The organism is Rhizobium sp. BK619 (genome assembly GCF_014195245.1).
In the GTDB taxonomy this organism is placed as follows: domain Bacteria; phylum Pseudomonadota; class Alphaproteobacteria; order Rhizobiales; family Rhizobiaceae; genus Rhizobium; species Rhizobium acidisoli.
On record NZ_JACIBH010000006.1, the window covers coordinates 57672 to 173014 of the forward strand.

The 115343-nt window shown below is 61.4% G+C and carries 106 protein-coding genes and 1 pseudogene (2 of these 107 cut by a window edge); 37 read left to right on the forward strand and 70 right to left on the reverse strand.

What is annotated here, in order from left to right:
* On the reverse strand, positions 1-5 hold the 5' end (the start) of the coding sequence (locus FHX14_RS12620; RefSeq protein ID WP_184377302.1) for a type II toxin-antitoxin system Phd/YefM family antitoxin. It extends 256 nt beyond the left edge of the window; only the first 5 of its 261 coding nucleotides appear in the window; its start codon is at positions 3-5; its stop codon lies off the left edge, out of view.
* A gap of 154 nt (positions 6-159) precedes the next feature.
* Between FHX14_RS12620 and FHX14_RS12625 the strand changes: the two genes are divergently transcribed.
* From FHX14_RS12625 to FHX14_RS12645, 5 genes are read left to right on the forward strand one after another with little or no spacing between them, the layout of a single operon-like run.
* The gene (locus FHX14_RS12625; protein ID WP_184377303.1) at positions 160-1305 is read left to right on the forward strand and encodes an isovaleryl-CoA dehydrogenase; all 1146 of its coding nucleotides are present in this window, start codon (positions 160-162) and stop codon (positions 1303-1305) included.
* The gene (locus FHX14_RS12630; RefSeq protein WP_184377304.1) at positions 1302-2912 is read left to right on the forward strand and encodes a carboxyl transferase domain-containing protein; all 1611 of its coding nucleotides are present in this window, start codon (positions 1302-1304) and stop codon (positions 2910-2912) included. Before FHX14_RS12625 ends, FHX14_RS12630 begins: the two co-directional genes overlap by 4 nt.
* 7 nt (positions 2913-2919) lie before the next feature.
* Positions 2920-4785, forward strand: coding sequence for an acetyl/propionyl/methylcrotonyl-CoA carboxylase subunit alpha (locus FHX14_RS12635; RefSeq protein ID WP_184377305.1), 1866 nt, complete (start codon positions 2920-2922; stop codon positions 4783-4785).
* On the forward strand, positions 4785-5237 hold the full coding sequence (locus tag FHX14_RS12640) for a MaoC family dehydratase (RefSeq protein ID WP_184377306.1): 453 nt from the start codon (positions 4785-4787) through the stop codon (positions 5235-5237). The genes FHX14_RS12635 and FHX14_RS12640 overlap by 1 nt, the downstream gene beginning before the upstream one ends.
* On the forward strand, positions 5234-6070 hold the full coding sequence (locus tag FHX14_RS12645; RefSeq protein WP_184377307.1) for a CoA ester lyase: 837 nt from the start codon (positions 5234-5236) through the stop codon (positions 6068-6070). The genes FHX14_RS12640 and FHX14_RS12645 overlap by 4 nt, the downstream gene beginning before the upstream one ends.
* A gap of 10 nt (positions 6071-6080) precedes the next feature.
* Here the strand turns inward: FHX14_RS12645 and FHX14_RS12650 are convergent, their stop codons facing one another.
* The 3 genes from FHX14_RS12650 to FHX14_RS12660 all read right to left on the reverse strand — a co-directional run bounded on the left by FHX14_RS12650 (position 6081) and on the right by FHX14_RS12660 (position 9623).
* Entirely contained in the window at positions 6081-7532 is a 1452-nt protein-coding gene (locus tag FHX14_RS12650) for an efflux transporter outer membrane subunit (RefSeq protein ID WP_184377308.1), read from the reverse strand.
* Positions 7533-7647: 115 nt separating this feature from the next.
* A complete protein-coding gene (locus FHX14_RS12655) occupies positions 7648-8934 on the reverse strand; it encodes an ATP-binding protein (protein ID WP_184377309.1) in 1287 nt (428 codons plus the stop codon).
* Between the two features lie 2 nt (positions 8935-8936).
* Complete coding sequence (locus FHX14_RS12660) at positions 8937-9623, reverse strand: response regulator (RefSeq protein ID WP_184377310.1); 687 nt, start codon at positions 9621-9623, stop codon at positions 8937-8939.
* 344 nt (positions 9624-9967) lie between these two features.
* Between FHX14_RS12660 and FHX14_RS12665 the strand changes: the two genes are divergently transcribed.
* Genes FHX14_RS12665 through FHX14_RS12675 form a run of 3 tightly spaced genes read left to right on the forward strand, consistent with a single transcriptional unit; the run spans position 9968 to position 14785 of the window.
* A complete protein-coding gene (locus FHX14_RS12665; RefSeq protein ID WP_184377311.1) occupies positions 9968-11041 on the forward strand; it encodes an efflux RND transporter periplasmic adaptor subunit in 1074 nt (357 codons plus the stop codon).
* Positions 11041-14193, forward strand: coding sequence for an efflux RND transporter permease subunit (locus FHX14_RS12670; protein WP_184377312.1), 3153 nt, complete (start codon positions 11041-11043; stop codon positions 14191-14193). Before FHX14_RS12665 ends, FHX14_RS12670 begins: the two co-directional genes overlap by 1 nt.
* Positions 14194-14206: 13 nt before the next feature.
* Complete coding sequence (locus tag FHX14_RS12675) at positions 14207-14785, forward strand: hypothetical protein (RefSeq protein WP_184377313.1); 579 nt, start codon at positions 14207-14209, stop codon at positions 14783-14785.
* Between the two features lie 12 nt (positions 14786-14797).
* On the opposite strand, the gene FHX14_RS12680 is transcribed toward FHX14_RS12675, so the two are convergent.
* From FHX14_RS12680 to FHX14_RS12725, 10 genes are all read right to left on the reverse strand, one after another.
* Positions 14798-16213 (reverse strand): mandelate racemase, encoded by a 1416-nt coding sequence (locus tag FHX14_RS12680; RefSeq protein ID WP_184377314.1) that lies wholly within the window; start codon positions 16211-16213, stop codon positions 14798-14800.
* 1 nt (position 16214) lies between these two features.
* On the reverse strand, positions 16215-17231 hold the full coding sequence (locus FHX14_RS12685; RefSeq protein WP_184377315.1) for a hydroxyacid dehydrogenase: 1017 nt from the start codon (positions 17229-17231) through the stop codon (positions 16215-16217).
* A 4-nt stretch (positions 17232-17235) separates the two neighbouring features.
* Positions 17236-18054, reverse strand: a complete 819-nt coding sequence (locus FHX14_RS12690) for a TIM barrel protein (protein WP_184377316.1) — start codon at positions 18052-18054, stop codon at positions 17236-17238.
* Between the two features lie 11 nt (positions 18055-18065).
* Positions 18066-19937: a glycosyl hydrolase gene (locus tag FHX14_RS12695; protein ID WP_184377317.1), complete on the reverse strand. Its 1872-nt coding sequence runs from the start codon at positions 19935-19937 to the stop codon at positions 18066-18068.
* Positions 19938-19982: 45 nt separating this feature from the next.
* The gene (locus tag FHX14_RS12700) at positions 19983-20816 is read right to left on the reverse strand and encodes a 5-deoxy-glucuronate isomerase (RefSeq protein ID WP_184377318.1); all 834 of its coding nucleotides are present in this window, start codon (positions 20814-20816) and stop codon (positions 19983-19985) included.
* Positions 20816-21874 (reverse strand): oligopeptide/dipeptide ABC transporter ATP-binding protein, encoded by a 1059-nt coding sequence (locus FHX14_RS12705; RefSeq protein ID WP_184377580.1) that lies wholly within the window; start codon positions 21872-21874, stop codon positions 20816-20818. Before FHX14_RS12705 ends, FHX14_RS12700 begins: the two co-directional genes overlap by 1 nt.
* Positions 21874-22920, reverse strand: coding sequence for an ABC transporter ATP-binding protein (locus FHX14_RS12710; protein ID WP_246713386.1), 1047 nt, complete (start codon positions 22918-22920; stop codon positions 21874-21876). The genes FHX14_RS12705 and FHX14_RS12710 overlap by 1 nt, the downstream gene beginning before the upstream one ends.
* Positions 22910-24043 carry an ABC transporter permease gene (locus FHX14_RS12715; protein WP_184377320.1) on the reverse strand — a complete coding sequence of 378 codons (1134 nt, stop codon included), beginning with the start codon at positions 24041-24043 and terminating at the stop codon, positions 22910-22912. The genes FHX14_RS12710 and FHX14_RS12715 overlap by 11 nt, the downstream gene beginning before the upstream one ends.
* Before the next feature lie 12 nt (positions 24044-24055).
* Complete coding sequence (locus tag FHX14_RS12720; RefSeq protein WP_184377321.1) at positions 24056-25042, reverse strand: ABC transporter permease; 987 nt, start codon at positions 25040-25042, stop codon at positions 24056-24058.
* 101 nt (positions 25043-25143) lie between these two features.
* On the reverse strand, positions 25144-27069 hold the full coding sequence (locus FHX14_RS12725; protein WP_184377322.1) for an ABC transporter substrate-binding protein: 1926 nt from the start codon (positions 27067-27069) through the stop codon (positions 25144-25146).
* 188 nt (positions 27070-27257) lie between these two features.
* Here FHX14_RS12725 and FHX14_RS12730 point away from each other — a divergent pair, with 188 nt between their 5' ends.
* Complete coding sequence (locus FHX14_RS12730; protein ID WP_184377323.1) at positions 27258-28265, forward strand: LacI family DNA-binding transcriptional regulator; 1008 nt, start codon at positions 27258-27260, stop codon at positions 28263-28265.
* Positions 28265-29623 carry an alpha-L-fucosidase gene (locus FHX14_RS12735; RefSeq protein ID WP_348649246.1) on the forward strand — a complete coding sequence of 453 codons (1359 nt, stop codon included), beginning with the start codon at positions 28265-28267 and terminating at the stop codon, positions 29621-29623. The genes FHX14_RS12730 and FHX14_RS12735 overlap by 1 nt, the downstream gene beginning before the upstream one ends.
* A 174-nt stretch (positions 29624-29797) precedes the next feature.
* Here the strand turns inward: FHX14_RS12735 and FHX14_RS12740 are convergent, their stop codons facing one another.
* On the reverse strand, positions 29798-30691 hold the full coding sequence (locus tag FHX14_RS12740) for a class I SAM-dependent methyltransferase (protein ID WP_184377325.1): 894 nt from the start codon (positions 30689-30691) through the stop codon (positions 29798-29800).
* Between the two features lie 293 nt (positions 30692-30984).
* The gene (locus tag FHX14_RS12745; protein WP_184377326.1) at positions 30985-32043 is read right to left on the reverse strand and encodes a LacI family DNA-binding transcriptional regulator; all 1059 of its coding nucleotides are present in this window, start codon (positions 32041-32043) and stop codon (positions 30985-30987) included.
* A gap of 144 nt (positions 32044-32187) precedes the next feature.
* Here FHX14_RS12745 and FHX14_RS12750 point away from each other — a divergent pair, with 144 nt between their 5' ends.
* The 5 genes from FHX14_RS12750 (at position 32188) to ugpC (ending at position 38639) form a co-directional block, all read left to right on the forward strand.
* Positions 32188-34512, forward strand: a complete 2325-nt coding sequence (locus FHX14_RS12750; RefSeq protein ID WP_184377327.1) for an alpha-L-rhamnosidase — start codon at positions 32188-32190, stop codon at positions 34510-34512.
* A gap of 37 nt (positions 34513-34549) precedes the next feature.
* Entirely contained in the window at positions 34550-35833 is a 1284-nt protein-coding gene (locus FHX14_RS12755; RefSeq protein ID WP_184377328.1) for an extracellular solute-binding protein, read from the forward strand.
* Between the two features lie 122 nt (positions 35834-35955).
* On the forward strand, positions 35956-36834 hold the full coding sequence (locus FHX14_RS12760; RefSeq protein WP_184377329.1) for a sugar ABC transporter permease: 879 nt from the start codon (positions 35956-35958) through the stop codon (positions 36832-36834).
* Positions 36831-37658 (forward strand): carbohydrate ABC transporter permease, encoded by an 828-nt coding sequence (locus tag FHX14_RS12765; protein ID WP_184377330.1) that lies wholly within the window; start codon positions 36831-36833, stop codon positions 37656-37658. Before FHX14_RS12760 ends, FHX14_RS12765 begins: the two co-directional genes overlap by 4 nt.
* A gap of 3 nt (positions 37659-37661) precedes the next feature.
* Positions 37662-38639: a sn-glycerol-3-phosphate ABC transporter ATP-binding protein UgpC gene (ugpC, locus tag FHX14_RS12770; RefSeq protein ID WP_184377331.1), complete on the forward strand. Its 978-nt coding sequence runs from the start codon at positions 37662-37664 to the stop codon at positions 38637-38639.
* Positions 38640-38671: 32 nt separating this feature from the next.
* On the opposite strand, the gene FHX14_RS12775 is transcribed toward ugpC, so the two are convergent.
* The 5 genes from FHX14_RS12775 to FHX14_RS12795 form a co-directional block, all read right to left on the reverse strand.
* Positions 38672-39820 (reverse strand): UDP-galactopyranose mutase, encoded by a 1149-nt coding sequence (locus tag FHX14_RS12775; RefSeq protein WP_184377332.1) that lies wholly within the window; start codon positions 39818-39820, stop codon positions 38672-38674.
* A gap of 6 nt (positions 39821-39826) precedes the next feature.
* Positions 39827-41902: a glycosyl transferase gene (locus tag FHX14_RS12780; RefSeq protein WP_184377581.1), complete on the reverse strand. Its 2076-nt coding sequence runs from the start codon at positions 41900-41902 to the stop codon at positions 39827-39829.
* 178 nt (positions 41903-42080) lie between these two features.
* Positions 42081-50069: a hypothetical protein gene (locus FHX14_RS12785; RefSeq protein ID WP_246713387.1), complete on the reverse strand. Its 7989-nt coding sequence runs from the start codon at positions 50067-50069 to the stop codon at positions 42081-42083.
* A 163-nt stretch (positions 50070-50232) separates the two neighbouring features.
* Complete coding sequence (locus FHX14_RS12790; protein ID WP_184377333.1) at positions 50233-51525, reverse strand: FAD-binding oxidoreductase; 1293 nt, start codon at positions 51523-51525, stop codon at positions 50233-50235.
* A 1-nt stretch (position 51526) separates the two neighbouring features.
* Complete coding sequence (locus FHX14_RS12795; RefSeq protein WP_246713388.1) at positions 51527-52819, reverse strand: PLP-dependent aminotransferase family protein; 1293 nt, start codon at positions 52817-52819, stop codon at positions 51527-51529.
* 106 nt (positions 52820-52925) lie between these two features.
* Between FHX14_RS12795 and FHX14_RS33030 the strand changes: the two genes are divergently transcribed.
* Positions 52926-53315 (forward strand): hypothetical protein, encoded by a 390-nt coding sequence (locus tag FHX14_RS33030; protein ID WP_246713389.1) that lies wholly within the window; start codon positions 52926-52928, stop codon positions 53313-53315.
* A 170-nt stretch (positions 53316-53485) separates the two neighbouring features.
* Here the strand turns inward: FHX14_RS33030 and FHX14_RS12805 are convergent, their stop codons facing one another.
* From FHX14_RS12805 to FHX14_RS12860, 12 genes are all read right to left on the reverse strand, one after another.
* Positions 53486-54286, reverse strand: coding sequence for a PhnD/SsuA/transferrin family substrate-binding protein (locus tag FHX14_RS12805; RefSeq protein ID WP_184377335.1), 801 nt, complete (start codon positions 54284-54286; stop codon positions 53486-53488).
* Between the two features lie 41 nt (positions 54287-54327).
* Entirely contained in the window at positions 54328-55782 is a 1455-nt protein-coding gene (locus FHX14_RS12810) for an NAD-dependent succinate-semialdehyde dehydrogenase (protein ID WP_184377336.1), read from the reverse strand.
* A 10-nt stretch (positions 55783-55792) separates the two neighbouring features.
* Positions 55793-56869 carry an ABC transporter ATP-binding protein gene (locus FHX14_RS12815; RefSeq protein ID WP_184377337.1) on the reverse strand — a complete coding sequence of 359 codons (1077 nt, stop codon included), beginning with the start codon at positions 56867-56869 and terminating at the stop codon, positions 55793-55795.
* The gene (locus tag FHX14_RS12820; RefSeq protein WP_003591609.1) at positions 56866-57666 is read right to left on the reverse strand and encodes an ABC transporter permease; all 801 of its coding nucleotides are present in this window, start codon (positions 57664-57666) and stop codon (positions 56866-56868) included. Before FHX14_RS12820 ends, FHX14_RS12815 begins: the two co-directional genes overlap by 4 nt.
* Before the next feature lies 1 nt (position 57667).
* Positions 57668-58540, reverse strand: coding sequence for an ABC transporter permease (locus FHX14_RS12825; protein ID WP_012556339.1), 873 nt, complete (start codon positions 58538-58540; stop codon positions 57668-57670).
* 112 nt (positions 58541-58652) lie between these two features.
* A complete protein-coding gene (locus tag FHX14_RS12830) occupies positions 58653-59663 on the reverse strand; it encodes an ABC transporter substrate-binding protein (RefSeq protein ID WP_184377338.1) in 1011 nt (336 codons plus the stop codon).
* 49 nt (positions 59664-59712) lie between these two features.
* Positions 59713-60036, reverse strand: coding sequence for an NIPSNAP family protein (locus FHX14_RS12835; RefSeq protein WP_184377339.1), 324 nt, complete (start codon positions 60034-60036; stop codon positions 59713-59715).
* Between the two features lie 5 nt (positions 60037-60041).
* A complete protein-coding gene (locus FHX14_RS12840; protein ID WP_184377340.1) occupies positions 60042-61505 on the reverse strand; it encodes an aldehyde dehydrogenase in 1464 nt (487 codons plus the stop codon).
* A gap of 4 nt (positions 61506-61509) precedes the next feature.
* Positions 61510-62550, reverse strand: coding sequence for an LLM class flavin-dependent oxidoreductase (locus tag FHX14_RS12845; protein WP_184377341.1), 1041 nt, complete (start codon positions 62548-62550; stop codon positions 61510-61512).
* Positions 62547-63482, reverse strand: coding sequence for a flavin reductase family protein (locus FHX14_RS12850; RefSeq protein ID WP_184377342.1), 936 nt, complete (start codon positions 63480-63482; stop codon positions 62547-62549). Before FHX14_RS12850 ends, FHX14_RS12845 begins: the two co-directional genes overlap by 4 nt.
* Positions 63479-64324: an alpha/beta fold hydrolase gene (locus tag FHX14_RS12855; protein ID WP_184377343.1), complete on the reverse strand. Its 846-nt coding sequence runs from the start codon at positions 64322-64324 to the stop codon at positions 63479-63481. Before FHX14_RS12855 ends, FHX14_RS12850 begins: the two co-directional genes overlap by 4 nt.
* 12 nt (positions 64325-64336) lie before the next feature.
* On the reverse strand, positions 64337-64939 hold the full coding sequence (locus FHX14_RS12860) for an amino acid synthesis family protein (protein WP_184377344.1): 603 nt from the start codon (positions 64937-64939) through the stop codon (positions 64337-64339).
* A gap of 406 nt (positions 64940-65345) precedes the next feature.
* Between FHX14_RS12860 and FHX14_RS12865 the strand changes: the two genes are divergently transcribed.
* The 3 genes from FHX14_RS12865 (at position 65346) to FHX14_RS12875 (ending at position 67242) form a co-directional block, all read left to right on the forward strand.
* Positions 65346-65543, forward strand: a complete 198-nt coding sequence (locus FHX14_RS12865; protein WP_184377345.1) for a hypothetical protein — start codon at positions 65346-65348, stop codon at positions 65541-65543.
* A gap of 129 nt (positions 65544-65672) precedes the next feature.
* A complete protein-coding gene (locus FHX14_RS12870) occupies positions 65673-66479 on the forward strand; it encodes an AraC family transcriptional regulator (RefSeq protein ID WP_348649243.1) in 807 nt (268 codons plus the stop codon).
* A 124-nt stretch (positions 66480-66603) separates the two neighbouring features.
* A complete protein-coding gene (locus FHX14_RS12875) occupies positions 66604-67242 on the forward strand; it encodes a LysE family translocator (RefSeq protein WP_184377347.1) in 639 nt (212 codons plus the stop codon).
* Between the two features lie 255 nt (positions 67243-67497).
* Here the strand turns inward: FHX14_RS12875 and FHX14_RS12880 are convergent, their stop codons facing one another.
* Entirely contained in the window at positions 67498-68193 is a 696-nt protein-coding gene (locus tag FHX14_RS12880; protein ID WP_184377348.1) for a GntR family transcriptional regulator, read from the reverse strand.
* A 146-nt stretch (positions 68194-68339) separates the two neighbouring features.
* Positions 68340-69710 carry an FAD/NAD(P)-binding protein gene (locus FHX14_RS12885; RefSeq protein WP_184377349.1) on the reverse strand — a complete coding sequence of 457 codons (1371 nt, stop codon included), beginning with the start codon at positions 69708-69710 and terminating at the stop codon, positions 68340-68342.
* A 225-nt stretch (positions 69711-69935) separates the two neighbouring features.
* Between FHX14_RS12885 and tauA the strand changes: the two genes are divergently transcribed.
* From tauA to FHX14_RS12900, 3 genes are read left to right on the forward strand one after another with little or no spacing between them, the layout of a single operon-like run.
* The gene (gene tauA / locus FHX14_RS12890) at positions 69936-70949 is read left to right on the forward strand and encodes a taurine ABC transporter substrate-binding protein (protein ID WP_184377350.1); all 1014 of its coding nucleotides are present in this window, start codon (positions 69936-69938) and stop codon (positions 70947-70949) included.
* Between the two features lie 55 nt (positions 70950-71004).
* Entirely contained in the window at positions 71005-71793 is a 789-nt protein-coding gene (locus FHX14_RS12895) for an ABC transporter ATP-binding protein (RefSeq protein ID WP_184377351.1), read from the forward strand.
* The gene (locus FHX14_RS12900) at positions 71790-72644 is read left to right on the forward strand and encodes an ABC transporter permease subunit (RefSeq protein WP_184377352.1); all 855 of its coding nucleotides are present in this window, start codon (positions 71790-71792) and stop codon (positions 72642-72644) included. Before FHX14_RS12895 ends, FHX14_RS12900 begins: the two co-directional genes overlap by 4 nt.
* A gap of 13 nt (positions 72645-72657) precedes the next feature.
* On the opposite strand, the gene FHX14_RS12905 is transcribed toward FHX14_RS12900, so the two are convergent.
* The 16 genes and pseudogenes from FHX14_RS12905 to FHX14_RS12980 all read right to left on the reverse strand — a co-directional run bounded on the left by FHX14_RS12905 (position 72658) and on the right by FHX14_RS12980 (position 85384).
* Complete coding sequence (locus tag FHX14_RS12905; RefSeq protein WP_184377353.1) at positions 72658-73428, reverse strand: gamma-glutamylcyclotransferase; 771 nt, start codon at positions 73426-73428, stop codon at positions 72658-72660.
* A 2-nt stretch (positions 73429-73430) separates the two neighbouring features.
* Entirely contained in the window at positions 73431-73739 is a 309-nt protein-coding gene (locus FHX14_RS12910; RefSeq protein WP_184377354.1) for a hypothetical protein, read from the reverse strand.
* Between the two features lie 11 nt (positions 73740-73750).
* On the reverse strand, positions 73751-74332 hold the full coding sequence (locus FHX14_RS12915; protein ID WP_184377355.1) for an alpha/beta fold hydrolase: 582 nt from the start codon (positions 74330-74332) through the stop codon (positions 73751-73753).
* Positions 74329-74481, reverse strand: a complete 153-nt coding sequence (locus FHX14_RS12920) for a hypothetical protein (RefSeq protein WP_184377356.1) — start codon at positions 74479-74481, stop codon at positions 74329-74331. The genes FHX14_RS12915 and FHX14_RS12920 overlap by 4 nt, the downstream gene beginning before the upstream one ends.
* A 13-nt stretch (positions 74482-74494) precedes the next feature.
* Positions 74495-74662: a hypothetical protein gene (locus FHX14_RS12925; protein ID WP_184377357.1), complete on the reverse strand. Its 168-nt coding sequence runs from the start codon at positions 74660-74662 to the stop codon at positions 74495-74497.
* 35 nt (positions 74663-74697) lie between these two features.
* Positions 74698-74871 (reverse strand): hypothetical protein, encoded by a 174-nt coding sequence (locus FHX14_RS12930; protein WP_184377358.1) that lies wholly within the window; start codon positions 74869-74871, stop codon positions 74698-74700.
* 33 nt (positions 74872-74904) lie between these two features.
* On the reverse strand, positions 74905-75465 hold the full coding sequence (msuE, locus tag FHX14_RS12935) for an FMN reductase (RefSeq protein WP_184377359.1): 561 nt from the start codon (positions 75463-75465) through the stop codon (positions 74905-74907).
* 112 nt (positions 75466-75577) lie between these two features.
* Entirely contained in the window at positions 75578-76174 is a 597-nt protein-coding gene (locus tag FHX14_RS12940; RefSeq protein ID WP_184377360.1) for a DsbA family protein, read from the reverse strand.
* 55 nt (positions 76175-76229) lie between these two features.
* A complete protein-coding gene (locus tag FHX14_RS12945; RefSeq protein ID WP_184377361.1) occupies positions 76230-77264 on the reverse strand; it encodes an LLM class flavin-dependent oxidoreductase in 1035 nt (344 codons plus the stop codon).
* Between the two features lie 30 nt (positions 77265-77294).
* Positions 77295-78230: an ABC transporter substrate-binding protein gene (locus FHX14_RS12950; protein ID WP_184377362.1), complete on the reverse strand. Its 936-nt coding sequence runs from the start codon at positions 78228-78230 to the stop codon at positions 77295-77297.
* 167 nt (positions 78231-78397) lie between these two features.
* Positions 78398-79341 (reverse strand): annotated as a pseudogene (locus FHX14_RS12955) (ABC transporter substrate-binding protein).
* 92 nt (positions 79342-79433) lie between these two features.
* Entirely contained in the window at positions 79434-81212 is a 1779-nt protein-coding gene (locus FHX14_RS33375; RefSeq protein WP_184377363.1) for an amino acid ABC transporter permease/ATP-binding protein, read from the reverse strand.
* 37 nt (positions 81213-81249) lie between these two features.
* The gene (locus tag FHX14_RS12965) at positions 81250-81801 is read right to left on the reverse strand and encodes a GNAT family N-acetyltransferase (protein WP_012556313.1); all 552 of its coding nucleotides are present in this window, start codon (positions 81799-81801) and stop codon (positions 81250-81252) included.
* Positions 81802-81809: 8 nt separating this feature from the next.
* Positions 81810-83000 (reverse strand): M20 aminoacylase family protein, encoded by a 1191-nt coding sequence (locus FHX14_RS12970; RefSeq protein WP_184377364.1) that lies wholly within the window; start codon positions 82998-83000, stop codon positions 81810-81812.
* An 18-nt stretch (positions 83001-83018) separates the two neighbouring features.
* Positions 83019-84368: an LLM class flavin-dependent oxidoreductase gene (locus FHX14_RS12975; RefSeq protein ID WP_184377365.1), complete on the reverse strand. Its 1350-nt coding sequence runs from the start codon at positions 84366-84368 to the stop codon at positions 83019-83021.
* A 23-nt stretch (positions 84369-84391) separates the two neighbouring features.
* A complete protein-coding gene (locus FHX14_RS12980; protein WP_184377366.1) occupies positions 84392-85384 on the reverse strand; it encodes an LLM class flavin-dependent oxidoreductase in 993 nt (330 codons plus the stop codon).
* A gap of 219 nt (positions 85385-85603) precedes the next feature.
* Here FHX14_RS12980 and FHX14_RS12985 point away from each other — a divergent pair, with 219 nt between their 5' ends.
* A complete protein-coding gene (locus FHX14_RS12985; RefSeq protein ID WP_184377367.1) occupies positions 85604-85885 on the forward strand; it encodes a type II toxin-antitoxin system Phd/YefM family antitoxin in 282 nt (93 codons plus the stop codon).
* Positions 85885-86208, forward strand: coding sequence for a type II toxin-antitoxin system RelE/ParE family toxin (locus FHX14_RS12990; RefSeq protein WP_003591559.1), 324 nt, complete (start codon positions 85885-85887; stop codon positions 86206-86208). The genes FHX14_RS12985 and FHX14_RS12990 overlap by 1 nt, the downstream gene beginning before the upstream one ends.
* Before the next feature lie 43 nt (positions 86209-86251).
* Here the strand turns inward: FHX14_RS12990 and repC are convergent, their stop codons facing one another.
* From repC to FHX14_RS13015, 5 genes are all read right to left on the reverse strand, one after another.
* Positions 86252-87556 (reverse strand): plasmid replication protein RepC, encoded by a 1305-nt coding sequence (repC, locus tag FHX14_RS12995; protein ID WP_184377368.1) that lies wholly within the window; start codon positions 87554-87556, stop codon positions 86252-86254.
* 174 nt (positions 87557-87730) lie between these two features.
* Complete coding sequence (gene repB, locus FHX14_RS13000) at positions 87731-88735, reverse strand: plasmid partitioning protein RepB (RefSeq protein ID WP_184377369.1); 1005 nt, start codon at positions 88733-88735, stop codon at positions 87731-87733.
* Positions 88732-89949, reverse strand: a complete 1218-nt coding sequence (gene repA, locus FHX14_RS13005; RefSeq protein WP_184377370.1) for a plasmid partitioning protein RepA — start codon at positions 89947-89949, stop codon at positions 88732-88734. Before repA ends, repB begins: the two co-directional genes overlap by 4 nt.
* 229 nt (positions 89950-90178) lie before the next feature.
* Complete coding sequence (locus tag FHX14_RS13010) at positions 90179-90409, reverse strand: hypothetical protein (protein ID WP_184377371.1); 231 nt, start codon at positions 90407-90409, stop codon at positions 90179-90181.
* Between the two features lie 523 nt (positions 90410-90932).
* Positions 90933-92018, reverse strand: coding sequence for an ROK family protein (locus FHX14_RS13015; RefSeq protein ID WP_184377372.1), 1086 nt, complete (start codon positions 92016-92018; stop codon positions 90933-90935).
* Between the two features lie 123 nt (positions 92019-92141).
* Here FHX14_RS13015 and otsB point away from each other — a divergent pair, with 123 nt between their 5' ends.
* The 7 genes from otsB to FHX14_RS13050 all read left to right on the forward strand — a co-directional run bounded on the left by otsB (position 92142) and on the right by FHX14_RS13050 (position 99038).
* A complete protein-coding gene (gene otsB / locus FHX14_RS13020) occupies positions 92142-92921 on the forward strand; it encodes a trehalose-phosphatase (RefSeq protein WP_184377373.1) in 780 nt (259 codons plus the stop codon).
* 203 nt (positions 92922-93124) lie between these two features.
* The gene (locus FHX14_RS13025) at positions 93125-94009 is read left to right on the forward strand and encodes an AraC family transcriptional regulator (RefSeq protein WP_184377374.1); all 885 of its coding nucleotides are present in this window, start codon (positions 93125-93127) and stop codon (positions 94007-94009) included.
* A gap of 248 nt (positions 94010-94257) precedes the next feature.
* Positions 94258-95331, forward strand: coding sequence for a sugar ABC transporter substrate-binding protein (locus FHX14_RS13030; protein ID WP_174293609.1), 1074 nt, complete (start codon positions 94258-94260; stop codon positions 95329-95331).
* A gap of 69 nt (positions 95332-95400) precedes the next feature.
* Complete coding sequence (locus FHX14_RS13035) at positions 95401-96222, forward strand: ATP-binding cassette domain-containing protein (protein WP_184377375.1); 822 nt, start codon at positions 95401-95403, stop codon at positions 96220-96222.
* Positions 96219-97478, forward strand: coding sequence for a sugar ABC transporter permease (locus FHX14_RS13040; protein WP_184377376.1), 1260 nt, complete (start codon positions 96219-96221; stop codon positions 97476-97478). The genes FHX14_RS13035 and FHX14_RS13040 overlap by 4 nt, the downstream gene beginning before the upstream one ends.
* A gap of 26 nt (positions 97479-97504) precedes the next feature.
* Positions 97505-98233 carry an SDR family oxidoreductase gene (locus FHX14_RS13045; RefSeq protein ID WP_184377377.1) on the forward strand — a complete coding sequence of 243 codons (729 nt, stop codon included), beginning with the start codon at positions 97505-97507 and terminating at the stop codon, positions 98231-98233.
* A gap of 40 nt (positions 98234-98273) precedes the next feature.
* Positions 98274-99038, forward strand: a complete 765-nt coding sequence (locus tag FHX14_RS13050) for an SDR family NAD(P)-dependent oxidoreductase (RefSeq protein ID WP_184377378.1) — start codon at positions 98274-98276, stop codon at positions 99036-99038.
* A gap of 42 nt (positions 99039-99080) precedes the next feature.
* On the opposite strand, the gene FHX14_RS13055 is transcribed toward FHX14_RS13050, so the two are convergent.
* Both FHX14_RS13055 and FHX14_RS13060 read right to left on the reverse strand, forming a co-directional pair.
* On the reverse strand, positions 99081-99476 hold the full coding sequence (locus tag FHX14_RS13055) for a VOC family protein (RefSeq protein WP_054183668.1): 396 nt from the start codon (positions 99474-99476) through the stop codon (positions 99081-99083).
* Positions 99477-99553: 77 nt separating this feature from the next.
* On the reverse strand, positions 99554-99982 hold the full coding sequence (locus tag FHX14_RS13060; RefSeq protein ID WP_184377379.1) for a Tautomerase enzyme: 429 nt from the start codon (positions 99980-99982) through the stop codon (positions 99554-99556).
* 119 nt (positions 99983-100101) lie between these two features.
* On the opposite strand from FHX14_RS13060, the gene FHX14_RS13065 reads away from it, so the two are divergent.
* Positions 100102-100701 carry a TetR/AcrR family transcriptional regulator gene (locus tag FHX14_RS13065; RefSeq protein ID WP_184377380.1) on the forward strand — a complete coding sequence of 200 codons (600 nt, stop codon included), beginning with the start codon at positions 100102-100104 and terminating at the stop codon, positions 100699-100701.
* A 76-nt stretch (positions 100702-100777) separates the two neighbouring features.
* Here the strand turns inward: FHX14_RS13065 and FHX14_RS13070 are convergent, their stop codons facing one another.
* From FHX14_RS13070 to FHX14_RS13090, 5 genes are all read right to left on the reverse strand, one after another.
* Positions 100778-101785, reverse strand: a complete 1008-nt coding sequence (locus FHX14_RS13070) for a HAMP domain-containing sensor histidine kinase (protein ID WP_184377381.1) — start codon at positions 101783-101785, stop codon at positions 100778-100780.
* Entirely contained in the window at positions 101785-102489 is a 705-nt protein-coding gene (locus FHX14_RS13075) for a response regulator (RefSeq protein ID WP_184377382.1), read from the reverse strand. The genes FHX14_RS13070 and FHX14_RS13075 overlap by 1 nt, the downstream gene beginning before the upstream one ends.
* Positions 102489-104033, reverse strand: coding sequence for a DUF4173 domain-containing protein (locus FHX14_RS13080; protein WP_184377383.1), 1545 nt, complete (start codon positions 104031-104033; stop codon positions 102489-102491). The genes FHX14_RS13075 and FHX14_RS13080 overlap by 1 nt, the downstream gene beginning before the upstream one ends.
* A 446-nt stretch (positions 104034-104479) precedes the next feature.
* The gene (locus tag FHX14_RS13085; RefSeq protein WP_003572146.1) at positions 104480-104668 is read right to left on the reverse strand and encodes a hypothetical protein; all 189 of its coding nucleotides are present in this window, start codon (positions 104666-104668) and stop codon (positions 104480-104482) included.
* Positions 104669-104817: 149 nt separating this feature from the next.
* A complete protein-coding gene (locus tag FHX14_RS13090; protein WP_184377384.1) occupies positions 104818-105525 on the reverse strand; it encodes an Ig-like domain-containing protein in 708 nt (235 codons plus the stop codon).
* 447 nt (positions 105526-105972) lie between these two features.
* Between FHX14_RS13090 and FHX14_RS13095 the strand changes: the two genes are divergently transcribed.
* The 4 genes from FHX14_RS13095 to FHX14_RS13110 all read left to right on the forward strand — a co-directional run bounded on the left by FHX14_RS13095 (position 105973) and on the right by FHX14_RS13110 (position 107319).
* The gene (locus FHX14_RS13095) at positions 105973-106125 is read left to right on the forward strand and encodes a hypothetical protein (RefSeq protein WP_184377385.1); all 153 of its coding nucleotides are present in this window, start codon (positions 105973-105975) and stop codon (positions 106123-106125) included.
* A 41-nt stretch (positions 106126-106166) separates the two neighbouring features.
* Entirely contained in the window at positions 106167-106400 is a 234-nt protein-coding gene (gene rpsU, locus FHX14_RS13100; RefSeq protein WP_054183660.1) for a 30S ribosomal protein S21, read from the forward strand.
* Positions 106401-106553: 153 nt separating this feature from the next.
* Complete coding sequence (locus FHX14_RS13105; protein WP_097626113.1) at positions 106554-106748, forward strand: hypothetical protein; 195 nt, start codon at positions 106554-106556, stop codon at positions 106746-106748.
* A 91-nt stretch (positions 106749-106839) separates the two neighbouring features.
* Complete coding sequence (locus FHX14_RS13110; RefSeq protein WP_184377386.1) at positions 106840-107319, forward strand: pyridoxamine 5'-phosphate oxidase family protein; 480 nt, start codon at positions 106840-106842, stop codon at positions 107317-107319.
* A gap of 15 nt (positions 107320-107334) precedes the next feature.
* Here the strand turns inward: FHX14_RS13110 and FHX14_RS13115 are convergent, their stop codons facing one another.
* Positions 107335-108246 (reverse strand): LysR family transcriptional regulator, encoded by a 912-nt coding sequence (locus tag FHX14_RS13115; RefSeq protein ID WP_184377387.1) that lies wholly within the window; start codon positions 108244-108246, stop codon positions 107335-107337.
* Between the two features lie 96 nt (positions 108247-108342).
* Here FHX14_RS13115 and FHX14_RS13120 point away from each other — a divergent pair, with 96 nt between their 5' ends.
* A complete protein-coding gene (locus FHX14_RS13120; RefSeq protein WP_184377388.1) occupies positions 108343-109218 on the forward strand; it encodes an aldo/keto reductase family oxidoreductase in 876 nt (291 codons plus the stop codon).
* Positions 109219-109331: 113 nt separating this feature from the next.
* Here FHX14_RS13120 and ppk2 read toward each other — a convergent pair whose 3' ends face one another.
* The 6 genes from ppk2 to FHX14_RS13150 all read right to left on the reverse strand — a co-directional run.
* The gene (gene ppk2, locus FHX14_RS13125; RefSeq protein ID WP_097626116.1) at positions 109332-110246 is read right to left on the reverse strand and encodes a polyphosphate kinase 2; all 915 of its coding nucleotides are present in this window, start codon (positions 110244-110246) and stop codon (positions 109332-109334) included.
* 110 nt (positions 110247-110356) lie between these two features.
* Positions 110357-111208 (reverse strand): helix-turn-helix transcriptional regulator, encoded by an 852-nt coding sequence (locus tag FHX14_RS13130; RefSeq protein ID WP_184377583.1) that lies wholly within the window; start codon positions 111206-111208, stop codon positions 110357-110359.
* A 115-nt stretch (positions 111209-111323) separates the two neighbouring features.
* Positions 111324-111713: a nuclear transport factor 2 family protein gene (locus tag FHX14_RS13135; protein WP_184377389.1), complete on the reverse strand. Its 390-nt coding sequence runs from the start codon at positions 111711-111713 to the stop codon at positions 111324-111326.
* Positions 111714-111872: 159 nt separating this feature from the next.
* Positions 111873-113525, reverse strand: coding sequence for a GMC family oxidoreductase (locus FHX14_RS13140; protein WP_184377390.1), 1653 nt, complete (start codon positions 113523-113525; stop codon positions 111873-111875).
* Between the two features lie 84 nt (positions 113526-113609).
* The gene (locus FHX14_RS13145) at positions 113610-114692 is read right to left on the reverse strand and encodes an ATP-binding cassette domain-containing protein (RefSeq protein WP_184377391.1); all 1083 of its coding nucleotides are present in this window, start codon (positions 114690-114692) and stop codon (positions 113610-113612) included.
* 7 nt (positions 114693-114699) lie between these two features.
* On the reverse strand, positions 114700-115343 hold the 3' portion of the coding sequence (locus tag FHX14_RS13150) for a carbohydrate ABC transporter permease (RefSeq protein WP_116409573.1). The gene runs 241 nt beyond the window's last position; 644 of the gene's 885 nt are visible here — the last part of the coding sequence; its start codon lies beyond the right edge, outside the window — the gene reads right to left on this strand; the stop codon is at positions 114700-114702.

Sequence of the window (115343 nt, forward strand, 5' to 3'; positions counted from 1 at the left end):
CGCATGATAAACCTCCGGCTTTAATTCCATATATTCCATATTTCCCATATTTTCAAGAAAACAGCACAGCTTCGATGGGAAGGCTCTCACCCGCATCCAAATCAGAGACACTTTGAACCTTCCGCAACCCGCGCTACATATTCCAACGGGAGGAGTGCCATGTTTGATTTTTCGCTCGGCGACACCGCGGACGCGATCCGTGAAACGACGGCGCGGTTTGCGGCCGATCATATAGCTCCGCTGGCTGCGGAGATCGACGAAAGCAACACATTTCCGCGCCAGCTCTGGCCTGAAATGGGCGCGCTCGGCCTGCATGGAATCACCGTCGAGGAGGAATTTGGTGGTGCCGGTCTCGGTTACCTCGAACACGTTGTCGCCATGGAGGAAGTCTCCCGCGCCTCGGCCTCAGTGGGCCTGAGTTACGGCGCCCATTCCAATCTCTGCGTCAACCAGATCCGCCGCTGGGCCTCGCCGGAACAGAAACACCGCCATCTGCCGAAGCTGATCTCAGGCGAACATGTCGGCTCGCTTGCGATGTCGGAGGCCGGCGCCGGTTCCGATGTCGTCTCGATGCGCCTACGGGCCGAGAAAAAGGGCGACCGCTATATCCTGAACGGCACCAAATTCTGGATCACCAATGCGCCGCATGCCGACGTGCTCGTCGTCTATGCCAAAACCGATCCGGCGGCTGGTCCGAAAGGCATTTCCGCCTTCATCATCGAAAAAGGCCTGCCTGGCTTCAGCGTCTCGAAAAAGCTCTCCAAGCTCGGCATGCGCGGCAGCGATACGGCCGAACTGGTGTTTGAGGATTGCGAGGTGCCGGCCGAGGCGCTGATGGGCCGAGAGGGGGAAGGCGTGAAGATCCTGATGTCGGGCCTCGATTACGAACGCGCCGTACTTGCCGGCGGCCCGCTCGGTATCATGCAGGCCTGCCTCGATGTCGTGCTGCCCTATGTGCGCGATCGCAAGCAGTTCGGAAAACCGATCGGCGATTTCCAGCTGATGCAGGCCAAGATCGCCGACATGTATGTCGCGCTGAATTCGGCCCGCGCCTACGTCTATTCCGTCGCCCGCGCCTGCGACGCCGGCCGGGCGACACGCACCGATGCGGCCGCCGCGATCCTCTTTGCCAGCGAGAATGCCGTCAAGGTTTCGCTGGAGGCGATCCAAGCGCTCGGCGGCGCCGGCTATACCACGGAATGGCCGGTCGAGCGCTTCCTGCGCGATGCCAAGCTCTACGACATCGGCGCCGGCACTAACGAGATCCGCCGCTACCTGATCGGCCGGGAGCTCATAACGCCATGACGGTGATTTCGACTGCGATCGACCGCGACAGCGACAGCTTCAAGGCCAATGCCGTCAAAAACAGAATCCTGATCGACGAGCTCCACGCCCGTTCGGCGAAAGCGCGGGAGGGTGGATCGCAATCGGCACGCGAGCGCCACACAAGCAAGGGCAAACTCCTGCCGCGCGACCGCATCCAGCTGCTCCTCGATGCCGGCAGCCCCTTCCTGGAGATCGGCACGCTGGCCGCCAACGGCATGTATGGCGACGAGGCGCCGGGCGCCGGCATCATCGCCGGCATTGGCCGCGTTTGCGGCCGCGAGGTGATGATCGTCGCCAATGACGCGACGGTGAAGGGCGGCGCCTATTACCCGCTGACGGTGAAGAAACATCTGCGGGCGCAGGAGATCGCCCTGCAGAACCGGCTGCCCTGCCTCTATCTGGTCGATAGCGGCGGCGCCAATCTTCCGCATCAGGCCGAGGTCTTTCCCGACCGCGACCATTTCGGTGCAATCTTCTACAACCAGGCGCAAATGTCGGCCGAGGGAATCCCACAGATCGCCTGCGTGATGGGAAGCTGCACCGCCGGCGGCGCCTATGTACCGGCCATGTCCGACGAAACGGTCATCGTGCGCAATCAGGGCACGATCTTCCTCGCCGGCCCGCCGCTGGTCAAAGCCGCCACAGGCGAAATCATCTCGGCCGAAGAGCTCGGCGGCGCCGAAACCCATGGCCGCCGCTCCGGCGTCGTCGATCATGTCGCCGAGAACGACGAACATGCGCTGCTCCTGGTGCGCGATATCGCAGCCAGCCTCAACAGCGTCAAATCCGTCGATATCGACGTCCAGCCGCCGCGCCCGCCGAAACTCGATCCCGGGGATCTCATCGGCCTCGTTCCGGATGATGTGCGCTCGCCCTATGACGTGCGCGAGGTGATCGGCCGGATCGTCGACGGCTCGGAACTGCATGAGTTCAAGCCGCTCTACGGCACGACGCTCGTCTGCGGCTTTGCCCGCATATGGGGCATGCCGGTCGCCGTGATCGCCAATAACGGCGTGCTTTTTTCCGAGAGCGCGCTGAAGGGGGCGCATTTCATCGAGCTTGCCTGCCAGCGCCGCGTGCCGCTGCTCTTTCTGCAGAATATCTCCGGCTTCATGGTCGGCGGCCGCTATGAGGCCGGCGGCATCGCCAAGGATGGGGCAAAGCTGGTGACGGCGGTTGCAACCGCGACCGTCCCGAAAGTCACCGTCATTATCGGCGGCAGCTTCGGCGCCGGCAATTACGGCATGTGCGGCCGCGCCTATCGCCCGCGTTTCCTCTTCACCTGGCCGAACAGCCGCATCAGCGTCATGGGCGGTGAACAGGCAGCCTCCGTGCTTGCCACCATCCGCCGCGACGCGATGGAGGCGCGCGGCGAGGACTGGCCGGCCGACGAGGAAGAGGCCTTCAAGGCGCCGATCCGGGCCGGCTACGAGGCCGAGGGCAATCCCTATTATGCGACGGCCCGGCTTTGGGACGACGGCATCATCGACCCGCGCCAGACACGCGATGTGCTGGGCCTTGCCTTTTCCGCCTGCCTGAATGCGCCGATCCCGAAAGGGCCGCGCTTCGGCCTGTTCAGGATGTGAGGCGGCGATGATGGACAGTCTTCTCATTGCCAACCGAGGCGAAATCGCCCGCCGCATCATCCGCACGGCAAAGATGCTCGGCATCCGCACGATCGCCGTCTATTCCAAGGCCGACGCCGGCCTGCCCTTCGTCAGAGAAGCGGACGAGGCGATCGCCATCGGCCCGCCGCCGGCCCGCGAAAGCTATCTCTCTGAGGCAAGAATCCTGGAGGCCGCCCGAAAAACCGGCGCTGCCGCCATCCATCCCGGTTACGGTTTCCTGTCGGAAAATGCCGAATTCGCCGAAGCGGTTGAGAAAGCCGGCATCATCTGGGTCGGCGCGCCCCCGGCGGCGATCCGCGCCATGGGGCTCAAGGACGCCGCCAAGGAATTGATGCAGGCGGCCGGCGTGCCCGTCACCCCCGGCTATCTCGGCCCGGACCAGAGCGATGCAAGGCTGGCAGCCGAAGCCGATGCCATCGGTTATCCCGTGCTCATCAAGGCGGTCGCCGGCGGCGGCGGCAAGGGTATGCGCCGCGTCGAACGCGCGCAGGATTTCGCCGAACTCCTCGCCTCCTGCCGCCGCGAGGCAGCGGCCTCCTTCGGCGACGACCGCGTTTTGATCGAACGTTATATCGCCAATCCGCGTCATATCGAGGTTCAGGTCTTCGCCGACAAATCAGGCAATTGCGTTCATCTCTTCGAACGCGATTGTTCGCTGCAGCGCCGGCATCAGAAGGTCATAGAGGAGGCGCCTGCCCCCGGCCTCGATGCCGCCACCCGGGCAGCGATCTGCGATGCCGCGGTAAAGGCCGCAAAAGCAGTCAACTACGTCGGCGCCGGCACCATCGAATTCATCGCCGACGACTCTTCCGGCCTGCATGCCGACCGCATCTGGTTCATGGAAATGAACACGCGGCTGCAGGTGGAACATCCCGTTACCGAGTCGATAACAGGCGAGGATCTGGTGCTCTGGCAGTTGAAGGTCGCCAGCGGCGAGCCCCTGCCGAAAAGCCAGGGCGAGATCGCCGTCAACGGCTGGGCCTTCGAAGCCCGGCTCTATGCCGAAAATCCCGCCGCCGGCTACCTGCCCTCGACCGGCCGGCTCGAACATCTCAAACTCCCGACGTCTGTCCGCGTCGATAGCGGCATCGATGCGGGCGATGAGATCACCGCCTTTTACGATCCGATGATTGCCAAGATCATCGCACACGGGCCGAACCGCGAGGCAGCGCTGTCGAAGCTCGCAGCCGCTTGCGCCGGCATCGAGGTCTGGCCGGTCAGATCGAATGCCGGCCTTCTCGCCCGCATCGCCACCGACCCGGATTTTCGCGCCGCGCGGATCGATACCGGCTTCCTCGACCGCCACGGCGAAAGCCTTGTGGCGAGCGAGCCGGATGAAACCGTCATCGACAGAGCAGCCACGGCACTTTCGAAGAGCATGGATGGCGATCCCTGGTCCGCACTTTCCGGCTTCCGCATCGCTGGGCCAGGCGACAGCCGCGTGCGCGTGCGCATCGACGGTCATCTCTATTGGGGGCGGACGCGCCCCAACCTCGAAGCAAAGACGATCGAGATGGACGAGGCGACGGTGCTTTTCGATGCCGGCAATGCCTGGTCGATCGGTCTGCCGAAGGCGAGCGAAATCGAGGCAAATCACGGTGTGGGCGACGGCGCCATCCTTTCGCCCATGCCAGGCCTCGTCATCTCGGTGGATGTCGCCGAAGGCGACCCGGTCGCCAAAGGGGATCGCCTGCTGACGGTCGAAGCCATGAAGATGGAACATTCGCTGCGGGCGCCCTTCGACGGCATCGTCGGGAAATTGCAGGTTTCCCCGGGTGTCCGCGTCTCGGAAAATCAGCTGGTCGCCAGCGTCATGAAGGGAGAGGAGTGATGGCCGGCCGCTATTTCGACGAATGGACGGTCGGCGACCGCATCGCTCACGAAATCCGCCGCACGGTCACCGAGACCGACAATCTGCTGTTTTCGACGCTCTCCCACAATCCGCAGCCGCTGCATCTCGATGCCGAATATGCGGCCGGCACCGAATTCGGCCGGATCGTCGTCAACGGCACCTTCACCTTTGCGCTCACCGTCGGCCTTTCGGTCGGCGACACCACGCTCGGCACGCTCGTCGCCAATCTCGGCTACGACAAGATGACGATGCCGAAACCGGTCTTCATCGGCGATACGCTCAGGGTGGAAACCGAGGTGACGGAGCTGCGCCGTTCGAACTCCCGCCCCGACGCCGGCATCGTTACCTTCCGGCACGTCACCCTCAACCAGCGCGATGAGATCGTCTGTCAGTGCCTGCGCACCGCGATGCTGAAGGTGAAAATGTCATGAAGCTGCGCTCGCTGCTCTTTGCGCCCGGCGACCGGCCGGACCGTTTCGAAAAAGCGCTCGCCTCGGGCGCCGATGCCGTCATTCTCGATCTGGAAGATTCGGTTTCACCTGCGAATAAGCCGAGGGCACGCGACAGCGTCCATGAATTCGCCCTGCGCCATTCCGGCGAGACCGCTCTTTTTATCCGCATCAATCCCCTCGCCTCGCCTGAATTCGAAGACGATCTTGCCGCCCTGACCGGTCTTCTTCCTTTCGCACTCATGCTGCCGAAGGCCGAGGGCGCCGCTTCCGTGCTGAAGCTCGCAAGCTTCCTCACATCGGCAATCCCCATCCTGCCGATCGCAACGGAAACGCCGTCCGCCATCTTCGAGATCGGCAGCTACCGGGAGGTTTCGGCCAATCTCTGCGGCCTGACCTGGGGTGCCGAGGATCTGCCGGCCGCGATGGGGGCCACGACCGCGCGGAGAACCGACGGCCGGTATACGCCGCCTTACGAGCTTGCCCGCTCGCTCACGCTATTTGCAGCGCAAGCCGCCGCGGTTCCGGCGATCGAAACCGTCTATCCCGATTTCCGCGATCACACCGGTCTGAGGGCCTATGCCGGCCGCGGCCGGCGAGACGGCTTTTCCGGCATGATGGCCATCCATCCGAGCCAGATCGAGACGATCAACCACGCCTTCACGCCCGATGCGTCCGAAATCGCCTGGGCAGAGAAAGTCGCCGCCGCCTTTGCCGCCAGGCCGGACGCCGGCGTCATCCAGCTTGACGGGCGCATGCTTGACCTGCCGCATCTCAAGCTCGCGCTCCGCCTTTTGAAGAGCGCCGGACAATAGCCTCCGCCGATCAGCCCGACTTTGCGGTCGGCTTGGAGGCGACCTGCTGCGGCTCGAGGTAACCGGCGCCGATGGCGACGTAGAGGTCGACATAGTCCTTGGCGACCTGCTGGACCGTGGCGGCAAGGCTTGCCTCGGCATCGGAGACCGAACGCTGCGCCTCCAGGACATCGAGCAGCGACGAAGCGCCGTCCTTGTAGCTCGCGGTAGAAAGCGCCAGCGATTCCTGCGACGTCTGCACCTGCCGGCGCAGTGGCTCCAGCGTCTGCGTGTCGCGGCGCACCGCCGTCAGCGCGTTTTCGACCTCTTCGACGCCGTTCAGCACCGCCGCCTTCCAGGCGAGATACTGGGTTTTCGCGTCGGATTTCTCGATATCGACATTGGCGCGCAACGTGCCACCGTCGAAGATCGGCAGGTTGAGCGACGGTCCGAAGGACCAACTGGTCAGACTTGCGCCTTTGGCGCCCGATGATTTGACCCAGCTCGGCGAGATCGAGCCGGAGAGCGAGATCGACGGGTAGAGCTGGGCCTCGGCTGCGCCGATATCGGCAACGGCGGCCGCCAGGTCGCGTTCGGCCTTGCGAATATCCGGACGATTGCGGATCAGATCGGCCGGAATGCCGGCGCGCATGTCGCCGCGGAAGACCGGTTGACCGGCACTCTTTTGAAGCTCCCCCATCAGCGAAGATGCCGGCATTCCGAGCAGCGTGGCAATGTGATGGGCCGATTCCGTGAAGCTCTTTTCCAGCCCGGGAATATCCGCCTTCGTCGACTGCACCAGGCCTTCGGCCTGAACGACATCGAGGCGGGAGGCCGCACCGGCTTTCAATTGCAGCAGCGTCAATTCGTAAGTCTGCTGGCGGGATTTCACACTCGCCTGCGAAAGGGCGATGCGCTCCTGGTAATAGCGGGCATCGATATAGCTTTCGACGAGATCTTTCAGAAAAGTGAGCTTGGCATTGTCGGCCGTCGCATAGGCGGCCCCCAACGAGGCAATTGCGCTCTCCCTGGAGCGACGATACTGGCCGAAGAAATCGAGCAGCCAGGAGAGGCTGGCCTCCCCGCCCGTCGTGTTCGTGGTGCCGACCGTCGTGCGCAGCCGGCCCTTCTCGCCGGATAATGTGTGCGATGCATCGACAGTCAGGCTCGGCAAGCCGCCGGCGCCGGCAACCGTGACATTGGCTGAAGCCGCGTTGATGCTTTCGAGCGCCTGCAGCACGTCGAGGTTCTCGCTGAGGCCATGCGCCACCAGGCCGTCGAGCCGCTTGTCGCGATAGGCCGTCCACCATTCAGCCGTCACGACATTGCCGTTGCTCTTATTGCTCCCCTCTTCAAATTTGGCCGGAAGCGGCATTTGCGGGGGTACATGATCCGGGCCGCTGACGCAGCCTGTCAGCAGAAGCGTCAGTGCGGATGCGGCGTAGCGGAGGGATGATGGTCTTGTGCGAAGCGACGTACTCACGGGCGAGCCTTCTGAACCGGGATCGTGGGTTCAGGCTTAGCGGGACCAGCGTTAATGGCGGTTAAGAAACTGTAAAGTTAGGTAAAATCCGGCACCGCCCGTCGAGGGGTCCAAATCAGCCTTCGCCGGCCGCACCGTAGGGCATCGGCCGCCTCGGAAGCTCCAGCGTGATCGCCAGGCCGCCGGCCTCCGGCAGCGAGGCATGCACGCGCCCGCCATGACGTTCGATCGCCTGCCGGGTGATGGCAAGACCCAGGCCGTATCCGCCTCTCGGCACGGCGTCTTTGCCGCGCGAAAACGGCTGGAAGATGCGTTCGAGTTCGTCCCGGCCGACACCTGGCCCCTGATCCCCAACGCGGATCGTAAGGCGATCGGACCCTACCTCGCAGGACACTGATATGCGCGAATGCTCGTCCGTATACTTGACGGCGTTGCGGACGACGTTTTCGAGCGCCCTGTAGATCAGTTCACCTTCGACCTCGGCCCGGAAGATGCCGTCGACACTCGTCGTGATCGTCACCTCGCGGGCCTGGGCTTCGAATGCGGCATCGCCGAGGATTTCGTTCAGCAGCTCGATGACGTCGAGGGTCTGCGTCTTCAGCGGCCGGCCGGATCCCGCCGTCAGCCTGGCGAGGGTCAGAACCTCGCCCACCAGCGTATCGAGCCGTTCGACTTCCCGGTCCATGCGGTCGAGCATGGCGCCGAGTTTGGCCGGGCTTTGCCTCAGAACGCCGACCGCGGCCTGCAGGCGGGACAAAGGCGAACGCAGTTCGTGGGAGACGTCGTGGAACAGCCTCTGCTGCGCATCCTGGAGTTCCTGAAGCCGGGCGGCGCTCGCATCGAAATCATAGGCAAGCGCCGTCACCTCATCCTTTCGGCCAGCCATTTTGTCGCCAATGCGAAAATCGAAGCGGCCATGGGCAAGCGCGCTCAAGCCGTCGCGCAGATGCACGACGGGGCGAATGAGATATCGCGCCAATGCGCCGGCCGCGATCGTGCTGGCGATCAGGATGGTGAACCACGGCATGAACGGGCCAAGATTGTCGAAGATGGAGCTGGCCGGGGCCGACACGGAAAGCCGGTAGCAGACGCCATCCTTCAGCACGGATCGGGTGGTCACCGTGTTCTTCGCAGCGCAGGCATCGGCTTCCGCCGGTTTCGAAAGGTTGAGGCCGAGCGGCTGCGTCTTCTCGCTCGTGGAGACGAAACGGGCAGCGGCGTCTTCGCCGTCCTGAACCAGAATATTTGCGGTCAGGTTCAGCACCAGCGCCCGCCGCTCCTGTTCGAGCTCGCCTGCGAAGGGAACCGCCTGAAGCAATTTGACGATCAGGATGATGACAGCGAGGCTTGCCGCCAGCGTCAGCCAGATGATCCTGAAGAATTTCCAGAAAAGCCGGGGCATGGTCAGTCCACGAGAAGTTGATAGCCCTGCCCGCGGACGGACTGGATCCAGGATTGTCCGTCCTCCCGCAGCCCGAGCTTCTGGCGAACGCTGCTGATATGGACGTCGATACGCCGGTCGAACGGCGTGAGCGGTTTGCCGAAGGCCCGCTTCGAAATATCCTGCTTCGACACCAGTTGGCCGGCGCTGCGGGCGAGAACCTCGAGCAGGCTGAATTCGGTGCCGGTCAGCTCCAAGGTCTCGCCGCGCCATTCAGCACTTCTGCTGCCGGAGTGGATCACCAGCTGCCCTGCCCTGATCGTGTCGGTCGATGCGCCGGCTGCCGGCTGCCCCGCGCGGCGCAGGATGGCGCGTAGCCTCGCCGCCAATTCACCCGGCGAACATGGCTTCGGCACATAATCGTCGGCACCGAGATTGAGACCCGATATCCTGTCCACGTCATCGCCTCTTGCAGTCAGCATCAGAACGGGGACCTGGCTCAGTTTCCGGATCCTCTGCAAAACTTCGATCCCGTTCATCCGGGGCATCATGATGTCGAGCACGATGATATCGACCGTATTGCCGGCGGCAGCGGCAATGGCAGCGCGACCGTCGGTATCGGTTACGACGTCATACCCTTCTTCGATCAGATATTCCTGCAGAAGCGTCGTCAGCTCGGCATCGTCGTCGATGAGGAGAACCTTGTTCATTCACTTCGTCCGTCATTAGAACGGGATGATTTCAGGCCGGGTCGGCCTAAAATCTGAATCCTGTTCTACATAAGAGTTAGAGCATGATGTCATGAGAAAACCGCTCACACTTTTCGGCATCATGCTCGAATCCCGGCAGCCATACAGCAGATGCACGCTCGCGCGGCCAAGTTTTACCCAACTTAACACTAACTTGACCGCACTTAACGTTCGCCCCGTTACTTATCCTGCCATGACATCGACGCGAGCCGGGATTGGATTGCCGTGCATGAGCCGCAATCCGTCATCGAGTTGATCGCGGATCGGGAAAAGGCAGCGATGCCTTTGACCACAAGGAGTGATCGTTGAGAAAACCATTCAGGCTAGGCGCCGCCGCTCTCGTTGCGGCCGCGCTTTTCTTCCCCCTGCGCAATGCCGCGGCCGAACAGGCGGCAGCACCCGCTCTTACCGTCTCCCTGACAACACCGGCGCAGCGGGACTGGCCGGAGACCGTTCCGGCAAGCGGCTGGCTGAAGCCTTGGCAGGAAGCGATCATCGCCTCCGAAACCGGCGGCCTGCGGATAACCGATGTCCTGGTCGACATCGGCTCCGTGGTCACGAAGGGACAGACGCTCGTCCAGCTTTCGAAGGAGAGCGTGCTCGCCGATCTGCGCAAGCAGGAGGCGGCGGTCGAGAACGCCAAGGCAAGTCTGTCGAAGGCCAAGGCCAATGCCGACCGGGCGCGGCAGCTGCAACCTTCCGGCGCGCTTTCCGACGAGAAGATCGTCGAATATCTGGCCGATGAGCAGACGGCAACGGCAAGTCTTGCATCCGAAGAAGCCGCGCTCGACAGCGAAAAGATCAAGCTTGCGCAGACGACGATCACGGCCGTCGACGACGGCGTGATCACGTCGCGTTCCGCCAATCTCGGCGCCGTCGTCTCCGCCGGCACCGAGCTGTTTCGCATGGTTCGCCAGCAGCGTGTCGAATGGCAGGCCGAAGTGTCGGCACGTTACCTCCCGCGCATTTCCGAAGGCTTGAGCGTCAGGATCAACGGACCGGACGGCCAGGTCATCGACGGCAAGGTGAGACTTGTCGGGCCTTCGGTCAGCACCGATAACAGCCGGGCAATCGTCTATGTGGCGCTTCCCACCGGCGTCCGGCCGCGCACCGGTCTCTATGTCACCGGCAATATCGAATTGCAGACCTCCCCGGCGCTGACCGTTCCCGAGACGGCGATCGTGTTCCGGGACGGCATCAGTTACCTCTTCACTTCAGGTGAGGATCAGAGGGTCAAAAAGGTCAGGGTGGAAACCGGCCGCCGCAACAATGGCGAGGTGGAAATCGTCTCCGGGATCGATCGCTCGGCGAAAGTGGTGAACTCGGGCGGCGCGTTCCTGTCCGACAACGACCTCGTGAAGATTGCGGAGACAAACTGATGAACTTCTCAGCCTGGTCGATCCGAAACCCCGTACCGGCGATATTGCTGTTTGTGATGCTGACAGCCGGCGGGCTCTTGGCCTTCAAGCAGCTGCCGATCCAGAATTTCCCTGACATGGATCTTCCCACGATCAATGTCACCGCGACGCTCGACGGCGCAGCGCCGACGCAGCTCGAAACCGAGGTGGCCCGCACCATCGAGGACAGTCTTGCCGCGCTCAGCTATCTCGATCACATCACCACGACGATCACGGACGGCACTGTTTCAGTCAAGGTGTCCTTCAAGCTCGAAAAAGACAGCGAAACGGCCCTGAACGAAGTCCGCAATGCCGTCGACAGCGTCAAGGGCGACCTGCCGGCGCAGATGGAATCACCAAGCGTCACCAAGGTCACCGTACAGAGTTCCGCACTGGTCACCTATGCCGTCCGCTCGACCGCTCTCAACGAGACCGAGCTTTCCTGGTTTGTCGACAATGATCTGACCAAGGCGCTGCTTTCGGTGTCCGGTGTCGGGCAAGTCAACCGCATCGGCGGGATCGACCGTGAGGTTCATGTGGATCTCGATCCCGCGACGATGGCGTCGCTCGGGGTCACCGCGGCCACCGTGTCGTCGCAGTTGAAGGCAGTGCAGACGGATACGTCGGGCGGCCTTGGCGAAATCGGCGGCACCCGCCAGACCTTGCGCACGCTCGGCGCCCTGCCATCGGTCGAGGCGCTGAAGGGGCTCAAGATCCCCCTGGCAAACGGCCAGCAGGTTCGCCTCGATGACGTCGCATCCATCACCGACAGCTTCGCCGAGCGCTCATCGATGGCCTATCTCGACGGCAAGTCGGTGATCGCGGTCGAGATCAAGCGCTCGAACGGATTTTCCGACAGCGGTGTTGCCGCCGATGTGGACAAGGCGATCAGGGAGTTCGCCGCCAAGCATTCCAACGTTGAGATCGACGAGGCTTACAGCACGATCGGCCCGATCATCGGCAACTATGATGGTTCGATGCACATGCTCTACGAAGGCGCGATCCTGGCGATCATCGTCGTCTGGCTTTTCCTCCGGGACTGGCGGGCGACGATCCTGTCGGCCGTGGCGCTGCCCCTGTCGGTCATACCGACCTTCCTTGTCATGTATCTCGCCGACTTCAGCCTGAATATCGTCACGCTGCTTGCGCTGTCGCTCGTGGTCGGCATTCTCGTCGACGACGCCATCGTCGAGATCGAGAACATCGCCCGCCACCTGCAGATGGGCAAGCGGCCGATCGATGCCGCTCTCGAAGCGGCCAACGAGATCGGACTTGCCGTCATCGCAACCACCTTCACGCTGGTTTCGGTGTTCCTGCCGACCGCGTTCATGAGCGGCATACCGGGCCTTATATTCCGCCAGTTCGGCATCACCGCTGCCGTCGCCGTGCTTGCCTCGCTGGTCGTCGCGCGTCTGCTGACGCCGATGATGGCCGCCTATTTCATGAAGGCCCATCCGACCGAGGAAAAGGACGGCCGGATCATGCGTGCCTATATATCAATCGTGAAGGCCGCCATGCACCGCAGGAAGACGACCGTGGCCGTCACCGCCGTCGTCGTCGCACTCTCGCTTTCGACCATTCCCCTGTTGAAATCGGGCTTCCTGCCCGCGTCCGACGACGCGCGGACCCAGATCACGCTAACCATGCAGCCGGGCGCTACCATCGAGCAGACCGACGCCACCAGCAGGAAGGCCGCAGATATCATCGGCAAGCTTCCCGACGTGACCCATGTCTTTTCCGCCGTCGGTTCGGTGTCCTCGGGCGGCGGTCCCGACGCCGGCACCACGAGCGATGTCGGATCGGCGACGATCGTCGCTGTGCTGCCGCCCATCGACGAGCGCAATCGCAAGCAATCGGAAATCGAAAACGACATCCGGCAGGCGCTTTCCGTCCTCCCCGGCGTGCGTGTAGAGGTCGGTGGCGGCGGGAATGGCACGAAGCTCGAGATCACGCTGGCTGGCGACGATGCAAATGTCCTCGACAGCGCCAGTACGGCGCTCGAGGAGCAGCTCCGCTCACTGCAGGGCATCGGAGCTGTGACATCGACTGCAGCGAGGCAAGCGCCTGAGATCCAGATCACGCCCGACTTTGCGCGCAGCGCCGCACTCGGGGTCACGTCGAGCGCCATCGCCGAGGCCGTGCGCGTGGCGACCAACGGGGAATATTCCGCCGACCTGCCGAAGCTCAACCTGCCTCAGCGGCAGATTCCGATCGTCGTCCGCTTCTCGCCCGAGGCGCGCACCAATCTGGACGACATCAAGAACATGCGGGTGGCGGGAACCAACGGTAACGTCGATCTCGGATCGATCGCCGATGTGAGGATCGGGGGCAGCCCGTCGGAGATCGACCGGATCGACCGGATGCGCAATGTCACCCTTTCCGTCGAGCTCAACGGCCGCATCCTCGGCGACGTCAACCGAGAAGCGCAGGCGCTGCCGGCGCTCCAGCATCTGCCCTCGGGCGTCACCCTGGTCAACCAGGGCGAACTTCAGCGCAGTTCGGAGCTGTTCCAGAGTTTCGGGCTGGCGATGGCGATCGGCGTCTTCTGCATCTATGCGGTCATGGTGCTGCTCTTCCACGATTTCCTGCAGCCGCTGACGCTTCTGATGGCGCTGCCGCTCTCGCTCGGCGGCGCGTTGGTGCCGCTGGTGGTGACCGGAACGAGCTTCTCCATGCCTGTTGTCATCGGCCTGCTCATGCTGATGGGCGTGGTGACGAAGAACTCCATCCTGCTCATCGAATATGCGATCATGTCGCGTCAGCGTGGCATGTCGAGATTCGACGCCTTGGTGGATGCCTGTCACAAGCGCGCACGGCCGATCGTCATGACCACCATCGCCATGGCCTCGGGCATGCTGCCGGCCGCGCTCAGCCTGATGGGCGGCGATTCCAGCTTCCGCCAGCCGATGGCAATCGTCGTGATCGGCGGCGTGGTGATGTCGACGCTGCTCAGCCTCATCGTCATTCCGGTTATCTTCACCTTCGTCGACGATCTCGAACAGATCCTTAAACGGGCCCTGCGTCGGATCGGACTGGCCGAGGACCTCGCCGGGGATAAACCGCATGCGTCCAACGATCACGCGGCGATCGCCTTCCAACCGGAGATTTCGAAACGGGGACAAGCTCAGAGATGATGCCCCACAGGTGATGGGGCAGACGCTGCCCCACCGCGCAATGGCCGGTGACGGCACCCTCTTCGGTCGCGTTCCCCTCCCCCGGAACAAGACCGCGGGACGTGTTCCCCCGCAGGCGGCCACAAGCCGCCTGCGCGTCCTGCATCTTCTGGAAACGCTAGTCCAAGCACTCATCCTGATTGCAGTTGCGCCGTGCCTATCAGCTGCCGGCAGAGCAGATCTCGCGCGCGTCGCCACAAGAACCTTTACCAAACTTTACACTTCCTTAACTGCGCTTGACATCCGCACAGTTATTATGGCGCGACCTCAGCTCAATCTGGAGTGTCGTGTGTCCAAGGCACATCGAAATATTCTGCTTGGCCGCTTCGCGGAGGGGAAAGTCATACTCGCCGCGATTTCGCGGCGGGCGCGACCGTTTCACTCGATATTTTACGACTATAAGATTGCGAAAGTTCTTCGACTTGCCCTGCAAGATAATTACGTCTTGCTCTCTCATTTTCTGAGTGAAGCGATTGAATCAGGCCGTGCGCAGAGCCTCCGAAAAGAGAGTGATGCTCTGTCGGAAGACATTTCAATTGGTGGAACGGGGTGATTGATCGCGCGCTCACGACAACGGCTCCATTGCTTCGAAATCGGGCAAGGCGCCGCTGGCATATCCGATCGCCCCGAGCGAACCGATGGCAATCCGGCCGTCGCGGATCGACAGCAGTGGTCCTTCGGCACCCCGCTCGTAAATATCCGGGTGGGCAGCAGCAAAACGCGCCATCTCCGCCTGCGGCGCACCCTGCATGCCGGCCACATAATGATGACCGTTGCGCTCGACATGGGAGAGGCCGAGCAGCGAAACCAGCGCCAGATCCTGCTGCACGGCAAGTCCGGCCTGGCAGGTCAGGTCTTCGCCGGAGAGGAACAGGTTCGGCACCCCTGTCGTTCTGATGCGGATCGCCTTGAGGAGCGAGCGATAGACGCCCTTGCAGGTCTTCGAGGAGACGCCGGTATAGCCGAGCTCACGGGCGTGGGCGAAGGCCGCGTCGCCATCGTCGCTCTCATCGATCAGGAAGGGCAACTCCGCCGCCAGAGCCCTAAGTGGCGTCTGCATGGTGATCGCGCGCGAGAACGGCTGTTCGATAAAGGCAATGGCCGCCCGCAGCCGCGCCAGCCGCGGCATCGCCGCCATGCGCGCCAGCAGGTCGGCAAGCGGTTCGGCAGCGGCGAACTGCTCATTGCCGTCGACCGTCACCCGGTAATCGGGCAGATGGTCCAGCACCGCGGCAATTCGCGCCAGCCGGTCGAGATCGGCATCGACCTCGCCGGAAAGTTTGATCTTGAACCAGTGATTGCCATAACGCGCAATCACCGCCTCGAGGCTTTGCGGCAGGCCGTCATCAACGGGATGAACGATATCCCTCTCGGTAATCGGGTCGAGCAGCCCGATCGTATGCCGGGCCGAGATCGAACCGGCGGGGCGAAGCCCGGCAAGCGTTGCGGAAGCGGCATCCGCGCCGATATCGCCGGGCAGCATTGAGCCGCCGATGCCGACCAAGTTGCCACGCACCGCATCGAAGAAGGAAATGCCGGCAAGACGGCAATAGGCATCGAGTGCTGCGCGGGCGATAAGCGAAGGTCCGAAACCGGCCGCCAATGGATTTCCGGGCAGGCGCCGCACGGTTTCCATCTCGTTCACCCGGGCGGCGGCAAACAATGTCGTCGGCGCGGACGCTTCGAGCGAGGCAGCCGCCGCAACACGGATCGAGCCGCGCAATTGATCGACATTCTGCGCCGGCGTGAAGGCCGGGTTTTTGTCGAACCATTTCGGCACCATCATTTCGGCGGCAGCGCCGACGGCCGTCTTTCCCTTCTCATCCTCGACACGCACCCTGAGAAAGGCCTGCGGTGCCTTTTCGAGGGTTGCCGCGCCGAAGCGGAACGGCAGGCGCAGGCGGGTATCGCGCTCGAAGGTGTCGATCTCGACAATTCTGATGCGCGGCGCCGTTAGGGAAGCTCCGATGTTTCTGTCCATTTTACGCCATCCGGTCGAGCATGGCGCGCGACACTTCGTGATGGAGCGGCTCCCGGCGCAGCAGCCGGCCGATCTCGTCCACCATGGCCTGCCCTTGGGCGAAATGCGCCTCTTCGGTATGGCCCGCGGCATGCGGCGAAATGGTGACATTGGCAAGCGCCGGGTCGCGGAACGGGCTGTCCGGCGGCAGCGGCTCCTTGTCGAAGACATCGAGAGCCGCCTCGATACGGCCGGACCGGATCTCGGCAAGCAATGCCGCCTCATCGACCAATTCTGCGCGCGCGGTGTTGATGAACAATGCGCCGGGGCGCAACAGCGCCAGTTCGCGGGCGCCGATCATGCGGCGCGTTTCCGGCAGAACTGGCGCATGCAGGGTAATCACATCGCTTTGCCCCAGCGCATCGTCCAGTCCTGTTCGAACGACGCCGAGTGCCGCGGCCTCGCTGTCATTGAGATAGGGATCGACGACCAGCACGCGGCCGCCGAATGGCACGAGCAGACGCATGACTGCCCGTCCGACATATCCGGCGCCGACGATGGCGACCGTTCTGGCGCCGAGCAATCTTTGCGGCACGGCGGCGCGGACGTCGAGCCAATCACCGCCGCCGCGCAGAGCATGATGCAGCCGGTGAATGCCGCGCATGGCAAGCAGTGCTTCGGCGACGACGAACTCGGCAACCGAGGCGGCGATTTTCGAGGCGGAATGGCTGACACGAAGGCCGTCGTCGAACAGACGGGCGGGAACGAGCGTGCGGACGCTGCCGGCCGAATGCGCGATAAGGGCAAGTTGCGGATGGCGCTGTCGCGCTGTGGGATCGAAGGGCGGCGTGCCCCATCCGGTCAGGCAGGCCGTGGCGCCCTGCAGCAGCCGGTCGGCATCGGCGGCATCGATCGTGGCGACGGCCGGCCAGCGCACGTCGCCCAGCGCATTCAAATCAGCGGTCGCCGCATCGTCCAGCATCATGCGACGGGTCTTTTCGGTCAGAAGGACGGCGATGACGGGCGCTTGTTTGCTCATGCTTCTACTCTTTCGCTGCGGCGACCAGGCGCCTGAGATAGGAGAGATCGGCGCGGGCCTTGTCGAGCGCCTGTTCCCGGGGAACCCGGTATTGGGAATGCACCGAGAGCACTCCGGCGAAACCGGTGACGACGAGATGCGGGATGATGTCGTTCCAGGGCACCATGCCGTCGTCGAGCCCGTACCAGTCCGAATGCCAGGCACGCTGGCCCGGCACCCCATAGGCGCCGGGAAACCAGCCGCAATTCTTGACACCCATGCAGCAGAACCACGGGTCGAGAAGGTCGAGGGTCAGGCGCCAGTCCTCGCTTCCCTCGCGGATGATCTGGTTGGCCGGATCGGGATAGGCGCCGACGCTGATCGGATCGCGCCCGGCCAGCAATTGCATCGCCAGCGCGCCGGAGCTGTGCAAGGTCCCGCCGTGCAGCTGGATCGTCAACTTGACGGCGAAGCGTTCGGCGAGACGCTCGAAACCATCGAGGTCACGCCGCGCCTCATCGACCTGCACCTTCCAGCGCCGGGACGGATCATAACGCCAGAAGCCGAGCCGCACCTGGCCGATGCCAGCCTCGCCGCAAAAGCCGAGAAGCCGCGACGCAGCAGCGTCGGGCCGCGTGAAATCGATGGTCGCCATCGGGATGCTGAGGCCGGCATCGGCAAAGAGCTTTGCGGCCTTGACGATTTCCTCCGGCCGGTCGGGAGAAACGGCATGGCCGTCGCGAACGAGAAGATCGGCACAGTCGAACCCGAGATCCGCGATGATCTCCGCTGCCGTCTCCGGCGGCAGGCCTTCCAGGGTCTTAGTGAAATAGGCGATATCCATGATGTCCCTGCTCATCGACTGGAAACACAGAACTCGCTGTGGCGGCCGAAGGCATCGCGGGCGCGCACCGCATAATGCACGCCCTCAGGCGGCGACATGTGCAGGAATGCCGTGGAGAGCAGCGGCGCCGGACTGACCTTTTCAAAGGTCTTGCCGTCGGTGCTGATGAGGACATCGTAGAAGACGGCGGCGGGGCCGGCATCGCCGGCCGCCCAGAACAGCATGCGCTCCTCCCGGCCGCCGAGACCGAGGTAGCGCTCAACGACGAGACCGGTGGGTGCTGCCGGCGGTGCGCCGATATCGGGAACGACGAGCACCTGCGTCAGCGACGGCAAGGGCACGTCGAGATCGACACTGACCCGGCCGTCGTCGCAGGCGACGATGCTGATCGGATGCAGCAAGGCCGGCTCCTGGGCGCGGCGCAGTTCGGCAAACTGCGCTTCATCAGGAACGGGCGGCGCGCCGACCGGTTCGAAGGGACCGCGCGGATTGCTTTGGTCGCGCTGGGCTTCCCAGACCTCCATCGGATTGGTGAATTCCTCGTCGATGCGCAGCAGGCAGAGCGCATGGCGGCCGGGAGCGAGCCCTTCGACCTCGAGGCGGACGGCGGTCCGGCCCGAGCGGTTGATGGCATCGACGCTGTGGATGAGGCTGATGGAAACACCGCCGCCCGGCAGTCGCGTCGGCAGGATCGCCAGGCCATCCTGATCGGGCGTCAGCGGCGGCTCGGCCGTCACCTTGCAGACGGTATCGCCGAGCGTCGCCAGCAGCTCCATCGATGTGAGGCCGGGCTTCTTGATGATGTCGAAGGGCGGCGCACTGTCGATGTCGGTCACCAGCTTTTCCAGATCGGTCTTGTGCTCCCATTGCGCCTTGGTGAAATTGCGCGGCCCGAAATAGGCAAAGATCGTGCGTTGGCTCCAGCCGCCGATAAAGGCGTGGTCATTGCTGAGGAAGGTGAAATTTGCCGCTTTCGGAGCGATGATGCGCCGGTCGTGCTGCTCGATGATGCGGGCGATGATCCCGGCGTAGTAGGCCTTGCCGTGCCAGCTGTGAGGGTCGCTCCAGCCAAGCTGCGGGTCGCATTCGTCGTTGATGATCGGCAGGCCCGCCAGCCGCGGATGATGCTCCTTGAGATAATCGACGACGAGAAGCGTGCGATCGACGATCGCGTTCGTCTTCGGCGTCAGATCGTCCTTGCTGCCGTTGACGCCCTTTTCGTGGATCGAAATGTAGTCGATGCGCGGCGGGCCGTCGCCGGTCAGGCAGCTCGTGCCGCTGTCGCAATGGGCGATCAGGGCGCGAAAGATCGGCGAGAGCGTGCGGGCGGTGCCCGGCCCGCCCATCGGCAGGCCGGGATCGATGGCGTCGAGGCCTGCGACGCAGGCATCGTAATAATTGGTGTAGCCCTTGATCCCGTAAGTCCACCAGCCGGAGTCGGCCTCATTCGTCGTTTCGAAATACCATGTGCGCAATTCGTCCATGCCGTAGCGCGCGCCGTAGCGGTCCACCGTCACAGTGACGAGATCGCGCCAGCGCCTGACCTGGTCCATGTCCTCATAATCGGTGAACAGGCCTGACGGGTTGCCCATCAGCTCGAAGAACGGCTTCAGGCGGTGTTCGATCATCACGTCGAGCGCACGGTCGAGCAGCGACCAGTCGTAGCCGCCCGTACCGCCGGTAGCGCGCAGCAGATTGTAAAGGTAGTGGACCCGCAAATAGCGGATGCCCTCGTTCGGCAGGCCGCCGATATAGGCAAGCATCTGGCGCATCTCGGGTTCGAGCAGCAGCTCGGCAGGCGAAAAGCCGGTGCCGCGCCAGAACCGCTCGAAGGGGCGTACCGCTTGGCTGGCATCGACGTTTATTCGCGTCCGTTCACGCATGGATCGTTCTCCTAGAAGGGAAAGGCTGTCAGCGCAAAAGCCGGATTATTTGAACTTTTCGCGCATTGCATCGATGCCGGGGATGGTCTTGGTCAGATGCTGGTGCGCCGGATCGAAGCGCTGGATCAGCCCTCGGCGATGCTTGCCGACAAGAATGGTGAAGATATAGCCGCGATGCCCGGGCGAGGTGACAGTGGGGTGGTAGCCGCGATCGACCAGGACAGTATCGCCGTTGCGGGTCATGAGGATCTTGACCGGACCGTCATCGTCATAAGTGATCTGGCTGCCGAAGCCGGTCTCCGGCTGGAAACGGTAATGATAGAGCTCCTCGTGCAGGGTCTCGGCATCGCCGTCTTCGGTATCGTGCTTGTGGGGAGGATAGCCCGACCAGCAGCCCTCGCCGGCATAGAGTTCGCTCACCAGGAGGTTCCCGCAGCGGCCGTTCTGCCGTTGCCCGAGCAGGTGAGCGATCCGCCGCTGGCTGTGCGTGTCGGGCGAGCCGACATTGACCGCGTCGACCTCATCAGGCGTCACCCGGAACGGCGCGTAGCGCCTCTCACAGAGGCCGCCGGCGATGGCGACTTCCGCCGGGCCGCCACGGGCCGATATCCGGACATTGGCCTCGACGGGTGCGTAAACCGAATCCGCATCGCCTCCCCAGATATCGGCTCGCCGGCCCACAGCTTCGAAGCTGATGTCATCCACCTCGATATCCACCTGCCCCGACAGCACGACGTAGAGGCTTTCGTGCAAGGGCAGCCGCCGCGTGTCCCGGCCGTCTGCCGGAAGCGTGACGAGGTCGAAATAGATGAGATCGAGCGTCCTGGAGGAGGTATCCACAATGGGACGCTGCTCGGAGCGTGGAATGAATTCGGGCATCAATTGAACTCCGCAACGGTACGGTCGGCGAAAGGGTTGAGGGTCAGGGTTTCGGCGTGATGGCAGGCCACCGCATGTCCATCGGCGGTAACGGTGCGCAGGGCCGGCACTTCCTGCTTGCACAGCGCGGTGGCATAGCGACAGCGCGGATGAAAGGCGCAGCCGGGAGGCGGATGCGCGGGGTCGGCGACTTCGCCCGCCAGCCGGATGCGCCGGCCGTGGCGGCGCATCCTCGGATCGGCGATCGGCACCGCCGAGAGCAGCGCTTCGGTATAGGGGTGGCGCGGACGCGAAAAGATCTGCTCCGTCGGCGCCTTTTCGACGACCCGGCCGACATACATGACGGCGATATTGTCGGAGATGTGCCGGACGACCGAGAGGTCGTGAGCAACGAAGAGATAGGTCAGGCCGAACTGTTCCTGCAGGTCCTGCAGCAGATTGATGGTTTGCGCCTGGACGCTGACATCGAGCGCCGAGACGGCCTCATCGGCGATGACAAGGCGCGGATTGGAGGCCAGCGCCCGGGCAATGCCGATGCGCTGGCGTTCGCCGCCGGAGAAAGCATGCGGATAACGGCGCATATATTCCGGCCGCAGGCCCACACTCTGCATCAGCTCGGCGACCCGGTGCTCGAGCTCCCGGCCCTTGGCGATGCCGTTGACGCTAAGCACCTCGCCGATGATGTCGATGACGGGAAGGCGCGGATTGAGCGAGGATTGCGGATCCTGAAAGACGATGCGCAGGTCGCGGTGGATTTCCTTGAGGGCCGGACCGGAGAGGGCCGCGAGATCCACCGTGCCGCCGCTGCGATCGCGATAGCGGATTTCTCCGCTCGTCGGCTGGTAGATGCGCAGCACGGTGCGGGCAAGCGTCGACTTGCCGCAGCCGGATTCCCCGACAATGCCGAGCGTCTCGCCGTCTTCGACGCGAAGCGAGACGCCGTCGACCGCCTTGACATGCCCGACCACGCGCCGGAAGGCGCCCTTGCGGATGGGGAAATGCATCCTGAGATCGTTCAATTCGAGCAGCGGGCTTGGTTGCGTCATGGGATCGGCCATCATTGTCTTCCCTCGTAAAGCAGGCAGCTGGCGACGTGCCCCTTGCCGATCAGGACGGCTTGCGGATCCTCGCGGTCACAGAGGCCCGCCCTCGCCTCTCGGCATCGGGGATGAAAGCTGCAGCCTTCGGGCCTGTGGAAACGCGAGGGCACCATGCCTTCGATGGTCGCCAGCCGTTCGCTCGGCTGTCCGTGCAGGCGCGGCACCGATTGCAGCAGGGCCTTGGTGTAGGGATGAACAGGTGCGTGAAAGATCGTGTCGACATCGCCCGCCTCCACCACCCGGCCGACATACATGACGACGACCTCGTCGGCGATCTCGGCCACCACACCGAGATCGTGGGTGACGAACAGCACCGAGAGCCCGAATTCGGCTTGCAGCGAGGCGAGCAAATCGAGGATATTGGCCTGAGTGGTCACATCGAGCGCCGTGGTCGGCTCGTCGGCGATTAGGAGCTTCGGGCGGCAGGCGAGCGCAAGCGCAATGCAGACACGCTGGCGCATGCCGCCGGAGAACTGGAACGCATAACTTTCCATGCGCTCGGCTGGCCTCGGAATGCCGACCAGCGCCAGCGTCTCGATCGCATGCTCGCGCGCTTCCTTCTTTCCCATCTTGAGGTGCAGGCGGATGACCTCCACCATCTGGTTGCCGATCGTATGGACGGGCGAGAGGGCTGCCATCGGCTCCTGACTGATCAGGCCGATTTGGGCGCCGCGGATCGCCCGCATGTCGCGGCCGCGCGGATCGAGCGAGGCGAGATCAATGGCGGGGACTGCCGGATCGGGCCGGTAGCGGATTGCGCCCGAGACGATCCGCCCACCCCGCGGAACCTGGTTGAGGATCGAGCGGCCGGTGATGCTCTTACCCGACCCGGATTCGCCGACGACGCAGACCGTCTTGCCGCGCGGGATGGAGAAGGAGACGCCGTCGACCGCCCTCACCGTGCCCGCGCCGCCGAAGAAATGCGTCCTGAGGTCGTCGACCTCGATCAGCAGATCGCGATCGGCGCGCCCGCCGCCGGCGGCGAAATGGGAATCAGTATTCATAGGGATCTGCAGCATCGCGTAATCCATCACCAAGGAAATTGAGGGCGAGCACGGTGACGATCACCGCAAGACCGGGAAGAAACAGCCAGGGCGCGCTCGAAACCGCGAGAATGTTCTGCGCTTCCTGCAGCAGCACGCCCCAGCTCACGACAGGCGGACGCAGGCCGATGCCGAGGAAGGAAAGCGCGGTTTCGGCAAGAATCATCGTCGGGATGGCAAGCGTCACCGAGGCGATGATGTGGCTCATGAAGGACGGCACCATATGCCGCCAGATGATCCGCATACGCGAGCAGCCATCGAGATGGGCGGCGATGACGAAATCTTCCGTCTTCAGCGACAGGAAACGGCCGCGCACCACCCGCGCCAGATCCGTCCAGCCGATCAGCGACAGGATGACGGTGATCCAGAGATAGACCAGGATCGGATCGGCGCTGATCGGAACGGCAGCCGCAAGCCCCATCCACAGCGGAATGGTCGGGATCGAGTTGATCAGTTCGATGCAGCGCTGGATGACATCATCAACCCAGCCGCCATAGAGCCCGGAGATGCCGCCAAGGATAATGCCGAGGGTGAGGCTGATCGTGACCCCGATCAGCCCGACGGACATAGACACGCGGGTGCCGTGCACCGTCCGGCTGAAGACGTCGCGGCCCAGCCGGTCGGCGCCGAACAGGTAGAACGGTTTGCCAGCCTCGACCGGGCCGATCAGGTGGCGGTTGAGATCGAACAGCCCCCAGAGCCGGTAAGGTTCACCTTTGACGAAGAAGCCGACGGGAATGACGACGGCCGGATCGGGCACATAATTGCGGCTGAGCGCGATCGGGTCGATCTTCATCGAATAACCGTTGACGTAGAGCGGATGAAATCTCCCCGCTGCGTCGTAGCCGGCAAATCTCAGCTGCTGGGGCGGCGCATAGGTGTAACGGGAATCGTAGGTCTGCGACGAAACCGGGGCGAGAACCTCGGCAAAGAGAGCGACCAGGTAGATCAGCACGATGACGACGCCTGCCGCCAGCGCCAGCCGGTGGCGGCAGAAACGCCACCAGATGAGCTTCCACTGTCCTGCCGCGGCGGCGGTATTTCTAGTGGGTTCAGACGATAGCGCGATGGCTTGATCGGTCATATCTATCGTCCTTCAGCCGTTGCGGATGCGGGGATCGAGCCAGGCGAGCAGCAGGTCCGAGATCAGCGTGCCGATCAACGTCAGCACGCTCATCAGCAGGATGAAGGTGCCGGCGAGATACATGTCCTGGGCAAACAGCGCGTTGAGCAGAAGCGGCCCGGTGATCGGCAGGCTGAGGACGATGGAGACCACCACCGAGCCCGAGACGAGGTGCGGCAACACCCAGCCGACTGTGGAGACGAAGGGGTTGAGCGCGACGCGCACCGGATATTTCAGCAGCAGCCGAATTTCGCTCAGGCCCCGGGCCCGCGCCATGTCGACATAGGGCTTGTTGAGCTCGTCCAGCAGGTTGGCGCGCATGATGCGGATCAGCGCCGCCGTCGCACCCGTGCCGAGCACGACGACCGGGATCCACATATGCGAGACTAGATCGCCGAGCTTGGCCCAGCTCCAGGCGGCGTTGATGTAAGCTGGCGAAAACAGCCCACCGACGCTCTGGCCGAAATACTGCGCCGAGACGAACATCAGCACCAGCGCCAGCAGGAAGTTCGGAATCGCAAGGCCGAGGAAGCCGAAGAAGGTGGCGAAGTAATCGCCCACCGAATATTGCCGCACTGCCGAATAGATGCCGATCGGAAAGGCAACCACCCAGACGAAGAACAGCGTGGTGACCGAGACCACCATCGTCAGGCCCATGCGCGCCCAGATCAATTCGCTGACCGGCTTGTTCCAGTCGAGGGACTGGCCGAAATCGCCGCGCAGCAGGATGCCGCTGATCCATTTCCAGTATTGCACCGCCCAGGGCTGATCGAGGCCATACCGTTCGCGCAGGCCGGCGATTACGCTAGGATCGACTGTCTCGTTCTGCGAGGCGAGACGCGCGGTCATCGCGGTCAGGAAGTCGCCGGGCGGCAGCTGGATGATGATGAAGGTCACGACTGAAATCGCGAACATCATCGGGATCATATAAAGCAGACGTCTGATGATGAAGCCGGCCATGTTCAAGCTCCTTCGACTGGCGATCGCCGATCGGTCTGGGGGATGGGGCGGGGCTGCTACCGGAATGGCGCCCGCGGACGCCATTCCGGCCGATCATGTGTCTATTGCTGGTAGTAGAAGGTCTCCGGCTTTGCCGGCCCCGGCGTCATGTAGAAGGACGTGCTGGGGATGACCTTGGGGACGTTGCGCATATTGGTCTTGACGATGCCGACGCGATCCGGCTCGAGATTGGTGCCGATGACGTAGAATTCGTCACGGGTGATCGCCAGCAGCTCCTTCATAGCTTCGAGCTGCTTTTCGAGCGTCGGGGCTTCCTGCACCTGGCGGTAGAGATCCATCTGCTTCTTGGCGGCCGGGCTCGGTTCCTGAGCGTTCGGATCCTTGGGATTCTGATAATAGAGGCCCCAGGCGGTGGCGAAGCTCGATTCATATTCGTGCGGGAAATACCATTTGGGATCGAGCAGGCCGAGGAAGTCGTAGCCGCCGCCGCCGACCCAGGCGAGGCCGTCATTGTCGTTGTTCTGCAGGCGCGAGAAGATCAGCGACCGTTCGGCCGGGCGCGGCTGCATGTCGATACCGACCGCCCGCCAGTAGCGCTGGATCATTTCGAGCGCATCGACCTGGATCGGGCTTCCGGTCAGCGCATCGATCGCAAAGGTGATCCGCTTGCCGTCCTGGCCGAGACGATAACCGTCGGCGTCTTTCTTGGTCAGGCCCGCCTTGTCGAGATACTGGTTGGCGAGGTCGACATTATATTCCAGATATTGCGTCGCCATCTTCTCGTCGTAGAGCGCTGTGCCCTCGCGGGGCGCGGCCTGATAGGGCTTGGCCTGTCCGGCATAGATCAGCTGGTTGAGCTCCTCGCGGTTGATGGCGTAGCTGAGGCCGATGCGGAAATCCTTGTTGGAGAAGACGGCGCGCAAGGCCGGGTTCTTGTGCGTTTCGTTCAGGGTGATCAAAAGGGCGTTCGACCATGCCGGCCGGGCGATGAACAGGCCGTAACCGGCCTTCTGCTGGTTCTGCACGATCACCGTGCGGGCGTCCGTCGTCTCGATGAAGCGGTTCTGCATGTCGATTTCGCCGCTGATCGCCTTCAGGATGATCGCCTGGGTATCCTGCATCACGTCGATGGTGATGCGATCGAAGTAAGGCAACTGATTTCCTGAAGTATCCACCTTGGCATAATAGGGATTGCGTTCGGCGACGACCTGGGTGGTGCCGTTATAAGGCGCGGTCAGCACCCAGGCATCGAGCGTCGGCCGGCCGAGATCGCGCCAGCGGCCGGGAAAGCCGATCTTGTTGTTGAAGAGCTGGACCCAGTCGGTCGCACCCGCCGCCTTCACCAGGGCGTCGACGCCGTCCGGATTGAAATCCTTGTGGAATTGCTTGAGGTAATGCGCCGGTGCGGCCGCCAGAATATCAGAACCGCGTACCGTCGCCATGTTCATCAGGAACAGGCCGTTCGGCGCAGCAAACTTGAAGACGACCTTGTCGTCGGCAAGCTTTTCGACCTTGACGGTCTGACCACCCGCGGTCAGCCAATCGGGTGCAGCAGGCGTAATCTTGGTGTTGCGCAGCACGTTCTCGTTCCACCACACCAGATCATCGGCGGTAAAGGGCTCGCCGTCCGACCAACGCGTGCCTTCCCGCAGGGTGAACGTGTATTCGGTGGCATTCTCGTTGACCTCGACGCTCCTGGCGATGTCGGGGATCACCTCGGTCCATTCCGGATTCCAGCGGACCAATCTCGTATAGCCGATCGAACGTTCGATCTCGCTGTCGCCGCCGCCAAAGGTGGCCGTGCGCCAGGTGCCACCATAGGTCCCGACCGATTCAAGCGGGGTGAGCACCAGCGGCTCCTTCGGCAGCCGTTTTTCCACCGGCGGCAGCTTGCCGGCGTCGACCAGCGCCTTCAATTCCGGCGACTCCTGAAAGCCGAAAGCGGCGCCGGCCCAGCCGGCACCCATGAGGATCGCCGCGGCAACTGTGGAAACAACCTGCCGCCGTAGACTTCTGACGTGTTGCATTCTCTCCTCCCAATATTCTGCTTAGGTTATCGTTAACGTATTCTCCTCAATTCAGAACGTTAACGTTATCGTTCTATCTTGTCAAAAAGATTCGTATTGGCGGAATGTACGCCCGCAAAGGCTTGGCTTTCGCCTGATTTATGTTAGTTATCGTTACCGTAAATTTCTTACCCCATTAGAGACAGCCCTTGAGCAGCCCCAAAGAACCGGATTCCAACATAACCATCGCCGATGTCGCCCATGCCGCAGGCGTGTCGCCGATGACGGTATCGCGCGTGCTCAACGGGCGGGGCGGCGCTAGCGCCGAAACCAGTCAACGCATTCTCTCAGCGGCGAACGAACTCAATTACCGCCCCAACCCCTTTGCGCGCGGATTGCGCTCCGACCGGTCGAAGACCATCGGCCTTCTTGTTCCCGATATCACCAACCCGTTCTTTCCCGAGGTCATTCGGGGGGCCGAGGATGCGGCGAGTGCGGCCGGTTACAACCTGCTTCTGGCCAATGTCGTCGAGAACAGCAAACGCGAGGAGGAGCTCATCGAAGCGCTGCTGCGGTATCGGGTCGACGGGATCATCGTCTGCAGCGCGCGGCTGCCCGATGCAGCACTTCACAAGGCGCTGGCGCCCCACCGCGCCGTCGTGCTCATCAACCGCGAGGCGCCCAACGAGATCGCCGGAACGATCGTCACCGACTACGAGACCGGGGCATCGCGTGCCGTCGACCATCTGGTCGAGCGCGGCCGCCGCAAAATCGCGATCGTCGCCGGGCCGCGCAGCTCCTTCGGCGGCAAAAGCCGCCTCGTCGGCTTCCGCAAGACGCTGACGGCCCATGGGCTGAAGGCGCATGGCATCGTCTACTGCGATCCGACGGCGGCGGGCGGACAGACGGCAGCAGCGCAGTTGCTGGCGGAAATGCCCGATATCGATGCGCTTATCTGCTACAACGACCTCAATGCGATCGGCGCCATGAAGGCATGCCGGGCAGCCCATATCTCGATCCCCGAGCAGATCGCCCTCATTGGTTTCGACGACATCCCGACGGCCGAACTGCTGTCTCCGGCGCTGACCACACTGCGGGTGCAGAAACGGGAAATGGGAGAGGAAGCCGTGCGCCTGCTGCTCAGCCGCATCGCCACCAAGAACCGTCAGCACGGCATCGTCATCGTGCCCGAGCTCATCGTCCGCGAAACGACCTGATCGACGATCAACAGGAGGAATATCCCATGGATGGCGACAATCTGCAGTCACTGGCCTTGCCCGAGGAGAAGAAGGGCTGGTTCGTCCACGAGCGGTTCGGCATGTTCGTGCATTGGGGGCTCTATGCCCTGCCGGCGCGCCATGAATGGGTCAAGAGCCGCGAAGAGCTTGATGACACCGACTACCAGAAATATTTCGATTATTTCGACCCCGATCTCTACGACCCCCGCGAATGGGCAAGACGCGCCAAGGCCGCCGGCATGAAATACGTGGTGCTGACCACCAAGCACCATGAAGGTTTCTGCCTCTGGGACACCAAGGCCACCGACTTCAAGGTGACCAACACGCCTTATGGCAAGGATCTGCTGCGCCCCTTCGTCGACGCCTTCCGCGCCGAGGGCCTGAGGATCGGCTTCTACTATTCGCTGATCGACTGGCATCATCCCGACTTCACCGTCGATCCGCGCCACCCGCAGCGCAATCATCCCGATGCGCCGAAAATCAACGAAGGCCGGGATATGCTCCGTTATGCCGCCTTCATGCGAGAGCAGGTGCGCGAACTGCTGACCGAGTTCGGGCAGATCGACATCATGTGGTTCGATTTCAGCTATCCGCAGTGGAAGCTCGGGGAGCTCGTCGGCAAGGGCCATCGGGATTGGGAAAGCGAGAAGCTCGTGCGCATGGTGCGCGAGCTTGCCCCCGACATCATCATCAACAACCGGCTCGACCTTGCCGGCCTCCTCCCCGACATCGTCACGCCGGAACAATATATGCCGCGCGCCTGGCCGAAACGCGACGGCAGGCGCGTCGTCTGGGAGGCCTGCCAGACGCTCAGCGGCTCTTGGGGCTACCACCGCGACGAGGACACCTGGAAAAGCACGGAGCAGCTGGTGCAGATGCTGGTCGGCACCGTCGCGATCGGCGGCAATCTGCTGATGAATGTCGGGCCGACGGCACGTGGCACGCTCGACCATCGCGCGATATCGGCCCTTGCCGCTTACGAGGAATGGATGGCGCTGCACGAGCGCAGCATCGTCGGCTGCACCCAGTCCGATTTCACCGCGCCGCCGGATTGCCGCCTGACCCAGAACGGCGATCGTCTCTATATCCACCTCTTCAACTGGCCCTATAAGCATCTGCATTTCGATGCGCTGGCCGGGAAGATCGAATATGCGCAATTCCTGCACGATGCCCGCGAAGTCACCTGGCTGCGCCCGTCAGCCAATACCTTGTGGGCGAATACCCAATTCCCCGTCGGCGAGGAGGAGCTGACTTTCGTCCTGCCGGTGCGCCGCCCCAAAGTCGTGGTTCCGGTCATCGAGGTCAAGCTCAAGGCGGGAAGTGCTTCTGGCATCTAGGGCACTTAAGGCCGCGCCTGCACTGAGGGTTTATATCGCCCTTGACAGATCTCTGATTTCTCCAACTCGTGCGAGGGCGTGCGGGCGCTGTCGAGAAGCTCCCAGCTGGACGAATTACTTACGAGAATTTTAAGTCCGACTGCGCTTTTCGATGGACATGCCTGAACGGAAAACTCAGGGGCCCTCGTAGAGTCTTCCATAAATTTCCTCGCCGTAGTGAGGACCGTTTTCGCCGGGACTACGGGTGCGTAGATAGATGGCGCGGTATTCCCTGTCCCAATCAGTCCGCGATATTATCGCATCTTCAATGCCTCGCGCCGCCATCGACGGCACTGCGCCTTGAAGAACAAAAGATAAATAGTAGTCTAAATATTTCTTTCTGCATAAGTAGGCCTTTACATCCGTCACCATAAATACAGCCAGATCCGGATTTGACGTGTAAATATATTTAAATATAGCGGGAAGCACCTGTGAGTAATTCAAGTTAGTGTAATCGTCAAAAACGGCAATGCCCCCAGCCGACAGGAGTTCATTGCATAGTTTCATTTCTTGAAATGTGGTTCTGTACGCATGGCTGGAATCAACATGAATAAATCGACAATTCTTCCGGAGTTGCTTATAGTCCGGGTAACGCGAGCGAAACTCCTCCGACCCACAGAGAATAAATTCCATATTAGCATTTATTGCCCGTATTTTTTCCACCTGCAGGTATTCGGCAACATCAACCAGAACGAACTTTTCTGATGGCCTGACCCGAGGCGCTATGATTGCGGCGGAGCGCCCCTTGTAGGTACCGAATTCAACAATGTTCCCAGAAACTTCCGGATTTGTTGCTTGAAGTGATAGCAAACTATCCATTGCGGCCATTGAAAACAGTGAGAGCATCCCATCAATCTGATCTGCAACAATCCGCGAGGATCGGAATTGCTCCGCATCGGACTGAACTGCCGTCCCATCCCACGCAACCAGGTTCTTCCGGCTGGGGCGTCTATGGCTTCTGATTGCCTCAAACAAGGGCTTTGGCAGTACCGTTTTGGCCGCCTTTATCATGCGTTGCTTCGTAGACACCCCGATGCTCCAAATCTTCAATAATAACCAGTACGGAAAGTGGGCTTAACTCAGTTTTGCGGGAGGGGCAAAAGGGTTTACGAACGAGGCGGCGCTTTTCGTTACGAACTCTCACAAATTGCGCACAGGTCTCCTGCGCCATTGTGAGTAAGCTTAGGAGCGGTTAACCAGGGGAGGGGCAAGGTCAGTCCTGTCGCGAGATTGGTGCACCAGCGCGATTCCTCGGCGGTCATGTAGATATGGCCCTAGCTGATGGGGCCGGCGAGTGCGGACCGACGGAGCCGGCCTTGCCACTAGCCCTGTTTCGCGTCGTCGAACCCGATCAGGCTGCCGCGGCTGACCAGCGACGGTATCTGCAGAATATGCTCGGAGGCGGTGCGGCCTTCTATTCTGGAAATGAGGGCCCGGGTTGCGACCTGACCGAGTTCCCTGCCCGACTGATCGATGCTTGCGAGATTGACGAGGCCGAGAGCTGCGGTCGACGAATTGTCATATCCAATGACTGCGAGGTCCTCTGGCACGCGCACGCCCATCTCCATCGCCAGGCTCAGCAGCGTGATCGCATCGAGATCGCTCCAGCAGAACACAGCACGCGGCCTGTCCTTCCGTGACAGGAACTTTCGCATCGCGGCTTCCCGCTTCGGCGAGGCGATCGGAATTTTGCCGATCGGTGCGGAGGCGCCGAGCGCGCCGCGCTGCATCGCCCGACGGTAGCCGATCTCACGCTGGCGGACGACCGACACCGCATGCCCCTCGCGCTCGCCGAGACTGAGCATTTCGATGTCGCGATAGCCGCAGGCGAGCAGCGCTTCGACCGCGATCTCCGCTCCGCGCTGATCGTCGGCATTGACGGTGTCGAAGGCCGTGGCGCCGGCATCGTGATAACCGACCGCGACGATCGGGATCTCCACCGCGAACCTTGCGATGATCTCCGAGGGCAAGCGCGGCGCAACGAGGATCAGGCCGTCCATCTTGTAATCGATCATCGATTCGATCAGCGACGTCTCCAGTTGCACGCGCGCATCGCTGACGCCGATCATCGCCTGATAATGCGAGGGCGCCAGCACCGCGTTGACGCCGGCGATCACCTCCGGAAGGAAAGGATTGCGGATGTCGATCAACAGCACGCCGATGGTGAAACTGCGGCCGCGCAGCCCCCGCGCAGCCCGCGAGGGCCGATAGCCAAGCGCCTCGATGGCGTCGGTCACCCTGGCGCGCAGCGCTTCACTGACGCCGTAGGCGTTTCGCATCACCTTGGAAACCGCTGCGACCGAGACGCCTGCATGGGTTGCCACTGTCCGGATCGTCACGCGATCGTTTCGTTGCGGCTTTCGTTTGTCTTCGACTGACATGGACTCTCTGGCTTGCGGCTGCGAGCCGTCATTAAGTGCCCGCGGAACCACCATGGCAGACTGGCGATGAAATTTCTATTGCGCTTCCGAAGAAAATGTAGAACGTTATATGGAGAACGTTCTACATTTCATCGGGAGGATTTGATGAACTTTCAGCCGGCAGCCATCAGCGGCAATCTCGTTTCGCGCGCCTGGTCGGGAGAGATGATCGCGCCGCTGTCGGACGGTGGGCAGGGAACCGCCGCAAGCTTCGTCTCCAAAAGCTTCGAACATGATGGCGCCGGGGTTCCGGCCGAGCTGTTCATCTCCGCCCTCGGTCTTTACCGCTGCTTCATCAACGGCGCGCGCGTCGGCGACGACCTGTTGACGCCGGGCTGGACGAATTACGACGATCGCATCGCCTATCAGCGCTACGATGTCTCCAGCCTGCTCAACCCGGGCCTCAACCGTATCGAGATCTGGCTTGCCGACGGATGGTACCGCTCGCCCCTGATGTGGGGCGCCAAGCCGATCCCGAACTGCTGGGGCGACAGGATCGGCGCCATTGCGGATCTGATGGGCCCGGGCGGCGTCATTCTTTCCACCAATACGAGCTGGCGGAGCGGCAGGCTGCCGATCCTGAAATCGGGGATCTATTTCGGCGAGATTTATGACGCGCTGCTGGAAAACCCCACGGAAACGCACGGCACCGAGAGATTGCCGTTCGACACGGCGCTGCTCGTTGCACATGAGACGGCAGCGGTGCGGGAGTTGCAGCCGCTCGCCGCCGTCGACAGCTGGACCGACGACGACGGCAGAACGATCTATGACTTCGGCCAGAACGTCGGCGGTTACGTCAGATACACAGTCCGCGGCGTCGGCGGTACCGAAGTGCGGGTGGAGCATTCGGAAGTGCTCGGCCCCGACCGGCATTTCGACAATCGCAACTATCGCACGGCCGCGGCGCACACACTCTACACACTGCGCGGCGACGGCGACGACGAGACCTATGCGCCGCATTTCACCTTCCACGGCTTCCGTTATGCCAGGGTGACGATCACGGGAAATGCCAAAATTCTTGAAATCGCATCGATCCCGATCTCGTCGGTGCCCGAGCCTGCCGGCGGCTTCACTTGCCGAAATCCCCTCGTCAATCGCCTCGTCCAGAATACCATCTGGTCGCAGCGCGCCAATTTCGTCGAAGTACCGACAGATTGCCCGCAGCGCGATGAACGCCTGGGCTGGACTGGCGACGCACAGGTGTTTGCCGCAACCGCCTGCTGGCTGAGCGACAGCCAGTCCTTCTTGAGGAAATATCTACGCGATGTGATGGCCGACCAGCGCGAAGACGGCGCCGTCTCGCATTTTTCACCGGACCCGACGCGCCTGCATCCCGCCGATTTTCCGGGTTATGCCGGCTCGACCGGCTGGGGCGATGCGATCGTCGTCATCCCCTGGGTGCTCTACACTCATTACGGCGATCGCGCGGTTCTGGCGGAATGCCTGGATTCCATGGTGCGCTGGGTGGATTTCGTCTGGTCCATTTCGGATGGCCCGATCGTGCATCCGCCGTCGCATTGGGGCGCCCGTGGTTTCACTTTCGGCGACTGGCTGCAGCCGGTCGGCGACAACCGGAAGCCGCGCCCGACGATTGCGGACGACTGCGCGGCCACGCTCTATCACTTCATCTCGACAGACCTTCTGGCAAAGATCGCCGCCGTTCTCGGCGAGCAGGCGCTTGAAGAACAGATGAAGCAGCGCGCCGACGAAATCCGGCGGACATTTACCAACGAGTTCATCACGCCGGCCGGACGGCTCGCGCATAACGACCAGACATCCTATGCGCTGGCTTTCCTGCACGATCTGATCCCGCAGGAGCATCATGAGGCTGCCCAACGGCATTTCCGGCAGGTAATCGTCGATGCCGACTATAGGATCGGTACCGGCTTCATCGGCACCCCTGCCCTGCTGCCGGCGCTGACGAAGCTCGGAATGGACGATCTCGCCGAAAGGGTCTTCCTGCAGGAGGACGTGCCGGGCTGGCTCTATCAGGTGTCGAAGGGAGCGACGACGATCTGGGAGCGCTGGGATTCGATGGCGCCTGACGGCACCATCTACGAACCGGATATGAACAGCTACAACCATTACGCCTATGGCGCCGTCTGCCAATGGCTGTTCGAATGCGTCGCCGGAATTTCGCCGAGCCCGAGCGCACCCGGCTTTGCCGAGGTGATCGTCGATCCCGCGCCGATCCCCGGCCTCTCGCCGGTTGCCGCCCATCATGACGTCAGCCAGGGACGCATCGAGGCCGGCTGGCACTGCAGCAGCAACGAGGTCACCTATGTGCTGACCCTTCCGGAAGGCTGCATCGGCCGCTTCCGGCCCGGACGGCGGCATCAGAACCCGTCGCTGAATGGAAAGCCTGTCGGCGAGGAGGCCGTTCTCCCCCCGGGAACGCACCAGCTGGTCTTTTCTCTACCCGGAATTTGAGGAGCATACACGTCACACCGTTCAGAGGAGGAACGTCATGACACATCGGATAAAGCGCATTCTTGCGGGCGCATCCACGCTTCTGGCGTTGGCCGCGGCCGGCCCGTCGCATGCAGAAACTACGCTGTCTTTCCTGATCGACAACAATCCCGACACAGTCGCAGCAGCCGAGGCCCTGGCTGCCGCCTATCAGACCAAGGCGCCCGACGTGACGATCGAAATCGAACAGCGGCCGGGCGGCGGCGAGGGCGACAACATCATCAAGACACGCCTGGCGACGGGGGAGATGTCCGATGTGTTCCTCTATAATTCCGGTTCGCTCTTACAGGCGCTGAAGCCCACGCAGAAACTGGTCGATCTGAGCAGTCTGCCGTCACAGGCAAAGGTGGACGAAAGCTTCAAGGCGGTGGTCAGCGCCGACGGCAAGCTCTACGGCGTTCCTTTCGGCACGGCGATGGCCGGCGGCATCCTCTACAACAGGAAGATCTATCAGGATCTCGGCCTCTCCGTTCCGAAAACATGGGCGGATTTCATGGCGAACAACGCCAAGGTCAAGGCATCCGGCAAGGTCGCCGTGGCGCAGACCTATCGCGACACCTGGACCTCGCAGCTGTTCGTTCTGGCCGATTATTACAATCTGCATGCCGCCGTGCCGAACTTTGCCGCCGACTATACCGCCAACAAGGCGAAATATGCCGAGACGCCGGCGGCAATGAAGGGCTTCGAACGGCTGAAGGACGTTCATGATGCCGGCCTGATGAACGAAGACTTCGGCGCGGCAAGCTACGACGACGGCTTGAGAATGGTGTCGACCGGCGAGGCAGCGCATTATCCGATGCTGAGCTTCGCGGTCAGTGCGCTCAAGCAGAATTATCCAGAGAACCTCGCAGATGTCGGCTTCTTCGCCCAGCCGAGCGACGATGCCGCAACGAACGGCCTGACGGTCTGGATGCCGCCGGGCCTTTACATTCCTGCGACCAGTCAGCATGCCGAGGAAGCGAAAAAATTCGTCGATTTCGCCGGGAGCGTCGAGGGCTGCAAGATCATGGTGGAAACCAACGCGGTCCAGGGCCCCTCCCTGGTCGACGGCTGCGACCTGCCTGCCGACGTGCCGCCGGCGATCAAGGATATGCTTCCCTATTTCGAGGCCAAGGACAAGACGACCCCGGCCCTGGAATTCGTTTCTCCCGTCAAGGGACCGGCGCTCGAGCAGATCACCGTCGAGGTCGGCTCCGGCATTCGCCAACCAGCCGAGGCGGCGAAACTCTACGACGAGGATGTGCGCAAGCAGGCCAAGCAGCTCGGCCTGCCCAACTGGTAGAGCGGTCTTTCGGGGCTACAGCACCGCGGGTTGTTTCTGACGCGCAAAGGACGCTGTAACACTTATGCAGTTGGCGGCCTCGCTCCTAAAGGGTGAGGCGCCACCCGAGCGAAGAGGGAGCCATGATCGAGACACGCCGCCCGGCGCGCAAATCGCCCTACCCGCTGTGGTTTTTCATTCCCGCCGCCGTCATTTACGGCGTGCTGTTTCTTGCTCCGACGGTATCGTCTCTCTGGTTCAGCCTGACGCGCTGGGATCTTTCGACGGCCGAATTCATCGGGCTCGAAAATTTTCGGCAGTTCTTTTCCGAACCCTTCCTGGTCAAGGGGCTCGTCAACACGCTGATCTACGCGGTGACGACCTCGGGCCTGAAGACGGTCTGCGGTCTGCTGCTCGCCGTGCTGCTGACCAGCAATATTTTCGCCCGCGGCTTCCTGCGCACGCTGGTCTTCTTTCCCGTGCTGGTGTCGACGATCGGCATCGGCATTACCTTCACGGTGATGATGCATCCGACCAGGGGCATTATCAATGTCACGCTCGAAGCGCTCGGCATTCCGGGGCCAGGATGGCTCACCAATCCGGCGCTCGCGCTTTTTTCGGTGGCCCTGGTCGATGTCTGGAAGGGTGTCGGCCTCGCGACCCTGATCTTCATCGCCGGCCTCGCTGCGATCAGCCCCGATTATTATGAGGCGGCGAGAATCGACGGCGCGACACGGCTTCAGCAATTTTTCCGGATCACCCTGCCGCTCGTGCGTCCCGCCACCATCGTCGTGGTGACATTGTCGCTGATCGGCGGGCTTCGTTCGTTCGACCTGATATGGGCGATGACCCGCGGCGGCCCGGGTTTCTCCTCGGATGTGATCGCCTCGGTTATCTACAAGCAGTACCAGGCCGGGTTTTATGGGCTGTCGACCGCCGGAAACGTGATCCTGTTTGCGCTGATCGCCGTGATCATCCTGCCCATCACCCTGTGGTTCAACCGGCGCGAGGTCGAAGAATGAGAAGCGTCCGCCCTTACGTAACCGGCGCGATCGCCTTGGTCGTCGCGGCCGTGATCTTCGTGATGCCCTTCGTTTTCGTCGCTCTTCAGGCGGTCAAATCGAAATCCGAAGCCTCCCGCCTCGATTTCGAATTGCCTGGGCAGTGGCTGTTCTGGGATAATCTGATCGCCGTCTTCAAGGCCCGCGACTACCAGCTCGCGCTCGCCTATTTCAACTCCACCCTGATCACCGTGGTCTCCGTCACCATCCTGCTCTTGCTGTCGGCGATGGTCGGATATGTGATGCAGCGCCGCAGGACCGTCTGGAACAAGGTGGCGTCGGTTGCGCTGTTCATGGGCCTGATGATGCCGCCGGCCGTCGTGCCGACCATCGGCCTCTTGCAGGAGATCGGCCTCTTCAAGACCATGACTGGAATGATCCTGATCCAGGTCGCCTATAATCTCTCCTTTTCGATCTTGCTCTACCGGTCGTTCATCTCGACCATACCGCGCGATCTCGACGAAGCGGCGCTGATCGACGGCGCCAAGCCTCGGCAGATCTTCTTCAGGGTCATCCTGCCGCTTCTGAAACCGGTGACGGTGACCAATATCGTCGTGCAGTCGATCGCGATCTTCAACGATTTCACCAACCCGCTTTATTACCTTCCCGGCAAGGAGAACGTGACGGTGCAGCTGACGCTCTATAATTTCCAGAGCATGTATACGAGCCAGTACAACCTGCTCTTCATGAATATCCTGCTGGTGACGATCCCGCCGCTGATCGTCTTCATCTTCTTCAACCGGCAGATCGTCGCGGGCATGACATCCGGCGCAGTCAAAGGGTAGAAAATGGCTGAGCTCACTCTGAAACAGGTCCGTAAGAGCTTCGGCGCCCTCGAGGTCATCAAGGGCATCGATCTGGAGGTTGCCTCCGGCGAGTTCGTCGTTTTCGTCGGCCCGTCGGGATGCGGAAAATCGACGCTGCTGCGCATCATCGCCGGCCTGGAGGAGACGACCTCTGGTATGCTGACGATCGGCGGCAAGGACGTGACCCATGCCGAACCCTCCGCGCGCGGCATCGCCATGGTATTCCAGAGCTATGCGCTCTATCCGCATATGACGGTCGCCGAGAATATCGGCTTCGGACTATCGCTCGCCCGCCGTCCGAAGGCGGAAATCACAGCCAGGGTCAACGCAGCCGCCGAAACGCTGCAGCTCACCCATCTCCTGCAGAGAAAACCGAAGGCGCTCTCCGGCGGCCAAAGGCAGCGCGTCGCCATCGGCCGGGCGATCGTGCGCGATCCCAAGGTCTTCCTGTTCGACGAGCCGCTCTCCAATCTCGACGCTTCGCTCAGAGCCCAGATGCGCCTCGAGATCGCCGACCTCCACGCCCGGCTGAAATCGACGATGATCTATGTCACCCATGACCAGGTCGAAGCCATGACGATGGCCGACAAGATCGTCGTCCTGAACGGCGGGGCAGTCGAGCAGATCGGCAGTCCGATGGAACTCTACCGCAATCCCGCCACACCCTTCGTCGCCGGCTTCATCGGCAGCCCTAAGATGAACCTCTATGGCGGCGAGACGGCACGACGATTCAACTGCACGACTTACGGCGTGCGCCCGGAACACATCAAACTCTCGGAAGACGCCGGACAATGGCAGGGCAAGATCCGCCACGTGGAACGGCTCGGCGCCGACGCGATCCTCTACCTCGACGTTGCCGATTTAGGAGAAATGGTCGTGCGTGCCGAAGGCGAGACGCCGTTTGCACCTGGCATGACGGTCTGGGCAAATCCGGTCGAGGGAGCGGAGCATCGGTTTTGAGGGTGAGACCAAAGCTTTTCGAGGAGCGTAAATTAGAGCGGCCGATGCAGGAATGCCGGCATCTCGGGCCCGGCGGATAGATATAGCCGTACCGTGTCCAGCGCCTCGCGGATCGTTACGTCCATGTCGAGATAGCGGTATGTCCCGAGCCGGCCGACAAAGGTCACCGAGGCCTCCGCCGAGGATCTTGCCACATATTGGGCAAGCTGCTCCTTCTCCTCCATCAGGCGGATCGGATAGTAGGGAATGTCGTCCGGGCCACAGGCCCTGGAGAACTCTCGATAACAGACCGAGCCGGAATGGTCTTCCCATGGAGACAGATGCTTATGTTCGGTCACACGCGTATGGGGCACGGAAACATCCCCGTAATTCATGACGGCGCAGCCCTGATAATCACCCTCATAGGTAAAGCGCTCGAAATCCAGCGTACGATATCCCAAACGGCCATATTCGTAGTCGAAATAGCCGTCGAGTGGACCGGAATAGAATATGTGGTCGAAGTCCTTGCGCAGACCACTGTGAAACCGTGTTTCCAGATGAACCGTTATATTTGCGTGGTCGAGAATTCGCCCGATCATCTCGGTATAGCCGTGTTCCGGCATTCCCTGATGTTTATGGAAGAAATAGTTGTCGTCGTAGTTGAAACGGACCGGAAGCCGTTTCAGGATGGAAGCCGGAAGTGCAGCTGGAGAGCATCCCCATTGCTTCTGTGTGTATCCTTTGAGGAACGCCTCGTAGAGGCCCTTCCCGACAAAGCGCAGCGCCTGTTCCTCGAAAGTCTTCGGATCCCCTATGGTTTTATCAGCACATTCATCGATGAAGGCCCGCGCCTCCTCGGGCCTGAACGCCTTGCCAAAAAACTGATTGATCGTGTGAAGATTGATAGGCAGGGAATATATCTGCCCTGAACTCGTCGTCTTGACACGGTTCTTATAGGGCAGGAATGTCTGAAAGCGGTTCACATAATCCCAGACTTCTTGGTCGTCCGTGTGAAAAATGTGGGGGCCGTAGACATGAACCATGACGCCCGTGGCGGGGTCGCGTTCCGTATGGCAATTTCCGGCAATATGGCTTCGTGTGTCGAAGACATCGATCTGGTGACCCGCGAGCGCGAGTTCACGCCCGATGACCGCCCCCGAAAACCCGGCACCGACAACGGCAATCCTTTTAATCCCGGCCATTCCCGATCAGCTCTTTCCGGTTGCGCCTGTTGCCGCAAACCCCTCCGCCGCCAATCGGCTGTCGGGCGGAAGAGGCGCATAATTGTGCCATTCGATCAGCTTGTTGCGGTAAGCCTGCCTGTAGGCCCGATCGTCCCAAAAGGCGATGTTTTCCTGAACGAGTTCCGCCCCGATGTCGTAATAAATGTCCAGATTGCGTAAGTCCGGCACTGGCGTTTCACCGCGTTCGCATTCTGCCTGCATTTGCCAGAAAAGTTCTTCGAGACGAGACGCGAGAGCCGGAATATCGCGCAATGCGGAGGTCTCCCGTTTTGCGCGCAAGCATTCCCTGATCTTGTCCAGGCTCTCGGGGTCGTTTGCAAAGCCGATAGCGCTGTCGATATAGGCTTGCGGCCCCGAGCAGATCAGTTCAGGAACGCCGGCGGCGGCAACAATGCTATGGCAGAAGCGTGCTGCAAAACTCTTGCCGGGGAATGTGAGGACAGGCAGCCCAACGGTCAGGGCATCGGCTGCCGTCGAGTGTGCTCCATAGGGAAACGTGTCGAGGAACAGATCGGCGAGCCCGATCCGGGCAAGATGTTTTGCATTCGGCGCCTTGGGCGCGAAAATGAGACGTTCGGCTGCGACACCGGCATTCTCGGCCACTTGGCGCAGACGTTGGTCCACATCGTCGTTTCCAGCGAGGAGCCAGAGCACACTGCCAGGCGCAGCGAGGAGAATTTTCATCCAATGGGCAAAGGTTTCTTGCGTGACTTTCTGCGTGCCGTTGAAGCAGGCAAAAACGAAAACGCCTTCCGGCAGCCCGGCTTCTGCTCGTGACGGCCTTTCGGCAATCACCCTCTTGCGATCGACCGGCTGGCTGCATGGGATCCGGAGAACTTTTTCCGAGTAATAGATCTCGTTCTCCGGCGGGATTATGTGCTCGTCCGCGATGATGTAGTGGTGGAACGGGCTGCCCATCGTTCCCGGATAACCGCAAAAATTGACCACGACCGGTGCTGGCCGATAGGCAAGGATCTTCGTTCGCGCATGCTTGGTATAACCGTTGACGTCGACCAGAATGTCGATGTCGTCGTCGGCGATCTGCCTTGCAGCTTCCGCATCGCCAAGTGCTGCAATGTCGCGCCAGCAATCGACGGCAGCTTTCATGCGCAGCTGGGTCGCATCTCCTTCGACCGGCTCACCACAATAATAGGCGTAGATTTCGACACTATGCTTGTCATGCAGCTCCAGAACCTCTCGGAGCGCGAAGCCGACCGCGTGATCGCGCAGATCCGAGGAAACATAGCCCACGCGCAGGCGCTGACCGGTGCCCGTCTTCTGCTTTGCCACCTTGCGCGGGAAGCCGTTGGTATTCGGACGCCCGACGAAAGACTTGTTGTAGCGGTAAGCCTTGGCGAGCTGGAACAATGGATCATCGGAAAAGCAGGCAAGCGCCAGCGGCGACATGGCGTCGAGCTGTTGACGCATGGAGACATGGTCCGATGGCACAAGCGTTGGCCATTTGCACTGGCGCTGGCGCAGCGCACTCCAATGCTGCCCGGCTTCGGTCTTGTCGGGCCGCAGTTCCATTGCTTGCCATAACGCGGTTTCGGCTTCCTCCAGGAGACCTGCATTTTCCATGACCCGTCCGACGTGCTGAAGCGCCAACAGACGATGTGAGAGCCCGTCAGCCGTTATCTCTCCGGTCATCTCCACGAAGCTCCGCCATTGCAGAATTGCTCCCGTAGCGATGCCGCTGTCTTCCAACGCACGGCCAAGGTTGATGTGTGCCGGCCCGAAGCGCGGCTCAAGCTTCAAGCATGCACGCAGTGCATGAATCGATCCCGCTACATCACCTAGTTGGCGCAGAGTGACGGAATAATTGAAATAGACGAGGTGCAGGAACGGATGGGCGTCGTTGAATGCGATCCAGACTTTGTAGACCTCTGCCGCCTCCAACATTCGTCCGGCGGCGCTCCGACCTTCGGCGAACTGAAACAGCTCGGTGAAGGAAAGGCGCTGGGTTCGCGCAAGCTCCAATATTCCGGCAAGAGACGGAACTGGAATTTGAACTGATGCATCGTTGGTAACCATGGACATCCCACGAATCGACGGCCGGCATTGCAACCATTTGCGAAAGGCTAATGACGGTTAACCGGACTAGCTTGCTCTAAACATGTGTTGAGCGCTGCGGGCAAGCTGGTTTGGGACCATCGCTCAGGCTCGAAGAGGAACCACCCCGACGCGCTCGGGGTGGACGCTTCGGTTGGGATTGCACTTACGCCGTAAGATAGGCCGAGATGACAGCCGCTATCTGATCCGAACTCAGATTCGCCATTTGAGACTTCATCAGAGCATCCAACTGCGTGCTCGACATGCTGGCAATGTCTTGCGTGGACAGTCCCGCTATGCCGCTCGAGCTGAACGCGGCAATGTCATTGGTCGAAAAGGTCGCGACCTCCTGGGTCGTCAACGCCGCAACTTGTACCGATGTCAGCCTGCTTACCTGGGCTGACGTCAGGGCTTCGGCTTGTTCCGTTGTCAGTGAAGTGATGACGCTTGTGGTCAATCCCGCGATCGCATTCGAGCTCAAGGCGACGATGTCATCCGTGGTGAAGACGGCGATATCGTCAGGATCCAGCGCGGCGACCTGCAGCGCGTTCAAGACGGCAATCTGCGCGGTGGACAGAGCAACGATCTGATCGGTGCTCATTGCCCCTATCTGGTTGTGGGTCAGCGAGGCGACCTGGGCCGTCGTCAGGGTCGTGAGCTGGTCGCTGGTAAGGGCGGCGACAACCGCGGTCGACAAGCCTTGAATCGAGTTTGAGCTGATTACTGCCAACTCGGCGGTGGAGAGGGTTTCCAGATCCGCCGTGGTCAATCCCGCAAGTCCGGACGAACTCAATGCTGCGATCTGGGTCGTTGAAAACGCTTCGAATTGTTCGACCCCAAGAGCGCCGATCTGAGCACTGCTCAGGCCGGCGACGCTGCCCGTCGCCAGCGCGGCGATTTGAGTGGTGGATAGCGACGCAACGAAGTCCGTGGACAGACCCTGTATGGCGCTGGAACCGATTGCTGCGATATCGGCGGAAGAGAAAGTCGCCAGGTCGACCGTACTTAGGCCGGCGATACCTGCCGAACTCAACGCGGCGATCTGAGTGCTCGAAAGTGCAGCGACCTGGTCAACGCTCAGAGCAGCAACCTGAGCGCTGTTCAAGCCGGTGATGCCGGCCGTGCTCAAGGCCGCGATCTGTGCCGTAGACAGGACCGTCAGATCGTCTGTGCTCAATGTGGCAACCTGCGTGGAGCCGAGTGCACCGATCTGCGCGGTCGTGAGAGCCTCGACCTGGTCGGTGCTGAGCGCGGCAACCTGCGCCGTCGTCAATCCTGCAATGCCCTTCGTTCCCAAGGCTGCGATCTGGACCGTCGTCAGCGCTGCGACAATAGCGGTCGACAGGCCCGATATGCCGGTCGCGCTGATTGCCGCAATGTCGGCCGTCGATAGGGCTTCAAGGGCACCGGTTCCGAGAGCCGCAATCTGTGACGAACTGAGAACTGCGACTTGGGTGGGCGTCAATGCGGCCGCCTGATCCGTGCCGAGCGCCCCGAGTTGATCGGTGGTCAGACCTGTAATGCCGGCCGTGCTCAGCGCGGCGATCTGCGCGGTCGACAGGGCTGCGATCATAGCGGTGGACAAGCCCGTTATGGAAAGCGAACCAATCGCCGCGATATCGCCGGTCGAGAAGGTTTCGAGATCGGCCGTTCCGAGGACTGCCATTTGTTTGGATGTCAGCGTGCCGACCTGGACAGATGTCAGAGCCTCCGCCTGGTCGGCGCTGAGCGCGGCGATCTGATCGGTGGTCAAGCCGGCAATACCAGCTGTGCTGAGTGCGGCAATCTGAGCGGTAGAGAGCGCTGCTATGCCGGTCGTCCCGATAATTGCAGTCTGCTTGGAACTGAGGGCGCCAATCTGAGCGGTGGTCAAAACTTCCAACTGCTCGGAGTTCAGCGCGGACACCTGCGCCGTGGTCAGACCAGCAATACCGGTCGTGCTCAGCGCGGCAATCTGGCCCGTCGAGAAGGCCGCGATCGTGCTCGTCGACAAACCCGATATTGCGCTTGTGATGGCTGCGATATCCGCGGTCGAGAAGGTTTCCAGATCATCGGCTCCCAAAACCGCTATCTGGGTCGAGCTCAACGTGCCGACCTGGGCTGAGGTCAGAGCTTCTGCCTGGTTGGTGCTCAAGGTCGCGATCTGCGCTGTCGTCAGACCGGAAATACCACCGGTATTAAGAGCCGCAATCTGTGCGGTCGATAGAGCCGCAATATCCGCGGTACTCAGGACCGAGACTTGCTTGGAGCCGAGAACGCCGATCTGGCTTGTCGTTAAGGCTGCCACCAGCGCGGTGCCCAGGGCGGCAATCTGCGCGGTGGTCAAGCCGGCGACGCTGGCCGTGCTGAGCGCCGCAACCTGCTCCGTCGAGAAGGCGGCGACCGTGGTCGTTGACAGGCCAGAAATGGCGCTTGAACTAATTGCCGCGATATCAGCAGTCGAAAAGGTTTGCAGGTTGGCAGCATCCAAGGCCGCGATTTGGGCCGAATTCAAAGAGGCGACCTGAACCGATGTCAGGGCCTCGGCCTGGCCGGTACTCAACGCCGCGATCTGAACGGTGGTTAGACCGGCAATGCCGACGCTGCCAAGTGCAGCAATCTGCGCGGTTGTCAGGACCGCAATATCGGCGGTCGGCAGGGCGGCGACTTGCGTTGAGCCGAGAACGCGGATCTGTGCCGTCGTCAGGGCTTGCACCTGAGCAGTCGTCAGAGCGGAAATTTGCAGACTGCTGAGGCCGACCATGCCGGAGGTGCTGAGCGCTGCGATTTGCGCAGTCGACATCGCAGCGATATCGGCGGTGCTGAGTGCTCTGACCTGTGTGGAACTCAGAGCCGCAAGCTGCTTGCTAAGCAGAGCTTCGGCCTGACTGGTGTCCAAGGCGGCGATCTGCCTGGTGGACAAACCAGAGATCCCCAGCGTGCTGAGCGCGGCAATCTGGGCTGTTGTCAATGCCGCGATTGCCGCGGTGGACAGGCCGGATATGGCACTGGAACCGATTGCGGCGATATCCTGGGTCGAGAAGACCGCTATATCAGCGGTCGGCAGTCCTGAAAGTTGCGTTGAACTGAGCACCGCGACTTGGGCGCTCGTCAATGCCTCGGCTTGATCTGTGCTCAGGGCAGCGATCTGCTTAGTGGTTAGGCCGGTAACGCCCAAAGTGCTGAAAGCTGCGACCTGATCCGTCGACAGGGCTGATACGACTGTTGTGGACAGGCCGGATATGGCGCCGGAACCGATTGCCGCAATGCTCCTGGTTGACAAAGCCGCGACATCGGCAGTCGTCAGCACCGAAAGCTGGGCCGAGCTGAGGGAGGCGATCTGCGCTGTTGTCAGAGCCTGAAGCTGGCCGGTGGTCAACGCGCTGATCTGCTGGGTGGTCAGGCCGGTAACGCCTGACGTGCTGACGGCTGCAACCTGTGTCGTCGACAAGGCTGCAATAGCGTCCGTCGACAGGCCGGAAACGCCGCTCGACCCGATTGCCGCGATTTCCTTGGTCGAGAACGTGGCGATATCGGCCGCGCTCAGGCTGCCGATTTGCTTGGAGCTGAGGGCCGCCACCTGGGCCGAGGTCAGGGCTTCGGCCTGGCCGGTGCTCAAGGCCGCGATCTGAGTTGTGGTCAATCCGGCAATACCGGTGCTGCTCAGGGCCGCAATCTGTGCGGTTGAAAGGGTTGCCACAGCGCTCGTGTTCAGGACGGAGACCTGCGTCGAGTTCAAGGCCGCCATCTGCTTGGTCGCCAGGGCGTTGATTTGGCTGCTGTTCAAAGCGAGGATTTGATCGCTCGTTATGCCAATGACGCCAGCGGGACTGATGGCGGCGATCTGAGCCGTCGACAAGGCGGCAATGGCCGCGCTGGACAGGCCGGAAATGGCGGTCGAACCGATTACGGCAACATCCGCAGTCGAGAACGCGGCTATGTCGTCCGTGGTCAGCACGCTAAGCTGCGCGGAACTCAATGCCGCGACCTGGCTCGTCGTGAGTGCGGCGACCTGCGCGCTGTCCAAGGCATTGATTTGATCGGTGCTCAACCCGGAAATCCCGGCCGTACTGAGTGCAGCGATCTGATCTGTGGCAAGCGACGCGACAATTGTCGTGCTGAGAGCTGCTACCTGGGCCGAACTCAGTGCTGCGATCCGCGTCGTCGCGAGGGCGGCAAGCTGCGCCGCGCCGAGTGCGGCAACCTGATCGGTCGACAAGGCTGTAACGGTGGTCGTGCTGAGGGCCGCGATCTGAGCGGTCGAGAGCGTTGAAATGGCCGAGGTGCCGAGGCCCGACACCGCTTTGTTCGAAATCGCAGCGATGTCGGCAGTCGAGAAGGTGGCGATGTCTTCCGTGCTGAGCGCAGCAAGTTGGGTCGAATTGAGGACCTTCACCTGCGAGGCAGTGAGTGCTTCGGCCTGCGCAGTGCCCAATGCGTCCATCTGGGTCGTTGTCAGGCCGGCAATGCCGGATGTGCTGAGGGCGGCAATTTGTGCCGTAGAGAACGAAGCAACGACATCTGCATCCATTGTGGCAATTTGCGATGAGCTTAAGACCGCAATCTGGTTCGTAAGCAGGGCATCGACCTGACCCGTACTCAACGCGTCGATTTGCGTGGTGCTGAGCCCGGCAACGCCCGCCGTGCTCAAGGCGGCAATCTGGCTGGCCGATAGAGCTTTAATCGCGGCCGTCGATAATCCGGACATCGCGGTTGAACTGATCACCGCAATGTCGGCAGCGGACATCGCGGCGATATCATCCGTTCCCAAAGCGGAGAGCTGGGCGGATTTCAGGGCCGCGACCTGGCTTGTCGTCAAAGCCGCGATCTGCGTTGTATCAAGCGCATTGACCTGATCGGTCGTCAAACCGGTAATGCCTGATGTGCTTATGGCAGCGACCTGGGCAGTAGATAGAGAATCAATGACGCCGGTATCAAATGCAGCAATCTGGGTTGAACTCAGAGCCGTCATCCATGCTGCGGGCATGGTGGCAATCTGCGTTGTGCTCAATGCGGCGATCTGGTTCGTGGTCAATCCGGCGATGCCGGCCGCACTCAACGCTGAGATCTGGTTTGTCGAAAGGGCTGCAATGACCTTCGTGGCCAAGCCCGTGACGGCCTTGTTCGAGATCGCGGCGATTTCGGCGGCCGTGAAGGTCGCAATATCGTCGGCTCCGAGCGCAGAGACCTGGGTGGAACTCAGCTTGGCGATCTGGGTCGCCGTCAATGCCTCGGTCTGAACAGTGCTTAAAGCCGAAATCTGATCAGTGGTCAGGCCCAAGACGCCGGATGCACTAAGCGCTGCGATCTGCGCAGTGGAGAGGGATGCGATGATGCCCGTGTCGAGAACCGCGACCTGGTTCGACGTCAGAAGCGCAATTTGCGTTGGAGCGAGCGCTGAGACCTGGTCGGTTCTCAAGGTGGCAACCTGACCGGTGGTCAGGGCCGCAACTACACCAGTGCTCAGGGCAGCAATCTGGCTGGTGGAAAGAGACGCGATAACGTCCGTGCTCAAAGCTTTTATGGCATTGCTGGCAAGTGCCGCCATATCGGCGGTTGAGAAAGCCGCTAAATCGCTCGCCGTCAGCACTGCCGTTTGAGTCGAACTCAATGCCGCGATCTGGCTGGTCGTCAGACCTGCCAGTTGAGCGGTGCTCAGAGTTGAGATCTGATCGGTCGTCAGGGCCGTGATCGCACTCGTCGCCAGCGCGGCAACCTGATCGGTGGAAAGCGATGCAATGTGGCCGGTCGTCAAGCCGCTGACGGCTTTGCTGGAAATCGCCGCCATTTCGTCGGTCGTGAAGGTCGCCAGATCTTCCGAACTGAGGGCAGCGAGTTGCGTCGAACCTAACGCTTTGATCTGGGTGGACGATAGCGCCGCAATCTGTGCCGTGCTTGCGGCCGCGACTTGACTGGTGGTCAGGCTTGCGATGGCGCTTGTGGTGAGGGCCGCGATCTGCGCGCTTGAAAGGACCGAAACATCACCCGGCGTCATGGCCGCAATCTGCGCTGCTTTCAAGGCGCTGACCTGGGTGGTCGTCAACGCCGAAACCTGTGCGGTGCTCAGGCTCGAGATCTGGCCTGCCGTCAAGCTCGCAACGGCAGCTGAACTCAGAGCAGCAATTTGCGTGGTTGAAAGTGCTGCAACCTGGCTTGTCGTCAGTCCGGCAGCGGCGCTCGCAGTGAGCGCGGCGATGTGATCATGGGAGAGAGAGGCGACAACACCGGTACTCAATCCGGCTATGGCACTGCTGGTGATCGCTGCTATTTCCGCGGTGGAGAACGTGGCGATATCGTCGGCAGACAATACGGAAAGCTGCGTCGAACTCAGCCCCGCAATCTGTGCTTTGGTCAAAGATTCGGCCTGCTGCGTGCTCAACGCGGCGATCTGGCCGGTCGTGAGCCCTTTGACGCCGGCCGTGCTTAAGGCGGCCACCTGCGCGGTCGAAAGCGTCGCGACTTCATCCGTGCCCAGCGCCGCAATCTGTTTTGAGCTCAGCACGGCGACCTGTGCCGTGGTCAAAACGCCCGTCTTCTCCGTGGTCAAGACGGCAATCTGATCCGTGCTTAGACCCGCAATTCCTTTCAAGCTCAAAGCGACGAGCTGAGCCGTCGAAAGAGCGGCGACCGCAGCCGTGCTCAGGCCCGATATCGCGACGCTGGTAATCGCCGCAATGTCATCCGTCGAGAGACTGGCGACGTCGTCCGTTCCCAAGGCAGAAATCTGGGTCGAAGTCAAAGCGGCGACCTGTGCTGTCGTCAGCGCTTCCACCTGCGTTGTCGTGAGTATGCCGATCTGCCCCGTGGCAAGGCCCGAGAGGCCGCTCAGACTGAGGGCAGCGATCTGCGCTGTTGAAAGCGCCGAGATCTCGTCCGTGCTCAAGACTGCTGTTTGCGTCGCCTTTAGGGCGGCGACCTGCGTTGTCGTCAAAGCAGAGATCTGCGTTGTGCTCAAAGCAGCGATCTGGACCGTCGTTAAACCGGAAACGGCAACCTTGCTGATGGCGGCAATCTGCCCGGTTGTCAGCACCGCGATATCGTTCGTGCCTATGACCGCAATCTGCGTCGCCTTAAGGGCCGCAACTTGCGCCGTCGTCAGCGCGCCGATTTGTGCCGTGCTCAACGCGTCTATCTGAGCTGTTGTCAGGCCGGAGACGGCGGCAGTGCTCAGGGCCGCAACCTGGTCCGTCGACAGAGAGGAAAGAACGGAAGTCGACAGGCCCGAAACGGCAGAAACGGTGATCGCCGCAATATCTGCGGTGGAAAATGTAGCAATGTCGTCCGCGCCCAGGATGGAAAGCTGAAGCGAAGTCAGTGCTTTCACTTGATCGGAGCTGAGCGCCTCGGCTTGCGCCGTACTCAAGGACGCGACCTGAACCGTGTTCAGGCTGGCGGTTGCGCCGGTGCTCAAGGCGGCAATCTGCGCGGTCGAAAGCGCCGTGATAGCGGTCGTGCTCATGCCGGCGATTTGGGCGGCTTTGAGGGCAGCGATCTGCGCAGTCGCCAGGGCGCCGACCTGCGCCGTTCCCATGGCCGCGATCTGAGGGGTCGTAAGATTGGAAATGGCGCCGGTGCTTAAAGCGGCGACCTGGGCCGTCGAAAGAGCTGCAACCGCTGATGTCGACAGGCCTGTTATCGCTTTGCTGATAATTGCCGCCATATCTGCGGTCGAAAACGTCGTCACATCCGCAGTGCTCAGAGCCGCAATCTGCAGCGAACTGAGGGCGCCGACCTGGGATGATGTTAAAGCTTCTGCTTGCGCCGTCGTCAGCGCGCTGATCTGCTTGGTCGTGATTGCGGCGATCTGCAGGGAGGTGAAACTTTCGATGGCCGATGTCGACAGTACGGCCAATTGATCAAGCGTGAGGCCGGAAACGGCACCTTGCGAAATCGCGCTCAGCTGCTGAGAGCTGAGGACCTCGACATCTTCGGTATCCAATGCGGCGATTTGAGCCGACGAGAGCACACTGATCTGCTTCGTTGAAAGAGTTGCCACGTCTTCCGTCGTCCAGGCAGCAACGGCCGCCGTCGAAAGCGACTTGATCTGAGTGAGACTGTAGGAAGAAACTATCGAAGTCATGGCAAGACTCTTTCCGTAGCCAATATGAATAGGACCGGAAGGCCGCAGCTTGGCTAAGCGCGCCTTCCCGAATCGAAAAAATGAATGTCCCCACAATCGCTGCCAGCCTAGGTTGCCTGGCTTGCGTGAAGCTGTGATTTTTCACGCCGCGGCCCTGCTCAAGGCGTGATCCCGACCAACCGGAAGCCTTCAATATTCAGCAATTCAAATGGTTTCAGCGCCCTTTGTGCGTCTCAAAGGACGCGGGCGCTATAACGGCTCAAAACCGATCGGGACGCAGGGGCGCCAGGTCGATGACCGGATCTTGCCCGGCAACGAGCTGAGACACGAGATAGCCGGTCAAGGCCGACAGCGTCAGGCCGAGATGGCCGTGGCCGAAGGCATAGGTGAGGCGGGGCAAGCAGCGCGAGCTGCCGATGACCGGCAGCGAATCCGGCATGGACGGCCGGAAACCCAGCCACTCGTCGCCGCCTTGTCCGGCGGCGGGCAGCAGCATTTTCACGCCGTCACGGATCATCGCCGTCCGCCTGGGGTTCAAGGGAGCGGCAAGCCCGCCGAGTTCAACGGTTCCCGCGGCACGTAACCCATCCGCCATCGGCACCATGTAGAAGCCATGCTCGGGATAGCAGACCGGACGCGACAGAAGATTGCCGGCCTGCGGGAACAGGACGTGATAACCGCGCTCGGTATCGAGCAGAACGCGATCGCCCGCCGATGCCGCGAGCTTGCGGGACCTGGCGCCGGCGGCCAGGACGGCGTGGTCGGCAAGCATTGCCTTGCCCGCGATCCTAAGACCGATGCCGTCGTCGCGCTGCTCGATTGCCGAGACTTCGCCGCGGATGATCTCTCCTCCGCCATTGACGAGCGCTTGCGCCAGCGCAAAGGCGAGCTGCCTGGGGCTCGAGAATACATAGGCGTCCCGGAACAGCACGCCCTTGTGATAGAGCGGCGCAAGATTGGGCTCCAAGCTTTGGATATCGGCACGGTTGAGCTGCTCCATGGCGACGTCGTGGCGTTGACGCAGCGCGTATTCGGCATCGGCAGCCCGGAATTGCGCTTCCGTCTTGTAGAGATAGAGGCAGCCGTCATGCCGCTTCAGCCGTTCGGCACCTGCCTCCATCACAAGCGGCTGCCAGGCGGCATCGGCATGGGACAGCAGCACCGCCAGTGTCGTGGCAATGCGCTCGACCTCGGCTTTCGTGCTCGATGCCAGGAAGGCGCAGAGCCACGGCGCCAGTTGCGGCAGGTATCTCCAGACAATCGCCAGCGGACCGAGCGGATTGAGCAGCATTCCCGGCACACGCCAGATGACGCCCGGCGTCGCGACAGGAACGACGCCGTGCGGCGCAAAGGTGCAGGCGTTTCCATAGGAACAGGCCTGTCGGTAGGATGCATCGCCCAGTGGCGGCGCCGGATCGATGATCGTGATCCGATGCCCCATTCTCTGCAGCCAGAGGGCCGAGCAGAGGCCGACCAATCCCGCGCCGACAACAGCCACATGCCGGCGCTCGGCGTCGGGCAAGGGCTGAAGCTCGGGGAGCGGCCTATTCATCCTAGACCAGGCCGGCCAGAGCGCGGGGACGATCGTTCAGCGTCGCGGCGATGATGCGCAGGGCCGTTGCCAGTTCCTCCCGCGACGATGCGCAGCCGACATTGACGCGCACGGCATGTTCGACGGGCTGACGATCACAGGCAAAGGCGGTGGCAGCCATGACGGAAACGCCGTGGGCGCGCAGATTGGCGGCGAAATCCTCGCAGCGCCATGGCGCCGGCAGTCTGAGCCAGAGGAACATGCAGCGCGGATCGGCGGAGAAAGAGTGGCCGGCCAGGATCGTCGTCACGATCGCATGGCGGGCGCGCAGCTCCGCAAGCTGGGCCTTCAGGATCGCTTCGGCCGTGCCGTCCTCCAGCCAGCGGGTGGCAAGCAGCAACGGTAGCGGCGAAGGCATCCAGGCGGTCGTGCGCACCGCCTCTGCGGAGAGCAGCGCACGGCCGGGCGGGCAAGTGAGGTAGCCGACGCGCAGACCCGGCGCCAAGGCCTTGGAAAGCGCGGAGATATGGTAGGTCCTCGCCGGAGCGAGCGTGATCAGGGCGCTTGCGTGGGTCCCGAGCATCGGGCCATAGACATCGTCCTCGATGATGACGAGATCATGCTTTTCCGCGACCCCGACCAATTCCCGCCGACGCGCCTCGCTCATGGTGACGACGGTCGGATTGTGCATCGAGGGAACCGTGAAGACGGCGCGCACCGGCTCCCGGCCGCAGATATCGTCGAGCTCCGCCGCCGACATGCCCTGTTCGTCACTTCCGATGCCGATAATGTGGAAGCGGAACATCTGGGCAAGCGCGATCAGGCCGTAATAGGTCAGCCGATCGCAGACGATGGTATCGCCGGGCTCGATCAGGCTGCTAATGACAGCGAGAAGAGCGTGCTGGGCCCCGCTGGTGACGACGATATCGTCTTCGGACGGGTCGAAGCCGTTGAGCGATATCCATTTTCTCGCCGCACGGCGCGCCCAGGCCGGCCCTTCCGGCGGCTGGTACTCCTGCATCTGGCCGAAGCGCGGATCGGACGAAAGCGCCGGCAAGGATTGGGCGAGACGCTGCTGGAAATCGTCGATGGCCGGCCGGTTGACCGTCAGGTCGATGATCCCGGCCGGGCTCGCCGCCCGGTCGACCCGCGGCATGGCGCCGTCGCCGGTGACGATCGTGCCACGCCGGGTGCTGCCCATGACAAGATTAAGGTTCTGCAATTCGCGATCACCATCGATCGATCCCGACGCCTGGATCGCACAGGACGCGACAGTGTGCGGTGACGTCGCCATCGGCGCGGGCAGCAGAATCATGCATGGGGCTCGCCTGGTAGCTGAGGCTGGTGGTTCCATCCGCATCGGGCGGAACTGCATTGTGCTCGAAAATGCTGTAATCCGGGCGACAGGACGCCATGACTGCATGCTAGGCGATCACTGCGTAATTGGCCCCAATAGCCATGTCGTCGGCGCGCAGATCAGTGATGAAGTTTTCATCGCCACGGGGGCTGCGGTGTTTCACGGTGCTGAAATCGGACGGGGCTCGGAAGTCCGCATTAATGGAACCGTACACTTACGCACGCGCCTCGAACCGGGCTCGACCGTGCCAATCGGCTGGATTGCGGTCGGCGATCCAGCACAAATTCTGCCACCCGATCAGCACGAAGCTATCTGGTCGCTCCAGCAGCCTCTCGACTTTCCGGGCTTCGTCTACGGGGTTGATAGAACACAGCCTGACGTAATGAAAAGCATCACGGCGCGCTTGTCTGGCGCTTTTGGGGTGCACAAAGCAGAAAACGGTAAGATGTCGTGACGCCTATCGGCTATTCGCAATATTCGGGTGTCATTACAGCTGTAGACGGGGAGCTGCCGACGGACCCCGTCAGCGTCTTATGCAGCACTGTAGACGCGCCAATTCAGAACATCTGCATAAGCGGGCCGAGTCTGGTAAACAACAGCGACGCCGATTCCCACGGAGCCCCTTCAAGCCCTTAATTGCCGCAACGCCTCGCCGGCCAATGAGAGAAGCGGCTCGTAGTCGGCTTCGGAAAGCACCGCGAAATCAACGAGGCCGAGCGTGGCCCGTGTGGCCGCCAGCAATGGCTCCTTGACAGCAGCGGCAAGCGCACGGCGCAGGAGAAGGACCCTCTCGTCCGAAGCGTCGCCCGAGGTGATGAACGGCAAGCCTGGGCCTTTCGGCGTTTCGGCGATGATGCGGACCCCTTCGACATGACCGGGATCGAAGCGGCGAATGTTGCCATAGGTGACGCAATCGATGGCTGCGCCGTCCGCCCTTCCCTCGGCGACGGCGGCGATGCTGCCGCCGTGGCTGCCGGTTTCGATGATCCGGCCGAAGAAACGGCCCTCGCGGGCAAGCGGCGCGACGGCCGCGCGAAAGAGATTGCTGCCGGAATTGCTGTCGGGGCTGTTGATTGCAGCCGTGGTGCCGCGCAGATCCTCCAGCGTGCGATGGGAAGAACCCGTGCGGACGATGATGAAGCTGCACATCAGCGGACCGTCGCAGCCGGGATGATCATAGACCGGCGTCGCCACCAGGCGAACTTTGCCGCGCAGGCGGCTGGCAAAGGGATAGCCGCATGTCTGCGAGAGGAGAAGATCCGGCCTCAGCCAGGCGTCGTCATAAGCCACCGTCCGATCGAGCGTCTCGGGCAGGTCCGTCAGGCCGGCCTGCGAGAGATAATGCCGGAGGAACGACCAGAGCTCGGCCGTCGCATCTGCAAGCGACTGGGGTGTGAGATACATTGCGATACTGGCGAATTGCATGCTGGTCTTTCTTTTGCGGCATGCGCAAATGTCGACCAAGGTCAGCCAATGCCACCCAAACATACATACTTAAGTTCGGTATATTCGTCCAACCCGTGCCGGGACCCTTCACGGCCGAGACCCGACATCTTCACGCCGCCGAACGGCGCCTCGGCAGTGGAGACGAGACCGGTATTGACGCCGACCATCCCGTATTCGAGCGCTTCGGCGACGCGGAAGACCCGCGATAGATCGCGCGCGTAAAAATACGAGGCAAGTCCGAATTCGGTGTCGTTTGCCTGTTCGATGACATCCCGCTCGTCGCGGAAACGAAAGAGCGGCGCAAGAGGCCCGAAAGTTTCCTCGCGGGCGACCTGCATGCCGCTTGCGACATCGCGCAGAATGGTCGGTTCGAAAAAGAGGCCGCCAAGTGCATGGCGCTTGCCGCCTGAAACGATCCTGGCACCTTTTGCGGTGGCGTCGCCGATATGGGCTTCGATCTTGGCAACGGCGTTTTCGTCGATCAGCGGGCCCAGCACGACATCGCGCTCGAGGCCATTGCCGACCTTCAGTGCCGCAACGGCCGTCGCCAGCTTGGCGGCAAAAGCCTCGTAGACGCCGTCCTGGACATAGAGCCGGTTGGCGCAGACGCAGGTCTGGCCATTGTTGCGGAATTTGGCGATGATTGCGCCTTCGACGGCCGCATCGAGATCGGCATCGTCGAAGACGATGAAGGGCGCATTGCCGCCAAGCTCGAGGCCGAGTTTTTTGATCGTCGGCGCGCATTGCCGATAAAGCAGCTCGCCCGTCCGGGTGGAGCCGGTGAAGGTCAAGACCCGGATGTCACGGCTTGCCGTCAGCGTCCCGCCGATTGCGGCAGCGTCACCGGTGATGATGTTGAGCAGGCCGGGCGGCAGGCCGGCGCGCTCTGCAAGAATGGCGATGGCGATTGCCGAGAACGGCGTTTGCGGCGCCGGCTTGAGAACGACGGCGCAGCCGGCGGCAAGTGCCGGGCCGACCTTGCGGGTGATCATCGCGTTCGGAAAATTCCAGGGCGTGATCGCCGCCACCACGCCGGCAGGCTGGCGCAGCACGAGGATGCGCTTATCCGGTTGATGCCCCGGTATGGTCTCGCCGTTGATGCGCCTTGCCTCTTCGGCGAACCATTCGATGAAGCTTGCGCCATAGGTGATTTCTCCCTTGGCTTCAGTGAGCGGTTTTCCCTGCTCCAGCGTCAGGATCATCGCCAGATCGTCGCGGTTTTCGATCATCAGGCGGTGCCATGCCTTGAGAACGGCGGCGCGCTCGCCGGCGGTCTTCTTCGCCCAAAGCTTCTGGGCGATGACGGCGGCGGCGATGGCATCTTCCGTTTCCGCGGCCCCGAGGTCGGGGACGGCGCCGAGCGGTTCGCCGGTTGCCGGATTGCGCACCGTCGTCGCCTGGCGGCCTTCCGTTTCGATCCAGCGGCCGGCGACCGGGCATGCCTGACGGAATAGCGAGGGATCACTGAGTTTCATAGGACGACTTTCAACAGAACACGTGGGCCGCACCCGGATCGAAATCCAGATGGACCGTATCGCCGCGGCTGAGCCCGGTGATCGCCTCATGACCGAACGGCAGACGAACCGCCAGCGCCTCGCCGTTGGCCGTTTCGGTGGAAACGTGGATATTGTTGCCGAGGAAGGTGATGTCGCTGACGGTGGCGGCGAGGCCCGCTCCCGCTTGAGCACGCGACAGCCGAATGCGCTCCGGCCTCAGCATCAGGGCCGCTTTTGTGCCTGAGGCGCCTTTTCCATGCACCGGAATACTGTTGAAGACGGTTCCGCGGCCGAGCGAAATGGTGGCCTGTCCATCGGATGACGACAGCAGGTCGCAGGAAATAAAGTCGCTGTCACCGATGAATTCGGCAACGAAGCGGGTCTTGGGATTGGCGTAGAGTTCGGGGCCGGTGCCGATCTGGTCGATGACGCCCTTGGAAAAAACGGCGATGCGGTCGGAGAGCCGCAGTGCCTCCTCCTGATCGTGCGTGACGTAGAGGATCGTCACCTCTGTTTGCTGATGGATACGGCGGATCTCGTGCTGGATTTCCTCGCGCAGCTTCTTGTCGAGCGCCGACAGCGGCTCGTCCATCAGAAGCACCGGCGGATCATAGGCAAGGGCTCTGGCAAGCGCGACGCGCTGCTGCTGGCCGCCGGACATTTGCGCCGGCTTGCGATCCTCGAAGCCTTCGAGCCGGACGAGGCGCAGCATCTCCTTCACCTTGCTGTCGATCTCGGCCTTGGACTTGCGCCGGACCTTCAGTGGAAAGGCGATGTTTTCGCCCACCGTCAGATGCGGGAACAGGGTGTAGCGCTGGAACACCATGCCGATGTTGCGCTTGTGCGACGGCGTGGCGAGCAGGGTCTTGCCCTCCAGCGTAATGTCGCCTTTCGTCGGATTGTCAAATCCGGCCAGGATGTAGAGCGTCGTGCTCTTGCCGGATCCGGATGGCCCGAGAAAGGTGAGGAACTCGCCGCGCCGAACGTCGAGGGTAACATCATGCACGGCGACCACAGGGCCGTATTCCTTGCGTATGCCGCGGATCTGAAGGAATGGTTCGTTCATTGTTTCAGTACCTTACGCACGACGGCAACCAGGGCCATCAAGATGATCGTCAAAAGGATGAGAAGGGTCGACGCAGCTGCGACAACGGGCGTCAGGTCTTGCCGCAGCGTCGCCCATACTTTCACGGGCAGTGTCTGCAGGGTCGGGCTGGACATGAAGATCGCCACCACCACCTCGTCCCAAGAGGTCAGGAACGAGAAGACGGCCGCCGAAAACAGCCCATGGCTGATTGCCGGAAGGGTGACCCTGATCTTTGCCTCAAGGGGCGAGGCGCCGCAGAGCACCGCCGCATCCTCGATCGACTTGTCGAAACCTTCAAGCGCACTCGATATCGACAGGATCGAGAAGGGCAGCGCCAGGACGAGGTGCGAGATGACAAAGCCCGTCAAGGTGCCGCCAAGGCCGATCCTGAGGAAGAAGGCGTAGAGCGCAACCGCGAGAACCACGACCGGCAGGATCATCGGCGTGAGGAACAGCGCTTTCAGCGCATCGCGGAACATGAACGAACCGCGCACCAGTCCGAACGACGTCACCAGGCCAAGCAGCACCGACAGGATCGTTACGATGACCGCAATCTTGAGGCTCGTCAAAGCCGATTCCAGCCAGCGCGGGTCGGCGAAGAGTTCGCTGTACCACTGAAACGTCCAGCCCGGCGGCGGAAAGATCAGCCATTGCGAGGAGCCGAAGGACAGCGCCGCGATGAAGACGATCGGCAGCAGCAGGAAGGCTGCGGTCAGAAGCGTTATGCCGAGAAGGAGGTATTTCCACCAGCCGAGACGGTCGAAATTGAGCAACATATCAACGCCCTCCCGGGTTCTGGTTGCCGAAGAAACGCAACTGCACGGCATAGAGCGACAGAGTCACCACCAGGAGAACCAGCGCCGCAGCACCGCCCATTCCCCAGTTGACCAGCGACTGCACGAATTGCGCGATCAGCTCTGCGAGCATCATGTTGGCGGTGCCGCCGAGAAGCGAAGGCGTGACAAAATAACCAAGCGACATGACGAAGACCATCAGGGCGCCGGCCGCCATGCCGGGCATCGCCAAAGGCAGCAGGACCCGCGTCAGGCATTGCCAACGGTTGGCGCCGCAAAGGGCGGCCGCCTGCAGGGTCGACGGGTCGATCTTCTTGATCACGCCGTAGAGCGGCAGGATGATGAATGGCAGCATGATATAGGTCATGCCGATCGTGACACCGGTCAGATTGTTGACAAGCGCCAGCGGCTGGTCGATCAGGCCCATTCCCATCAGCATCTTGTTGATGAGCCCGGTGCGCTGCAGGAGCACCATCCAGGCATAGGTGCGGGCCAAAAGGTTGGTCCACATCGACAGCAAAAGGATCGCAAAGATCACCGAGGTCAGCCGTCCGGGCATGATCGCCAGCGCCCAGGCGACGGGAAAACCGATCACGAGCGAAATCACCGTGACGAGACCCGAGACGATGAAGGTGTTGGCGAAAATCTTGAGATAGGTCGAAGACCCGATCAGCTGCGCATAGTTTCCCAGACCCGGCACGGGTTCCAGCACGCTTCGCAACAGCAGTATCGCCACCGGCACGACAAAAAAGATACCGACGAAGGCGAAAGCCGGAACGACCCCGCTGAAACCTGTTGGCCTGCGTATCTTCGGCAAGGGCGCAACTACGCCGGAGGCATCGCTAAACGTCGACATGACAGTCCTTCCCACCCGTCAATTTCCGCAGGCGCCGGGGTGCAACCGATTTCGCACTGGCACTGCGGGGGCACGGCGACCTTCGCCGTGCCCGTTGATCTCAAGCTTCGGCTTATTTCGCCTGCCAAGCGTACCACTTCTCGCCGATGGCATCGCGATTATCGGCCCAATAAGTCATATCGGCATTGACCTGGCTTGCGGTCTGCTGGTCCGGCAGGGTCTTGGCCGTTTCCGGGTCCATCAGCTTGGCCGAGTCGACATTGATCGGCGCATATCCGGTGGCTTTTGCCAGAGCGGCCTGCGGTTCGGCCGAGGTCGCCAGCGCAATGAACTTCATCGCGGATTCGACATTCGGCGAGCCCTTCGGCACGACAAGTGCATCGGCAGCAGTGATGTTCTGTTCCCAGGAGGTTTCAACCTTGATGCCGGTCGCAGCAAGCGCCGTCATGCGGCCGTTCCAGACGCTGCCGAAGGGCGCTTCGGCGGATGCCAGGAGCTGCTGCGACTGGGCGCCGCCCGACCACCAGATGATATCCGATTTGATCGTATCGAGCTTCTTGAAGGCGCGGTCGAGGTCAAGTGGATAAAGCTTGTCGGCAGCCACGCCGTCGGCAAGCAGCGCGGCTTCGATCACGCCCGGAGCCGACCACTTGTAGAATGTGCGCTTGCCGGGGAACTTCGCCGTATCGAACAGGTCGGCCCATGTCTTCGGGCAGGCTTTGACGGCATCGGCATTACAGCCAATGACGAAGGAATAATAGAAGCTGCCGACCGAATAGTCGGTGACGAAGCGCGGATCGAGCTTGGATTTGTCGATGACGGAGAAGTCAAGCTTCTCGAGCTGGCCGTTCTTGCCGGCCTGGGCGGCATAATCGCCTTCGACGTCGACGACGTCCCAGGTGACTTCGCCGGCCTCGACCATGGCCTTCAGCTTGCCGTAGTCGGTCGGGCCGTCCTGCACGACGGTGATGCCGGTCTTTTCGGTGAAGGGGCTCGCCCATGCCGCCTTCTGCGCATCCTGGGTCGTTCCGCCCCAGCTCGAGAAGACCATGTTGTCGGCTTTGGCCGGCGAGGAGACCGCGACGAATGCGGCAACCGCCGCGAAAGCAAATGTCGTTTTCATGTTCCCTTATCCCTGTTGTGGTTTGTCCTACGGGTTATGCCTTATGCCGTCAGTGCGCCTCGCTCCGGGGAGAAAAGCTTGCTGGCTTCATAATCTTGTTTTCCGCCACCTCGATGAGGGCGCGAATCTTGGGCAGGAAGGCCTGCCACCGGGGATCGGCGAGAAGCCGCTGGCGTCTTGCATCCCTGTCATCTAGGCTCGCAAAGGCCCAGATGTGGACGATCTCGTTGATCGTACCGATCTCCGAGAAGAAGTAGCCGACCAGCGTGCCGAGATGGCTCTTCTGGATCTCGATGCCCTCTTCCTCGACGACCTTGAGATATTGCGGGATCGTGCCGTTCTTCAGCCGATAGGTGCGGATTTCGTAAAACATCGGCGTCACCTCATCACGAAAGGATCGGGGATCGGATCGTCCGAGGTCCGGAGCCAGATCGTCTTGGTACGGGTATAGTCGAGGGCTGCGGCCATCCCGCCTTCCCTGCCGTGGCCCGACAGGCCGAAGCCGCCGAAGGGCGCGATCGGCGATACGGCGCGGTAGGTATTGACCCAGACGATGCCGGCCCGGATGCCCTTCATCAGCCGGTGCGCCCGGGTGAGGTTCTGGGTGAAGATGCCGGAGGCCAGGCCATAGCGGGTGTCGTTGGCAAGCCTCAGCGCCTCTGCCTCGGTCTCGAAGGAGACGACGGAGAGGACCGGGCCGAAGAATTCCTCGATCAGCGACGGCGAAGCGACGTCGTCGCAATCGAGGATCGTCGGCAGGAAATAATAGCCTTCGCCGTCGATCTTGCGTCCGCCGGTAACGAGACGGGCGCCGCTTTCGACCGACCTGGTAACGAGTGCACCGATATTGTCCTGCTGGCGCCGGGTGGCAAGCGGGCCGATCTCGGTCGTCATGTCGAGCGGCGCGCCGATCCGGATCGCCTCGGCCTTCTCCCGCAGCAGGGCGACGAATTTATCCTTGACGCTTCGCTCGACGATCAGCCGCGAGCCGGCAACGCAGCTCTGCCCGGTCGCAGCGAAAATGCCCGCGACCTGGGCGTTGGCGGCACTTTCGAGATCGGCATCGGCAAAGACGATAAAGGGCGACTTGCCGCCGAGTTCGAGCGATGTCGAAGCGAGGTTTTCGGCCGAGTTGCGAACGACGTGCCGGGCGGTCTCGGGACCGCCGGTGAAGGCGACATGCGCGACTTTCGGATGACGGCCAAGCGCCGCACCGCAGGAGGCGCCGAAACCGGTGATGATGTTGACGACGCCGGCGGGAAAGCCAGCTTCGTGCACGAGACGGGCAAATTCGAGAAGCGGCGCCGGCCCGTCTTCCGAGGCTTTGACCACCATCGTGCAGCCGGCGGCGAGCGCCGGGCCGATCTTGACCGCCGACAGGAAGAGCTGGCTGTTCCACGGCACGACCATCGCAACGACGCCGATCGGCTCGCGGCGGAGCCAGACATCCATGTCAGGCTTGTCGATCGGCAGGTAGGAGCCTTCGATCTTGTCTGCGATGCCGGCATAATAACGATAATATTCGGCGACATAGGCGATCTGCGCGGATGTCTCGCGGATGATCTTGCCGGTGTCGCGCGTCTCCAGTTCCGCCAGGACCTGAGCATTGGCGGCCACGAGATCGGCGAGCTTATAAAGCAGCTTGCCGCGTTGGGTGGCCGTCAATTTCGCCCACGGGCCCTCATAAAGCGCCTTCTCGGCAGCGCTCACAGCCCGGTCGACATCCCCTTCGCGGGCTTCGGGCATATCAGCCCAGACCGCGCCGGTCGCCGGATCGATGCTTGGATAGGAAGCCTCGCCATCTAGGAATTCGCCGTCGATATAGTGCTGGAAACGCCGCATGGTCCTACTCCTGAAATGCCGGCATGACCTCGGTGATGAAGCGCTCGAGCGACGCCTTCTTGCGCTCGAAGCTCATGCCGGTGTCGATCCAGAAGGAATATTCGTCGTAGCCGAGTGCTTCATAGGCCTTGAGCCGGTCGATGACGGTCCGGGCGTCGCCAACGACATTGTTGGTGCGCATGACCTGATCCGAAAGCATGGCGTTCGCTCGGATCTGCTCGTCCGGAATCCGTTCGATCAGGCCCTGGGTAACCGGCTTCTCATTCTTGAACCAGGCGAAGAAGTAGTTGTAGTAAACGCTGAGTTCATGGGCGGCCTGGGCGACGTCGTCTTCCGACGAGCCGACATAGGTATGGCGCAAAAGCATGATCTTCGGCCGCTCGACATCAGGATTCTTGGCGCAGGCATCGTTGAAACGGTCCATCAGCGACTGGACCTCGTCATCGCCCTGCCAGAGCGGTGTGACCTGAACGTTGCAGCCGTTGGCGACGGCAAATTCATGCGAGTTCGGATCGCGCGCGGCGACCCAGATCGGCGGGTTCGGCTGCTGCAGCGGCTTCGGCGCCGAGGTGGTCGCGGGGAACTTGAAGAACTCGCCGTCATGGGCGTAGTCGCCGTTCCAGATGCCCTTGACCGCCGGTATGAGCTCGCGCATGCGCTGGCCAGCACTCCAGGCGTCGAGGCCGGGCAGCAGGCGCTCGTATTCGAAGGAATAGGCCCCGCGCGCAATGCCGATGTCGAGCCTTCCGTCGCAGATGATGTCGGTCATCGCCGCTTCGCCGGCGAGCTTGATCGGATGCCAGAAGGGAGCGATCACCGTCCCCGTCCCGAGCCTTGCCCGCGAAGTGCGGCGCGCGAGATCGGCAATGGTCACGAACGGATTGGGGGCAATGGTGAAATCCATACCATGGTGCTCGCCCGTCCAGATCGCATGCATTCCGCCCTTGTCGGCGATCTCGCAGAGCGCAATGAATTCCTCATAGAGGCTCTTATGGCTCTGGTTGGCGTCGAGCCGCTCCATATGGACGAAGAGGGAGAACTTCATGCTTTTGCGCCCTTGGCTGGAATGGGATGAATGGTGCCGCCGGTCTCGTCACCGAAATAGACGCCGAAATTGCCGATCGAGCTTTCCATGGCGAAACGGTTGACGATATCGGCGGTCGAGCTGGTCTTGAACTTTGCGGCAGCCAGTGCGTCAGGCTTTACGAACCTGCCACTCGCCGGCTCCCCATCGCCTGCGACAGCATGGTAGACGATATGCTGCTTGCCATCGCTCTTGCCCTCGTAGACCGAATAGAGAAAGCCGATGCTGACCTTCAGCCCGGTGAGAGCCTCCAGGTATTTTTCCAACGCCTCGGTCGGGTTGCCGTCATGGGCGTCGATACTCGGGAGAGCGAGCACGTCGTCGCCGAGGAGCAGAACCTCGCCGCGGCGTTCGACGACGGCTGCAAGTTCGATATTGCCTTCGGCCGCGGCGGAAACCGCCTTGCTTGCGAGCGTCGGCGTGAAGTAGCCGCCACGGGCATAACCGAGGCCGTTGCGGCCGCTATTGTCGAAGGATTCGATGCGGCCCATCAGGATGACGTGGTCGCCAGCCTCGACGACCTCTTCCATGGCGCATTCGAACCAGGCGGCGACGTTCGAGAAGATCGGGCAGCCAGCCGATCCCCTGGCCCATTCGACCGCCGCAAATCTGTCTTCGACCGGCCGCGCAAAGGTGTTCGACACGTCCTTCTGCGTTTCCGACAGCACGTTGATCGCAAAATGCTGCGTTCCGGTCATGGTGGCGAAATTGCGCGACGTCTTGGCAAGGCAGACAAGGAGCAAGGGTGGGTTGAGCGAGACCGATGTGAAGGAGTTCGCGGTGAAGCCGATCGGATTTCCATCGCCGTCGCAGGCGGTGACGACGGTCACGCCTGTGGGAAAAGCGCCGAATGCATCACGCAATGCTCTTGGGTCGACAGTCTGCATCGTCATCGTCCATCCTCCCCGAACGACAGCCACTCAGCGAGCAGCGAATTTACGATATCCGGCGCGGTCAGGTTCACCATATGACGATGACCGTCCACGATACGGGCCCAGCCCTTCGGCGCGAGCGCCGCCATTTGCGTCGCCATCAAGGGCGTCGAATTCGGATCATCGGACCCTGTCAGGAACAGGGCCGGACCAGCCACGTCTTTCCAGCGATCGGCATAGGTCTCGTCTCCGCCGGCGAAGGCGGCGTAAGCGACAGCATAGCCTTCCGGATCGACGAGGTTGAGCCATTTCCGCGTCAATTCCCGCGCGACGACGCTGTCGGGATCATCGCCGAACCAGCGCGCCAGGGGACCTTCCTTGTCCACGCCCGTCACCGGAATGGCCGCGGCTCGTGCGAGCACGGCAGCCTTCGCCTGCTGGTCGCGCCTGAAAACGCCATTGAGGTAGGCGACACGGCTGATCCGGTTTCCGAACGTCGCCGCCGCCCCTCCCGATACCAGCGCTCCCATGGAGTGGCCGGCAACATTCGCAGCCTCGATCTCCATCTCATCGAGAAAGCGGCCGAACCAGGCGACAAACTCCTCGAGCCGGCTGCCCGTCGGCAGTTTTGCGCTCTCGCCATGCCCCGGCATGTCGACAGCGATGACGCGATGGCCGGCCGACAGAAATGCGATCTGCGGAGCCCAGGCCTCAAGGCGCATGCCAACGCCATGGATGAGAACCAGCGGTTCACCACTGCCGGCCTGGTGATAGGCCGTTCCGCTTGCCGTCTTGTTGCGGGGCAAGTCACCGGCGGCGCTCTTTGCTGCAGCGGCACCTGAGATCGATCCGGCTGTCAGCATCTCAGAGCCCTTTCAAACGCCCGCAGGATTGGCGACGTCCTGCCCAAGATCCTTCAGATCCTGGTAGCGGTCGCCAATGCGATGATGCGGACGCCCGCCCACCGAAGCGCCGAGAGCCACGACGATCTCGTCGGCGGCAGGCGCGTCGGGAATCGAGGTCTGGATCGTGAGATAGTGCGAACGGCGGCCTTCGTCATTCTTGTCCATCAGCGGGATCATGATCGGCGCATTGGCTGGACCGCGGGTATTGCAGAAGGCGAGATAGGATTTGGCGCCGACGGCATGGCGATAAAAATTGCCGAAGCGCAGCGTGTGGATGAGCGCGGAAGCGTGTTCGATCTCACCGTCCAGACCGACGACGGCGGCCTTGCCATAGGCCTCGACGGCATCGCCGGAACCGACCGCATTGATGATCATCTTGGTCAGCAACTCACCGATAACCGGCGCGCCGGCGTGGATTTCGGGCTTGAGGTCCTCGACGAAGCCGCGCCCCGCCCAGGGGTTCTTCACGACCGCGAAAGCGGAAAACAGTTTCAGCGGCACCGCCGCGGCCTTGCCGCCTTCGATCAGCGTCGTTTCGATCTGCAGTCCCGTCTTGCGAATTTGAATAGCCATGGAAAACCTCATCTCTCTATTTCGTATTATGGTATACCATAATATATGGGTGTCAACTTGGTTTTGGCGAAGAAGAAATAAAGTCCGAAGATTGGCTTGGCGTGCGCGCTCCGCCGCCCGGAAACGCTTGTTCCTTCAGCTCTAGAGCCGGACGGCGCGACGGCGGCTCGTAGTGACGCGACACGTTAGAACGCCAATATTATCCCGGCCCATAAGACCGCCTTCGATATTATTGATTATGGCATACCATCACATCGCGCAAAGTTGGATGTCAAGCTTGGAGTTTGAATTCTCCTCATTGCCCGAACATCCAAGGGACACGGATATACAGTAGCTGACGGGTGCTACTCCAGAGACGGAACCACTCTAGGTTTGGATATGCAGCAACGGGTTCGATACTCGGTCAATGTTGCAGATTGTTTTAGGAGCGCCGATTCAAGCTTGCCTGTGCTTTTCAGATCAGCTTCAATCCCTTCAGGCTGACATGAGCGCCCTTGATGTCGAGCGGCTTGGCCGCCTCGATGACCAGCTTCGTATGTCAATGTCGGCGCGACGGCGTCGGATCACCGGAGGATGGCTGTTTGCCCTCGTGATGCCGCGCTGAGACTTACTCAGGTGTCAGATACTTGTTGCTGCCTCTCGGAGCCTCGTAGGTAGCGAGACCATCAACCACCATAAAATATGATATGAAAAGGCTGAAAATCGCCTGGAGGTACGGGCTTTGGTACTTAGCGTGAAAAGAGCTGAAATTAAATTATGGCAAAGCAATGCTATATCTGGTGTTGAATTGTCTAAAGTCTCGCAAAGTTATCATCGCTTTCCAAAGCATTTTCACGACACGTACGCTGTTCACCTGCATGAAAGCGGGACGATGATATTCTCGTATGGTCGAGCAGAGGTGGCGTTAAAGCCGGGAAGCATCAATTTGATCCATCCTGGCGTTGTTCATTCTTGCCTTCCTGGAAACGAGCAGCCCCTAAGTTATAGGTGCCTATTTTTGTCCAGAAAATTCATGGACGACTACATGATAGCTTTGGGGAAGAAAGCTTCATGTCCCGCCCATATTTCCTTGCAAGATTCTAGTCTTTTTAGTGCGTTGAGTGCAGCTCACAGGCGGCTTGAGGTTGATGATGGCTTTCTTGGATGTGACACGATCCTGGCGCTTTGCGTTGAGATGCTGGTGTCTCAACGCAATGAGCAAGAGTCGTGGCGCGTCGACAACAGAGAACCGAAACATATCAAAGTGATTCGTGATTTTCTGCATGCGCATTACAACGAGCGTGTATCTTTGGCTTGTCTCGCCGATGTCGTGGGATTGAATCCAGTCTATCTCGTTAGGTCGTTTCGGTCATGCATGGGGATGCCTCCGCATGCCTATCAGACACAGTTGCGGATTAGTCATGCTCGGAACTTGCTTAGGGCCGGTACACCGCCCGCCGAGGTGGCAGCACTCGTCGGCTTCGCCGACCAGAGTCACCTGACCCGATTGTTTAAACAAACCACAGGCGTGACACCCGCATTTTTCGCGCGAAGTTTATAGCGTTCAAGACTAACGGAACCTCCTGTGTGAAATCCCGCTGCGATAGTCCGACAAAACGTAGATGGTACACAACCGTTCGCCCTAGATCAGCAACAGTCCGGGGGAGCAAGCAGGAGGAATAAAAATGCCCGCCACCGGTACACTCGCTATGTTCATCGCTGCGGCATTGACTTTGCTGCTGATTCCCGGGCCGGCAGTTTTGTATATCTTTGCTCGTTCTGTTGAGCAGGGACGTGTTGCTGGTGTTGTTTCAATTCTCGGAATTCACGTTGCGACGGGGGTACATATAGTTGCTGCAGCGTTGGGGCTTTCAGCCATGGTCGCCTCATCGCCAATAGCGTTGGAAGTGGTAAAATATGCCGGTGCGGCATACCTGATTGGAATAGGGATCCAGAAGATTCTTTCCCGACCTGTTTCTTTCGATGAGACCGTGCCCATTAAACCATATCCCTACGGTCATTTGTTTCGCGACGGATTTGCAATAAACCTTCTCAATCCTAAGACGGTTCTGTTCTTTCTGGCCTTCTTGCCTCAATTCATCGATCCGTCCCGTGGATCGGTTGCAGCTCAGACTCTCATACTTGGGATGATTTACACCATTCTTGGAATTATGACCGACGGTAGCTACGCAATGGTGGCGGGAGGCTTCGGAAACTGGCTGAAGCGCAACGCCAACTATCTTACTATCGAACGCTATGTGAGCGGCATTATTCTCGTCGGTTTGGGGTTCATGGCTGCCTTCTTCGGAAGCAAAGGCGCGTGATATTCTTGAATTGCGATTCTTATGACACCTCAAGCTAGGCGTCGCCAAGTTACCGGCGCGAATGATGAAGCGCTGGGAGGAGTAAACAATGCAATTGTTCAGCCTCCCAACGCATGAGGACGATAGAATCGTTTCGGACCGACGCAACGCCGGCCGGGAACTGATTGCGGATGCAGGCGACAGGCATCGACAATGTCGATGCAAAGCCCCCTGCTGGCAGCCTCCTGCAAAGACAGCGGTAGTTGACGTGCCAACCTATTCGGCAGGCTTCTGAGCGGACAGCACCGCCTCGGCAATTGCGCTGGCGGCCGCGACATGATCCATCGCGGCCCGCTGGGCTCCCTCGCCGTCGCCGCGGCGGATGGCGTCGATGATCTTCGACATCTGCAGCGGACCCTCGATGCCGCGCCGTTCGGTCTTGATCGTCATCGAGCGTAGGTGATTGATACGCACGGTGAGGAGATTGACGACGCCCCAGGCGACATGCCTGTCGACCATGGTGAACAGCGTTTGATAGAAGGAAGAGGTATTGGCAAGCACGGCCGCCATATCCTCTTCGCGATAGCTGTTGCGGATGGCGGTCAGGGATTCCTCGAGCGCGGCGACGATCTCGGGGCTGCCGCGCTCCGCGCATAGCCGCGCCGCCATGCCTTCGAGCGCACCGCGAATCTCATAGATCTGTTTGGCTTCCTCGATATCCAGCAGGGCGACGATCGGTCCCTTGTTCGGCAGATTGGCGACGAGCCCTTCAGATTCCAGATGTCTCAGAACCTCGCGCACCACCGTCCGGCTGACGCCGAGCTGGGCGCAGAGGTCGCGCTCGACGAGGCGGTCTCCGGGACGAAAGTATCCGTTGACGATGGCCTCGCGAACTTTGTCGAGCGCCAATTCCCGCAATGTCTTCGCAGGACGCTCGACCCTGATTGCTGCGTCCTTCAGTGCACCGCTCATGCTGTACCTCAGTGTTTGGATTGGCTTCGCAAGCTCAAGCTTCGCCGCGGCAGCCGAATTCAGGAATCGTATTATGGCCTACCAAATACTGTAGCTGTCGACGGCCAGCAATTCAACAGCACCGTGCCGATCTCAAGATTGTCTGCCTATGCGTCGGAGTTGGGCCTCGCTTTGACGATTTCTTCGACCACGGCCTTCGCCTGTACCCGGATGTCCGGGACGGCGGTGATCTCCCAGAATTGCCCTGCCGTCAAGGCGCCGACGGCAAACAGCCGGGCCGGCGAAACCCGGGATGAGCCCGTCACCTCGGAAGCCGCACCCACCTGGATGCCGAGGCCAAGAGGATCGGGCGCGATCAGCTGAAACCGGCTCATTTCCTTTAAAAGCGGCGAATGGCTGATGCCGGCGCGCTCCATGCCCGTGCAGTTGACCAGCCAGTCTGCACGGATTTCGGCGATCTCGCGCTTCGCTCTGACCCTGTATCCGGCGACGAGCCTGCCTTCGTCCGTCGCCACAGATTTCAGGAAGCCTGCGTGGAAGCGAACGGTTCCGTCCGAGACCAGCTTCTCGAACCCGGCAAAGACGTCGGGCGCGACCCGGTGACGGTGGATGTTCCACCAGGGAAGCGCATGCCGCAGGAAACGCGCCCGCTCCTCGCTCGAAAGCCGTTGCCAGAGAGCCTGTGTCACCGGCCTCAGGCCGTCCATCACGCTTCGCCAGTCGGCGACCTCCCTGCTTTTCGCCCGCAAGATCTTCAGCAGGCCGCTGATCGTAGCGGGAAGCGCGTGAACGTCGATCGGCAGCGGTGCCGGCGGCGTCCTTGCATGTCCGAGCGGTGCCAAGCCGCGCCGCGAAAGCACGTCGATCATGCCTTTATGGCCATGGGCGCGAAGTGCCAGAACCTGATCGATCATCGTCAGGCCGGAGCCAAGGATGCAGACCGCATCGGAGGGTGCGACGCGCCCCAGCCAGGAGAGCCGCCACGGGTTCTCGATGATCCGGGATCGCAAAAATGGCGGGACACCTTCAGGATCGACCGGAAGGTTGGCGTTTCCGACGCCGAGACAAAGTACCACGTTCTTCCCGGAAATCTCGCCGCCATTGCCGAGATGGAAGGCGAGCGTGCTCGTATAGCGTTCCACGCAGCCCGCCGCCTTGGCCTTGATGAAGTCGACCCGGCAACGGCCCTCCCGCTTGCGAAGCAGCCGCGCAAGCGTATCCCTGACATAAAGTCCGTAATCGCTGCGCGAGGCGAAATCTCCCGCCTGCAGCGGACGCCCATTGCTTTTCAGCCAGTCGACGAAATCGTCGGGATGGTGGGGCAGCAGGCTCATGCGGCCGGCGGGAACGTTGAGACGATGGAGATAGAGTTCCGTCCGGTATGCCGTCCCGCGCCCGAAACCGGGATCGTCGCCGACGACGGCAACCTTCGCCGAAGCGGGAAGCTGCTCGATGAGATTGCAGGTCACAGCGATCGCTGAAAAACCGGAACCGACGACGATCACATCGTATATCAATGCATTCTCCCTGAAGCTTCAAACTCTGTCGCGACATCTCGTCATTCAAGCCCTGACGTCGCCCGCCGGTCCGGCGGACCGCACGAGCGGCAGAATCACGAAAACAATTATCTATATAGTCTATAAATATAGTTTGTTATTCCTCCCGCCAGCCCCTTCTCAACCATTACCCTTTTGAAGGTGAGATCACGGGGCCGGCTGGCCCTGCAAACAAAGGGGCTCAGGATGAATTTCAAAAATTTGGTTGCCGCAATTGCCTTGGGCGTCGGCACTCTTGCAGCGGCGATGGTCGCCGAGGCGGCGGATAAAAAGGTCGTCGTCGGCTATCAAACCGACGCCTTGCCGTCTTCGGTGGCGATCGCCAACGGCGAATTCGCCAAGGACACAGGATACGACATCGATTTCCGCAGGTTCAATTCCGGCGCCGAGATCTTTGCGGCGATCGCCTCCGGCGACGTCCAGGTCGGCTATGTCGGCTCCAGCCCGTTTGCGGCTGCAGTCTCGCGCGGGCTCGAGGTCAAGGCCTTCTACCTCGCCTCCATCTCCGGCATCGACGAAGCCCTCGTCGTCCGCAACGGCTCCGGCATCGAAAGCCTGAACGATCTGAAAGGCAAGAAGCTTGCCGCAGCGCCCGTTTCCACCGACCATTATCAGCTCCTGGCGCTGATCAAGTCGCTGGGGCTGACCGAGAAAGACGTCCAGGTCTTCGCAATCCCGCAGCCGGAGATCGTTGCGAGTTACAATCGCGGCGATATCGATGGCGGTTTCGTCTGGGATCCGGCTCTGACCGAGCTCAAGAAGAACGGAAAAGTTCTGGTGACCTCCAAGGACGTGGCGGACAAGGGCGCGCCGACATTCTCGGCCTGGGTGGCGACCTCGAAATTTGCCGCCGACAACCCGGAATTCCTGAAGGGCTTCGCCTCGGTCATCAACAAATACTACGCCTCCTTCGCATCCGATAAAGCGGCCTGGGGCCCCGACAGCGACAATGCCAAGTCGCTCTCCAAACTTCTCGGCGGAACGCCCGAGCAGCAGGCCTCGGCCCTGAAGAACCTGACGCTGCTCACCCCCGAGGTCCAGGCATCGGACGCCTGGCTCGGCGGCGGCGAAAAGGCGGGCGCCGGCAAGATCCTCAAGGACACGGCATCGTTCCTGAAGGAACAGGGCAAGGTCTCCGAGGTGCTGGAAAATTACGGCGCCTTCGTCACCGCAGACGCACTCGCCGGCGTCAGCAACTGATCCTCCCTGACGCCGGCGCGCCTGTCGCGCCGGCGTCGAACTTGCGAGCGGCACCATGCTTAAAGTCGACCATGCCAGCGTTTTCTTCGCAGCCCGCGACGGGCGGACCGTCCACGCGCTCGATCGCGTTTCCTTCGATATCCCCGAGCGGGGCTTCGTCGTCGCGCTCGGCGCCTCGGGATGCGGCAAATCAACCCTTTTGAACGCGATTGCCGGTTTCCTTCCGCTTTCCGAGGGCCGGATCACGCTCGACGGCCGCGCGGTCGAGCGGCCGGGCGCCGATCGCGGCGTCGTCTTTCAGAAAGACTCGCTGCTGCCCTGGAAGTCGGTGGCCGACAATGTCGCGCTCGGTTTGAAATTTTCCGGCGTTAGCCGGAGGGAGCGCCAAACGCGCGCGCTCGAACTGCTCCGGCTCGTCGGCCTCGACGAATTCGCCAATGCCTTTCCCTATGAACTGTCGGGCGGCATGCGCCAGCGGGTCGGCATCGCCCGGGCGCTTGCGACCAATCCCGACATCCTGCTGATGGACGAGCCTTTCGGCGCGCTCGACAGCCTGACCCGCGAGCAGATGCAGGAACTGCTGGTTTCCATCTGGAACAAGACGGCAAAGAAGGTTTTCTTCATCACCCATTCGATCGAAGAGGCCTTGTTCCTGGGCACGCAGGTCCTCGTCATGTCCCCTCGACCGGGGCGCGTCGTTGCCCGCTTCGATCTCGATTTCGTCAAGCGCTTCGCCGAAACCGGCGATGCCCGGGCAATCAAGGCGTCGCCGCAATTTGCCGAGCTGCGCGAGGAAATCCGCGCCATTCTCCACAGCAGCGAAGATTTGAGGAGTGCGGCATGAGCGACATCGTCCATGCCCCGCCGATTGCGGCGCAGAGAGAGGATCGTCAGGTCAAGCTGGTGAAAATGGCAAGCTTCGGCGCCGGCGAGAGACCGACGGTGGCGATCAGCGCCGCCACGGCCCTGGCAATCCTGCTGCTGTGGTGGATTGTATCCGCACTCGGCGTCGTCCCGCACCTGTTTCTGCCGCGTCCGGATGAAGTGCTGACCCAGATCGGCCTCATCTATCGCGACGGTTATGCCGGAGCGTCGCTGTCCGAACATGTCTTTGCCAGCCTGTTCCGCATCATCGTCGCCGCCCTCATCGCCATCTCCGCCGGCATTCCGCTGGGACTGCTCATGGGCCTGAACCGCTGGGCGAAGGGAGTGCTCGACGCGCCGATCGAGTTCTACTGGCCGCTTCCGCCCCTCTCCTATCTGCCGCTGATGATCATCTGGCTCGGCATCGGTGAAATGTCGAAGATCACGCTGTTGGTGCTGGCGATGTTCGCGCCGATCTGCCTCTCGGCCCAGGCAGGCGTTCGTTCGCTGCCGATCGAGCGCGTCAATGCCGCCCGTTCGCTCGGCGCAAGCCGGCTGCAGCTTTTCATCGATATCGTGCTGCCGTCCGCCCTGCCCGAGATCCTCACCGGCATCCGGATTGCGCTCGGCGTCGGCTGGGGCACGCTGGTCGCGGCCGAACTGATCGCCTCGACGCGCGGGATCGGTTTCATGATCATGTCGGCGTCGCAATTCCTGGCAACCGACGTCGTCTTCGTCGGCATCGGCATCATCGCGATCTGCGCCTTCACCTTCTCGGCTGCGATCCGTTTCCTGGAAGCCTTCCTCGTGCCCTGGAAAGGCAAGCTCTGAGAGGGGGAGCGGCCTAACGGTTTTCCGCCACGCCGTTCAGACCATGCATGGTCAGGAGCTCGTCTGCGACGAGCTCCTGAAGCCGCCACAAATTGCGATCCCGGATGCCGCGTTCTTCCAGGTGCTTCACCGTCAGATAGAGATATTCGGCGCAGGAGCCCATATGTCCGCAGGCCCTGGCAAGCACCCGCGCCACCGTCTCCAACAGCAGTTTGCGAGACACGCGTTCTCCCTTCGGTCCGGCCCAGAAGACCAGCGCGCGCACCAACCCATGTGCGGTCTCAACAGGAATCCAGCGAACCGTCGCCGCATCTTCGACCGTGCCGACTTCACGGCGGATCAACCGCCGAAACTGGCCAAGACGATCCTCATCGGCAAGCCTGAAGAGAATGCCGTTGCATCGTCCACCTCGGTCGAGAGCCATCATGAGGCCGGGCTGGATCCGCGTTCCCCGCCAGCGGGTCATCTTCAGGCAGAAGGACCGATGCCATCCTCTTGCTGCGCCGCGCTGCCATTCGACGGCATCGAAGTCCGGCTTCCATATCAATGATCCATAGGCGAAGACCCAAAGCGGCGCGCCCTCGGCTTCATCGAGAAGCCGCTTGGCGAATAGCTCCAGCTCCGCCTCGGTAAGCGGTACCCGGTGCGGCTCGGGGCCGGGGTCGATCTCCGGGCGAAGGCTGAGCGACACCAGTTCGTCGGTGAGAGCCATTCTTGTCCGGCCGAGCATCCGAACCCCGCTTCGCCGGATCGTCACCTGTTTATGCTCCGCGATATCGGTCACGTTCAATGCACCGTACATCCGGCCGCGTCGGCCTGGCGCCGCTGCAGGCTGCGGATCAGCATCGCGGCTTCCCTGACGATCGCCGCAAATGTCGGGTCGTCGGCCTCGGCGATCCTGCCCGTCATGTCCCGGATGATCATCGTCAAATGGATGATCGAATGGCGATGTTGCACCTCTCCCGGCCCAATTTCGGCATCGGCCATGGCAAGTAGCGTCTCTACCAATCGCTCCATGGTTTGCCGGCGCCGGCTCCTCGGGTCGGCATGGGGATCTTCGCTCAGGCGCAGGAGATCGTCGACAATGTCGGACATTCCACTTCCATTCACATCGCAAAAGCCGGCCGCGCCGAAACGATACGTCTTCGATCGCCGACGCGCGTCTTCAAGGCATCCAGCAGCCGGTAACCGGTACGCCAGCGGCCAAAACCGCTGGCAATATTGATGTGCCCGGCAAGGCCGATATTCCTGGTCTCGGCATTCCACAGCCGGCCGAAAAGCGTCAGCCGGTCGACCGTCATGTAGGCGTCGTTCATGCTGCCGATAACGATGCTCGGAAATGGCAAAGGCGCTGTCGGCATGCCGCCGAACGAGATATGCCCGGGATGCAGCGCTTCCGTCGCCGGCAGATCGCAGGGAGCAACGAGCAATGCCCCTTTCACGCGGCGGGCAGCGCTTCGCCCGGCCAGCCGGGCGGCGAGCAGGCATCCGAGACTATGGGCGACTAGGTAGGCCTCACCGGCCTCTTCGAGCACGCCTTCAAGGCGCGGCAGCCAGGTGTCGAGGTCCGGATTAGCCCAGTCGTCCTGGGCGACGCAAAGGCTGCCCGGCTGATCCTGCAGCCAGTGCTGTTGCCAATGCCCCTCTCCTGAGCCGAAAAGTCCGGGAAGAATAAGGACTTCGCTCATTGGATCAGCCCGATTACCAGGGCAAAGAGGAACGTGAAGGAACTGACGATCGTGCAGATTCCGGCCGCATGCCGGAATTGCGGCATGACGCTGCCTGTCGGTCTTCTCATGCCGTGCCGACGAAGGCCGGTCTCGACGACGGTTGCCATCACACCGCCCTCCTCAATACCAAAGTCCGGGCATCGCACCCCAATAATGGAGTTCATATTCACGGGCCGACCGGTCTCGCTCTTCGTCACGAGCAAACAATCCGTTTACAGGCACCCGCGCCTTGCGCTGGAAGAATTGGCCGATCGCGCTTTTCAGCCGGGAAAAGAAGTCAAGCTTCATGCGCACCTCCTGTCGGGGACCGATATCTTCGGCGGTTAGGAAATCAGCGAATGACGTTGCGCATTGGCAAGAAGATCGCGAAGCGATGCACTCGGTCCGTAGAGCATCAACAGGCGGTTCTCTTCCCGCTTGGCGAGGCGGTATCGTCGGGCGAATTCAAAGACGCTCCACAATTGCTCGCCTGATCCCGGCCGTTCCGCATCGTCCATCGCTGTCTCCTAAGATCGGGATCGCGACGATCCCTATTCGGCCGCCGCTATCGCCGGGCTTGCTACGGGAAAGAAGGCTGCCAACTCGCCAATCACTTCGCTGATGCGGTTTGAGAGCGCCTCCGATGAAACCGCGTAATCCGCGAAATCGCGGTCGGACGCATAAACCGCCGTCGGCAGCGTATGGGCCATGAAAAAACCGAACAGCGGCCGAAGCTGATGCTCGACCATCAACGCGTGCCGGTCGCCGCCGCCCGTCGCCGTGATGATGATCGGCTTGCTCCGAAGTTCCTGCGGGTCGATCAGATCGATCAGATGTTTGAACAGACCGGGATAAGAGCCCTTGTAAGTCGGCGAGCCGATGATCAAGGCATCGGCCTTGACGATCTCGTCGACGACACGCCTGGCCTGCTCGTCGAGGTCTTTGCGCCACAAGGCGTGGCCCAGTGACGGGCCGAGATCGTGCAGATCATAGGTCTTGCTGGTAAAGCCGTATCGGAGGCTGGCGCGGTCGGCCACATGCCGGACGAGCGCCAGTGTCTTCGATGGACGGTTGAAGCTGCCGGCAATGCCGACGAGTTTGAAACCTGACATGGTTTTTCCTCTCTCTGTTGCTTCAAATATTGTCTATAAAATTACTGGATTAAAGGAATGAGCGTCTCTCCTTCCGCGCTCGGTGGAAAAAACATTCGTCTCGGTGATCCTCCTACGGTCTGTCGCCGCGAAGATGTCGCTCGAGGAAGGGCAGATTGTCCTGCCCCCAATAGGTCTCGCCGTCATGGACATAGGTGGGAAAACCGAAAACGCCGCTGTCGCGCGCGTGCACCCGGTCTGCCGACCACTTGTTCTGGACGTCGTCGTCGGCTTGCCGCCTGAGCAGTGCCGCGCCGTCGAAACCTGCCGATGTGACGATCGCCTCGCGCACATCGGGTTTGCCGATATCCCTCGCCTCGCTCCAGAAGGCATGCTGCAAGGCCCTGCTGACGCCGGTCCAATCCTGCCCGTCGAGATAGGCGGCGATCACGAAAAGGGAGGCCGGCGTCGGATCGCTCAGCTCCGGGCGATGTTCGAGCCGCAATTCCTTCCCGCGCACGCGCGCCCAACGCTTGAGGTCGCGCATCCAATAGGCGCGCCGGATCTCCGGACGGTTGCGCGAGAAGATACCGCCATTTTCCTCGACCACCGTCGTCAGATAGGGCGTGACGACGACGTCGTTCTTGGCCGCCAGTTCGATGAAGGCGTCGAAGCCGATGTAAGACCAGGGCGATCCGATCGAAAAGAAGTATTCTACCGTTTTGGTCACTGATGAATGTTCCTCGTTGGATGATGCTTCTGGCGTCGACTCGACGTCCGCCTTTTCAGGAAGCGGCCCGAATTTGGGGCTGGGCTTTCCATCCGAGCTCGGGTGCGATTGATGTCACGAAGTCGTGGAGGATCTGGCGGTATTCCTCGTGCTCGAACTCGTAGGGAAGCTCCAGCCTCAACTCGCCGACCTCCGGCAGGATCGGATCGGCAAAAAGCTGCGCCAAGATCTCGTCCGCCGTGCCGACGACATCGCGCGCGAACAAGGTGCGCCGCTCGCCTTGCGGCGAAAGTGTGCGCCCATGGCGGCCCTCGGCATAATCGCGGTAACGGCGGCGCGTTGCCTTGTCGGCGCTGTCGAAAGGCACGATGACGCGGCCGAGCGCCACACGGCGCCCAGTTCCGGCGGCACGATGGGTTTCAATCAGCCTGGATTGAGCGACGAAGAAATCGTCCGTCCCCTCCCCCGTTATCACATTGCCGGTCAACAGATTGAAGCCATTGCGGCCGGCCCATCCGGCCGAGCGCTGTGAGCCTCCGCCATACCAGATCCGGTCGATCAGGCCTTTGGCGTAGGGCTGCAGGCGCGGCCGCTGCGGGCCGAAGGGCGTCTTGATGAAAGTCTGCTCGTCGCCCAGATAGATGCCGCGCAAATTGTCGGCGAAGCGCAGCACGCGATCATGCGAGAAATCGTAGCCGGTCCAATCGCCGTCGAAGACCCGCGGGGCAATCAATTCGGCATGCAGCGGCCGGCCGGCGCTGACGCCGATATTCAGCCGGCCGCGCGCGAGAACATCGACCGTGGCGAGGTCTTCGGCCAGCCGATAGGGGCTCTCGTAGCCGATCGGAATGACCGCCGTTCCGAGTTCGATCCGGCTGGTGCGCTGTGTGGCCGCCGCCAGGAAGGCGCTCGCCGAAGAGATCCCCGGCTCAAGATGGCGCTGGCGGACCCAGGCGCTATCGAAGCCCAGCGCCTCGCCATATTGCAGCTGCTGGAGCGTCTGCTCCAATCCCGACAATGGATCGTCGTCAGGATAGTTGCCGGGGGTGAGAAAGCCGATATGGCTGATCGATATGTTGCGGCCGCTCATGTCGTCCCTTCCATTCCTGTCATGCGATGATCAGTATTTCGGCAGGCCGGGCGGATTGGTCTCGGATGCCGGCAAGGCTTCCTCGGACAGATGCCAGTGATCGAGGATCTTCGCGTAGCTGCCGTCCTTGATCAGGCCGTTGGTGGCGACGGTCAGCGCATCGGCGAGGCCGCTTCCCTTGCGGGTGGTGATCGCAACGTCGGAGCGATCGGGCCAGCCGGCGCTGAGCGTGCCGACGCGCTTGATGTTCTTGTCGCGCGCTGCGATGAAGACGAGCTGCGCATGCGGCTGGACGATGACATCGGCGCGACCGGAACGCAGCGCGAGGAGGCTTGCCGCCTCGTCGTCGTAATATTGCAGCTCGATCGGCTTCAGGCCGGCGGCGACATCCTGGTCGCTCCACTTCACCAGGATGCGCTCCTGGTTGGTTCCGGCCCCGACGATGATCCTCAGACCCGCCGCATCCTTCGGCTGCTTGATTGAGGCGATGGGGCTATCGGATTTCACGAAGAAACCGTGCAGGCCCTGACGGTAAGTGGAGAAATCGAACTTCTCCTTGCGCTGTTCGGTGACCCCGACATTGGAGATGACGGCATCATACTTGCCGGAAGCAAGGCCGAGCGGCCAGTCGATCCAGGCCACAGGCACAATCTCCAGCGTCAGGCCGAGGCTGTCGGCGATGGCATAGGCATAATCGGGATCCGCCCCGACCACGGTCTTGGCGTCGGTGGCATAGGTGGAAAGCGGAGGACCGCCCGGACTGACGGCGATGGTGAACTTGCCCGGCGTGACGAACTTGAATTCCCCAGGGATCGCAGCGATCGCCGCCTCGTTCCTGGCGGCATGCAGCCTGCCCGGCTGCTGCGGGCTCAGGTCGAAATCGTCGGCCGCACGGGTTGCGCCGAAGGAAAGACCGGATGCCATGGCGGCGATCAGCAGGGTCCGCAATGCCGGAAAGACAATCATCGTCTTCAATCTCCAAATTAGTGCATGTCGCCCGGAAGTGTGCAGCGGTTCCGGGACAACGACATGCATCAAAACAAAAGGTTAAAGCGCGTCGCATGAATCAGATTTGACGCGATGCGCTTTAGCAGGCGGGCATGGCCGGCAGGAATGCTGCCGGCCGTATAAGGTCAGGAGCCGCTCTTCGGCAGGCCGGGCGGGTTGGTCTGCGCCCTGTCGATCGCCTCAGGGCCGAGATTCCAGCTATCGAGGATCTTCTTGTAGGCGCCGCTGGCGATCAGGTCGTTGACGACATCGGTCAGGGGAGCGGCCAGGCCGCTGTCTTTGCGGGTGGTGACCGCAATCTCGGCGGTGATCGGCCAACCGCCGCTGACGGTGCCGACGAGCTTGGTCTTACCATTGATGCCCGCCGCATAGGCCTGCGTCGCGTTGACACTGAAGACGGCGTCGGCTCTGCCGGACTGGACGGCGAGATCCTTGACCGCGTCGTCGTCATAATATTGCACCTCGTCGGCTTGAGGCCGGCCGCGACGTTCTGCCGGTCCCATTCCAGCAGGATCTTCTCCTGGTTGGTGCCGGCATCGGTGATGACCTTCAGGCCGGCAATATCCTTCGGCTGCTTGAGCGCCGTGATCGGGCTATCGGCCTTGACGTAGAAGCCGAGTTCATCCTTGCGGTAGGTCGAGAAGTCGAATTTCTGCTTGCGCTCTTCCGTGACAGTAACGTTCGAGATCACCGCATCGAACTTGCCGGAGGTGAGTCCCAGCGGCCAATCGGCCCATGCGACGGAAACGAGATTGAGTTTCAGGCCCAGGCTGTCGGCGACCGCCTGCGCGAGATCGACGTCGTAACCGATGACCGTCTTGGAATCGGAGGCATAGTCGTGCAGCGGCAGATTTCCGCTCGAACTGATGCCGACGGTGAAGACGCCGTTTTCGACGAACTTGAAATCCTTGACCTCGGCAATGCGCTTCTCGTTCTTTTCCACCCGCAGCCGGTTCGGCTGCTCGGGGCTGAGGTCGAATTTCTGCTGCGCCTGGGCGGAACCGAAGCCGACCGCGCCAATGGTGACGGCTCCGGCTATGAGAAGCCTCACTCTATCTGTAAATGCCATGCCCCTTCTCCATTTCATCTTGAGGTTGCGCTTGTTGTCATTCGACCGGAGCAGCCCGTCGCGGCCCGGCATTTCACCAGCGCTGTCCGGCGCTAGAGAACCTTGGCGAGGAACTCCCGCGTGCGGGGATGTTCCGCCTGCGTGAAGAAGCGGGCCGGCGGGCCGGCCTCCAGAATACGGCCGCTTTCCATGAAGACGACGGTGTCGGCGACTTCGCGGGCAAAGCCGATCTCATGGGTGACGATGACGAGTGTGGTGCCGGTGCGGGCCAGTTCCTTGATGACGTCGAGCACCTCGCCGACAAGCTCCGGATCAAGTGCGGAGGTCGGCTCGTCGAAGAGCAGCACCTTGGGACGGAGCGCCAACGCACGGGCGATCGCCACACGCTGCTGCTGGCCGCCGGAGAGCTGGCGCGGATAGGCGTTGATCTTGTCGCTGAGGCCGATGCGGGCCAGCAGCTCCTGCGCCAGCTGCACGGCGTCCTCGCGGCCGAGCCCACGAACCTGGACTGGCGCCTCGATGAGGTTTTCGAGCACGGTCAGATGCGGGAAGAGATTGAAGCTCTGGAAGACCATGCCGATATCGGCGCGGCGCTGCAGGATCTCTTTTTCCTTGAGCTCATAGAGGGTGTCGCCCTTCCTGCTGTAGCCGACGAAATCGCCGTCGACCGAGATGAAGCCCTCGTCGACGCGCTCCAGATGGTTGATGGCGCGCAGAAGCGTCGACTTGCCGGAGCCGGAAGGACCAAGGATGGCGGTCACGCTGCCGGCCGGCAGGCTGAGCTCGACCTTATCGAGCACCTTCAGGGAGCCGAAGCTCTTCGAGATGCCCTGGATGCGCACCGCCCCGCCTGCGGCTCGCAAAGCGGCCGCATCCCGGAAGCCGACCTTGCGCACCGTATCGGGCGCTGTCTCCAGCACCGGGAGCGGCCGGCGGAAGCGCTCGAAAAACGCCTGAAAGGGCAGCGGTGTCGGGTTGCGCACGGCGCCTTTGGAGAAGTAGCGCTCGATATAGTGCTGAGCGATCGACAGCACCGTCATGATGATCAGATACCAGACGGTCGCGACCATCAGCAGCGGAATGACTTCGAGATTGCGGCGATAGATCACCTGCACCGTGTAGAAGAGTTCCGGCAGCGCCAGCACGTAGACCATCGAGGTGCTCTTTGCCAATCCGATCAGTTCGTTGAAGCCGGTCGGCAGGATCGAGCGCATCGCCTGCGGCAGCACGATGCGGAAAGCCTGGCGGCGGCGCGGCAGGCCGAGTGCGGCTGCGGCCTCCAGCTGCCCATGATCCACCGCAAGAATGCCGCCGCGGACGATCTCGGCGAAGAAGGCCGATTGGTTGAGCGTCAGGCCGAGGAAAGCGGCGGCAAAAGGCGTCAGCAGCTGCACCGTGGGATAGTCGATGAACACCGTATCGGTGAAGGGAATGCCGATCTTGATCGTCTCATAGAGATAGCCGAGATTGTTCAAGATCAACAGCAGGACGATGACGGGGATCGAGCGCAGCAGCCAGATATAGCCCCAGGAAAGGCCCGACAGCAGCGGCGACCTGGAGACGCGGGCAAGCGCCAGCGCCGTTCCGAGAATGGAACCGGATATGGCGGCAAGCACGGTCAGGAGCAACGTTCTGCCGAGGCCGACGAGCACCGGCTCGGCGAAGAACCATTCGGCAAAGACGCCCCAACCCCAGCGCGGATTGGTGAAGGTCGAATAGAGCACGGCGATGATGACGACGGCGGCAAAGATCGTGCCGGCCAGACGGCCGGGATGGCGCGCCGGCACGATGCGGTAACGGGAATGATCCTGCTTCGATTCGGCCGTCCTGCTGCCGGTGTCGATACCGGCGAAATCCGTCGTCAGTGCCATTGTGCTTCCCTTTTATAATTGTCGGTCTTTGCCGTTTTCAATGATTTGCGCCGGCCACGCGCAGGCGCGGTTCCGCCGCCACGTCGTCCAGAGCAGGCTCGGCCAAATGGCTGATATCCTTCTCGAAGGGCAGGCTCTTGTAGATCTCGGGATCGGCTAAGGTGTCGAAGAGAGCGGTGTAACCGTCATTCAGATAGAGGCCGACGGCCTCCGGCTGGCGGAAACCGGTCGTGAGGTAAATGCGGGTATAACCCTGGCGGGCCGCCTGGACCTCCAGCTCCACCAGCACCTTGCGGGCAAGCCCCTGGCGGCGCAGGTCGGAACGCGTCCAGATGCGTTTGAACTCGGCGGTGCGCTCGTCGTAATGTTTGAAGGCGCCGCCGCCGATGGTTTCTCCATTCCGGATCAGCAACAGAAAATTGCCGTAAGGCGGGGCAAAGGCTTCAGGGGGATAGCGATTGAGTTCGGCCGCAGCCCCTTCGGCATTGAAATAGGTGCCGTAGCGGCTGTCATATTCGTGGATCAACTCATCGATCAGCGGCTTGGCGCGGGGATCGAGAGGGCTCGTATAGAGAAACGTATCGCTCATATCGTTCGTCACCCGTTGTCATCAATGAGGAAGGTTTCGGCGAGCCGCACCCAATAGCGGGCGGCGGGTGCAATGATCGCGTCGTTGAAATTGTAGTGGGCGCTGTGGAGTGGCGCGCTGTCGCCATTGCCGACGAAGAGGTAGCTGCCGGGATTGGCCTGCAGCATGAAGGCAAAATCCTCGCTCGCGGTTCTCGGCCGGAAATCCTTTTCGATCGCCGCAAGGCCAAGTGCGTCATAGGCGACGTCCCGGGCAAATGCCGTCTCTTTGGCATGATTGACCAAGGCTGGAAAACCGAGGCGATAATTCACCTCCGCCGCCGCGCCGAGGCTTTCGGCCTGGGCGCGCGCGAGGGCTGGAATACGTTCCTGCAGCAGATGGCGAACCGTCTCGCTGAAGGCCCGCATGGTGAGCTTCATCTCGACGCTCTCGGGGATGACGTTCGAGGCGGAGCCGGCATGGATCGAGCCGACCGTGACGACCGCCATGTCCTGCGGATCGACATTGCGCGAGACGACGCTTTGTAGGGCGGTGATGAAGGAGGCGGAAGCGAGCACCGGATCGACGGCGCGGTGCGGTTCGGCGCCATGCCCGCCCTTGCCGACGATTTTGACGACCGCCTGATCGACCGAGGCCATGGCCGGGCCAGCGACGAAACCGAATTGCCCCGTCGGCACACCCGGCCAGTTGTGCAGACCGAAGACCGCATCGACGGGAAACCGCTCGAACAGGCCTTCCGAGATCATCTTGCGGGCACCGGCGCCGATTTCCTCGGCGGGCTGGAAGATCAGCCTCAACGTGCCGCTGAAATGACCGCTCTCTGCGAGATAGCGGGCAGCCGCCAGCAGGATGGCGGTATGGCCGTCATGACCGCAGGCATGCATGACGCCGGGATTGCTGCTGGCATAGGCAAGTCCGGTCGCCTCCTCGATCGGCAGGGCGTCCAAGTCGGCGCGAATGCCGATCCGCTTCTTGCCGTCACCGCGTCTCAAGGTGGCGACGATGCCGGTGCCGGCAATGCCCGTCGCCACCTCATAGCCCCAGGAGGACAGGCGGGAGGCCACGAGCTTGCTGGTCCTGAGTTCCTGGAACGCAAGCTCCGGATATTGATGCAGATCGTGGCGAAGCGCGATGATCTCGTCGAGATAGGCGGCGATGCCCCTGTCGACCGGATCGTTGTTCTGAGCGATGAGGTCCATGACGGTACCGCCAGCGCCTCAGGCACCGACAGCCTTTCCGGGCTCGAGTTGATCGGCACTGGCCGAATACCGGCTTTCGCGGAAGGGCAGGCCCAGATGGTCGCGCAGCGTCTCGCCCCTCAGGACGGGATCGAAATAACCCCGCTCCGTCAGGATCGGCAGGACGTGTTCGGCAAAATCGTCGAAGCCCTCGGCGATGACGGGAAAGCCAAGGATGAAGCCGTCGGCGGCGCCATGATCCACCCAGCGGATGATTTCGTCGGCAATATGCTCGGCGGTGCCGATGAAGGCGGTGCGTGGCGTCGCGACATCGAGCGCGATTTCGCGCAGCGTCAGGCCCTTTTCGCGCGCCGTCCTTTTGATGCGGTCGGTGGTGGCGCGGAAATTGTTCCTGCCGATATCGCCGAGATCCGGGAAAGCCTCGTCCAGGGGATAGCTGCTGAAATCGTGATGGTCGAAGAAGCGGCCGAGATAGGCGAGCGCTTCTTCGATGGTGACGAGATTGCGGATCGCCTGATACTTGGCCTCCGCTTCTTCGGCCGTCTTGCCGACAATCGGGCCGATGCCGGGATAGATGCCGACCTCCGCCGCCGGGCGCCCGTGCGCAATGACGCTGTCCTTCAGCTGCCGATAGAAGGTCTGCGCCTCCTCGAACGGTCCGCCATTGGTAAAGACGGCATCGGCATGTTTGCCGGCAAGCCTGATGCCGGAGTCCGAAGCGCCGGCCTGGAAGACCACCGGTTGCCCCTGCTTCGAACGGCCGATATTGAGCGGCCCTTCGACGCGGAAGAACCGGCCCTTGTGGTTGAGGCGATGCATCTTCGACTTGTCGACAAAGACGCCGGTCTCGCGATTGCGCACGAAAGCGTCGTCATCCCAGGAATCCCAGAGGCCTTTGATCGCATCGATGTAGTCCTCGGCGATCTCGTAGCGCAATTCGTGTTCGGGGTGTTCGCGGCTGTAATTGCGCCCCGAGCCCTCGAGCGGCGAGGTCACGGCATTCCACCCTGCCCGGCCGCCGCTTATGAGATCGACCGAAGCGAACTGGCGGGCGATGGTGAAGGGATCGCTGTAGGAGGTCGAGACCGTGCCGACGAGGCCGATTTTCGAAGTTGAGGCAGCGAGCGCCGAGAGAATGGCGATCGGCTCGAACCGATTGAGGAAATGCGGGATCGACTGCTCGTTGATATAGAGCCCGTCGGCGACGAAGGCGAAGGCAATGCCGGCTGCCTCCGCCTTGCGCGCCGTCTTGACGAAGAAGTCGAAATTGACGCTGGCATCGGCCGGTCCGCTTGGATGTTTCCAGGCATTCATGTGACCGCCGGGACCCTGCAGCATGATGCCGAACGTGACGTGTTTCTGAGCCATGGGATCGATCTCCTTGAAAACGGTCAGGCGACGAGAGAAAGGCGCTCTTCGGCGAGCAGCTCGATGGAGGCCAGGCGCTCGGCGACCGAAAGCGCCGGCGTATCGAGCACGAACTCCTTGACGCCGTAGAGACGGTGAAGCTCGTCCAATTCCTTGCGGATCTGCTTTGCCGTGCCGTGCAGCACGCTCGGCACCTTCTCCTCGATGCGGTAATCGGTGACGCCGGCCTGGCGGGCAAATTCGGCTGCCTGCTCCTCGCTGCCGACATTGACGGTCTGGCCGTTCGGCAGGAACACCTTGACGATGCGCAGCCTGCCGACGCGCTCGCGGGCATAATCCTCGTTTTCGGCGGCAAAGGCTGCGAGCGCCAGGATCGGCCGTTTGCCGCCGGATGCCCGCTCATAGGCCGCAAAGGTCCTGCGCAGATTGTCAGGATCGCCGTTCAGGTGACCGGCAAAGACCAGTTCCCAGCCCTTCTCGGCCGCCAGTTCGGCGCTTTCGACGCTGGCCCCGAGCAAGAAACGATCGGGCGCCGTTGGCGGGAAAGGGGTCGCCTGCGCACCGTTATAATTCGGGTCGGCGGCGAGATAGGTGTTGAGATCGGAAAGCTGGCTTGCAAAATCCGGCTTCCTGGACGGATCGACAGCAAGCTGCAGGGCGCGCGTCGACAACGGAAACCCGCCCGGCGCCTTGCCGACACCGAGATCGACGCGGCCGGGCGCAAGCGAAGCCAGAAGATTGAAGGTCTCGGCAACCTTGTAGGCGCTGTAATGCTGCAGCATGACGCCGCCGGAGCCGACCCGGATCTTCGAGGTTCTGGCAAGAAGATAGGCGATCAGCGCCTCCGGCGCGGAGCTCGCCAGATTGGACATGTTGTGATGTTCGGCCACCCAGAAGCGGTGATAACCGAGCTCCTCGGCGCGGGCGGCAATCTTGACCGTCGCCCGCAACGCATCCGCGGCGGTGAAACCCTGTTCAATCGGGCTTTTGTCGAGAAGGCTGAGGAGATAGGTCATGAGATCACGATCCGATCGCTGGTTGCAAAGTATAATCTATAAAATCAGTAGACAAACGTCATTATAAGAAATGGCATTCTCTTTCGTGGGAGTTGCGTGAAAAAAGCGGCTCCGCCTGAAAGGGGAAATCGGAGACCTGGGTTGGACCGCCGGTATTCAAAGGGCTTCTTTCAATCGACCATTTGATGATCTATATTCTGGTCGAAAGGGAGCAACCTCATGAAGCTGTCAGAACAGGTGAAGCCCATCAGCTATCTCAAGGCGCATGCGCCGGAGATCATCCGGACGCTGAAGGACAATCCGCAACCGGTCGTCATTACTCTGCACGGCGAGGCGAAAGCCATTCTGCAGGATGTCGGCCAATATGAAGAGACACAGGAGACTCTGGCGCTCCTCAAAGTGCTGGCGCTGACCAACCGGCAAGTCGAGGAGGGCAAGCTGCGCCTTGCTGCCGAATCCTTCGCACGCATCCGCAAACGTCTGGCCGACAGCCAATCCTGATGCCGTATCGTGTTCTTTTCGCCGAGGATGCGGAACACGACATCGAGGATCTATATCGTTTCGTTGCCCGTCGCGACGGCGCCGACACAGCCGAGCGTATCCTGACGGAAATCGAAAGCGCATGTGCCGATCTCGCAGAGTTCCCTGCCCGTGGCAATATTCCGAAAGAGTTCACGAGTATCGGCATCACCGAATATCGGGAGCTGCACCACAAGCCCTGGCGCATGATCTATCGTATCATCGGCACTGACGTCATCGTCTACTGCGTCGTCGATGGACGCCGCGACATGCAGGCTTTCCTGGAGCGAAGGCTGATCCGCTGATCATTCGACATATCGGCCTTCAGCGGTCACCCAACCCTGCCCCTTATCCAGCTTTTCGGCCGGCCGGCGCGTTTGCCCGCAGGAGCGCCATGAGCATCGGGCCGATCGCGAACTCTCCCTTTTCGCTTCGCCTCGTCAGGTCGCGGAGATAACCACCGGCCGAATTGATATGGCCGCCGCGCTCCAGGATGCATGCCATCACCGTCGCGGCATTTTCCGGCCCCATTGCATTTGCAGCCTCCTCGTAGGCTGACGGACTGACGCCGAGCATCGATCGAACGGTCACGGCCGCGGTCATCAGGTCGCGCCAGTTGCGAATTTCGCCATTCGCCCCGTAGGCGAGAATTTCAGGGCAGGCCTGCAGAACCAGGCCGAGCGGGAAGGATTTCAGCCCGCCGGCATCATCGCGCGCCCCGGGCAGTCGACCTTGCCTCTCCTCCTGCCTGCTCGGATGGGCAATCTCACCCCTCCCCTCTTCCATCGTCACGGCCCCTCGCCCATTGTCTTGCTCCGGCGTTGCGCCCTGCTTCGTTTCGAAGCTTGGTTCAAGTTCAGTGGTAGATTCGGGGTTTGAATTCTGTATGTGACGCTCGATATAATCGGCATTGCCGCGCTGTTTTGTAGATTTCATTCGCATTTCCAGCTGCTTAAGGATCTCTGCTCGAAGCGCGGTCAACTCATCCAGCAAAAGTTCGAGCTGTGCGGTCGTCGGCGACCGGGGCACTCCCTCGACCAGATCCCGAAATTCCAGGTACAGGCCCTGCCAATCCCCTTGAACGTCTTCTTCGACGGCGGCCTCGATCAGCTTGGCGATATCGCGGCGGCAAAGCGTGATGCGTTCGCGCAGCCGCTGGACATGCAGCCGCTCGGCCATCACTTCGGCCGCCAGCCGTTCGATCTCGTCGGCGCGGGCAAGCAGCGGCGCCAGAGAGAAGCCGAAGGCCTCATTGACTTCCCCTGCCCTGTCCCTGCGGACGTAACGCTTGCCGTTGGGGCTGTCCTTGCGCAGCAGAAGCCCTGCCTCGACGAGTGCCGCAAGGTGGCGCCGGACGGTCTGTTCGGCCATGCCATGCGTCCTCAGCGAAAGCTGGATATTCGACGGGAAGACGATCAAGCCGTTTTCCTGCGCCAGCTCGTTCTTCGGATAAAAGCTCAACAGCGCATTCAGCACGGCAAGCGCCCGATCGCTGATCCCAAGCAGCGGCTTTGCTTCGCACAGCGCACGAAACAGTTTCCATTTGTCGACCGACTGATCAGGCTTGATCTCACCTGCCATGACCTGGCTTGCGAGCATGCCAAGCGTCATCGACCGCCGCCCGAAGGGCGTCGTTATACTTCCGGTTTCCATCTCTTCCACCTCAACGAGGCAAAAGAAATCCGCTCACCAAAACGGCGCCAAAAACTCTTGACAGCGATTCTCGGAAGTGCGATTCTCGGAGGTGTTCAAGACTACGAGGAAAGCTTCCGTGACGGTGACGTTCGGGGGCTTTTTTCTTTTGCGCGTTATCTCCTATCCGAATTGTCAGCTGACAATCGGTCTAACTGCCTCATTTTCCTCTTCGAACTCGGCGGCGAGGCCAACCAACCGCTGAGCCAGGAATTCTGAAAACGCCGCCGATTTGACGGTGATGCGAAAGGTCTTCCCGGAGCGGGTCACCGAAGCAAGCTGTGCGCCGCCTTGGGTCCGAAGCGTCTGTTCGTCCCGCTGGGGCGCGCTCTTTTCCTCAAGCGCCTTCCAGATGGCGTCGAAGCGGCCATTGCTCTCCAACGCTTGGAAAGCTGCGGCGCCGATTGCGGCCCGCGCCTTCTTCTGCCCGCCGCCCTCCCTGAATTTCTCTGATAAGGCCAACCAGCGCGGCCGCCCGACTTTGGGCGCCGGTCCGATGGCAAGAATGATCTCGGGGTCGATCGTCTGTGCCACCTGCAGCAGCCTTGACGTTTCCGGCTTGTCCGTCGCCAGCGCCTGGGCAATCATGTCGCGGTTGAAGCCATGTTCATCCATGCGTCGAGCAAACAGCGCCCGTTCGATGAAGCTCAAGTCGACCCGCGGACCGTTTTCCTGACCCTGTGCGAGGATCAGTTCTTCATCCGTCAGCTTGCGCACCACAGCCTTGATCGGAACCCCGATTTCCGCAGCCGCGCGCAGACGCCTGTGGCCGTAGGCGGCCTGGTAGTGCCCGGCCTTTTCAGGATCCGGCCGCACCAGGATCGGAACCTGCTGACCGCTTTCCTGAATCGACTGCTTCAGCCGCTCGAACTCGGCATCCCTATCGACTGGGATACGGTCGCGGATAAAGGACATTTCGACGGCAGCCGGATCGATCTCCAGCACCCTGTCGCCGGAGGCGAGCGATTCGCGCAGCGCCTTGGCGGCCGCCGCTTCCTCACCCAGCCGCCCGAGCGACAGGTTCATCGCCTTGACCGCGCCCGAGGGCCGATGCGGCGGCGGCGCGCTCTGCGTATCGGGCCGTGCCGGCTCCACGGCGCCGACCATGCTTTTCAGGATATCGCGACCTTTTGGGCTCATGTCCTGCTCCATGCACTGCGAATGAGTTGCTCGACCTCGGCATTGACGTTGTCGACGGATTCGACGCCGCGGTCGTAGGTCTGGCGATGCATCGTCTCGCGTCCCGCCTCGTAGATCGTCTGCTTGGACAGGCCCGCATCCGAAACCGCCGTCGACTTGACCATCATCGAGGTCAGCACGCGCTCTCCGAACAGGCTGCGCAGGAAGGCGACGATCTGCGCCTGCGGGCCATCATTGGCCTCATAGCGGGTGACGAGATAACGCATCCAGTCGTAATCGAGATTGCCGCCAGCCTCCTTGACCACGGACAGAAGGTCGGAGGTCATCGTCAGGAACTGGTTCATCGAGGCAACGTCGAGCATCTGCGGATGAACGGTAATGAGCACGGCCGTGGCGGCGCAGAGAGCAGACAGCGTCAGGAAGCCGAGGGTAGGCGGGCAATCGATGATGACGACGTCGTAGCTCTCTTCCAGCGAATGCAGCGCATTGCCGACCCGCATGAAGAACATGTCCTTGTCGTCGCGGTTGGTGTCGGCCAGCGCCTTTGGGGTATCGTGCTCGAACTCGTGCAGTTCGAGATTGCCGGGGATGAGATCAAGGCCAGGGAAATAGGTCTGGCGGACGATATCGGCGACGTCGCGGCGCGTCTCGTCATATTTGATGGCGCCATAGAGCGTCTCGTTTTCACCGACGTCGAATTCCGGCTGGTAGCCGAGCATCGCCGACATCGACGCCTGCGGGTCGAGATCGACGGCAAGAACGCGATAGCCGCGCAACGCCAGGAACTGCGCCAGATGGATCGATGTCGTCGTCTTGCCGGAGCCGCCCTTGAAATTGGTGACGGCGATCACCTGGAGATGGTCGCCCGGCCGGCGCATCGGCAGATAAGAGGGTTTGGTGCGCCCGAGATGCTGGCGCATCGCATGGATTTCCTCAAGCGAGAACACCCGCCGTCCGGACGCCGTCTTTTCGGGATTGATGGTTTCCACCTGGGCGGCGAGGTGGCGAACGTAGCTGTCGGTGACGCCGAGCAGCTTGGCGGCCTCGGTGCTGCTGAACCGCCGCAGCGATTTGCGGGCGTCGGGCGAAAACAACCGCTCGAACAGCACCTGGAGCTGGCTGCTGAGCATTGTCGAATCCTGCGCAATCGTCTCGTCGATCGAGACTTGACTGGCTCTCCTGGCTTTCTCAACAATCGCGGCCTTGGTCGGCATTCACGCAAATCCTGATAAATCGGGTAATTTTGCGCAAATGATCGTGAGTCTGGCAGTGGCGTCAAGCGATTTCTTGGTTAGCGAATGGATAACAAACTGGATTCGACAAAAAAATCATGTGCAATTCCGGAATCTTAGCGCTGTTGTCAGCTGACAACAGCGGCCATCTCCCGAAGCGAGCCGTCAAAATATCGCGACATACTCGATGCGACTCAGCCTCGGAGCCGACTCACCGAAGACCGATTTCGCCGGGGAGCGCAAACCGGATCGGCAACCTGTCACTCTCATTTATAGGCGGACGCATGGACAGGTTTTCGGCCTCCGGCCCGCGCACGGGTCCGTTGCCGGAAGACTTGTCGTTTGCGTCCTGGGTTTCAGGATCGCGGCGTGACGGGGCAAGGCCGAGCATTTGTTCGAGACGACCGGCGTTGAGCGGAGCGCTTATTCCCTTGAAGTTCATAATCCATCTTTCGTCTGCGCATGGCTTGTTTAACGCTGCAGAGATAAGCGCAATTTGAACCCGCCGAGAACAACCCGTCAGCGTTATCACCATATTTTCCGAAGCCAAGGAGGAGGGGAGGGGCCTTCATCTCTCTACGGCCGCGCCGCATGCGGCCTCCGAAGGTGACGCCGACGGTCGGGGATCAGTGTCATCCGTACATGCCGGCAATGGAGCGTGAGGCGACACGCGGCAGCGTCATGATCACATCAACCGCAAGATCACAACGGCGCATGCTAGGCGAATCAGGTCTCGGTGGGTATGCTCGGCAGCGCTGGCATGATTGCGGTGTCGCAGAGTTGCGGCTGGCCCATTTGACCTAATTCCCAGCTCAAGCCGGCACCTTCCTAACGGAACTTATTAGGGGATTCGCTTCCGTCTGGGGAATTCCCTCTTGTTTACCTGCTATTTACCATAAATGCTCTGCAGCGCCGGACGAGCCGCGTTCGATGTTCGTGGGCGTAGCGTGGGGCGGGGCTTGAGCCTATCGCGCCTTCGTTGTCTCGCGATTGGTAAAATGCGCGTTGCCCAAACCCGTACCGATCGTCAGCACGGCCCATCGCGATACATCGGTCATAAAAGGGATCTGCGACAATCCCTGCACGACGGCATCGTTGTGCATCATCACGAATGTGCTGTCGTCACCGATTTCAGGAATGGCCTTCATCAGTGCGGCGGGAAGGTTGAAGCTGTCGCTCTCCCAGTTCCCCCCCGGTAGGTTCTGCCCGCCGCGTTCGATGGAGCCATCGGCTTTAATGATGCCGGGGCAGGCGATCCCGATGATCGGCGCGGGCTTGAGATTGGCCTTTTCGGCCTTGCCGATCAGCTCGAGCAACATCGCGGCCAACCGCTCGATGGTTGCGGTGCGACTTGGCTCGTCGTCGGCATGACGCCAGATCGTTGATTCCCAGACGCTCGCATCCGCGAAGTTCGGCACGTCGTCCTTTCCGAATTTAACGACGCCGGCGCGAACATTGGTGCCGCCGATATCGACGGCCAGGATCGCTTCGTGGCCTTTGAACATCCAGCGCGGCATCAGGTGGACCGCACCGATCAGTCCGGCTTCGTCAGGGTGATGAACGATCGGTACGACCTCGACGTCGATGCCGGCCGCCTTAAGAATGACCATGGTCCTGGCGATCGTCAGCTCGCCAAAACGGCTCTGCCGGAAGCCCCCGCCGACGACGATCCGTTCCGTCTTGACCCAGCGCTTATCCTTCAGGAACTTTCCAATCACATCGGCAAAATCCTGAGCGAAGTCCTCCACCGCCCCCATGACCAATGCAGCGGCCTCCATATCGTCGCCTTTCAGAAAGGCATCGATCTTTTTCTTGGAAAGCTTCGCCGTCGCGGTCTTGCCGATCGGGTCGTCCCCGACCTTGCGGACACGTTTTCTCCAGTCGTCGAGCTTCATCTGAAAAGTCTTCTTGTTGGCGTTGTCGCCAACGAAACCATCCTTGTCACGCAGTTCGTTGTTGTAATCGTCGATCGTCACCAATGGCAGGGTTAACGCGCCATGTGCCAACGGGGCATTGACCTCATCACGGGGCTCAGAACTGCTTTTGGCCATCAAAATACCTTCTGCGGGGCGAGGGCTCGAACGGGCGGCGAGATACAACGCGGACTAGCCCCGGATGTTCCGGCGTCGGAAACCTCACCTTGTCCTCGTCGACCCGTGACCTAGCTTCAATCATTGCAGAGTTTGGAGAATGCCGTGCAGGACGACGCCGCTACCCAGGAAATGCTTTCACTGGTCTTGGAAGAACCGGAACGCTGGGCGATGTTTCTCGACATCGACGGAACGTTGCTCAATCTCGCGCCCACGCCGGATGCGATCGAAGTCCCGGAGGCTCTTCCCGCACAGCTTCACAGCCTGTCGAACAAGCTCGGCGGCGCCTTGGCGCTGGTCACCGGGCGATCGCTTGCCTATGCGGACGCGCTGTTCAAACCCTTTGCATTTCCGACGGCAGGCCTTCACGGCGCGGAAATCAGAAGTGCCGCCGGCATGCACACACTCGAGGCCAGTCCCGAATTTCAGGCGCTGAAGCACGCACTGACGAAGGAAGCCGAGCACTATCCAGGCGTGCTGATCGAGGACAAGGGCGCGGCCGTTGCCGCTCATTATCGGCTCGCGCCCGAATATGAAAAGGTCCTCGAAGAGCGCATGCATCACTATGCCAAGGTCGCAGGGCCGAACTGGGCGCTGCAACTCGGCAAGATGGTCTTCGAGCTGCGGCCAGCGCGCTCAAGCAAGGGCGATGCGCTGGAGCGGTTTTTTCAGTCCGACCCGTTCAAGGACCGCTGCCCGATCACCATCGGCGATGATCTGACCGACGAGTCGATGTTTGCGATCGCCAATGCGCGTGGTGGCGTTTCCGTGCGGGTCGGGGCCATCGGCGCCCCGAGCTGCGCAACCAGCCGGTTGTCTTCGGCGGCGTTGGTCAGAAACGTCATTGCCGCTTTGGCTGCCTGATATCCGCCTTGGACGATACCCGATGCGGATTGCGGTTGTCTTTTGCATCGACTGCGCAGCATCAATCATCAAAAAAGTATCAGTTTTGACCGGGAATCGTGGTGGCGGGCTTGAACCGAGCCCACTACACTCCCCTTCAACGATAAAGCCAAAAAGGGAATTTGGCGTGCGGGCTTGGAACCCGTCCTCGGAGGAGGAAACAAATGGAACCTGACTTGGAAGTCATTCAGATCAGGCCGGGCGAATCCTTCGCAACGAAGGCGCATGGCTATCCCTATCATACGGTTCGCTGGCATTTTCATCCGGAATACGAACTGCATCTCGTCGTGGCGACAACCGGACGCTATTTTGTCGGCGACTTCATCGGCGAGTTCGAACCGGGCAATCTTGTGCTTGCCGGTCCCAATCTTCCCCACAACTGGATCAGCGACGTCCCGAAGGGGTCGAGCATTCCGCTGCGATGCCAGCTCATCCAGTTCAGCGAGAATTTTATCAGCGACACGATGAAGGTGCTGGCCGAGCTCGGCCCCTTCGAGCCAGTGCTCGAAGCGTCGCGCCGCGGCGTGCTTTTCGGCACTGACACCAGCCGGCAGGTGGCGCCGCTGATGACCGAGGTGCAGCAGGCACAGGGCGTGCGCCGCATCGAGCTCTTCATGATGATCGTCGGCCTGCTCAGCCGGGCGCAGGATGCCCAGCTTCTCGCCAGCCCAAGCTATCTGCCTGATCCGTCCGGCTACATGTCGGCCGGCATCAACAAGGCGCTCGCCTATATCCGGGAGAACCTGACGAAATCCTTCGACGAAGCCGATCTCGCCGGCATTGCCGAGCAGTCCACAGGCGCCTTTTCGCGCGCCTTCCGCCGCCATACAGGCATGTCGCTCGTGCAATATGTGAAACGCCTGCGCATCAATCTCGCCTGTCAGATCCTGATGAGCGACGACCACGCATCGATCACCGATATCTGCTTCGAGGTCGGCTTCAACAATCTGTCCAACTTCAACCGCCAATTTCTCGCGGAAAAGGGCATGACGCCTTCCCGTTTCCGGCGGTTGCTGGGTGACAATATCAACGTGGCGAAGGCGGCTTGAGGAAGCCGCACAAGCACGGTTCCAGGAAGTACGAAGCAACAGTCCGCCGAAGACGGCGATAGGGAGGACGAGGAGGAGGAGCCAAAACCGACGCTGATTTGAACGCGAGCGCGCAACGAGCGGTTCGCGAGAGGAGACGCTTGTCCTCAGAAAATAGCAACCGCCGGGACAGGCAGCGGTTCGTTCAGCCGAACGGCCGCAACAGACACTGCAACGACGAAGCTACACAATTTTTCCAATGGGAGGAGATGGAAATGATGAAATTCTCGACAAAAGCGGCAGGCGCCGCGGCACTTGCCCTTTCCCTGCTTGGCGGGACCTCCGCCTTTGCGCAAAACGCCGTTGCCGATGCGACGGTCGCATTCCTCATGCCCGACCAGGGCTCGACCCGATACGAAGAGCACGACCATCCGGGATTCGTCGCGGAAATGAAGAAGCTCTGCGCATCCTGCAAGGTCCTCTATCAGAATGCCGATGCCGATATCGCCAAGCAGCAGCAGCAGTTCAACTCGGCAATCACCCAGGGCGCCAAGGTCATCGTGCTCGATCCGGTGGATTCGGCAGCGGCCGCCTCTCTCGTTCAACTCGCCCAGAGCCAGGGGGTCAAGGTCATCGCCTATGACCGCCCGATCCCGAAGGGCAAGGCCGATTTCTACGTCTCCTTCGACAACAAGGCGATCGGCAAGGCGATCGCAGAGTCGCTTGTCCAGCATCTGAAGGCGAAGAACGTGCCGGCCGATGGCGGCGGCATTCTGCAGATCAACGGTTCACCTACCGATGCGGCCGCCGGGTTGATCAAGGACGGTATTCACGAGGGGCTCGCCAGCGGCGGATACAAGACGCTTGCCGAATTCGACACGCCGAACTGGCAGCCGGCGAATGCCCAGCAATGGGCGGCCGGCCAGATTACCCGCTTCGGCAAACAGATCGTCGGCGTCGTCGCCGCCAATGACGGCACCGGCGGCGGCGCGATCGCCGCCTTCAAGGCAGCCGGCGTTGATCCCGTGCCGCCGGTGACCGGCAATGATGCGACGATCGCCGCGCTGCAGCTGATCATATCGGGGGATCAGTACAATACGATCTCCAAGCCGAGCGAAATCGTCGCCGCGGCTGCGGCCGACGTCGCCGTCAAGCTTCTGGCAGGAGAAACGATCAAGGCCGAAATGACGCTTTACGACACGCCGGCGCAGCTCTTCGTCCCTGCCGTCGTCACCGCCGAAAACCTCAAGGCCGAGATCATCGACAAGAAGATCAACACCGCCGAGGAACTGTGCACCGGCCGTTATGCCGACGGCTGCAAGAAGCTCGGCATCACGAAATAATCGAGCGAAGGGGAAGCGCGGCCGGATCACCGGCCGCGCTTCCGGTTTTCACTTCGGAAAGGCCAGGCGATGTCTGAAACCTCTCATATTTCTGACGGCTCCCGCCAGCCTGTCCTCAGCCTGCGCGGAATATCGAAGCACTTCGGGGCCGTGTCGGCGCTCACCGATATCGAACTCGACGTGCATGCCGGCGAGGTCGTGGCGCTCGTCGGCGACAATGGCGCCGGCAAATCGACGCTGGTCAAGATCCTCGCCGGCGTGCACCAGCCGAGCTCGGGCACGATCCTGTTCGAGGGAAAACAGGCAAATCTGTCGAGCCCGAGTGCGGCCCTCGACCTCGGCATTGCGACCGTCTTCCAGGATTTGGCGCTGTGCGAAAATCTCGACGTCGTCGCCAATATCTTTCTCGGCAAGGAGCTCAATCCCTTCCAGCTCGATGAGGTCGCCATGGAGATCCGCGCCTGGAAGCTGCTGAACGAGCTTTCGGCCCGAATCCCTAGCGTGCGCGAGCCCGTCGCCTCGCTCTCCGGCGGACAGCGCCAGACCGTGGCGATCGCCAGGTCGCTGCTGCTCGAGCCGAAACTGATCATGCTCGACGAACCAACGGCAGCACTTGGTGTCGCCCAGACCGCCGAGGTGCTTGATCTGATCGAGCGCGTGCGTGAACGCGGCCTCGCCGTCATCATGATCAGCCACAATATGGAAGATGTGCGTGCGGTCGCCGACCGCATCGTCGTGCTTCGGCTCGGGCGCAACAACGGCACCTTCATGCCCGACGCCTCCAATGAAGAGCTCATCAGCGCGATCACCGGCGCATCCAACAATTCCGTCTCCCGCCGCGCCACGCGCCGCAAGGCGCAAAGCCGAGAGAATGAGGAGGGCAGGGCATGATGAAGACCTTGCAGAATGAACCGGCGGCACCCGCGCTCCTCGACCGACGCGACGAAAGAGTGCGCCATGACGATAGCCTCGCCGGCTCGATCCGCGCCTTTTGGGACCGCATCCGCTCCGGCGACCTCGGCTCGCTGCCGGTGATTGTCGGCCTGGCGATCATCTGGACGGTGTTCCAGGCGCTCAATCCGGTGTTTCTCTCCAGCGCCAATCTCGTCAACATGCTGTTCGACTGCTCGACGGTCGGCGTCATCTCGCTCGGTATCGTCTGCATTCTGATGGTCGGTGAGATCGATCTTTCCGTCGGCTCGGTCAGCGGCTTCGCCTCGGCGCTGGTCGGCGTCTTCTGGGTCAACCAGGGCTGGCCGGTGATGCTCGCGGTTCTCGCCGCAATGATCGTCGGCGCGCTGATCGGCTCGCTCTACGCCTTCCTGTTCAACCGGTTCGGTATGCCGAGCTTCGTCTCCACCCTGTCGGGCCTGCTCGCGGTTCTCGGTCTGCAGCTCTATATTCTGGGAGCCACCGGCTCGATCAATCTCCCCTATGGCTCCTGGCTGGTGAACTTCGGGCAGATCATGGTCATGCCGGACCCGGTCGCCTATCTGCTGGTGGCGCTTGCCGGCATTGCCTTCTTCTTCGCGAGCTACCGCACGTCGGCGCGCCGGCGGGCAGCCGGACTGTCGGCGAAATCGACGGGCGGATTGTTGCTGCGCGCCGTCGTCATCACAGTCGCCCTGGAAGCGGTTGCCTTCTACCTCAACCAGTCGCGCGGCATTCCCTGGATGTTCGGCCTCTTCGTTGGGCTCGTCGCCGCCATGAACTATGCGCTGACGCGCACCAAATGGGGACGCTCTATGCAAGCCGTCGGCGGCAACAGAGAGGCTGCCCGCCGCTCGGGCATCAATGTGTCGCGCATCTATGCGAGCGCCTTCGTCACCTGCGCCCTGCTTGCGGCGACCGGCGGCGTGCTTTCGGCAGCGCGGCTGGCAACCGCAAGCCAGCAGGCCGGCACCGGCGACGTCAATCTCAACGCCATTGCTGCGGCGGTCATCGGCGGCACCAGCCTGTTCGGCGGGCGGGGCAGCGCCTATTCGGCGCTTCTCGGCATCATCGTCATCCAGTCGATCGCCAGCGGCCTGACGCTTCTCGATCTGTCGTCGTCGCTTCGATACATGATCACCGGCGCCGTCCTTGCTGTCGCGGTCATCGTCGACTCGCTGGCACGCCGATCGCGGATCTCGCACGGCCGCGCCTAAACCACTTGAGAAAACAGAGGAAGAAAATGGGACAGGATCTGTCTGGAAAAGTCGCGGCCGTCACCGGAGCGGCATCGGGTATCGGCCTGGAATGCGCCAAGGCCTTGCTTGCCGCCGGCGCCCGGGTCGTGCTGGTCGATCGCAATGAGGAGGCCTTGAAGGAAATCTGCTCGACGCTTGGCGCCAATGCCATTGCGCTGGTCATCGATCTCACCGATCCGGAAAGCGCGGCGCGGATGATGCCTGAGATTCTGGCGAAGGCAGGCCAGCTGGATATTTTCCACGCCAACGCCGGCTCCTATATCGGCGGCGAGGTGCTTGGCGGCGACCCCGACGCCTGGGACCGGATGCTCAATCTGAACGTCAACGCCGCATTCCGTTCGGTGCATGCCGTCTTGCCGCATATGGTCGAGCGCAAGACCGGGGATATCATCCTGACGAGCTCCGTCGCCGGTCTGGTTCCCGTGGTATGGGAGCCGATCTACACAGCCTCCAAACATGCGGTGCAGGCCTTCGTCCATACGCTGAGGCGGCAGGTGGCCAAGCATGGCCTCCGCGTCGGTGCGGTCGCGCCAGGCCCCGTGGTCACCGCTCTTTTGAGCGATTGGCCCCAGGAGAAGCTGGATGAGGCACTTGCCGCCGGCGGCTTGATGGAGCCGAAGGAAGTGGCCGAAGCAGTGCTCTTCATGCTGACGCGCCCGCGCAACGTCACCATCCGCGATCTCGTCATCCTGCCGCAGAGTACCGACATCTGATGAGCGCTTGCCGCTTTCGCAAAACCAGAAAGGAACCGCCATGATCCTCGATAGATTTCGCCTGGACGGGCAGGTGGCGCTGGTAACCGGCGGCACGCGCGGCATCGGGCTTGCGATCGCCGAGGCGCTCGGCGAGGCCGGCGCCAAAGTTGTCATCACGGGAAGGACCCGCAATGCGGCGGCGGAAGACCGGCTCGCCAAGGCCGGTGTCGATTGCGATTTCATCGCCGCCGACCTGACGAAAGACGATGCCGCCGACGCGCTCGTCACCGAGACGCTGTCACGGGCGGGCCGGCTCGACATCCTCGTCAACAATGCCGGCATCGCCATTCATGGCGACAGCGGCGAATTCTCCGATGCGATCTGGCGCGAGATCATGACCGTCAATGTCGACGCCGTCTTCCGCGCCTGCCGCGCGGCACTCGCTCCCATGCGCCGCCAGGGCAGGGGCGTTATCCTCAATATCGGCTCGATTTCGGGCATCGTCTCCAACATTCCGCAGAACCAGGTCGCCTACAACGCCTCCAAGGCGGCGGTTCATATGATGACCAAGAGCCTGGCGAGCGAAGTCGCCGCCGAGAATATCCGCGTCAACGCCATTGCCCCCGGCTATATCGAGACAGATCTGTCGCGCGGCGGCATCGATAATCCCGACTGGTTCCCGATCTGGCGCAGCATGACCCCGATGGGACGCGTCGGGCAGCCGGAGGAGGTGGCCAGTGCTGCCCTGTTTCTCTGCTCGGCGGCGGCAAGCTACGTGACCGGCGAAGTGCTTGTCATCGATGGCGGCTATACCACGCGGTGATGAGCGGACACTGAGCGCGAGGGCGCCCGCCGCTGCATATGCTCACGCGAGACAATCGAGCATCCACTGGACGCCAAAACGATCGGTGAGCTTGCCGTAATAGCTCCCCCATGGCTGGACCGCCAGCGGCGTTGTTATCCTGCCGCCTTCGGCCAGTCGGGCGAAGAGCCCCTCGGTCCTGTCGCGGTCATCCATGATCAGCATATGGGCGGAGCCTCGCATCGGCTCGGCATCGTGATTGTCGGAGGCAAAGAACAGAATGCCTGGTCCTTCGAAACGCGCATGCATCACCTTGCCCCGCATGGCTTTACTGGCAACGGGCATTCCATCTGCGCCATGGCGCTTCAACAGCGTGACCCGGCCAAGCCCGCATTCGGCATAAAAGGCGAGCGCCTCCTCGCAGCCGTTGGAAAAGAACAGATAGTTAGCAAGCTGCATGGGTTGGCTCCGTCGCGCCGCCGGATGGCGGCGCATTGCTGTGTCAGGTCTAAAGGTTCACAGATGCGCCGGGATCGTTACGACGCGGCGGCCGCGCCCTGGATGGCGCCGACGAAATCGGCATTGCTGTAGCTGTCGCCGGCTATTCCCCAGGCACCCTCGGGGGCATAGACGATGTTCGACCATATATGCTCTCGCTTGAGCCGGCCTTCGGCGGCCTGCTCGACGACATCGGCCGCTTTTTCGATGAAGGCCTGCTTCGCTTCAGTGCTCGCCAGCGCGACCTCCGGCAATTTAAGTTCGACGAACGCCGCAGCGATCGGCTTTCCGGCCGCCAGCACGTGCTCGCGCGGCAGCACGTTGATGGTGCCGATGACATTGGCGGTCATGAAAGCGTTGCCGGTCAACCCGGCGACATCAAGCAAGGCGTCCGTCAATCCGGCAAAGGCTCGCGCCTGGGCCTCCGGCGAGAGCAGGCCTTCCGGCACGGTGAGTGTGATAGGCATCGAATATCTCCCTCTTTGAATCGTGACCGCTTCTGATATACCGATCACTCTTTATGGATACACACCGGTCACTCTCTTAGCAAGCAATAAAGAGAGATCACTCTTTAAATGAGGTTTTCATGCGTTACAGCGCCGAACACAAACTGGAAACCCGAGCCCGCGTCATCACAGCCGCGGGCCAGATCTTCCGCAAGGACGGTTATGGCGGCGCCGGAATCGACGCGCTGACGAAGGCCGCCGGCGTGACGAACGGCGCCTTCTACGGACATTTCAAATCGAAGGCCGAAGCCTTTCGTACAGCCGTGCTGGAGGGGCTCGAAGAACTGCGGCAAGGAATCGCCGCGCTGAAGACCAATCAGCCGAAAGACTGGCTGCCGACGTTCGTCGGCTACTATCTCGGCTATAAAAGAACCTGCGATTTAGGCGAGAGCTGTGCACTGCCGAGCCTTTCGCCCGACGTGATGCGCGCGGATGATGAAACGCGAAGCGCCTACACGGCTGAGATCAAACGCCTCGTCGAAGAAGTCGCCGCCGGCCTGCCGGAGCACAAGATGGAGGGCCGATCCGAGACAAGCCGGGAAGATCAGGCGATCCTGCTTCTCGCCATGCTGAGTGGCGGTGTCACCCTTGCGCGCGCCGTGTCCGACCCGGCGCTGTCCGAACGCATTGCAGATATCATCGCGCAGGCGGCGTTGACGGCAATAAAACCGCACGACTGATCCGCTTGCTTACGAGCATGCGGTCGGCACCCGAAAGGCCTCTAACTCGACGTGGGATTCCCCCATCATAAGAGAATTACACGGGTATGGTGATTTCGAACTCGGCGCCTGCGCCGGCCGTCTGCAGCAAGCGGATCGTACCGCCATGGGCGCTCAGCATGGCGCGAACGATGCCGAGACCCATGCCGGTGCCGCCTTGTTCGCGGCGGGTTGAAAAGAACGGCTGAAAGATACGTTGGCGATTTGCCTCGGAAATACCGCCGCCGTCGTCACGGACAAGAATAACGGTTGTCCGGGCATCCGCCGACACGCTCAGTTCCAACAGCGTGGCGCCCTGCTGAAGGGCATTCTCGGCGAGGTTGGCGAAGACGATATCGGCCGCTTCCCGGGGAAGAGCAACTGATGTCTCCGTATCGCCTTTCCCGGAAATATCAAGGGCGGGGAATTGCCCGCGCAGCGCGGGCAGGATGTCCACGATGCTGCTTTTGCCCTCGGCTACCGGGGTTTCCGCTTGTGCAAGTTCTCTCAGCCGCTGCAACAGCGCATCGAGACGGGCTGCATCGGCGACGATATTATCGAGAAAGTGCAAACGCTGTGCCTTCGTCATCGGCCTTTCTGCATCGTCGTCGCGCAAAAGCTCCGCTGCACCCCGAATGGCCGTCAGCGGCGATTTCAGTTCGTGGGAGACATGGGCGGCGAAGGAGCCGACATATTCGGTGCGATCGACCAGTTTTCCGGCGAGATCGAGGAAGCTTTGCGACAACACGGCAATCTCGCGCGTTCCATAGCTTTCGAGCGGCCGGATTGCTCCCTTGCCGCCGCGGGCAATCTCTTCCGTGCGGGCGATCAAGGCGTCGATCGGGCCGGTGATGGTACGCGTCAGCACATAGGCAATAGCGAGCGTCAGCATGGCGACAACCGCGAGAGCGACGATTTCCGCCGGCGCCATCCGGTTCGAACTCACCTCGACCGCGCGAAACCAGATGACGATCAGGATCGGCAGCGCCATGACGGCGAGAAGTACGACATAGACGATCAGCGCCAGCGTCGGGCGCCATTTCGTCCTGACTTTCGGTGCCGACATCAGGCCTTCCTCCCGCTTTCACTGCCGAGTTTGAAGCCGATGCCGTGAACCGTCGCGATGATCCCCTGGCCGCCGGCCGCCAGGAACTTGGCCCTGATGTTGCGGATATGGCTGTCGATCGTCCGGTCGGCGACATAGGTTCCGGCGCCATAGGCCGCCTCCATCAGCCGTTCGCGGCTGAAGACCAAGTCGGGGCGTGACAACAGCGCGTCCAGGATGGCGAACTCGAGCACCGTCATCGAAATGGCGCTGTCGCCGAACATGACCGTCCTGCCTTGGCGATCCAGGCTGAGTTCGCCGGCGACAAAGATGGCGCGGCGCCTCTCAGGCCCCGCTTCGTTGCCGCTGCGCTTCAAGATCGCCTTGACCCTGGCGACGAGTTCGCGCGGGCTGAACGGCTTGGTGACATAATCATCCCCGCCGATTTCCAAACCCAGCACCTTGTCGATCTCCTCATCGCGCGCGGAAAGAAACAGGATCGGCAATCCCGATGTCTTGCGGATCTGGCGGCATACATCAAGACCATCCATATCAGGCATGCCGATATCGAGAATGATCAGATCGATGTTGCCGCGGCGGAAGGCCGCCATCGCCTCGGTGCCATTGCGAACGGCCGTCGATATCAGACCGGCACGCTCAAGAGCGAAACAGATCACGTCGCGGATGTGAGGTTCGTCATCGACGACAAGAATGCGGGGCGCCATCAGCGGTCCTGTGTTGGTTGGTCCTGCTTGTTGTCATCGTTCTCGTTCTCTCTTGCAATGGCTGCAGGAGACAGAAGATAGGTCTCCAGCCGTGCAGACCGAAAGGTCCAGCTCCGCCAGTCGCGCGGCTGCATCTCAAAATCCCTGACGAGGCAAAAGCGAGCTGTCACCGCTTTGCTCCTTTGGTCGATCAGGTCGCTCGGCAGCATCTGGAGATAGAGATCGAGTGCCGGAATGACGGAGGGACCGAGCGAGGAGAGATAAGAAAGGTCGAGCGGCGGACCTTCCTGGCTGATCTCCTGACTGTGGGCGACATTGAAACGAGCGATGAAAGCCGGGAAATCGACGAAGGAACTGATGTAGAGAACCGTAAGGAGGGAGACGAGGTTCGCAGCGACCAGCCACTCATTGGATCGGTTGAGCAGAATGCGCAGCAGGATCAAGACAAGGCCGATGGCGACGATACCCATCCATAGACCGGCGGCGACACGCAGTTCGGTCAGCGAATAGACCTCCACATAAAGCCCAAGCCGCAGCATCGAGGAAAGGCAGAGCAGGACATTCTGGCCGATCCAGGCATGAACGAGGCCGCGGATCAGCGCGCTATGATCACCAGGCCCGCCGCGCCGCATGGCGACGAGGACGAAAGCTGCGGCAAGAAGCGCTGTGGCAATCAGCGGATAGGCGCCGCGATGGGCATATTCGGCATGGCTCATGTGCTCGGGCAGATCTGCGCCGCCCCAGAGATAGACGAGATCGAGAAGCGTCTGCACGGCAAAGATCGCGTTGAACAGGATGAGCGACCGCAGCAGCGAGGCATGACCGAACGGCGCATTCCTGGTGGGCACGATCATGAACGGCCGGCCGGTCGGCGGCCTCTTGGCGCGACGCTTCAGGCGCGGTCGCAACATCGCCCAGACGACAACGGCTGTTATCATCCAGAAGCCGATCCGCCAAAGATCGAGAAACTGCAGCAGAACGGCAAAATCAATACTGCGCAGCGCGATTTCGATAAGCGGGTTTGCCGTTGCAAAGAGGGATACGAAGACCGCCGCAAGGATGAGCGGCATGCTCCAGAGGCCGACGCCCTGTCGGACCATAGTGAAAGAGAAACGTTTCCCCGGCGTCGCAAGAGACTTCCTGATATCTTCAGCGAGCCGCAGGGGAATGACGAGGGCGAAACGGAAGAATACGAGGGGCAGGGCGGGCAGGCGGCGGGGGAAGAGCCTGGCGCTGATGAGCGCAACCGACATTAGCGCGCCGAGGCAAAGGCCAACGCCCGTCAGCGAAGGCGATTCGACCAGGGGCGCCGACGCCAGAATCGAAAGGCTGAGCAGGAACGCCGCCATCGAAAGCCGAGGTCTCCTCCTGGCCGAAAGCAGAATGCCCGCGAAGACGGCGAGCGCAAAAAGGAAGAGGTTTATCCCGAGTTCCTGGCCAAAAATCAGAAAATCAGCAAATCCCACCAGCGCAAGCAGCGCGACAGTTCGGCCGCTGCCGCGTCTGATTGGCATCGGTTCTGTCAAAGTATTGGCTGTATCCATTGCTGCTCCTCTTGCGAATGCTGCGTTTCGATCACGATGAGCCTGCTTCTCAACCTCGCCGCGGCAGGCGAGTCTTGAGGCTCCTGTACAAGCCACCACCCGTCATTGCGCAGGCGTTCCGGCAAAGCTGGGGATGGGTCGCGGGGCTGGCTGTCGTTCGTGCTCATGGCGGAAACATGCCGCGCCGGATTGCAGATTTTGTGCAGAGGGTGAGGAGCAATTCAGGAATCTTCGGCGACGTGAAGATACGGAAAGGCTCACGGCCGATCATGAAGACGGCTTGTCAATCACGCTTCTCGCGGCAGGCGCTACCCATTCGCGTGGAATGGCGCCGCGCTTTTTTCAGCAGCCGGAGTGGCCGGGCGTCACCCAGTCACGCTATGTCTGGCAGCCTCGTTCGCCGACGAGTTGGCATGTGCCAGAAGATCAAAGGGAATAGACAAGGCTCATCTGAATCGTGGTGCGCGCTTGGCATTGTGAAGCAGTTCGCAGGCTGTCGCGAATGGCCCGAAAAGTTTGAGCAACAGCGCCTGTTCCTCGGCGTCTATCCGATGGCGCGCGCAGTACTCGGTTACCGACCAGACTTTCGTCAGATCATCGGTCTCAATTTGCTTGGGTTCGATGTGTTCGGTCAAGGGCGTGTCCTCCGAACTTCGAGACTACGCTTCCCCGCCATATATAAGAACTAGCTAAAAAGAATTATCTTCGGCCGAATAAGCCAGGTATACGAAAACGCCCGCCGATTGCGCGGCGGGCGTCATGTCTCACAGATCTATCGCACTTATCAGGCGATATGAGCGTCGGTGCCGGTGATGTTGAGCGTCACCTTGGCAGTGTCCGTGTGGCCTTCGCCGTCGGAGATCTTGTAGTAACGGAGAACTTCCGTGTAGGTCTGACCGTCATTCAGATCCGTGTTCAAGTCGTAGGTGAACGTGCCGTCCGACTTGACATGGAACGTGCCGTAGGTGCCGGCAACGTCGGTTACAGCGTCGGCAGTGCCGTCTACCTTGGTGGTCAGGAACTGGCGGAGGAACATCTTGCCGTTGTCGCCGGCAATGTCGTTGTCCAGAACGTTGCCGCCGATGGCATGGCCTTCGGTGAAGTTGTAGACATCATCAACCGCGATCGGCTTGACCTGGGTTACGCCCTGAATGTTCAGGGTGAACAGGCCGACGTCGGTATGACCGCTGCCGTCGGAGATCTTGTAGGAGACCTTTTCCTGGTACGATTCGCCGTTGGCGAAGCCGATCTTGGCGGCATCGCTCAGGACATAGGTGTAGCTGCCGTCCGGCTTGACGAAGAACGTGCCGTAGTCGCCGTGGATCTCGGTGATCTGGCTGTTGCCGCTCTTGGCGCCAACGGTCTCGCCGTCAAAGGCGCGCAGGAACAGGTGGCCATTATCGGATGTATCGTTGGAAAGCACGTTTCCGGAAATAACGTCAGTTTCTAGAAATGTTGCACTATCATCAGTTGCGTGTATCGGCGAAGCCATTGCTCTCTCTCCAAATTGTTATAAGCGGGTCAGTTTCCGACCTCAGCGAGCGGCTCCTTTAACAACCTATTAATACTGCAAGTCAATGGGTTATTTAATGAAAGGTTAATGTCGTCTCCGATTTCCCCGTTGCTTCATTCCCGGCGGAATAATGTCATTTTCAAGCAAAATTGAAGAAAATTTGCCGAAAACTATACCCGGCTAACTTGAAGATCGACGCCTAATATATCTGAAGGTGATTCCTGACGCCGGTGGCGTGCCATCCGAGCCATTGTTGCAATCACGTCCCGAGACGACTATTTTAGGGCTATAACCGATCCAAGCAGGGCCGTGACCGGCTTATCAACGAGACGCTTTTATCGGCTGAACCGCTGCGCGCCCTTGAGGCTGCGACAGGCAATCCCACAAACAATCAATGACGCCGGCGATTGCCGGTCGAGGATTTTTTTGAACGATACAATCACAGCCACCGCCATTGGGGCGGCGAACCCGCGTGAGCGTGACGAGGCCGCCCGCCGTGCTGCCAGAACCTGGAAGCCGTGCCCCTGCCTTCTCACCCGCGGCGAATTGCAGGCCCTGATCGCCGAGCAGCTCGGCTGAACCGCGATCGGCGCATCATCCAGACAAGGAGAACTTAAAAAATGCAGGTACTCGTCAGAGACAACAACGTCGATCAAGCGCTGAGGGTTTTGAAAAAGAAAATGCAGCGCGAGGGCCTCTTCCGCGAAATGAAGGAACGGCGCGCCTATGAGAAGCCCTCCGAACGGCGCGTCAGGGAAAAGGCACAGGCGATCAGCCGGCAGCGCAAGGCGGCACGCAAAAAGATGCAGCGTGAAGGCCTGATTGCCAGACCGAAGCGGACGGCGGCCGGTTAGAGAATACCAGCAGTGCTTAGCGGTTTTGTGTCCGGAAGTGCGTGAAGCCAAAAGAAATAGAGCATCTCCGTCATTCTGAGAAAAACGGAAGGGCTCTGGCGGCCATCTTGCCCGGCCTTGCCGAGCTTCGACGGTTACAGGAAAGGACAGACAATGGACGAATTGAATAGCCTCACCGTTTCAGAAGAACGCCTCGAGGATTGCCGCGATGTCGTGGAGCCGGATCTGCAGGACCTGATTCAACGCGCATTGATTTCGGGCTTTTCCCGAGAGGAAATCCTCATCGCCGTCAGCGAACTGGTCGCTGAAGATTTCGCAATGGTCATGGAAACCCCAAGCGTGCACTGAGGAACAAACGCAGGGACGGTGTCAGTGGTCGCGGGAACATTGGCCACGGCAAATGGTTACCTCCTTTCGTCTTGCACAAACGGAGATGACGATGGCCGAGCATAATGATGCGACACGGGTATGGGAACTGATCGACAGAATAGGGTTTTGCATGCTGACGACCCGCAGCGGCGACGATCTGCGTGCCCGCCCGATGTCCGCCTATACCGCGCAGCTCGAGAATGCGGTCTATTTTCTGACCGATGTGGCCAGCCACAAAGATGACGAGATTGCCCGCTGGCCAAATGTGGGCCTCGCCTTTGCCGATACTAAGGGGCAGAAATACGTTTCCGTGTCGGGCACGGCCGAGGTGCAGAACGACCGCGAAAAGATCAGGGAATTATGGGCAACGCCGGCCAAAGCGTGGTGGGACAATCCCGACGATCCCTCCATCCGCATCCTGAAGATTACCCCGTCGTCAGCCGAATATTGGGACAGCCCGGGCACCCTCATCAGCTATATCAAGATGGCGGCTGCAGCCGTCTCGAACAGCAAGCCCGATATGGGCGACAATGCCGAGGTCAAGCTTTGACGCATCAAGTGCTGTTCAAGCCTGCCTGGTCGAGGCCTTGACGAAATCGATAAATGCTCGCAGCGGCGCCGGCACCAGCCGGCGTCCAGGGTAGTAGAGGAACGGCCCGGAAAAGCGCTGCCACCACGGTTCGAGGATGGGCTCGAGAGCGCCGCTCTCTAAATGCGGGCGCAGCCAGTCCTCGAAAACGCAGATGATCCCTGTGCCCGAGATCGCTGCGTCGACGGTCAGATCGGTCGCGCCGCCGACCCTAACGATCAGTGGCCCTGACGGTTCGACCCGCAACACTTCGCCGTCCCGCTCGAATTCCCAGGGCGTCGTCAGCGCACCGCTGGCAAAACGGCCCAGCAGACAGGCATGGCCGAGCAGCTCGCTCGGATGCTGCGGCCGGCCATGGCGGTCGAGATAGCCAGGGGAGGCGGCGGTGGCGAAGCGCTGCACACGCGGCCCGATCGGCACGGCAATCATATCCTGCTCCAGCCGTTCGTCGTAGCGGATGCCGGCATCGCACCCGGCAGCGAGCACGTCGACGAAACTCTCCTCGGTGATCACCTCGAGGCGAATGTCGGGATAGGCTTCGAGGAACGGCGGAACGATGGCGGGCAGCACCAGCCGCGCCGCGCTGACCGGCACATTGAGTCGCAACGAGCCGGCCGGCCTGTCGCGAAATCCGTTGACCACATCAAGCGCAGACTCCACCTCGGTCAGCGCAGGGCCGAGCCGCTCCAGCAAGCCTTTGCCCGCTTCTGTCGGAGCGACGCTGCGTGTCGTGCGGTTGAAGAGCCTGACGCCGAGCTCGGCCTCCAGGCGGCGAACCGCCTCGCTGAGAAAGGAGGCGCTGCTGCCGCTTACACGCGCGCCCTCGCGAAAGCCACCGGCCCGCGCCACCGCAACGAAGGCATTCAGATCGCCCAAATCGACTTTCACTGTTCGCCACTCCGCACAGCCTGTGCGGATTGTAGCGAATTATCAGGCGCGCCGACAACGCCTATCTTGGCGTCATCTCTTGAAAGGAGTGAGCTCATGTCCATCATCGATCAATCCGGCACCTTCAAACTCGGTGACCGCAACGTGAAGCGGCTCGGCTACGGCGCTATGCAGCTTGCGGGGCCCGGCGTCTTTGGCCCGCCCAAAGATCATGGCGCGGCCTTGGCCGTATTGCGCGAGGCGGTTGCGAGCGGCGTAAATCACATCGACACCAGCGATTTTTATGGTCCGCACGTCACCAACCAGATCATCCATGAAGCGCTCCATCCCTATCGTGATGACCTCGTCATCGTCACCAAGCTCGGCGCACGGCGCGGCGCGGATGGATCATGGAACCCTGCCTTCTCACCGGAAGAACTGACGGCGGCGGTCCACGACAATCTGCGTAATCTGGGCCTGGACGTGCTTGACGTCGTCAACCTCAGAATCATGTTCGATGTTCATGGCCCTGCGGAAGGCTCGATCGAAGCACCCCTGACGGTGCTTGCCGATCTCCAACGGCAGGGACTGATCCGTCACGTGGGCTTAAGCAACGCCACATCGAAGCAGATCGCCGAAGGGCGCGGGATCACCGAGATCGCCTGCGTGCAGAACCAGTACAATCTCGCGCATCGGGCCGACGATCGCCTGATCGACGAACTCGCCCGCGAAGGCACCGCCTATGTGCCCTTCTTCCCGCTCGGCGGCTTCACCCCGCTGCAGTCGTCCACCCTGTCCGATGTCGCCGCGCGCCTTGATGCCACGCCCATGCAGGTGGCCCTTGCCTGGCTGCTACGCCGCGCGCCGAACATCTTGCTGATCCCCGGCACCTCGTCCGTCGGCCATCTGAGGGAGAACCTCGCCGCTGCGGCACTTGTTCTGCCGGATGAGGCTATCGATGAACTCGACCAAATCGGAAACATCGCCGCCTGATCGCATTCAAAGGCCGCGGCTATCGCTACACGTGGTGTAGCGATAGCCGAAAGCATCGGCGAAGCTGAAGTCCGCGCGTCATCTGCGACCGTGATGGCCGGTAGAGTTATGCCTCAATATCGCTCCGGCACGTGCATCTCAGGCGGAACCGGCGCCCTGTTGTAGTCGGCGTGGCGGATACGATCGGGCAGCTCGATATCCGGTTTGGGAACATCCTCGTAAGGGATCTGCTCGAGAAGATGGGCGATGCAGTTCAATCGCGCCCGTTTCTTGTCGACGGCCTGCACCACCCACCAGGGTGCATCCTTGCTGTGGGTGCGCGCCAGCATTTCTTCCTTGGCTTTGGTATATTCCTCCCAGTGGACACGGCTTTCCATATCCATCGGTGAAAGTTTCCACTGCTTCAGCGGATCGTGGATGCGCATCTTGAAGCGGAATTCCTGCTCCTCGTCGGTGATCGAAAACCAGTATTTGATCAGCACGATGCCGGATCGAACCAGCATCCGTTCGAATTCAGGCACCGAGCGGAAGAACTCCTCGAGTTCTTCGGGCGTGCAGAACCCCATCACGCGCTCGACGCCGGCGCGATTGTACCAGCTGCGGTCGAAGAGCACGATCTCGCCGGCTGTGGGAAGATGCGGGACGTAACGCTGGAAATACCATTGATGGCGCTCCCGCTCGGTCGGGGCGGGCAGTGCGACGGTGCGGCAGACGCGCGGATTGAGCCTCTGGGTGACGCGTTTGATCGCGCCGCCCTTGCCGGCCGAATCCCGGCCCTCGAAAAGCACGACGACCTTCAGCTTCTTGTGCTGGACCCAATCCTGCAGCCGCACCAGTTCGTGCTGCAGCCGGAAGAGTTCGCGGAAATAGATCTTTCGCTCGAGCGTCTGCTCGGCCGGTTCCGACATTCCTTCGGCGACCAGATCGTCCAGCCGGTCCTCCTCCATCTGCATTTCCAGCTCCTCATCGAAGCTGTCGGCGATTTCGGCCTTGATCCGGCTGAGCTGGTCCTGATGTGATTGCGACATGGGGTTTTTCCTTCCTGCTTGTGTTGACAGGAGCATGCCAGTGCGAAGTTTGTGTGACGGTTCGGCCAGCCGAACATCGAGACATCGACGGGCCTCTCTCATCACCGCATTTACGGGCCAATCCAGCTCTGACGCGTCTCGCTCTGCTGCATCAGCCTGGCATATTCCCCCTCGGTAACGTCATCCAATGGAAACATGCACTCGATCCGCAGTTCCTGCGTCGCTATCGTCTGGGCGGTGCCAACCGTGGTCACGAGCGAGAAGAACCTCAGGAGCTTGCCGTCCTTGACGAAGGACAAGGGGATAACAGGCGTGCTGTCCGCCGCCGTCGATATGTTCCAGGCACGCTCCACATCGGGATAGGCGAGAAGCTTGTCCATGAGCGCCTTGGTGCGCATGTCGATGACACGGCCGACGGACTCTCTGAACACCCGCGCCATCAGGCTTTTTGCCGTTTCCTTCCAATTGGGGATGAAAGGCCGCATGCCCGCCGGGTCGAACATCAGATGCAGGAGATTGCGCGGCGTCTCGCGAGCTGCCATGTCGATAAAGCAATTGAAGAAACGGAATGTTGCGTCATTCGTCATCACAACGTTCCAATACCGGTCCATCACCACTGCCGGGAATGGTTCATGCTGAGCAAGCATGCGTTTCAGCGCATCCGTGACGCTTTTCATCTCAATGTCTTCGATGCTGCCTTCGGCATAAATGGGTGCATAACCAGCGGCGAGCAGCAGCGCATTGCGCTCCCGCAACGGCACATCGAGCGCATCGGCGAGATGCAGCAGATTGTGGCGGCCGGGAATGCTTCGGCCACTTTCGATGAAGCTGATTTGACGCTGCGATATGCCGGTGTCGAGCGAAAGGTCTAACTGGCTCTTGCCTCTCGTCCCACGCCAAGCGCGCAACTGGGCGCCAAGCTCGTTCGACATCGGGCTGGCATGAGGATGCATCGAGCTCATTATGACGATCCATGTTGATGGCTGACGGGGATTAAACACCCCGCCAGCGGCGCTGTAATTTTGAACCGACGCATCGGGCTTTCGGAAAATCGATGCCGACTGTCGGACCGATACGCTAGAAAGTAACGGGTCCGACCGCCCCGTACCACCGGCCAACTTTGGCTGGCTCCCGTTCATCCATGTAGAAGAAATGCGTCATCACAGGCTTCACGGCAGAGTGGGTCTGGTCGTCGGGCGTCATTGTCACCGTGCCGCGGAAGACTTTAAGCGACCCGCCATCCCAATATTCCGTCACATCGTGAACGGCGGAGAAGCCGGTATCGATGAAGGCGCGCAGGTTCTCGCGAATGGCCTCCCGCCCCTTCCAATCGGCGACGCCGAGATTGCAGGTGGCATCCTCTGCCAGGCAATCAAAGCCCTCGCCGAAGGTCTTCTCATCGATCTCTCTCCAGAAAGCCAGCAGCCATTCAGGGGGCTGCCGTTTGGTGAAACTCATCGTCGTCATCTTAACTCTCCTCGGCCACCGGCATGGCCGCAGCGACTTGGCTATCGGTATCGCCGGGTTGGCCGTCTCTGTTGAAGGGCTGCAATGCTCCTCCTGCAGGAAGACCGCCCATGGATACGCGGGAGAGCGAATAGGCTCAATTACATCGGGTGTAATAAGTTAGAGCTGTCCTGTTCGGTAACGGTCGACAAGGTTTCGGCAGGCACGGATCGTCAGGGCCATGACGGTAAGCGTCGTGCCGGCGATGCCGCTGCCGGGAAAAGCGCTGGCGTCGGTGACGATGAGGTTCGGGGCATCCCAGACCTGGTTGAAGGGGTTGAGCACCGACGCCTCCGAACTTTCGCCCATGCGCGCACCGCCGGTTTCATGGATTGCCGCACCCATGCACATGGTCTTGCGGAACCATGCGCGGAACATGAAACGGCTGAAGGCATCAGCGTCGGGAAAGGCGCCCTTGCCCATCTCCTTGAGGCCGGTGGGCGAGCCGATGAATTCGAGTTCGCCGCCGACGTCCCTGATCATGGCGATCAGCGTCTCCTCCTGCCGGCGAAGCAGCGCCTGCTCCTCCGCCTGCATGACGCAGCGGATATGCGGCACGGGAATGTTCCAGGCATCCTTGCGCCTGCCATCGAGCGTGATGCGATTGTCGGCATAGGGCAGCATTCGGCCGAAGCCGAAGAAGGCGAGACGCGCGTCGGCATTATCGGAGACCGGCGCGCGGCCGACGCTGCCCTGGTAGTCGAAATCGCCGCGGGCGGCATCACCCTCGCCGAAACGGGGGATGAAGATCCCGCCCGACGGATTGTAGAACGGGTCGATCGGTGCGGATTCATCGTGCGCCCAGCCCTTCGCCTTCGAAAAGGAACCGAAGGCGAGGCAGGGAAGCTGATCCATGAAATAGCGGCCGAGGACGCCCGAGCTGTTTCCAAGCCCATCAGGATGTCTTGCCGAAGCCGAATTGAGGAGCAGCCGCACGCTCTCGATCGGCGAGGCGGAAAGGACCACCGTCGCGGCACGGGCCGTCGATATTTCCCCCGTATTGCGATTGATGAATTCCGCGCCGGTGGCGCGGCCGGTCTTCTCGTCGGTGGTGATGCGGCGAACGACGGCGTCGTAAAGCACCGTCAGCCGGCCGGTGGCTTTGGCGTCCCTGAGCGGCCGCGGCATGCGTTCGGCGTCCGGCGCGATGTAGCGCCAGGAAACGACGTGCCTCTCCGGCCAGCGGCTTTCGACCGCCTGCTTGAAGACCTGCTCGGCGGGCGTCAGGCCTGCAGGTCTGGCATAGATGCCATCCGGCAGGGTCGGCACATCATCCTTGTTGCCGTAGAGCCCGAGATAGGTTTCCACCTCGTCGTAAAAAGGCGTCAGCTCATTATAGGAGACCGGCCAGTCCACGCCCTTTCCCGTGCGCGACCGGATCTTGAAGTCGTCGTCGGTCCAGCGCAGCAGCACGCGGCCGAAACTGTGCAGACGCCCGCCGCCCTGGCGGCCGCGGATCCACAGGAAAGGCTCGCCCTTCGGCGTCGTATAGGGGTTCTTGCGGTCGTTGACGAAGAAGTGGCTGAAGCGCTCGGTAAAAAAAGCCGCCCGCGCCTGGATCGGCTGGCCCTTGATGGTGGCCCGCGCGCGCTCCCAGATATTAATGCTGCTGGCGGGCGCCTTCTTGCGTGCAGGGTCGAAATCTTGAGGTCCGACGGCAGGACCGGCCTCCAGAAGCAGCACCGATAGTCCTTGCGCCGTCAGTTCTTTGACCGCGAAGGAACCCGCCGCGCCGGAGCCGATCACCAGCGCATCATAAACGATCTCAGACATGTCTTTCCAAATCCTGTCCTGGAGCAATTGCTCAAAACGGCGCGCAGCGCGCCGGCAATTGCGAGCAAACAAAGGGGCGGCGCATCAGAGCCGCGATCCGTCGGCGCCGAAGAGCGACGCCTTGGCGATATCGAGCCCCGGCACCACGGCGTCGCCCGGCTGCAGGTCCACGTCGCCCATGAGTCTCAGCGAGAGACTTTGATCGGCCCAATCGAACCAGACGACGGCGTCCGAGCCCATCGGCTCGACGACGGAAACGCGGCCGGGAATGGTGGGCAGGCCGCTTGCCGCCCCGTCGAGCACGAGGTGCTCGGGACGAAAGCCAAGTGTTGCCGGTCCTACCGCCGCGCCTGCACTAAAGGCATAGCCGGAGAGCTCGACGGCGAGCCCCTTGCTTCGGAACACCGGCGAAGCGCCGTCGCGCTCGATCCGGCCCTCGACGAAATTCATCGCCGGCGCGCCGATGAAACCGGCGACGAAGAGATTGGCCGGGCGACGGTAGATCTCGGCCGGCGAAGCGAGCTGCTGGATCAGGCCGTCGCGCATGATGGCGATGCGGTCGGCAAGCGTCAGCGCCTCGACCTGATCGTGGGTCACGTAGATCATGGTGTTGCCGAGGCGCTGATGCAGCTTCTTGATCTCGACGCGCAATTCGTTGCGCAGCTTGGCATCGAGGTTCGACAGCGGTTCATCGAAAAGGAAGACATCGACTTCGCGCACCAGCGCCCGGCCGATGGCGACGCGCTGGCGCTGGCCGCCGGAGAGCTCGGCAGGGCGCCTGTCGAGCAGCGCGTCGAGATGGAGGAGGGCAGCCGTGCGGGCGACGCGGGCCTCGATCTCGGGTTTCGGCAGACCGGCGACGCGAAGGCCGAAGGACAGGTTCTTGCGGACCGACATGCGTGGATAGAGCGCGTAGGACTGAAAGACCATGCCGATGCCGCGGTCCTTCGGCTCCTCCCAGCTGACATTCTTGCCTGAGATCCACACCTCGCCTGCTGTAATGTCCTGGAGGCCGGCAATGGCGCTCAGAAGCGTTGACTTGCCGCAGCCGGAAGGGCCGAGCAGCACCAGGAATTCCCGGGGAGCTATATCGATCGACAGCTTCTCGATCACCGTATGGTCGCCATAGGCGATCCTCAGGTCCTTGACGGAGACGGCAGATTGCATGGAAGCATTACCCCTTGACTGCGCCGGCGGCGATGCCGCGCACGAACCAGCGGCCGGACAGGAAATAGATGGCGAGCGGAACGATGGCGGTCAGGATCGTCGCCGCCATGTTGACGTTGTAGGTCCGCTCGCCCATCGTGGTGTTGACGATATTGTTGAGCTGTACGGTCATCGGCAGGTTGTCGCGACCGGCAAAGACCAGACCGAGCAGGAAGTCGTTCCAGATGCCGGTGAACTGCAGCATCGAGACCACCACCACCATCGGCACGGCGATCGGCAGCATGATCTCGAAAAAGATGCGCCAGAAGCCGGCGCCATCGACGCGCGCCGCCTTGCAGAGCTCCTCCGGCACGCTGACGAAATAATTGCGGAAGAGCAGCGTCACCAGCGGCAGGCCGAAGATGACATGCACGAGAATGATGCCGGCGAGCGAATTGTAGAGGTCGATATTCGCCATCACGCGGACCATCGGATAGAGGAAGATCTGATAGGGGATGAGACCGCCGGCCATCAGCAGGCCGAAGAGCAGATTTGCCCCGCGCGGCCGCCACAGCGACAGCGCATAGCCGTTGACGGCGCCGATGAAGACCGAGAGCGCCACCGCGGGAAGGGTGATCGCCACCGAATTCCAGAAGCCGCTGCGAATGCCGA

Coding starts and splice junctions, on each gene's coding strand:
- FHX14_RS13040 (WP_184377376.1), top strand. CDS start 96,219: ATGATGAAGACCTTGCAGAATGAACCGGCGGCACCCGCGCTCCTCGAC.
- FHX14_RS12915 (WP_184377355.1), bottom strand. CDS start 74,332: ATGAGCGAAGTCCTTATTCTTCCCGGACTTTTCGGCTCAGGAGAGGGG.
- tauA (WP_184377350.1), top strand. CDS start 69,936: ATGAATTTCAAAAATTTGGTTGCCGCAATTGCCTTGGGCGTCGGCACT.
- FHX14_RS13065 (WP_184377380.1), top strand. CDS start 100,102: ATGCGTTACAGCGCCGAACACAAACTGGAAACCCGAGCCCGCGTCATC.
- FHX14_RS12790 (WP_184377333.1), bottom strand. CDS start 51,525: ATGAATAGGCCGCTCCCCGAGCTTCAGCCCTTGCCCGACGCCGAGCGC.
- FHX14_RS13130 (WP_184377583.1), bottom strand. CDS start 111,208: ATGAGCTCGATGCATCCTCATGCCAGCCCGATGTCGAACGAGCTTGGC.
- FHX14_RS13055 (WP_054183668.1), bottom strand. CDS start 99,476: ATGCAGCTTGCTAACTATCTGTTCTTTTCCAACGGCTGCGAGGAGGCG.
- FHX14_RS12635 (WP_184377305.1), top strand. CDS start 2,920: ATGATGGACAGTCTTCTCATTGCCAACCGAGGCGAAATCGCCCGCCGC.
- FHX14_RS12910 (WP_184377354.1), bottom strand. CDS start 73,739: ATGTCCGACATTGTCGACGATCTCCTGCGCCTGAGCGAAGATCCCCAT.
- msuE (WP_184377359.1), bottom strand. CDS start 75,465: ATGTCAGGTTTCAAACTCGTCGGCATTGCCGGCAGCTTCAACCGTCCA.
- FHX14_RS13045 (WP_184377377.1), top strand. CDS start 97,505: ATGGGACAGGATCTGTCTGGAAAAGTCGCGGCCGTCACCGGAGCGGCA.
- FHX14_RS12925 (WP_184377357.1), bottom strand. CDS start 74,662: ATGAAGCTTGACTTCTTTTCCCGGCTGAAAAGCGCGATCGGCCAATTC.
- FHX14_RS12685 (WP_184377315.1), bottom strand. CDS start 17,231: ATGAGCAAACAAGCGCCCGTCATCGCCGTCCTTCTGACCGAAAAGACC.
- FHX14_RS13060 (WP_184377379.1), bottom strand. CDS start 99,982: ATGCCTATCACACTCACCGTGCCGGAAGGCCTGCTCTCGCCGGAGGCC.
- FHX14_RS12985 (WP_184377367.1), top strand. CDS start 85,604: ATGAAGCTGTCAGAACAGGTGAAGCCCATCAGCTATCTCAAGGCGCAT.
- FHX14_RS13030 (WP_174293609.1), top strand. CDS start 94,258: ATGGAAATGATGAAATTCTCGACAAAAGCGGCAGGCGCCGCGGCACTT.
- FHX14_RS12845 (WP_184377341.1), bottom strand. CDS start 62,550: ATGAAGTTCTCCCTCTTCGTCCATATGGAGCGGCTCGACGCCAACCAG.
- ugpC (WP_184377331.1), top strand. CDS start 37,662: ATGGCTGAGCTCACTCTGAAACAGGTCCGTAAGAGCTTCGGCGCCCTC.
- FHX14_RS12975 (WP_184377365.1), bottom strand. CDS start 84,368: ATGGCTCAGAAACACGTCACGTTCGGCATCATGCTGCAGGGTCCCGGC.
- FHX14_RS12840 (WP_184377340.1), bottom strand. CDS start 61,505: ATGCGGCGTTTCCAGCACTATATCGACGGCGAATTCCTAGATGGCGAG.
- FHX14_RS13050 (WP_184377378.1), top strand. CDS start 98,274: ATGATCCTCGATAGATTTCGCCTGGACGGGCAGGTGGCGCTGGTAACC.
- ppk2 (WP_097626116.1), bottom strand. CDS start 110,246: ATGTCGCAATCACATCAGGACCAGCTCAGCCGGATCAAGGCCGAAATC.
- FHX14_RS12875 (WP_184377347.1), top strand. CDS start 66,604: ATGCCCGCCACCGGTACACTCGCTATGTTCATCGCTGCGGCATTGACT.
- FHX14_RS12745 (WP_184377326.1), bottom strand. CDS start 32,043: ATGTCAGTCGAAGACAAACGAAAGCCGCAACGAAACGATCGCGTGACG.
- FHX14_RS13110 (WP_184377386.1), top strand. CDS start 106,840: ATGGCCGAGCATAATGATGCGACACGGGTATGGGAACTGATCGACAGA.
- FHX14_RS12695 (WP_184377317.1), bottom strand. CDS start 19,937: ATGCGTGAACGGACGCGAATAAACGTCGATGCCAGCCAAGCGGTACGC.
- FHX14_RS12895 (WP_184377351.1), top strand. CDS start 71,005: ATGCTTAAAGTCGACCATGCCAGCGTTTTCTTCGCAGCCCGCGACGGG.
- FHX14_RS12715 (WP_184377320.1), bottom strand. CDS start 24,043: ATGACCGATCAAGCCATCGCGCTATCGTCTGAACCCACTAGAAATACC.
- rpsU (WP_054183660.1), top strand. CDS start 106,167: ATGCAGGTACTCGTCAGAGACAACAACGTCGATCAAGCGCTGAGGGTT.
- FHX14_RS13090 (WP_184377384.1), bottom strand. CDS start 105,525: ATGGCTTCGCCGATACACGCAACTGATGATAGTGCAACATTTCTAGAA.
- FHX14_RS12780 (WP_184377581.1), bottom strand. CDS start 41,902: ATGTCCATGGTTACCAACGATGCATCAGTTCAAATTCCAGTTCCGTCT.
- FHX14_RS13105 (WP_097626113.1), top strand. CDS start 106,554: ATGGACGAATTGAATAGCCTCACCGTTTCAGAAGAACGCCTCGAGGAT.
- FHX14_RS12625 (WP_184377303.1), top strand. CDS start 160: ATGTTTGATTTTTCGCTCGGCGACACCGCGGACGCGATCCGTGAAACG.
- FHX14_RS12805 (WP_184377335.1), bottom strand. CDS start 54,286: ATGCAATTCGCCAGTATCGCAATGTATCTCACACCCCAGTCGCTTGCA.
- FHX14_RS12660 (WP_184377310.1), bottom strand. CDS start 9,623: ATGAACAAGGTTCTCCTCATCGACGACGATGCCGAGCTGACGACGCTT.
- FHX14_RS12750 (WP_184377327.1), top strand. CDS start 32,188: ATGAACTTTCAGCCGGCAGCCATCAGCGGCAATCTCGTTTCGCGCGCC.
- FHX14_RS13075 (WP_184377382.1), bottom strand. CDS start 102,489: ATGGCGCCCCGCATTCTTGTCGTCGATGACGAACCTCACATCCGCGAC.
- FHX14_RS12700 (WP_184377318.1), bottom strand. CDS start 20,816: ATGCCCGAATTCATTCCACGCTCCGAGCAGCGTCCCATTGTGGATACC.
- FHX14_RS33030 (WP_246713389.1), top strand. CDS start 52,926: ATGCTAGGCGATCACTGCGTAATTGGCCCCAATAGCCATGTCGTCGGC.
- FHX14_RS13120 (WP_184377388.1), top strand. CDS start 108,343: ATGTCCATCATCGATCAATCCGGCACCTTCAAACTCGGTGACCGCAAC.
- FHX14_RS12855 (WP_184377343.1), bottom strand. CDS start 64,324: ATGCTGACAGCCGGATCGATCTCAGGTGCCGCTGCAGCAAAGAGCGCC.
- FHX14_RS12820 (WP_003591609.1), bottom strand. CDS start 57,666: ATGTTGCTCAATTTCGACCGTCTCGGCTGGTGGAAATACCTCCTTCTC.
- FHX14_RS12710 (WP_246713386.1), bottom strand. CDS start 22,920: ATGAATACTGATTCCCATTTCGCCGCCGGCGGCGGGCGCGCCGATCGC.
- FHX14_RS12680 (WP_184377314.1), bottom strand. CDS start 16,213: ATGGACAGAAACATCGGAGCTTCCCTAACGGCGCCGCGCATCAGAATT.
- FHX14_RS12810 (WP_184377336.1), bottom strand. CDS start 55,782: ATGAAACTCAGTGATCCCTCGCTATTCCGTCAGGCATGCCCGGTCGCC.
- FHX14_RS12930 (WP_184377358.1), bottom strand. CDS start 74,871: ATGGACGATGCGGAACGGCCGGGATCAGGCGAGCAATTGTGGAGCGTC.
- FHX14_RS12775 (WP_184377332.1), bottom strand. CDS start 39,820: ATGGCCGGGATTAAAAGGATTGCCGTTGTCGGTGCCGGGTTTTCGGGG.
- FHX14_RS12630 (WP_184377304.1), top strand. CDS start 1,302: ATGACGGTGATTTCGACTGCGATCGACCGCGACAGCGACAGCTTCAAG.
- FHX14_RS13080 (WP_184377383.1), bottom strand. CDS start 104,033: ATGGATACAGCCAATACTTTGACAGAACCGATGCCAATCAGACGCGGC.
- FHX14_RS12830 (WP_184377338.1), bottom strand. CDS start 59,663: ATGAAAACGACATTTGCTTTCGCGGCGGTTGCCGCATTCGTCGCGGTC.
- FHX14_RS12835 (WP_184377339.1), bottom strand. CDS start 60,036: ATGTTTTACGAAATCCGCACCTATCGGCTGAAGAACGGCACGATCCCG.
- FHX14_RS13010 (WP_184377371.1), bottom strand. CDS start 90,409: ATGAACTTCAAGGGAATAAGCGCTCCGCTCAACGCCGGTCGTCTCGAA.
- FHX14_RS13140 (WP_184377390.1), bottom strand. CDS start 113,525: ATGTCTGAGATCGTTTATGATGCGCTGGTGATCGGCTCCGGCGCGGCG.
- FHX14_RS12950 (WP_184377362.1), bottom strand. CDS start 78,230: ATGATTGTCTTTCCGGCATTGCGGACCCTGCTGATCGCCGCCATGGCA.
- FHX14_RS12640 (WP_184377306.1), top strand. CDS start 4,785: ATGGCCGGCCGCTATTTCGACGAATGGACGGTCGGCGACCGCATCGCT.
- FHX14_RS12725 (WP_184377322.1), bottom strand. CDS start 27,069: ATGCAACACGTCAGAAGTCTACGGCGGCAGGTTGTTTCCACAGTTGCC.
- FHX14_RS12865 (WP_184377345.1), top strand. CDS start 65,346: ATGTTGCAGATTGTTTTAGGAGCGCCGATTCAAGCTTGCCTGTGCTTT.
- FHX14_RS12765 (WP_184377330.1), top strand. CDS start 36,831: ATGAGAAGCGTCCGCCCTTACGTAACCGGCGCGATCGCCTTGGTCGTC.
- FHX14_RS13070 (WP_184377381.1), bottom strand. CDS start 101,785: ATGTCGGCACCGAAAGTCAGGACGAAATGGCGCCCGACGCTGGCGCTG.
- FHX14_RS13135 (WP_184377389.1), bottom strand. CDS start 111,713: ATGACGACGATGAGTTTCACCAAACGGCAGCCCCCTGAATGGCTGCTG.
- FHX14_RS12970 (WP_184377364.1), bottom strand. CDS start 83,000: ATGGACCTCATCGCTCAGAACAACGATCCGGTCGACAGGGGCATCGCC.
- FHX14_RS12670 (WP_184377312.1), top strand. CDS start 11,041: ATGAACTTCTCAGCCTGGTCGATCCGAAACCCCGTACCGGCGATATTG.
- FHX14_RS12645 (WP_184377307.1), top strand. CDS start 5,234: ATGAAGCTGCGCTCGCTGCTCTTTGCGCCCGGCGACCGGCCGGACCGT.
- FHX14_RS12945 (WP_184377361.1), bottom strand. CDS start 77,264: ATGAGCGGCCGCAACATATCGATCAGCCATATCGGCTTTCTCACCCCC.
- FHX14_RS13025 (WP_184377374.1), top strand. CDS start 93,125: ATGGAACCTGACTTGGAAGTCATTCAGATCAGGCCGGGCGAATCCTTC.
- FHX14_RS12760 (WP_184377329.1), top strand. CDS start 35,956: ATGATCGAGACACGCCGCCCGGCGCGCAAATCGCCCTACCCGCTGTGG.
- FHX14_RS12990 (WP_003591559.1), top strand. CDS start 85,885: ATGCCGTATCGTGTTCTTTTCGCCGAGGATGCGGAACACGACATCGAG.
- FHX14_RS12850 (WP_184377342.1), bottom strand. CDS start 63,482: ATGACGATGCAGACTGTCGACCCAAGAGCATTGCGTGATGCATTCGGC.
- FHX14_RS12860 (WP_184377344.1), bottom strand. CDS start 64,939: ATGGCTATTCAAATTCGCAAGACGGGACTGCAGATCGAAACGACGCTG.
- FHX14_RS13015 (WP_184377372.1), bottom strand. CDS start 92,018: ATGGCCAAAAGCAGTTCTGAGCCCCGTGATGAGGTCAATGCCCCGTTG.
- FHX14_RS13035 (WP_184377375.1), top strand. CDS start 95,401: ATGTCTGAAACCTCTCATATTTCTGACGGCTCCCGCCAGCCTGTCCTC.
- FHX14_RS12795 (WP_246713388.1), bottom strand. CDS start 52,819: ATGATTCTGCTGCCCGCGCCGATGGCGACGTCACCGCACACTGTCGCG.
- FHX14_RS12920 (WP_184377356.1), bottom strand. CDS start 74,481: ATGGCAACCGTCGTCGAGACCGGCCTTCGTCGGCACGGCATGAGAAGA.
- repB (WP_184377369.1), bottom strand. CDS start 88,735: ATGAGCCCAAAAGGTCGCGATATCCTGAAAAGCATGGTCGGCGCCGTG.
- FHX14_RS12815 (WP_184377337.1), bottom strand. CDS start 56,869: ATGAACGAACCATTCCTTCAGATCCGCGGCATACGCAAGGAATACGGC.
- FHX14_RS12825 (WP_012556339.1), bottom strand. CDS start 58,540: ATGTCGACGTTTAGCGATGCCTCCGGCGTAGTTGCGCCCTTGCCGAAG.
- FHX14_RS12655 (WP_184377309.1), bottom strand. CDS start 8,934: ATGCCCCGGCTTTTCTGGAAATTCTTCAGGATCATCTGGCTGACGCTG.
- repA (WP_184377370.1), bottom strand. CDS start 89,949: ATGCCGACCAAGGCCGCGATTGTTGAGAAAGCCAGGAGAGCCAGTCAA.
- FHX14_RS12755 (WP_184377328.1), top strand. CDS start 34,550: ATGACACATCGGATAAAGCGCATTCTTGCGGGCGCATCCACGCTTCTG.
- FHX14_RS12720 (WP_184377321.1), bottom strand. CDS start 25,042: ATGGCCGGCTTCATCATCAGACGTCTGCTTTATATGATCCCGATGATG.
- FHX14_RS12690 (WP_184377316.1), bottom strand. CDS start 18,054: ATGGATATCGCCTATTTCACTAAGACCCTGGAAGGCCTGCCGCCGGAG.
- FHX14_RS12900 (WP_184377352.1), top strand. CDS start 71,790: ATGAGCGACATCGTCCATGCCCCGCCGATTGCGGCGCAGAGAGAGGAT.
- FHX14_RS12880 (WP_184377348.1), bottom strand. CDS start 68,193: ATGAGCGGTGCACTGAAGGACGCAGCAATCAGGGTCGAGCGTCCTGCG.
- FHX14_RS12705 (WP_184377580.1), bottom strand. CDS start 21,874: ATGGCCGATCCCATGACGCAACCAAGCCCGCTGCTCGAATTGAACGAT.
- FHX14_RS12965 (WP_012556313.1), bottom strand. CDS start 81,801: ATGAGCGATACGTTTCTCTATACGAGCCCTCTCGATCCCCGCGCCAAG.
- repC (WP_184377368.1), bottom strand. CDS start 87,556: ATGGAAACCGGAAGTATAACGACGCCCTTCGGGCGGCGGTCGATGACG.
- FHX14_RS33375 (WP_184377363.1), bottom strand. CDS start 81,212: ATGGCACTGACGACGGATTTCGCCGGTATCGACACCGGCAGCAGGACG.
- FHX14_RS12980 (WP_184377366.1), bottom strand. CDS start 85,384: ATGACCTATCTCCTCAGCCTTCTCGACAAAAGCCCGATTGAACAGGGT.
- FHX14_RS12675 (WP_184377313.1), top strand. CDS start 14,207: ATGGGGCAGACGCTGCCCCACCGCGCAATGGCCGGTGACGGCACCCTC.
- FHX14_RS13145 (WP_184377391.1), bottom strand. CDS start 114,692: ATGCAATCTGCCGTCTCCGTCAAGGACCTGAGGATCGCCTATGGCGAC.